Origin of the sequence: Paenibacillus sp. L3-i20 (assembly GCF_022180385.2) — a bacterium.
Classification (GTDB): domain Bacteria; phylum Bacillota; class Bacilli; order Paenibacillales; family Paenibacillaceae; genus Pristimantibacillus.
Genome location: NZ_BQME02000002.1, coordinates 2,245,515 through 2,360,857, shown reverse-complemented (window position 1 = coordinate 2,360,857; position 115,343 = coordinate 2,245,515). Strand labels below are relative to the sequence as shown.

Here is a 115,343-nt window from a genome sequence, read left to right as displayed (position 1 = left end):
CGACAGCTATTTTGGATATATTAAAGGAAAAAGGTGTTAAAGCTACGTTTTTTGTAGTTGGAACACAGGTTGAGAAGTATCCAGACATCTTGAAACGTATGGTAGATGAAGGACATTCCATAGGAAATCATTCTCAAACACATAAAGATTTAAGAAAACTATCTAAGTCGCAAATTTTATCCGAGATCGAAAAAACGGATAATGCTATAGAAAATGTTTTAGGATATAAGCCATCTATGTTCCGTGCCCCGTATGGCGCTCTTTCGAACACGGTTATGAGAGTACTCAAGGAAAAGGATCAACAACATATTGGATGGACTGTTGATACACGTGATTGGGCAGGCACATCGGTGGAAGACATGCGTGACATGATTCGTAATGAAACAAAGCCAAATGGTATAATATTAATGCATTCCTTCGGAGGCAAACATATTATTAATACAGTAAATATGCTTTCCGGTGCTATTGATGATCTAGAGGAGCGCGGATATTCGTTTGTTACGGTAGAAGAGTTACCAACGACATAAGGGTTTTAGAGTGGAAGGAGTAGTGCATGTTGAAGCGGAAGCAGTCTCTTTATTCCATTTTCCGACTGGGGAATAAGGTTCAAATGAGAAATCTAATTTTCGCATTGCTTGTTATTCCGCTTATTGCTTCTGGGTGCAGCTATACGGCTGCACCTGCTGATTTATTGCAGAAGCCTGCAATTGCAGCTGATAAGGAGAAACTGTCGGCGTCTATTATGAAGGCTCTTCCTAACTATAGTGTACTGATGGTTCCTGAACAAGACGATTATAAAGAAGCGATACGTTTAATCGATTTGGATAATGATGGAACAGAAGAAGCGGTTGTGACTTATTACAACGAGTACAGTACACCAGAAATAATGGTGATGAAACAAAGTGAAGATGGTTGGAGGCAGTCTGTCGTAATCGAACAATCATTAGCGAGAGATATCGCATGGTTTAAGCTTATTGATTTAGATAAAGATGGTAAGACGGAATTTCTCACTGGATGGATCGGCGGATTTGATAGTCCGAATGTATTAGAGGTCTACTCTTATAAGTCGAAGGCTGTTCGAAATGAAAAGGGCAGATGGACGCTGCCGCCAGCTCGCTCATTGCCTTATTATTTGGTTGATGTTGGGGAAATAGATGGAGACAATTTAACGGATATTGCAGTTGTTACAGAAATAGGTAGCAGTGGTGAGATCGCTATTCCGACGTACTATCTATCGGTGTATACGTGGAGTAATAACGATATGAAGAAGCAATTAAAACTACAGCTTCCGGAAGGCGTTAATTCTTTCGAGCGTATGTTAATTGGGAGTATATCGGAACGCCATCAAGGAATCGTTCTTGAAGGAAATACAGGTGCCCATAGCATGCTGACATATATGTACGCCTGGGAGAACAATAATTTAAGCTTAGTTTATCCTGATAGATCATTAGGACATGAAGGTTTTAGCGGAAAACCTACAATGAGTGAAGATATAAATAACGATGGTATTATTGAATTGCAATGGGTACGTGAGGCTCCGGGATATTCAGATATTTCATACGCTGAAACAACTTGGATTAATGAGTGGATACAGTGGGATGGGGAGAAGCAGTTTGTAAAAGTAGCTGAGCAGTATCTCGAATATACTTATGGGGTTAAAGTCAATATTCCTGAATCGTGGCGAGATCGATATACGATGCGCAAGCCTCCTGATTCATCATATGGCATCGTAACGTTTGAATACTGGAATGCTGAGCAAAAAATATCGGCAGATCTTGCGACAATTTACGTCGTTCCAGTAAAACAATGGAAAGCAGTCGAGTCTGTATGGCATGAAGAGCAGCGACCGTACCGAGCATTAGCATCTGACAGCGGCAATATGTATGTTGTTTCATTCGAGAAAGAAGCTCCTACGGAGTTGCCGGATAAATGGAAGGCTGATTTTGAGGACATGCTTAAGGTTGAATCTGAATTTCCTTCTTATTTTGAAATTGAACATGAAGAATGATGAGTGGCGGTGACTAATAGTGCGGATTCTATTACTGGAGGACGAGGAGTCAATTAGGGGATTCGTTCGAATTAATTTGAAGCGTAATGATATGGAAGTAATTGAAGCGGAGAATGGTGAGGACGCTATTGCTTTTGCACAATCTGAAGGTCCATTCGACATCGCCTTATTAGATGTTATGCTTCCAACGATTAGTGGCTTTGAAGTATGTGAACAACTCCGAGAACGCTTTCCCCGGATGGGAATCATTATGTTAACAGCAAAATCGCAAGAAGAGGACAAAATTCTTGGACTAGAGCTTGGTGCAGATGATTATGTACAGAAACCATTTAGCCCTGGCGAGCTAATCGCTCGCATTAAATCATTGTATAGAAGAATGAATGCGGAGCCACAAACGATCACTATTACTGAGGGGAATGATATGTCTCATAAAAACATAGAGGCTCCCCTAGATATAACAACTGGACAAACTAACAATCAGCCATCAGAGCTGGGTTCGGTTAATAATAGCGTGTCGTCTGCTTCCAGTTCAACGGAACGATTGAGCGGCCCTTTTCGATTGTCTGTTTCTGAGAGACGATTTTGGAAAAATGAGATTGAGATTATATTAACGCCTACAGAATGGACGCTTGTTCGTCTCCTGATGGAGAGGGAAGGTGAGAGTATTAGCCGTGACCATATTTTGTCTGAGGTGTGGGGAAGGTATTATGTAGGAGATCTTAAGGTCGTTGATGTTAATATTAGAAGAATCAGGCAGAAGATCGAGATCAATCCATCTGAACCATCGGTTTTGGAAACGGTATGGGGCTATGGTTATCGGTGGAAACGGAGCGTGTCTGGGTGAGAAGCGTACAAACAAGAATGGTATGGAGTTACCTTCTTCTTATTGTGCTTGTCGTCAGCGTTCTTGGTGCAGCATTCGCTGCTCTAATGTGGAATTATTATTATGGAAGCGCCAAAAGCTCCGTTGAGCAGCGTGTAGAAACGGCTATTTCTCTGCATAATCGTTCTTTGTCATCGCAAACACTGCAGGATCAAGCTGATTATTTGCTTAATTATATGGTGGAGAGCGGCACAACACGGATCCAGCTTCTAAACAGTAATGGAGAAATTAGAATCGATTCAGATGGGTTTTCCCCTAATATTCGTTATTCAACCGGGGATGTTAAAACGGCCATGAATGGATATAAAGGTAGTTGGACTGGCGAAGATCCTTACTTTGGTGAACGTGTCATCTCTGTAACAGTACCACTTTGGAATGAGGCTAGAGTCGTATCTATGCTCAGATATACGTCTTCGATTGAGCGTGTAGACAATATGGTTCAGAAGATTATACAGATGGCTACAATTGTAGGCTTTGCTGTTGTGTTACTATTTCTTGGACTTAGTATTGTACTTGCTCAGCGAATCGTTAAACCCATTCAAGAACTAACGCGAGTTGCCCGTTATATGGCTGAAGGCGACTGGACAAGAAGGGCAAGTAAACGAGGCGATGATGAAATCGGACAATTAGCCGAAACCTTTAATGTCATGGTGAGTGAGCTTAACAAACGTGAAAAGCTGAAAAATGATTTTATATCGTCTATTTCCCATGAACTTCGTACACCACTCACATCTATTAAAGGTTGGAGCGAGACACTAAAGGAAAGTGAACCAACGGACGATGATGAGGAAGTGAAGCTTGGACTATCGATTATTAGCAAAGAAACGGAGCGTTTATCGGGGCTTGTGGAAGACTTGCTCGATTTCTCTAAGCTGTCGGAGCGGAAGATGGAACTACATACAGAGATGCTTGACTTAAATGGCCCTGTGAAAGAAACAGTTCATCAATTGGCAGTAAGAGAAGAAGGCACAAAAGTTCGATTGCTGGCAACTTTGGAAAGCAGTCCGATTCTAGTACAAGGAGATGCAAATCGTCTTAAACAGGTCATTATCAATTTGATCGATAATGCTTTCAAGTTTACTGCTGCAGGAGGAACTGTTCGAGTGACTACTGCTGTAAGCGCTGAAGGAGCTGTTGTGACTGTAACAGATACAGGAAGCGGAATAACGGAGGAAGATCTCCCTTTTGTCATGGACAAGTTCTACAAGTCAAGCAACAGCTATGGAGGATCTGGTCTGGGACTCGCTATTTGTAAAGAAATTGTTGAACTTCATGGCGGTGAAATTACGATTAATAGTGAACGTGGAATCGGAACAACGGTGAAGGTTATGCTGCCTATTCTTTGTAAAACAGAAGCTTCCGATTAATGATAACGAAAACAACGGCAATAACTGCACCCGATGCCAACATGATAGACAACCAATTTTCAGTTAACCAAGCAATCCAAGTGGGCATATAATGTCCTCCTTATATGCTGGATCTCTATTAGAGGTTCAGCTTTTGTGTTTAGTTTAGTCCCTTTATTTTGCTCATCTTTGCGTCTGTTATGCGGATTATATTGTAGAATACCAAGTGAAAATGTGATGGTAAGCATAGGTGCTAAAGATTGACAGCTTATTGAAACGATGTTACTATAATATTAATTCATAGTATACACATAGGAATTATCGAATATAAAATTGTGGAGGCTGTACCGATGGAGAGACAATTAACGCTAAAGCATGATGGGCTAAATCTTGCGGCTACACTTCATTATCCAGCGCATGACAGTAATACTGAAACTACTAAAGATTCAGGGAAGAAACAAGCGATCATTATTTGCCACGGGTTTATTGGAAGTCGAATCGGTGTGGATCGCTTGTTCGTAAAAACTGCTAGAGCTTTAGCTCAGCAAGGCAACTATGTTATTCGGTTTGATTATGGCGGTTGCGGTGAAAGTGACGGGGATTATGGTTCTCTTGGATTTGATTCTATGGTGGATCAGACTAGAACCGTTATTGATTATATAACAGATATGGAGTGTGTTGATCCGCATCGCATCGTATTACTCGGTCACAGCTTGGGCGGTGCAGTAGCAATTATGACGTCTGTCAAGGATAAGCGTGTAAAAAGACTTGTTTTATGGTCTCCAGTTGCTTACCCCTATAATGATATTGTTCGAATAGTCGGTAGAGACAGTTATGATGAAGCAATAAAGACTGGCAAAACGGATCATGTTGGATATACACTGAAACCAATCTTTTTCGATTCGCTCATGCAGCATCAGCCTTTTCAATCAGCGACACGATTTGGCGGAGAAGTGTTTATTGTTCATGGAACAAGTGATGATCTTATACCTGTCGATTACAGCTTCTTGTATCAAAAAGTGTTTTGGACACGGAGTGAAGGTTTATGCGATAAAGAAATTATTTTTCAAGCGAATCATACGTATTCCAGCAGTGTTCACCAAGAGGAAGCGATACGTGTTACTTCCGATTGGCTTTCTGGACTTGATCGTAAGCAACAGGAATGGCATCATTGGTCTATTTAATAATTGGACAATAAGAGATGGCAAGGGACGACGCAGTAGTTAAGTCCTTGCCATTTTTTAATTAAGTTTGTCGCTTATATTTCCCGTTGTAAGGAATGCTGATTTTCACCTCTAATTTCTCTATAGATTTGTTGTGGATGATAAGTTTTTTTCCATTATCCGATAATCGCTTCCATAGTTTTAAATTGTCGTGCCGTAGCACATCCCCCAAATTATATATATCGATCTCGTGTTTAAGTCCTTCCTTGTATACATTCATAATTTGTTTTTTGACTAGATCTTCGGCGATTTGTGTCATTTCATGATAAGGGAGAGGTTCATTATATTCGAACATAGCTCCGCTGTAACTGGTACTGATATGAAATAAGACATCATCCCCTTGGATTACTGCTTTAACCTTTATTTTCGGATCAGAAAGATTGAGATGGGAATATTCAACTCCATCCCGTGCTACATTAAGCGGCGCACGCTTCATTTCTTTATGCATCCATTCAAAGCCAGCTAGCTTTGCTCGGCTTATATAAACTTGTTTTCTGGTTGGAGATTGAAAGTAAGCACCTTTTAACATAAGGAGGGGCATCTCTTTAACTGGTTGTTTCCATTGCTTCTTATTAACCCCGATACTTGGAATATATGATGTAATACCGGGTTCATTATATTGCGCAATGTATTTAAACAAGAGAATCGGCGGTAATATAGAATTTTGATCATAGTTCGGTTTAGGATCATGCAGAATAGAGAAAATAGGTGGTAACTTAAACAAAGAGGTTGTTGATAAAATGTCCTCCATCGATTCCTTTGTTGTGTACAGCCATGTATTGTATCGTATTTCGGGATATCGGTTCAGCATTTCTATGACATGTTTTCCTTGAGCCTTCATGGCTTGTTCTGAAATGATAAGAGATGACAGATGCCCCCAAGCAATTGTGACTTGGGATGTATGATACAGGTCATCAGTAGCTAGATTTAATGTCTTACCATGTCCTTTCCCAAGATCAATAGAAGGACCAGAATCGCCGCCGCTTGCACTGGAATCCGACTTGGCTATCGTCGAAAATTTCAGCAACTGCGCATGCACAATAAACTCGCCCCCTTGATAGTCAATGCCAAGTGCTTTGACATAACCCTTATGTTCAATATCAGAGGCATTCCAACAACCTGACAATGTACAAGCTAAGATTAGGAGCAGCATCGATAATTGAAGGTAGCGCTTCAAGGCTGAGATCCTTTCTTGTTTGGATTTGGTGTTTTTAAATAACTTGGCCTCCGTTTTCTCCACTTAAGCGGCAGTCTGAAAAAGGCGCCTACAACTTCATTTAACTTTAAAGGTGCAGCAGGTGCCAAATATGGAACACCGAATGATTGTGTGTTCGCCAAATAAATGACAAACAGGATGAAGGAAAGAAAAAAACCATACATGCCTAGCATGGCTCCCATGATAAAGGAGGCAAAACGCAATATGATCGTAGTGCTAGTTAGTGATTGATTAACAAGTGTGGAACCGGATACGACTGTGATTGCAGTGATGACAATCATGAGCGGTGATACAAGTCCAGCGCGAATAGCAGCGTCTCCTATAATAAGACCGCCTACAACGGTCAGCGTTTGACCAATCGAGCTGGGCAGCCTTACGCCTGCTTCTCGGAAAAGCTCCATCAGGCACATAATGAAAAACATCTCTAGTGCGGATTCCATTGGAAGTCCATGTCTCCCCAAAGCGATAGTTGCGAGCAAAGAGTAGGGGACTTGATCAGCATGGAAAGTGCTGAAGGCAATATAGAACCCCGGCAAAAATATAGTTGTCAGCAATCCTGTAAAGCGAAGAACTCGTCCGATATTGGCAGACATAACTGGGAAATAAGAGTCTTCAGGTGATTTCATTAGCAAGAACAAATTGACAGGTGCAATAATCGCTGTTGGATTGCCAGCTACCAAAATGACAAATCGCCCATTCAGCAGACAATCAACTGCGAAGTCGGGCCGACCTGTATAATGTGTTTTGGGAAATAAACCAAATCCGCTAGGTGCCAGTTGCTCTTCTAAATCACCAGTCGTAATGATATGCTCCATACGAATGTGATCAATCTTGTTGCGTATATGGTCAATTGTTTCTGAATCTGCAATTGTTCTCATATAAAGCAGTGCAACCTCTGTCAATGTTTTGGTGCCTACAGTGAAATATTCGCATGCTAGCGTGGATGTTTTTAATCGCTTTCTAATGAGTGAAACATTGATACATAATTCCTCGATAAATCCATCCTTTGGTCCACGGATCGAAATTTCTGTTGCCGATTCCTGCGGCATGCGGCTAGGGACTTTTGCAATATCAATCGTCCAAATGGTTTGCAAAGTGGGCAAGCAAAATAACAAATGTCCTTCAAATACGTGGGAGGCGAGTACATTTGAATCTATTTTGTTTCTTTGGAAATCATAAGCAGTCCATCTTAATGGCACTTCGCGATTAATATCTTCTCTCCGAATGAACTTTGTTTTTTCATATCCTTTGTGAAGCTCTGGCAATATGGATTCATTAAAAACAGTTGTTATCAGCATTCCGCTGCAATAGATGAATATGGAAGGCACAGTGGCTGATGGTGAGCCGAAATGTTGTGTAGTAATAATTACGTCATCGCTAAATTTGAACCAATTGCGCAAAATATGCTCATCAAAGTATGAAATTTGTTCCATATCATCATCTTTTGGAGGCTCCATTTGTAGATTTCTCCTTTCGTTTCTCACGTGTAACTAAAGTTGCGATTGCTAACAAAAAAGTAATTCCAACGACATAAACAAATAATCCTGGCATATGATAACGCTGCAAATAAGTAAGTGTTTGATCATCTCGCCATGGTTGATAAGCGATAATTGCCATAACAAGCGTTACAATAGTTAATCCAAGTAGACGACGTTGTGGCTTTCGAATATCAAGCATATCTACAACTAGATAAAGAGCTATAGAGATACGGGTAAAAGAACCACAGAGCCACTGATAAATGGACATAAAATCTACATGTTGAAGCAGATCGCCCAGACTTATTATTTTCCACTGTTCAAAAGCAGTATGCCTCTGCTTCGCAGCCTCATCCGGTCCAAACTCCGTTATAGCACCAATTATAGGTCCAATGGTCATGCTAATTAAAAAGATGCCCAATATAATCAAATGCCATAATTTCATTTTGCTCTTTAATTCATGCTGAAACAGAATTAATATCCATGTTTCCAATAGACCAGCAATAACATAGAATGCACCCTTCCAAACAGGCATCCAGCCTTCATTCAAAATAGGAAACATGAGACTGTAATCTTTATATTTTACATTTGAAATCGAGACGAAGTAACCGAGCAGAATGACTAACGGCAGCAAGACGCTTGATGTTAATGCAATGGAGCGGATCCCTCCATACGCAGCTAATAATGCGATAGCTGCACCCGTTAATATAGTTACCATATAGGGTGTTTCAAATATAAATGTTGTTGATATCCACATTGAAGTATCCTGCAATGTATAGGTGCCAGAAATTAAGAGAACAAGAGCAGCAGACAATCGGAATATCCAAGCGGTTACGACGCCGAATTTTCTATGTATCCAATCAGGTAGCCTTTGCCCTTTTATTTGCTTCATGATGCCAAAGACAGTAATTAACCAAAGTAAAAAGAGTGGCGCTGCTATAATGACCGAAAGCCAAGAATCACGCCCCGATATCCCCAAAATGACGGGAATTGACATCACGTGAGAAACAAGACCAGCACTTAATATTACAATTGAAAATGACATCCAAATACTAATTGAAGTGCTCCCTCTGCTCATTACAATCACCTCGTTCCAATGGGAGATAGAGATAATATGTGCAGCTTTTGGAATTTTAATCGAGTTCTAGAGAATTTATATCGAGACAACACTAGGGCAACTATGATTAAATTAAATAGAGAGTGAAAGCGGCTTCAGTTGCATCTAATAATCTAGCAGAGGAGAATTTCATGAATAGGAGATTGCGAGTATGGGTGTCAATAAGCATAGTTTCTATTTTTCTTATCCTAAGTGCATGCAGCGGTGGAAAGGACGCTAAGATCGATCCTTCTGCAACAAACGGAGTTACTGAACCTAATGAAACATCCTCAAATGTGGCTGAGCAGACACCACTGCCGTTCACTGCGCCATTGACAGGATTAGGTCGTGAGAAGGAAGCGTTAGACCGTCCGATGGCAATTATGATAAATAATTTCTCTGCTGCTCGTCCGCAGTCGGGCTTGACCGGTGCTGATGTTATATGGGAGGTACTTGCAGAGGGAGGCATTACTAGATTAGTAGCAATATTTCAAAGTACAGATGCACTTACGAATACGATTGGCCCCGTCAGAAGTAACAGGGCATATTTAATCGATATAGCTGATAGTTATGGAGCAGTTATGGCTCATGCAGGTGGAAGTCCAGAAGCATACAGCATTCTCAAAAATCAAAAAAAGCCATATCTAGACGAAATTTCGAATGCAGGTACTTATTTTTGGAGAAGTAAAGATCGGAGGGCACCACACAATTTGTACACTGATTTAGAGAAACTCCGTCTAGGCGCTGATAAAAGAGGGTATACCAAAGATCAGCCTTCACCGAAATACATATTTAATCCAGATGGAACAATAACGGGAAGTGTAGAAGCAACTGCAGAGTCAGCGACGGATATTTCGATTAAGTTTCTGATGGATGGTTATAAAGTAGGTTATTTATATGACAGTACAGCAGGACTATACAAAAGGTCTATTAATGGTGAGCCTCATATTGATCTGAATAATAAAGAGCAATTATCTGCTACCAATTTAGTTGTATTTGAAGCAACACATAAGACTCTTGATAATGTTGGCAGAATAAGCGTTGATTTGGAGCGGGGCGGTTCAGCATATTTGTTCCAAAAAGGGAAAAAGATCGACATCGAATGGGTTCGTAGCCCTGACGGAATGATTCGATTCAGCAAAGATGGGAATGAAATATCATTCCTCCCTGGCAAAACGTATATTCATGTCGTACCGAATCAGCCAACAATGTCTGAGCATGTCACATGGGTAACAAATTAAAGCGTTGGCAACACTATGTATGAATGGTTTGGTTTGAATGTTGATAATAAGATTAGCGATGCAAATATGAAGATTACATGAAACAGACATCTTTTTTCGACAAAAACCGAGTTTATTATGAATTTTACTTGTTATCGTTGAAAAAATATGATTAAATTTGATGGATGTTTACACAGCGTTAACAATTGCATTGTAAACTGATTCATGTAAGTGGCAAGGACAACTAAATTTTGTAGTCGATAAAGGGGATTGACATGTTTAAGAAAAAAGATATTTTCTTCAAAACGCTCGAAGAAATGGCAGACACTCTAGTTGAAGCTGTAGAATACTTTGCGAGTGGAGTATCTAATTTGTCGGATGTCTCAGCTTTTGCTAAACGTATGAAGGAACTGGAAAGCAAATGTGACCAGTATACACATACGATCATTAAAGAACTAAACAAAACCTTTATTACACCAATTGAACGTGATGATATTTTGGCACTTACAAAATCACTTGATGATGTACTTGATGGAATTGAAGCATGTGCTTCCCGTTTCGAGATGTACTACATCCGTGAGAAAGATGAATACATCACATTGTTTGCAGATATTATTGTACGTTCGTCGCACCAAATCAAGGATGCGATTTACTTACTAACACAGAAGAAACTTCTTGCTATGCGTGAGCACACCATCGCAATTAATGAACTTGAAAATCAAGCTGATGATGTACTTCGTGTATCCATTACAACGTTGTTCGCTAATGTAAAAGATCCAATTGAGCTCATCAAACGTAAAGAAATTTACGAAAGACTTGAGCAAACGACCGACTATTGCGAAGATGTTGCTAATACGTTGGAATCGATCATTATGCGCAATAGCTAATGTGAAAGGGTAGGAGTCGTCAACATGGAAATATATATTTTATGGATTGTCGTCTTTTTGGCGCTTTCGTTCGATTTTATTAATGGTTTCCACGATACTGCAAATGCGATTGCAACATCTGTTTCTACTCGGGCACTTAAACCAAGAGTAGCAGTACTTATGGCAGCAGTTATGAACTTCTTAGGTGCTATGGCGTTTACTGGCGTAGCAAAAACAATCGGCGGCGGCGTAGCCAATCCTGCTGATTTGGAGTTCGGCGTAGAGATCGTTATAGCAGCGCTTCTTGCAGCGATTGCTTGGAACCTTATAACATGGTGGTTTGGTATTCCATCATCATCTTCACATGCATTGATTGGCTCACTAGCAGGGGCAGTAATTGCTGGTGCAGGAGTAAGTGCTGTTAACAGTGAGGGAATTACCAACATTATGAAGGCACTTCTATTGTCCCCGCTTATTGCGTTTACAATAGGTTTCATCTTCATGTGGATATTGAAAAAAATATTTGCAAACTCTAGTCCGCATCAAATTAATAAGGGATTCCGTTCTGGGCAAGTTATTACAGCTATGTTCCAATCGTTCTCCCACGGTACGAATGATGCTCAGAAAGCGATGGGTATTATCGTATTCGCTCTAGTTGCAGCTGGTGTTCAAGATAATATGGATGTTCCTCTTTGGGTTAAAATTTCCGCAGCAACTGCAATGGCATTAGGAACTTCTGTCGGTGGCTGGAAAATTATTAAAACGATGGGTACAAAAATATTCAAAATCGACCCAGTTAATGGCTTCGCTGCAGATATGGGTTCAGCAATCGTTATTCTTACAGCAACGGCACTACACTTGCCGGTAAGTACGACACATGTTATTACCTCCTCTATCCTTGGTGTAGGAAGTGCAAAACGCTTCTCGGCAGTTAAGTGGAATGTAGCTGGAAGAATCATGATTGCATGGGTTATTACAATTCCGATAACAATGTTACTTGCAATGTTGTTCTTCTGGATTATTAAAGTGCTTTTCCTATAGAATTCGACTTGTATAGATGAACAAAGGACAGCTTCAATCCCAATAGCTAAGCTAAAGGGTGAAGCTGTCCTTCTTGCGTGTTTATGCTCGCAGTTATTAACGTAACCAGAGGGCTATTTTCTAGGTCGATTTCTTCGTCTTCTAGAACCACTACCGTTTTTCGGACCAGTGCTTCCAGAACCAGACTTGCGTTTTTTACGTCTTCTTGGCTTCCATTCTTTATTGGAATCATCATTTGAAGCAGATTTTTTGCCGAAGGAGCCCATAAACACTTTTACAAGTGGGGCAATTTGTGAAACGCTGCTTACAACTTTCTGTACTTTAGTTACAGTAGTTAGTATGCCGTCTAAGCCGCCCATACGATCGACAAATCCTTTTATTTCAGTTAAATTAGCATGGCTGGCCAAATTTGCAAGAGAAAATCCTTTTTTCGGTGTTTCAATGTTTGTTTCAGTCAGTTGATTCGTAGAATGGTGAACGACCGCTGGAAGCAAGCTTTGACTTGGGGAAGTATTTGAAATATGCACTGTCGGAGAAGCCATGTCTCCGTTGTAACCAAAGTTTCCGTGCAAGCCATTATAGGGATGGCCGAGCTGACTTTGGCCTTGACGATGACTGAAACCATCATTTTGCCCATTGCTATGATGGTTGCTTTCACCGGGTGGATAATAATGATTCAAACGGATCACAACCCTTTTTTATAATAGTCTATGGCATAGGCAAACATACGGATTGGACGAATGACCCGGTTTTGCAATAAAATTATAGATGTTGTTTTCCAAGTAACCATCATTCAGTGTTTAGGTTAATGTCATTCTAACTCTCATTAAAGCGTGAATACGGTAATGTTTGAAAAAAAACAGTTAAACCTATACAATGAAAGCAATAGTAATTTTAGGAGTGAATGCATATGCAGCTCAAAAAGCTGAACGATAAAGCGATAGATCAATTATTTGAAGCCGTACTAACTTTAAAATCGGTTGAAGAGTGTTACATATTTTTCGATGATCTTTGCACAGTAAATGAAATACAATCGCTTTCACAGCGACTAGAGGTAGCACGTATGTTAGGTAAGGGAAGTACATATAACCAAATTGAAGCGGAGACAGGAGCAAGTACTGCGACGATCTCTCGCGTGAAGCGTTGCTTGAATTATGGTAATGACGGATACAAAATGTCATTGGAACGTTTAGGCAGATAAGGAGCGATTACCGCTATGAAACCCGGTATCCTTGTTATAAGCCATGGGTCAAGAGAAGCGGAATGGGTGCGACTTGTTGACGAAGCCGTTATGGCAATAGCTAAAAAATTCGAAGCACCTGTTGTTTCGGCTTTTTTGGAAATCGTTGAAGGCAGACTCATTCAGGATGGAATAGATGAGCTTGAGCGACTTGGTGTTACAAAAATGTATGTATTGCCTTTATTTATATCATCGGGAAGTACCCATGTTGATGAAATTGGACAAGCATTCGGTATACCACCGATTTCTGATCTGATAGGTGATCTGGGGCAGTTTCGCTTTATAGCAGATATAACGTATGGCTTGCCTATTGATGATGATGAAGAAATCGCCCAGCTTCTGCTTAACAATATAGCTGAGCTTTCCGAAGAACCCAGTAAAGAAGCGTTGTTGTTAATCGGTCATGGAAGCAAAGAACCAATATTTCATGAACGCTGGGCACTTGGACTTTCTAGGATGGTAGAGCGTGTACGTGAATTAGGCGGCTTCGCAAATGGACAATATGCAATGTTGTTGCCGGATCAAGCATCGGCGAAGCTTATTGCAATGAGGCAAGAACGTGCGGATCAAACCGTCATCGTTGTGCCTTTATTTTTGAGCAAAGGTTATTTCACAAGACATGTCATTCCTTCACGATTAGAGGGACTGGTGTATAAATATAATGGAGAAGCAATGCTCCCCAATTCAGCAATAGAGGGATGGCTTGAGGGGCGTATTTCGAATTGGTTATTAAATATTAGGGAATAGCTACGTTTTATAAGGGGGGTGCCGGTCTGCATGAAACGTGCAAGACTGATCTATAATCCGACATCGGGAAGAGAAGAAATGAAGAGACGTCTCCCCGACATTTTGCAGCGACTTGATCTAGGTGGAATCGAGACGAGTTGCCATGCGACAACTGGTGAAGGTGATGCGATCTTAGCCGCTGCTGATGCAGCTGAGCGGGGTTACGATATGGTCATCGCAGCTGGTGGAGATGGTACGCTTAGTGAAGTGATTAATGGTTTGGCAAATAAGCCAAATCGTCCTCCACTAGGTATTTTGCCAGTTGGTACGACTAATGATTTCGCACGAGCTACAGGCATTCCGAAACATTGGGAATATGCTTGCGATCTTATCATTGGAGGATATACAAGACCCATCGATATCGGAAAAGCGAATGAACGTTATTTTATTAATATCGCTGGCGGTGGTTCGTTAACGGAGCTCTCTTACGATGTCCCTAGTAAGCTGAAGACGATGGTTGGTCAGCTTGCGTATTATATGAAGGGTCTAGAGAAGATGACACGTCTGCGCCCTACAGAACTCAAGATCGTTGCTGAAGGCGTAGGAGAGTTTAACGATGAATTTATGATGTTCCTCATCTGTAACAGCACTTCTGTTGGCGGATTTGAGCGACTTGCTCCTGATTCCAAGCTTGATGATGGTTTATTTGACGTATTATTGATCAAAAAGATGAATATTGCTGAATTTATAAGATTAGTTACATTAGCGCTTCGCGGGGAGCATTTAAGTGATCCGCATGTCATTCATTTGCGGACTGATAATTTGAAGGTGACGACACCGGACTATGTACAGCTTAATCTGGATGGTGATTATGGCGGGGTGCTGCCTTGCCAATTTTCTATGTTGCCTTCGCACTTGCAGCTTTTTGCGGATGAAACGGGAGAATCGACCTATCGTTAAACGAATATACATCAATGCCAGCTAGGAAAGAGCGGAGACAATATGACTAGAAGAAATACAAAAGGCGCTAGAAATGTAAAAGCTGCAAAGCCTGAAACAAATGCGCCATTTCAAAAAAATGAAGAGCTCACGGTCGATATTATCGGTCTGACTCATGATGGAGAAGGGGTAGGCCGCTCAGGCGGCTTTACCCTTTTTGTTCAAGGTGCGCTTCCAGGTGAATCCGCTCGTGTTCGGGTAATGAAGCTTAAGAAGCAGTACGGCTATGCTAAGTTAGTGGAGCTGACTAAAAAGAGTGCGGATCGGCTTGAGCCGCCTTGCGATATTTATAAAGAATGTGGGGGTTGTCAACTCCAGCATTTTGAATACGATGCGCAGCTTGAGTGGAAACGTCAGCATGTTGTAGATAACCTTAAGCGGATTGGTAAACTTGCGGTTGCGGGCGAAGGAAGCGAAAGTGCGCAGGCTGCTGCAAGTATGACTGAAAGTGTAAATGAAAGTACAAGTACAAGTGCAAGTACAAGTGCAAGTACAAGTGCAAGTACAAGTACAAGTACAAGTGCAATTGAAAGTGCAAATGACAGTACAAGTAAAACTGATAGTACAAATGCTGGCATTGTTGTGCATCCTACCATTGGGATGTCAGATCCTTGGCGTTATCGCAATAAAGCAGCAGTACCTGTAGGTGCCAGTGGGGAGAACAATGAGTTGATTGCTGGTTTCTTTGCGCGCGGTAGCCATCGTATTATTGATATGGATGATTGCCTCATTCAGCATAACGATAATGACGAAGTGATCCGTGTTGTAAAGCAAATCGGAAGAGAACTTAGAATACCTCCTTATAACGAAGAAACCGGACAAGGTGTACTCCGCCATGTCATGGCTAGAACAGGCGTAGTAACCGGTGAGATGATGATTGTTCTTGTGACAAATGGCAAGCGTCTTCCAAGACAGCCTGAGTGGATCGAGCATATTCGTGCAGCGCTGCCGAATGTTAAGAGCATTGTACAAAATGTAAATGAGCGGGATACAAACGTAATATTCGGGGACGAGACCCGTGTTCTATGGGGCAGCGACGTTATTTATGATGAGCTGGATGGAATTCGGTTCGCCATCTCCGCACGATCATTTTATCAAGTTAATCCTGCACAAACAGTTGCGCTTTATCGAACAACGGTGGAATATGCTGGGCTAACTGGTGTGGAGAAAGTAATCGATGCTTATTGCGGCATCGGCACCATTTCGTTATTCCTTGCTCGTCAAGCTGGTCATGTATATGGCGTTGAAATTGTTCCCGAGGCGATTGAGGATGCTAAGCGGAATGCGAAGCTAAATGGTATTGAAAATGCTTCATTCGAAGCAGGTCCAGCAGAGGTTGTTATCCCTCGCTGGCGCAAGGAAGGCATCGAAGCTGATGTTATCGTAGTTGATCCTCCACGCAAGGGCTGTGATCCAGCGCTGTTGGATACGATTCTTGAGATCAGACCAGAGAGAGTTGTTTACGTGAGCTGTAACCCATCAACGCTCGCAAGGGATCTACGCGTTCTTGAAGATGGTGGATATAAAACGGTTGAGGTTACTCCAGTGGATATGTTCCCTTGGACGACACATGTGGAGTGTTGCTCACTGTTGGTCAGGAAAGACTAATAGTTGAGATGTATTGGCGGAAATAGTAAAGAGGGGCGATAAGCCCCTCTCTTTTTTTTACCCGAACATGTAAGGTAAAGCAGATATGAATGTTTTTAGAAAAATTAATCCGATAATCGTAATGAAGAATGTGCGTATAATGACCTTTTAGAAAAATTTGGTGCGGAGTAGAGGAGGGTAAACTCTGCCGCAACATCAAACACCAATTCAATCGGCAATGGAGGGGGCTCTTTAGAAGCCCATGCAAGCCCCGTAAGGCATAAACAAAGTATTGTCCTTGCTAAGTAAAAATCAATCCTTATTCAGACCTTCAACGGCTCTTAGCTTGTCTTCTCAGTGAGATTGGAGTAACGCAATATCATGTCTGCTGAACTGTGACTGCTCAGATATGATTGACCGCAATATCTTCATTAGCCCTAACAAGTCCAAGCTTTCAAAGTGAAAGCCTTAAACTCTCATATTTGATCTGGTAGTTCATTATATTTTCTAATTTCTTCTTTGCTAAGGTTATCTGAGCTTACCAACTCATAATGCTTTTCCGTTACCTTTTTCACTTCATCTCCATCCAAAACAAATTCAAACATAGCTATCAAATTATCTTTAATAAACTGTGTAGCAATCGCTCTACAAATCAAATCGGGATATTTACTACGACAAAGGAGTATATCCTGTTCAATTTGAACAACACCAAGCTCGTCACTTCCACCTTTTGCTTGTACAGGGAAAACATATTGCTTCCCTTGTTTATCAATGCCTACATAAATTTCATCTGTTTCAACCTGCCCAATCCCCGGTACGGTTGTTCTTAGATGGTTTTGAAGTGAGTAACACGTAACTCCAGTAAAAATATCTAGTAACCTATTATACCTGACCTTTGTTAATAGAGCTTGTTCATCTGAGAGTGCAAAAAGTTGTACAATACCCGGGGTAGCATCTGGAACTTTTACGTTTAACAACATAGTATCAGGTAAAATCCTCGCCACTTTAGTCGCCACAAAAGCATACTCTCCTCTGCCAACATTTTTAATCACCCATTCCTTATCGGACGGTGCTTTATTCACAATGCTCTCTGGGAGAGCAGTTCTGAATTTAAACGAATATATTACATCCCCTAAATTCTTCGGTAGCTTTATGCCTAAGGTTTCGGCGGTCGTTTCGAAGTCTGTACGCTTAAATTCAACCCTTTCAATACCATCAATATATCTTTCATGAAAAATATATTCGATTATAGCCGAATACCTGTTTTCTGGCTTTACACTTTCCAATCTGCTCAGCTCCTCATTATCCCATCCATGTCAGGATTACTACTTCTTCACGAAGATTATCTTTTGTTACTGTTGAAAGTCTTGTCCTAAACAAATCAATTCTATCGACCTTGTAACCTAGTGTGCTTGCAATATCTGCGATTATTTCACCGGTTTTAATATGGATTCTGAAATAGGAAGCTTGGTCACCCACCACATACGCTAATCTCGCACCCGGTCTTAATATTGGTTTCATTGATTCAAGATGCTTTGCAATGCCACCGAAATATAATTCTACTACACGATGGTAGTATTTTTCAAAACCTGATGTTTTTCCTAGCTCAATTCTTTTGTTCTCAATCTCCCGACTGAGATCTCTGACTAAAATATTATTTTCAATCCAAATTTCATCATTATCGCTAACATATACATTTCTCGTATTTGACCTTAAGAGACGTTCTTTATTTCGTCTTAAATCACTCTTATCTTTAATAAAGCCTAGAATGACTGATTCAAGTCTGGTTGTCCTTGAATAATCCTTTTCATTTGGATATGGTGGTGATGTAATGATTGCGTCAACTGATTCGTTTTGAATCAGCGTATTAATATTTCTTGCATCTCCAAGAATTACCTCAGATTTCACAGCGGACATTCCTTTAAATTGTTTAATATCCCTTACCATTGTTTTAATTTGTTCAAACCACAAACCAACTACGTCAGCGTCTGTCTTTTTGACTCGACTTACTCCGACTTCCGGACCAAATTTAAGATTACTATATGAAAACACTATTTGTTTAGCGAGTGAAATTAAAAGATGATCTGTGAGTTCGTTATCCTTGTACTTCATAATTATTTCTAACAATACGAGTGTTTTGTGTAACGGGATTTGACTAATCGAATTATTAATAATAAGCTTCCCTTGATCTTCGGTTAGTGTTTTATATTCTGCATTATAATTTTGTAAGATATGCTCTGCTTCTTCCGCGATTGTTTTAGATAGCTCAAGCAACTTATCTTCATTAATACTCCAGTTCGTTTTTACTTTAGAAGCAAGGTGAGCAATTTGGTTAGCTTCAATACCAATTGAATTAATCCCCAACTTTTTACACTCAACAAGTGTTGTTCCTGTTCCACTAAAAGGGTCTAATACAGTGTGAGATTTATTCAATCCAAAATCAACCAAATAATTCCTGACTAAATGAGGTGGATATGACAAGACAAATCTGTACCAATCATGAACGGGGGAATCTTCTTCATAGAGCCTATTTAGTTCGACACCTGTTTTATTTTGTTTTGAATATGACATAAGAATCCCTTCCTTTAACAAATTCAGATACATAGGCAATGCCAGTGTACTATAAACACTCTATTATGGACTTTTTATATGTTTATTGTAAAGTAAAATGCTTTGATCTCCTTAGAACTTAACACATTTCTTATTTCAGCAAATCACTTGCTTCCTTTTGGTCCCAACTCATATAAATGAAATTGTTCCCCTTTAATGATGTTATCTTTTCGTACAAAGATTTTTCGAAAATATCATGGCTATCGGAATAAGAAGCAAAGCATTCGCCATTCTCCCATTCAAATATGAGAGATCAGCAATTCAGCTTAATTTTAAATTTATCAGTCATTATAAAGTGCTTCAATAGCCCGGACTTTATCCTCCTCAGTAGGCTTCGAGTAGCGTAGTATCATATCGGCAGAACTGTGACCACTCAAGGATTGAATGACTGCAATATCTTCATTGGCCCTGACAAGTCCTGTTATGAACGTGTGTCGTAGTTGGTGAGCGTGTAGGTCATGTTGTTCTAAAAGATGCTGAACGCTTCTGACGCTGATTCGCTTGTCTCTGTTGCTAATGAACAGGGCTTCGTTATCGTCTGACCGTTCCTCAAGGTGTTTTCTGATAGCCCACCTTGTATCAGCGTCTAAGGGCAATGTACGGGCTTTGTTGCCCTTTCCTGATCTAACTCTCAACTCGCCTTTACGTTCGTTTAAATCAACGTCCGACTTGTCTAGTGCTACAAGTTCCGATACTCTTAAACCTGTATGAAGTAAAGTTTTAACAATGGCGTAGTTACGCTTGTTGCCACTTCTATCTATCTCACGCTCAAGCCGCTTACGCTCAAGCTTGTCTAGGGCTTTCGGGGCGGTCTGCTTATAGTCAGGGGCTTTTATTATGTGGACTTCCTCAATGCAATCCAATTTCTTAGCCCACCGACAGAACTTCTTAATGGCGTTATAGACCTTGTTAATGGTAGCGGCGGTCTTTTTCTTGCTTGCCATGTATGTAATGTACTGCTGAACATCAGTACGACTGAAATTCTCTAAAGTAGTGCCGCAACCGTCAAGCCACTGGCTGAACTGTTGCAGAGCGTGGTGGTAGGTCTTTACTGTTGATTCACTTTTACCACGTAAACCATCACTAATGAACTTGTCTAACATACTTATCTCTCCCTGTAAAATGGGCTTAAATAATTCTGCGCAATATTTTCAGCCCGTTATTTGCACGTTTCGCTCCAATAGAGGATAGTCTTTAGATTAATAATAGCATGGAATTAATATTCCGCGCAATATTTCTACGCAATAAAATTATGATTAAGATTACTTTATTCATTAGGGGAGAGGGATTAAGCCAAGGGGCGGAGCACGAGTAGAATCAGGACGTAAAGCACATGGATTACACGAAAGGTATTTCTAACTTTATCACAAGAACAATGGGAGCAAATTGAATTATCTGGAGAGCCAACGGTAACGGCTTACATTCAGAGTCTTATGAATAAAGTGACTTCAATGAGAAATGAGAATGAGGTCACTTATGAAATAGGTGACCTGAATCATGGAGAGTATCAGAAAGTAAACAGGAAGAAAGTAGAGGGGATTTTGTCTATCGTTGCTTACTACGAGGATTCTGTCACCCCCGAAGTAGTAGAGAATTCTAGAGTCATTCTTACGTGTGCTGTTCCCGAATGGCGGAGACTCAGCAGGAATACAGATATATCCTAGCTTTGTATGTGCTTTTACTGGAAAATGCTTCGGCTCAGTAAAAGCTATGATAAAGACGGCTGTGCCGCATCTGGTACAAGCAGAAAATGGGGGAGGTTGGTAAAGGTAAGATGTAACAGTAGAAGGGTCTATACCTAATCCGCCGATTTAAAGAAATCCGTTCAGTTATAGGCGCTGTACCCTTACGGCCATAAAGTTAGACAAGTAGTTAGTTTTAAAAAGCAACGCCGGGGCGGCTGTTGAGGTTCTTAAGAATAACGAAAGCAATTTAATCCATAATCTATTTTTCTAATAACTGAAAGAAAACAACCCCACGAATCTGCGAAGCACAGATTTGAAATCTTTATTTATTCTTTATTTATTCTTTATTTGTATTCAGCGAACCCTTACGGCTCTAAGCTTTATGATATATTTCGATGAACTGTAGTTCATACAATATGAACCATGGTACATTAAGTTGTGAACTGTAGTTCGTTTTCGAATGAACTGTAATTCATTTTTAAAAACAAAAAAGCGCAATTATGCGCTTTGGAAATGCTAGAAGGATACTGCTCGTGACTTGGGTTTTTCTTGTTCGTGTTCTGAAGCAAGAACTCCATGATCGATATAGAATTGAACTTGGAAGACATTCTCATGGTCTCCTAATAAGAATATTAGAGGATCATAACCTTTTCGCCCGGTGTACGCTTTTAGGAATGAATTAATATGAGTTCTAATTTTGTCATCGCTGTCATAGTATTTACGCAATGTGTAGAAGCAATTTTGGGCGGTAGACATACTTATTCGTTTGTGTTCTTTGCCCGTATGTTCTTGGTACTTTTTGAAGAAATACATGACAAACTGACGGTCACTCCATTGCCCAGAGTTCTCTTGGCTAACAGCTACTTTAGGTGGTTCGTGCTTTTCTTTTGTAACCATAGCTAATGTAGCTAACTTTTTATTAACTAGGTGGGTTGCTTCTTCAATAGTAGTAACACTCTGTAAAACTTCCTCTTGTTTGACTTGATTTAAGGCATTCCATGCCGCACTTTCTGTTTTCTTGTTGAATACTTTTTTCGTCGGATTCATCGCATCCATACTGGCACTGGTGAAGAGTATCCAAGGATGGTTCTTCCAATCGGAAAGTTCGACATAGAAATCATTGTTGTCTACTCCAAAGCGTGTAACAAATCCTGTTGGTTTAAGTTTCTTATCCACCAATTGGATAATACTTCGGGTCTGCATACCGCCTGTGTAAATCTGTAAGCGTCCTTGACTAATCTTGAACTCATTTTCGGTGCTTTTTTGACGATAGATATTCTTTTGATTTATCAATAGAGATAGTAACAGCTTTTCTGGCTTGTCTAAGAAGGGACATCCTAGAATAACCAATGGAACTTTAGCGTAGGCTTCAAACAACATGCAAGTATCCCCCTTTTGTTTTTAGAGTGTAAAAAAACCCTCATGCTATAGTAATCGTTGCATGTGGGCGTTTAGTTGCGAAGGGAAGTGCTTATAATAAAGGCACGTCCTTTCTTTATTGCCCCTGCCTTCACTCAGCAGGGGCTTTCTTGCATTATTGAAGCAGTTGAGTCGGCGTAACTATGTATTCGACACGATAAGCGAAGAATCGTATCCCTTATCATTAAGCACTTTTACTAGGTGGGCTTCCTCAACCAAGTAGGGGTATCGACCATATCCTCGCTTGTTAGGGGGTACTCGCTCAGCTTGTAATGAACCGTTCCTTACCCAAGACATTACGGTATCCTCACTTACGAGCCGACCGCGATTAGAAGCCGATAGTTTATGAGCAATAGTCGCTAGTGTGTAAAGCCTATCCATGATTACCGTCTCCCTTCATTAATAGAGTGCTCTACGAAGGCTCTTAAGTCAGCTTCTCGTATTCTCCATAGTGAACCGCTTAACTTCATTGCTTTAATCCGTCCCTCGTTGAGCCATTTGTAGCAAGTGACCTTTTCAATGTTCAACATCTTTGCTACTTCATCGGCGGAGTATAAGCGGCCTAGAAACGTTTTCATGTCATCCACGTTACAGACCTCCCTTAGTGTTATTGAGAATGAAGTTACGAAGTGACTCTTGAGGAATACGAATACTACCGCCTACCTTAACGCTAGGGAGAGTAGCATTATTACACATGCCGTACACCGTGGTGTACGAAAGATTTAGGATTTCCATTGCTTCTTTGATGGTGAATAAGCGTTCCATGAAGACCGTCCCCTTCGGTTGTGAATTAGTTACAAACACAATATAAGTAATCAGGCGGTAAGTTTAACGAAGACTCGTAGAAAAAACTTAAAATCAATAATTATCTGATAAATACGGGTCATTTTAGTTCGGGAAGGGGACAGAGAACAAAGGTAACCTTTTTCAGGAGAAACAAGGGGATAACTGTAAGTTAACAGGATAGTAATTGCTTGATTGAATCTAGCAATATTTTGAAAATCGGATTCTGATAAATGGGCTAATTAGGTTGTATTATCGATTATGCTGTCGGTATTGATAGTCTGCTCGTTTGTAATGTCACCAGACTCAAGTAAATTTGCTAAAACAAAAAAATCGCAACTATTTAATGCCCTGTCGCGATTGTTAGCCTGACAACGCTCAGGGAGGATTCACATATGAAAGTTGAAAGAACTTATGGAGATGCAATATCATTTCATGAACTGCTTATGCCGCTTATTAACTCGGAGATTGACAGATTAATAGAACAAGAAGTAGCTTTCCAGTATAATAAAGGTAACGCCAATACATCTCATAGTGAAGGGGTTGCGTAACTATGAGATGTGCAGTTTATATTCGAGTATCGACAGATAAAGAAGAACAAAAAACGTCATTAGAGAATCAGAGAAGTTTGTTCTTCCAGTACCTAGAGGATAAGGGTTGGGATGTATTTGACTTCTACATAGACGTTGAAAGTGGGACAACTAGCAAGAGAGAACATTTGCAACGTCTAATACAGGATGCTAAGGAAAGAAAATTTGATGTTATTGTTGCAAAAGAACTCTCACGCCTTGCTCGTAACGGTGGGCTGTCCTATCAAATTAGAGATATGGCTAGGGACAACCGAATTGACATCGTCACATTAGATAATGCAATTAACACTATTGAGGGTAAAGGTGAAATGTTTGGGCTTTATGCTTGGATGTATGAGCAGGAGTCACAACGTACATCAACTAGAATTAAAGCCGCCCTTAGCAGTAAGGCGAGGAAAGGCGAGTTTAAAGGGTCTGTACCACCGTATGGATACAGACTGAATAGCGGTAAGCTTGAGGATGACTCACCGAACATTGTAAAGAGGATATTCCGAATGTACTTAGAAGGCAAGGGATTTGATGCAATAGCACGTACTTTGACCCGTGAAGGATGTCCAACACCTGCCCAAGTTATCGGTAAGAAAAATGCAGGGCTATACTGGCAAGGTACTTCTATTAAGAAAATCTTGACTAACCCTCATTACATTGGTGACTTAGTTCAAGGAAGACAAACAACAGTAAGCGTTACGTCAAAGGTACGTGAAGAAATCCCAAAGGAAAAGCAAATCATTACTGAAAACGCCCACCAAGCCCTTATCTCAAGAGAGGACTTTGAAGCCATACAGCAATATATGGAGGATCGAAAGCGGCAACAAGCAAAGCCCAAGGCTAAGAAACATCTTTTTACAAACTATCTTTTCTGTGCCGATTGTGGGAAGGCTCAATGGTACGTCCAATATCGCAAAGGCTATGTATGTGGCAATTACTATAAGCATGGAAAACACGTATGTAGTCAGCATAGCGTGAAGGAAAAGGAACTCATTGGGGTTATCCTCGCTGACATTCGCAAAAGTGTGGAGAGCCTTAATGAGAAAGACGTTATGGTACGGCTAGAGGTAAAGACCTTGCAAGCAAATAAGCAAGCAGAGAAGCAAAAACAGTTATTATTGAAGTGCATTGAGAAGTTAAAGGAACAAAAAACAGGGTTAATTAGACTGTTAGCAAGTGGCACGATTACTGAGACCGACTATAAGGAAGCAACAAAGAGTGGGAATGCAGAACTGTATAACCTACAAGACCAGTTAAAAGGCTTCCAGTCTCTACAAGGTAACAACAGTACAGGGGAAAGTATCGTTCGATTGAAGAAAGAACTCAAGCAGTTCATGAAGTTGGGTGAACTGACGCCCGAAATGGTTCATCGGTTTGTTAATAAGATTGATGTTCAAGCGGATGGCTCGGTGAACATTCATTATAAGTTTGCCGCCACCGCTCTTCTTACGGCTTAAATTACAGTGACCGACACTCGACACATGTAGAGTGTACAGTGTTACTTAAATGGGCGGGGGATTCATAATTCAAACATAAGAAAAAGAGAAACGGCTGAAGTCCTTAATAAAAAGGATTTCAGCCGTTTATGTTCACAACTAATTAAATGTAATACCACCTGTTGGGTTTAATGTCGTTCCTCCAATTTCAACTTTAATCTCACTAGATAATGGAACATTATACTCATCAATTACGGTTCTCCACCACTCCCAAGCAAGGCCGGTAGCTTCTTTCGCAAAAATCCTTATATTTTTTGCATTAGGTGGCAGAGGAATGACTGTAGTGAAAGGAGCTGTTCTGTCTTGGTTGCTTCCTTCCCACTTTCTATGTGTTAGTACTTCCTCACCCTTTTCATCATAAGAAACTTCATCCCAGGATACATCAAATTGAGCGACATACCAGCCATAATGACCAAGCGATATTTTACCTTTAGAATATTCTGTAGCTGTAGTCTCAATATAATCTGTATTGTTATGAACGGCTGCAATTGCATTATCTTTTAAGAAAACACTTGTGTATGAAATTGGATATGCTGGATTCTTTAGACTGAATTCCGCATTATCTTTAATGATATTACGGATTTCACTAAAGTCTTTTGTAACGACCTTGTTATGCTTTTGCGAATCGCCGCCTAATACTACAGCTGTAAAGGAACTGTCTTCAAAAATATTCTTGTACTCGGATTTCGCTTCTGCATTGGCAGTATTCTGAAGCAAGGCTTTAAATGCTGCTTGTACGTCTTTGCTCTTAGAGGTTGTTTCTAATTTCACATAAATGGTTCTACCATAAGCTACATTTGATACCATAACAGGTGGGGATTGATCACTTACCCCTTTACGTTGTAAATCGTTAAAAGTAACACTAGCATCAAACAGATCTGATGGATCGTTAGGTAGTTCCGCATTTACCGTATAAAATATTTGTTTATATGCCGCGACCATCACTTTTTTCTCTCCACTAGCAATCGCATTAAAGTCAATTCCTAATGTAGAATCAAGATAGTTAGCGTTAACGCTCAGAGTACTTCCAATTTGAGATTTGCTATAAACCATTGATTCTGCGTACTGTAATCGTGCAGGTAAAGTGTGGGTTGCTGAGTACTTATCGCTCCATTGAGATACAAGCTCATCTACTGCTCCAGACACATTACCGTATGTTGGACTATTCACAGTAATTGAATTTTCATTTTTTAAACCTGGCAAATCAATACTAATAGTCAAAGGTTTTCTAGGTGCAAGTAATATACTAGGTTTATTTTCTGCAAAAGATTGATTTGCAAGTTGTAATGCTCCTGGGAAAGTGCGATTAGCCATAGAGTCAATAATTGAAATATCTATTGGAGAAGTTGAAAGTGACTTTTTGTTACGTTCTACGACTACAAATTTGCCATTTGAATTCATTCCTTCTTTTGGAACGAAACTAGCTATCTCATCACCACTTACTGCTAAAATATCGTTATTATTGTAGTCTAAGTTTGCTATACCGGTATTAATGTCATTGGAGTTGCTTGTTTCACTGACTAAACTAGAATTAACGGTTTCGGCATAGGAGGTAACTGGAAAATGTACAGTAGCGAAAATAACAGATACAATAGCGATTAATTTTATAATTCTAGCATGATTTCGAACCTTCATAAGATGTCCCCCCTGAGATGTGAGTATAACGTCAATCAGTTCTGATCACGTTACATATTTTGTGGAATACTAATTATATCGACAATTTCCGAAGTAATCTGTAGATTGATCCATATGGGGGAGTACATCTTTTAGGTTGTTCATACTTTCTACTCTAAACATGTGGAGGTGATAGTGAGATTTGAAAGAAATGATACAGTCCAATAAACTGTATCTTAATTCGAATGGAGAGGATTGGAGATATATTCCAATCCTCGAATACTTTGATTGTTTGGATAAGCCTTTGGAGGAATTGCTTCAATACCTGTTCATCGCTAATGTAAGCAGTTCTTGCTGTTGTCGTCAGCGATCTAACCTACGTACGTGTAGCTGGCAGATGGCATTACGTATGCTTATTTATAGATCTCTTTAACCGTGAAATCATAGGCTTTAGCAGCGGTTCAAAGAAGAATGCAGAACTTGTTACCGATGCATTGAAAACATTTGGCATCACTAGATCCCTTAGTAGAAAGGACTGTCCCTACGATAACGCTGTAGCGGAAGCTACTTTCAAACTTTTCAAAACAGAATTCGCTAACCAAACTCATTTTCGTACGGGTGAAATTCTCCAATATGCCAAGCCTACAAACAATATACCTCCGACCATATTTCCAAGTGTGACAGGCAGCATATTATGAAGCCAGCCTGCTAGATTAATGGCTTCAGGATGATTAGGCAGCAGCATTGCAACGCTTAGAAGCGTCATATTTGCAACACTATGCTCATATCCGCTGCCAATAAAAGCAAATAGGCACCACCATATGGCGAACATTTTTGCTCCTTCGCTTTTTAAACGCATACTCATCCAAATGGCCAAACAAACTAACCAATTACAGAGTATCCCTCGAAAAAACAATTCACTAAAGGGGGTCGTCATCTTCTTGGAAGCAGAGTTGAAAATTAAATGATCAGCTGGTGCAGTATCAAATAGTCCTGATGCTTTTACAAGTAAGGCAAGTATAATGGCTCCTAGCAAATTTCCGATAAATACAATGACCCAATTTGACAAAGTATCCTTTATCGTTGTTTTCCCTGATAAAGTACTGACAGTATAAATCATGTTGTTGCCAGTAAACAATTCTGCTCCGGCAATAATAACTAAGGTCAGTGCGATCCCGAAGCTTGCTCCCATTATGAGCGATTGGTAGGGCGAGCTCACTTGAGCTAACGGTGCTCCAAGAGAAAAAATAAGAATAATACCTAATCCGACATAGGCTCCGGCAAATAAAGTTGCAATAAAATATCCGAGCGGCTGCTGCTTCATATAATCACGCTTTATTGCACCTGCTTCAGCAATCGTTTCTATGTTTTGTTTGTACATATACATTCCTCTTTCACATAGGGTTCAAAGCTTCTATTTATTGGGGTGTAATAATTGCTAAACAAAGATGTATACTTTGCCATGATCAATTGAAGTGTCATATGTTGCTACACATCCATCATCTGGTTCTTGAACCGTTCCATCGAGCAAGGAAACCTTGAAATCACGAAGTGGGCAGAACACATATTCACCAGAAACAATGCCTTCAGCAAGCGGACCTTGCGTATGCGGGCAAATCCCGCCAATTGCTTTAACACGATCATCCAGCAGGCGAAACACTGCGATTCTATTGCCATCTACAACGATCTCACGTCCAATTCGCTGCTGCATCTCATCAAAATGTGCGACAAATACTTTTTGCTTGACTAGAGTCATTGTTATCTTCTCCCCACTGTATAGAGTTCTTTTTCCATGTTTTCATTCTCACGAACAGTTGTCCATGGATCATTGCGTTTGCCAGCAACTGCCTCATCCAGTTCTGCAAGTAAATTCTTGCACTGTTCCTGGTCTAGCAAGACAGATTTGATATGATCGAAACCTAGTCTTTCTACCCATGGTGCAGTACGTTCCGCATAGATTCCCGTCTTGCGATAGTATTGAATCAACGCTCCACAAAGATCAATAACCTCTTGCTCAGTCTCGACAGTTGTTAGAAGAATTGCCTCCTTTACTTCGGTTCCACCATTTCCTCCTATATAAATTTGGAAGCCGTTCTCTAGGCCTATGACACCAAAGTCTTTCACTCCACTCTCTACGCAGCTGCGAGGGCAAGCAGAAATCCCCATTTTAAACTTATGCGGTGTGTCAATAAACTCGAAGCGCTCCTCTAGTTTAATTCCGAGTCCCATGGAATCCTGCGTACCAAATCGACAGAAATTAGCTCCGACACATGTTTTGACAGAGCGCATTGCTTTGGCATAGGCGGAAGCAGATGTCATATCCAGTTCCTCCCAAATCTCAGGCAGATCTTTCTTCTTTACGCCAAATAGGCCAATGCGTTGACTGCCTGTTATTTTAACAAGCGGGACCTGATACTTGTCTGCAACCTGTGCAATTTTGAGCAATTGCTGTGGCGTTGTTTGTCCACCTCGCATTCTTGGAATGACAGAGTAGCGACCATCATTTTGAATGTTGCCATGCATACGTTCATTGACAAATCGAGATTCTTTTTCATCAATATGTTCATTGGGAAACGTAACATGAAGATAAAAATTGATTGCAGGACGACATTTGGTGCATCCCTCAGCGTTGCGGAAGTTTAGCTCATGGAATACCTCTTTCGTTGTCGTTAAGCCTTTTTGATGGATCTGCAGTACAATTTCGTCTCTCGTTAAATGAGTACAAGCACATATACCAGTAGGGGCCTTAGTAACTTTATCTCCTATCACATGAGTTAATAGTTCACTGATGGTAGATTTACATTTGCCACAGGAATTCCCCGCCTTTGTACAACGTGAAACCTCTGCAACAGATGTTAATTGCTTAGCATGAATCGCTTGAACAATTGTGCCCTTCGTGACACCATTACAGCCGCACACCGTATCTGCATCGTCCCAATCCGCAACACTCATGCTTGCCTCACCACCCGCTGAAGCCAGCAGTGTCACAGGATTGAGTGTCGTAATATCAATCCTATCTCGCAGCATTTTATAGTATCGATTTTCCTCAGAAGTATCACCATAAAGAACAATTCCAATTACTCTATTATTTTGTATATAAAGCTTCTTATAGCTATTAGCCAAGCCATTGTAAGCCTCGATTCCTTTAATATCATCACTCTCATGGATAATTCCTGCTGAGAAGAGATCACAACCTGATACCTTTAAAGAGGTGGAAACAGTGCTGCCTCGATAGCCCTCAGTTACTCGATCTGTCAAAACATCCGCCAACACTTGTGCCTGTTCATAAAGTGGTGCCACAAGTCCATACGTCATTTGATTATGCTGGGCACATTCACCTACAGCATAGACATTCTCAGCACTCGTCGCCATAAAATCATCGACCACAATTCCGCGCTCAACGTTCAAACCAGCTTCCCTTGCTATTCCTGTTACGGGTCTAATTCCAACGGACATCACAACTAAATCTGCTTCTAGAACAGTACCGTCACTAAATTCAAGTGCTTCTACTTTAGTTGTTCCTAATATGCGAGCTGTTTTTTTCTCCATTAAAAACGTAATGCCTTGCTGCTCCAAATCCTTTTTCAGCAGTTGTCCTGCTTGCTCATTTAGCTGGGTTTCCATTAACCATTTTTCCAAGTGAACAACAGTTACCTCCATGCCTTGGTCAATTAAACCTTTGGCTGCTTCAAGGCCTAACAATCCTCCGCCAATCACTGCTGCTCGCTTGCAACTTTTAGCCTTCTCAATCATTTGTATGGTATCGTCAATCGTGCGGAAGCCCACAACTCCTTGAAGATGTGCACCCTCAATTGGTAAAATAAAGGATCTTGAACCTGTAGCAATAATACATTTGTCATACGTTATACATGTTCCACCTGCTGTTGTTACTCGTTTGTTTTCTGTATCTATTCGTACAGCAGGATCGTGGTGAACGAGCCGAATGCCATTATCCTTGTACCATTGCATTGGATTGGTAATAATCTCATCGACCGTCATCTTTTTCTGCAATACATTGGATAACATAATGCGATTGTAGTTTGTGTATGGCTCTTCGCCAATGATCGTTATTTCATATTTGGTGGAGTTGCGTTCCAAAATTTCTTCAATCGTTCTTACGCCTGCCATGCCATTTCCGATTAACACTAGTTGTTCATTCATCATAGCAATCCTCCTCATTGTGAAAAAAATCACACATATTGTGAAAACTTTCACATTACTTAAGTTGAATATATCATATACTTGGAAATTGGTAAATTAGAAAATATGTTGCCTCTGTATACCCGGCACATGTGGAGGCAGAAGTATTGATGATACGAAATGAGACATTTAAGTAATGAAAAGCCCAACCCTTCAGAACTGCACCCCAACTGTTAGACACCAATTAATAATTGGAGGTGCAGTTTTTCTATGGCTGAAGTTACTGCCGAAGATAAATTACAAGCATTTGAACGTTAGTTAAATGGAAATGAAAGTTTAACTAAAATTGATTTAATGAAGGAGGAAAGCGGAGGAGAAAGCACCATTCCCAAATATTCTAATGATGATTTTGGACTTATGGAGAACAGTGATTAAGCAGTCAAATTGCGATTTCTTATACTGATCTTGCTTCTTGCAATAGAATGTTAATTCCTCCTCGCAAGATTAAGATGCCTTTTTTTCTCATGACTCTACAGAGCATTGAAGATGGGAAGGAATTGACGCCTATAAATTAAATAAAAGCCCATGGTCAGCAAATTATTTAAGGGACATTTGATCCAAAAGCGCGATAAATTCTGTTGCTGCTGGAGAAAGATGAGTACCACGGCGATATACATACATAACGCCCCTTTGAAACTCCACTCCTTTTACTGGAACCTCGACTAATAATCCGTTTTCAATTTCTTGTTTAATTGCTAAATCCGAGACAACCGAAATGCCAAGTCCATGAATGACGCTTTGCTTAATTGCTTCTAAGCTACTTATCTCCATATACTTTGGAAAATCAAATCCATGTTTTCTAAATTCCCCTTCAAGATAATCTCGAGTAGCTGATTTAGATGGTTTCAAAATCATCGTTTCATTTACTAAATCCTCTAAAGAACACTCTTTACGTTGAGCAAGATGATGCTGGCTATTGACGACTAGAACAAGTTTATCTTGATGAAAAGTATTCGTTGCGAAGTAACTTTCATCAACTGGTATTCGGTTCGAGAGAACCAATAATTCCACTTTGTTGGATTCTAGCATGTTAATTAAGTGTGTTGATGAAGTAATATTCATGTTGATCTTTATACCGGAATATTTTTTGGTAAAGTTGCTAAGAACAGCAGGAAGAAGGTATACCCCAACGAAATTGCTTGCCCCAAAGGATAGTGTTCCGAAAGCTAAGTTGTCCAACTGCTTTATATGCTCTTTTGAAGAATGAACGAGATTAATGATTTGTTCGGCATATGGTTTAAAATGTTCTCCCTGGTTGGTTAAGAATAGCTTTTTTCCGATACGGTCAAAAAGCGGAAACCCCAAGTCTTTCTCCAAACTTTGAATTTGCATAGTTACAGCTGGTTGTGAACAATAAAGTTGCTCTGCCGCCTCAGTAAAGTTTAAACATTTTGACAGCGTTATAAATGTCTGCAGCTTAATTAAATTCATATCCAACCGCCCCTTCTAAATCATGCTTTTTTAATTTTATAAAATTATATCAAATGGGTTAATGTTCTTACAAATACAGTTGTGATAATTAAGAAGTTTAACTGTAGTAAACAACTATAAGGAATCGTTATGATTTTCAAAAACAAATCAAATTGTATTATGGATTAGGGTTGATATAATGAAAGCGTAACCAATACTAGTGCAAGGGGGATTCAAAATGACTGATGAAAAAGTCGGAAAAGTTGGGAATGAACCACCTGTAAAAAAGAATGGCCGTTTTGAGAACGGTATGAAAAAGTGGGGAATTCCTGTTGCAATTATTGTTGTTCTAATATTACTATTCATGCCTAATCCGGAAGGATTAGATCCTGCAGCGCAAAAATCAATCGCGATATTTGCCGGTGCATTAATCATGTGGATTACAACTCCAATACCGATTTATCTAACATCGCTACTTGTGATTCTGTGCCTTCCATTAGTTGGGGCCGTTAGTAGTACGAAAGCAGCTTTTGGAACATTAGGGTTTGACGTTATTTGGTTAATGGTTTCTGCATTTGTCTTAACTTCAGCTATGATGAAATCTAATTTAGGTAGAAGGTTCTCGCTATGGATGGTTACGGCGTTTGGTAAAACACCGACAAGAACTTTGGCAGTTTTGGTTTTAATTAACTTTATATTAGCGTTTTTTGTTCCATCTACGACGGCACGTGCTACACTTATGATGCCGATTGCTTTAATTTTATTGGAAGTCTATAAAGCCATCCCTGGGAAAAGCCGACTTGGTAAAGTGATGATGCTTCAAGGTCTGCAAGCGGATGCCCTTGCTACATCGGGTGTCATGACGGCTACTGCAGGGAACATTATTGCAGTCGGTTTCATTAACGAGCAAGCCGGTGGCAGCATTGGATATATGGATTGGCTTTTTGCCTCAATGCCTGCTGCTATCATAACGATGGTAATCACGTTCTTCATTGGATTGAAACTATTCTCTGTAAAAAAAGAAGGTAATTTTGAAAATGTAATGGATACACTTAAGGGGGAACTAGAGAAATTAGGTTCTTTCTCTGTAGCTGAAAAGAAAGCAACGGCTATCTTTATTTTAACTGTCTTCTTGTGGGCTACAGGAGACTATCATCTAGGCTGGTTTGGCTTTGAGATTGATACGGCACAGACAGCGGTTCTTGCTGCTATCCTCTGTCTGCTACCAAGAGTGGGAATGCTGGAGTGGAAGGATGCAAACATCAAATGGGAATTGATGTTATTCGCAGCTGGTGCTTATGCAGCAGGAAATGCTTTGGATGATTCGGGTGGCGCAATATGGCTTATCGATAAAGTAGTTGATGGTTTAGGAATCGACAAGATGTCACATACGATGGTAGCTATAGTCGTCATATTCATTGCGATGTACAGCCATCTTATCTTTACGAGTAAAACGGTTCGGGTAACGATTTTGATACCAGCTTTCATTGCTTTAGCAAAAACGCTAGGTATGGACCCTGTACCATTAGCGCTAGCTGCCGCTATGACGACGACATTTACGATTACGCTTCCGCCGCATTCAAAAGTAAATACCATTTATTTTTCGAGTGGTTTCTTCTCTGTTTTGGATCAAGTAAAGTATGCGATTGTAACTTGTTTTATTGGTGCAACCGTTATATGTATTGGCTACTTTACTTGGTTTGGTCTATTGGGACTATAGGATTAGGGGGAGAACACCATGATAAACAGAAAAGTTATAATGGCAATTGCAGACGGGCTTGGAGACCGGCCCCATACAATGTTAGGCAATAAGACACCATTGGAATATGCCCGGACACCGAATCTGGATGATCTGGCTTCAGAAGGAATTACAGGAATGATGGATCTGATTGCTCCCGGTATCCCTGTGGGAACAGATATGGGCCATTTAATATTATTCGGTTACGAGCCACAGCATTATCCCGGCCGGGGCCCTATTGAAGCACTCGGAATCGGAATGGAAGTAAAACCGGGGGATATTGTATTACGCTGTAATTTTGCCACAGTAGATGAAGCCGGGATTGTTGTTGACCGCCGCGCAGGAAGAATTCGCGAGAAAACTAATGAAATAGCCAAGTCTATAAATGGTATGGAGCTTGAAGATGGGGTAGTCGCTTATTTAGAGCCTGCTACGGAGCATCGTGCAGTACTAATTCTACGCGGAGACGGTTTAAGTGATCAAGTCAGTGATTCTGATCCTAAAGCTCCAAACGATGGAAAACCTTATCATCACATAGAACCTAAGGATGCATCCAAGGAAGCCCAAAAAACAGCATACCTGTTAAATGTATTCCTTAAGAAGGCCCACGAAATATTATCATCGCATCCCGTTAATGTAGAACGTATTACGGCAGGGAAATTACCGGCTAATTTTATTTTAACAAGGGGAGCCGGCCGGATGGTAGATATAGAACCAATAGCCGAGAAACTAAACATAAATGTGAGTTGTATAGCAGGCGAAAGTACTGTATTAGGCGTTGCCAAGTTAGCAGGCTACAAGACTTTTACGGATAGCAGTATGACTGGTAACATTGATACGAATATAGAATTAAAAGCGAAACTGGCTATAGAGGAAATAGCTAACAATGATATCGTGTACGTTCATATGAAGGCACCTGACGTTAAAGGCCACGATAATAAGCCGCTTGAAAAAACAAAATCAATAGAACTATTCGATCAGATGGTAGGAATGATTAGGGAAAAACTACCTGATAACGTATACTTGGCTTTGGCGGCGGATCATTCCACTCCATGCGAAGTTGGAGAACATACAGGTGAACCGGTTCCTGTCCTAATCGCCGGACCAAGTATTCGAAAAGATCGAGTCTCACAATATAATGAAATGGATTGTGCATATGGTGGAATGGGGCGCTTAACTGGGAGTGACTTTGTAAGAACACTTCATGATTTATTGGGATTTGTGAAAAAACAAGGAAATTAAAATTATTCAATCTAATGAAATTGGCTTTATTTGAAATATCTACCAACGTTCTTAATGTTTATAAATTAATTTTTGCTCCGGAACTTCCAACATTTTGAGCAGCATCACGACACCTCTGAACGCGTTGCTGTGTCGTTCGGAACAAAGTTATTTCCGCCGCGACGATTCACAATACCGAGCTTGTGAATCGTTCGCTTACGTCGGGATGTTTTCGTCATCAGCAAGGCCGCTTGTTGTATTTGCGTAACGAGTTTAATACTTTGGCGATCATCGACGCCATCTCCGCACGAGTAATCTGCATATCAGGTCGGAAGCTGCCGTTCTTGTATCCATTGATGATTTCCATTTGCATGGCGAGCGCTGCATCGAATAATGTCTTTTTAAAGCAGGGGGAATGGCTGCATGGAGAATGGGGAAACCCAGTTCCATTCAGCCATTCCCCTGTTTTTATATCACGAATTCAATAAATGCTTTCTTTTTATATCAATCGGGTTTATAGTAAATATTTGAATTTATGTTCTCCGTGCGTAATAGGGAATCTAGCAATAATCTTGAGGAGAAAAGAACCGATGATTCGTGTAATGCTTATTGATGATGAAGAAGATGCGTTGAACTTGTTGGAGATATTACTAGAAAAAATTGGGAATATTAATGTAATAGGAAGGTATATTAATCCGATAGAAGCGATTGAAGCTTTAGGTAATTCCCCTGTAGATGCAGTATTCCTAGATAACCAAATGCCGGGGATGAAGGGAACGGAAGCTGCTAGAAAGATTAGAGGTATGCTTCCTAAAATACCAATCGTATTTATAACGGCATATGCGGAATATGCGGTCGAAGCGTTTGAAGTTCAATCGATCGACTATTTGCTGAAGCCACTTACGATTGATAGATTGCAGAACACGATTGAGCGCATTAAACAAACTTTACCAGAGTCCGTCATTCAGATACGCCAAAGCGCAAGCATCACACCGACCGTTCGTTGTCTGGGAGGCTTTCATATTGTTTTGTCGAGTGACGAGAACAAGGTGCTGACCTGGAAAACAAAGAAGGAAAAGGAGCTTTGCGCGTTCCTTATTCATTATGCAGGAAGGTCTGTAAGTACCGCATCAATTATTGAGGCGTTGTGGCCGGGGTATGATCTGAATAAGGCGAAAACGTATTTATATACATGCCTCTCCTATTTAAGGAGTAGCTTGGCGAAGCATCACATTCCAATCCATATACATAAAGCGGATGTAGGGTTTGGGATTACTTTAGATGGGCTGACGGTCGATGTAATCGAATTTAAGCAGTTGCTAAGTGACATGTTGTCTAAAGAGGATATAGATGAAAAGGCTTACAAAAAAGTGAATCAGATGTACAAAGGCGAATATATGGAAGCTTGCGATTTTGGCTGGGCCATCGCAAGACAACTAGAGATCAAAAGCTTGTATGTCCGTGTACTTCGCAAATGGTACACACATTTTCAAAGTCAGGGCAATCTGACGCTTGCAATGGAGAGCATGCAAAACCTATTGCAACTTACTCCTGATTCCGAAATCGATGGGCGTGAGTTGATCAAGCTTCATCTGAAGCAGGGTAATCGAAATGAGGCCTATCGAGTATGTATGCAATTGGAACATGCGGTACGTTTTCAACTTGGAACTGAGCTGGAGGAAGAGACGTTGTGGTTATTTGAGCAAGCGAAAAACAAGACTGAGCGGCAAAGCCAATGAGAAAAAAATTAGCGGCGGCGGTTATCACACTATCACTCTTGGTTGCAACCTATGGGATGCTGTTGACTTACGTCTCTATCCATAAAAAGTCCATGCCTGTTGCGATGAATGGAATGATGGACTTAACCGCATGGGAATTCGAAGAAGATGGAAGTGTACGTCTGGATGGACAATGGGAATTTTATAAGGACCAGCTGCTGGGTCAAAAGCGCTCACTCTCTCCTGATGTTATAGGAGGGGGAGAATCTGCAATGATTCGGGTTCCTGGATCATGGTCAAAGCAGATGGATACAATTGGAATGGCTACTTATCGTTTACGGGTTCGAATAGACGATGCAAGCACCGTATACGGATTGAAAACAGCGTCTATTCTGATTTCCAATCGGATTATCGTCAATGGAAAGATTGTCGGATCCAGCGGGAATCCAGCAGAGAAGCAAAGTTACAGGGCACTTAACAAACCGTATGTCAGCTACTTTACGTTGCAGCCGGGCTGGAATGAAATTTTGGTTCAAGTGGCTAACTATGAATTTCATGTAAGCAGTGGAATTTACGAATCGCTACTCTTAGGCAAGGCCGAGCAAATTGCCGGGCTTCGCGATCGAGCTACGGCTCATGATTGGATCACGTTAACCGCATTTCTGATCATGGGATTATATTTTATCGGATTATTTTCCCAACGTAGAAATGATGTATCACTTGCGGTGTTTGGCATCGTTTGCGTATGTATCGCTGCATTTACAAGCGTTAGCGGAGAGAGAGTATTATTTGATGCGATCGGTCCGTTACCGTTCTGGCTTTATTTTCGCATACAGATGGTTTTGACAGTTGGGGTAGGTGTTGGATTTTTTTTGTATGTATATACTGCATTCCGGCCTTATTGCTTGAAATGGCTCACGCGAGGCGGTCTAGCCGCAGGGGTGATTCTTGTCTTACTGAATATAGGCTTCGCCTCCCAGCTTGCAAATGGGCCGTTTCGTCAATTGACATCATTATACGTTACGATCTCGTTGCTGTATGCCACATATGTGTTCGTATATACAGCCCTGCACAAAGTAACGGGGAGCGGGTATTTGGCGGTTGCTGCATTGGCTTTGAATGCGCTGGTGCTGAAACAAAATATGAATGTTTATTTCGGCGTGCCGATCTATTCACTTGCGCCTATTGAACCTTTTCTTGTTCTGCTGATGCTAGCGCTTCTAATGTCGCTCCGGTTCTCGAACGCATTCAAAAAAATTGAGGAGCTGTCCGGGCAATTGCTGCAAACGGACAAGTTAAAGGATGATTTTTTGGCACGAACCTCGCATGAATTCAAGACGCCTCTTCACGGGGTGATGAATATTTCAAGGTCGATGTTGAACGATGGGGAACACCCACCAACTGCCAAGCAACAGGAGAAGCTTCAGTTAATTACCGACATTACCAAGAAGCTTTCACAGCTCGTTTACGACATCTTAGACTTATCTAAACTGAAGCAAGGCGAGCTGATAATCGTACCAGCACCCATTGATGTTCGTTCTATTGCGGAGGTGCAAGTGCGCTTTTATTCCTACCTCTGTATGGAAAAACAGATTCAATTGGTGAACGATGTTCCTGCGCAGTTGCCTCCCGCTTATGCCGATGAAATTCGTCTGAGCCAAGTTATTGGAAATCTGCTTGACAATGCAATCAAGCATACGGAGAACGGGAGGATTGTCGTTACTGGGAGAGAACTTGAAGGCAAGCTCGAAATTGCAGTGCACGATACAGGAGAAGGTATAGAGCCTCAAGACATTCCCTTCATCTTTGAACCGTTCAAATCGCTGGAGAGTGCACAGCACCGCGGCTTCGGATTAGGGCTACCGATCGCGAGGCAACTGGTCGAGCTGCAAAAGGGTAAGCTATCTGTTGCTTCCACGCGTGGAGTCGGTTCGACTTTTACATTCACGCTTCCGATTGCCAATAAGCAAAGCGAAGCAGCATTGACCGTGTCCTATCTAAGCCCACAGGTCATGCCTAAGGAAACAGAATATTCCTTCGTTACACCCTATCATGTGAATTTAAACGGCAAACATACAGTTCTTATCGTCGATGATCAATACGTGAACTTGAAAGTCTTATTGGACACACTGCAACCCCTCGATTATCGAGTGATTGCAGTTAAAAACGGTTTTGAAGCGCTGGAGCAGATCGATCAATTGGGTAGAATTGATCTCGTTATTCTTGATCTCATGATGCCGGGCATGTCGGGCTATGAAGTTTGCCAAGAAATTCGCAAAAGATATTCGCTGCTCGAGCTACCTGTCCTAATGGTGACAGCAGCGATACAGCCCCAAGATAAAGTGGCTGCCTTTCAAGCGGGGGCGAATGATTATTTGCCGAAGCCTTTCGATTTAGAGGAGCTTAAGGCAAGAATCGGCAGTCTGCTCGCGATGAAGGAGTCGCTTGGCCGAGCGGTCCATATGGAAGTGGCATTTTTGCAATCGCAGATCAAACCGCACTTTTTGTTTAATGTGCTGAATAGTATTGTGGCCTTAAGCTATATGGATGTGGAGCGCGCACGGAAGATGATTGCCGATCTCGCTGATTACTTGCGAGGAAGCTTCCGATTTAGTAATACGGAGGAGCGTATCGGGTTTGCAGAAGAATTCAGTCTTATTCGAACGTATGTAGAAATTGAAAGAACCCGGTTTAAAGATCGCATTCGTTTTAACTATAATATCGCAGAGACTGCTTATGGTGTACACATGCCGCCGCTTCTGTTGCAGCCGCTTGTAGAAAATGCGATTCGCCATGGTATCGGCGATCGGATTGATGGCGGCACGGTGACGTTGACGGCGGAAAAGTTGGATGGGATGTGGCAATTTGTTGTGGCCGACGATGGCGTTGGAATCACTCCTGAACGGTTGAAAACGCTACTTGAAAGGGGCGATTCTGACGGGTCACAGGGGGTAGGCTTACAAAATATCAACAAGCGATTGAAATACGAATATGGAAATTCGCTAGAGTTGGAAAGTGAATTGGGATATGGTACGAAGGTCACTATTCGCATTCCTGATGCGCCAATTTAACAAAATGTGTCGAATTGTGAAAGGGGTTCTCATCTTTTTAAGGTGAGGCCTCTTTTTTATGAGGAATATTGTCGATTTTTAAGGTTTTTTTAAGGTGACGTCGGTTATGCTGAGCTAACGAATTAAGTGACTGAACGATACTTTTGAAAGGAAGATGAAGAGTGATATCAATAAAGAGAAGAAGCAAGAAAACTGATAGATTAAGAAAAGTGTTGCATTATTTACTAGCTATGATTCTATTAATACCGATTCTAGCAAACGGCGGCACGGCATCGGCTGCATCTGGCTGGTCGCTAATAGACGGTGGTGGAGCCAATGGGTTGAACGTAAATCCCGCAAATAGGGGGGAATACCCTGGAACAGCTGTATGGAATGGCGAGGTTTACGTTGCTTGGCAAGAAAGAATCGTTCCAGGCGCATTTAGCAATCAAATTAGAGTCAAGAAGTATAATGGAACGAGCTGGATAAGTGTCGATGGCAACGGCCCGAATGGGTTGAACGTAAATGCTGCCAAAGCCGGAACCAGACCTACAATGGTCGTGTTTGATAATGCTTTATATATCGCATGGACCGAAGCGGTTACATCGTCCCTTAATCAAGTTCGGGTCAAGAAATTCAACGGCACGAGTTGGATAAGCGCTGAAGGAGGAAGCTTGGCCGGAATAAATGCAGATGCTTCTAAAGATGCATTCGGTCCTAGTTTGGCTGTATACAAAAATGCTCTGTATGCTACTTGGACTGAGGCTGGTCAAGTTCGAGCAAAGAAGTATGACGGTGCTGAGTGGACGAGTGTTGATGGCGGCGGTGCAACCGGCTTAAATGTGAATCCGTTACGAGTCGCAGGTTTTCCTATTATGAGTGTATTAGGCAATGACTTATATCTAGTTTTTTCTGAAGTTTCTGGAACTAATTATCAAATACGAGTAAAAAAGTATGATGGTATAAGCTGGACGATTATAGACGGCAGTACGACTGGTTTGAATATGGTAAGTTCAAAAAGCGCGACTTATCCGTCGGTAGTTGTTGTCGACAATGCCTTATATGTGGCATGGGATGAGCCAATCGGTAATACGGATAATCAAGTTCGAGTGAAAAAATACGATGGTACCACTTGGTCGAGTATTGACGGCGGCGGTATGAATGGAATAAACGTCAATCCTAATTTTCGAGGTCACCATGTTGAATTAGCTGTGGTCAACAACGAGTTGTATGCGGTGTGGCAAGAACATACCGGTACAGGTTCATTTTTTAAAGTTCGTGTAAAAAAGTATGATGGTACCACTTGGAGAAGCGCCGAAGCAAACTGGAACGGTGTGAATGTAAATGCAACGAAATCATCTTTTTTTCCTGCTGTGGCTGTACTAAATAATGTTTTATACGTAGCTTGGCAAGAGAAGAACAATACGGAAGAACAAGTACGGGTGGGTAGATATACGGCACCATTACCTCCTGCAATTAACAGCGTAAGCGTCAGCCCGGGCACCGCAAGCGTCATGCAGGGCGGAGGCAAGCAGCTAGCTGCTTCTGTAGATGCAGTGGGCGGTGCGGCGACAACGGTCACGTGGTCAAGTAGTGATGCCAGTAACAAAGTATCCGTGGGTGGTTCGGGAATCGTGAGGGTCGCGGCTGATGCAGCGCCTGGCAATTATACGATTACGGCAACGTCAACGGTAGATAGTAGCAAAAAGGGCAACGCGACGATTACGGTTACTTTAGCGCCGGCGGTTAATAGCGTGAACATCAGCCCTTCTAGTGCAAGCGTCATGCAGGGCGGAGGCAAGCAGCTAACTGCTTCAGTAGATGCAGTGGGCGGTGCGGCGACAACGGTCACGTGGTCAAGTAGTGATGCCAGTAACAAAGTATCCGTGGGTGGTTCGGGAATCGTGAGGGTTGCGGCTGATGCAGCACAGGGAGATTATACGATTACGGCAACGTCAACGGTGGATAGCAGCAAAAAGGGAACTGCGACGATAACTGTTACTGCGGCTCCGATAGCGCCAGCGGTTAATAGCGTAAGCGTTAGCCCTGCTAGCGCAAGCGTTGTGCAAGGCGACAACACGCAACTTTCGGCTACAGTAGATGCCGTTGGCGGAGCGGCGACGACGGTCACTTGGTCAAGCAGTGATGCCAGCAACAAAGTGTCCGTTGACGGATCGGGGAATGTGTCGGTCGGAGCGGATGCAGCGCCAGGTAATTATACAATTACGGCAACGTCAACGGTAGATAGCAGCAAAAAGGGAAGTGCGACGATAACTGTTACTGCGGCTCCGATAGCGCCAGCGGTTAATAGTGTAAGCGTTAGCCCTGCTAGCGCAAGTGTCGTACAAGGTGGCAATACGCAACTTTCCGCTACGGTAGATGCCGTTGGCGGAGCGGCGACGACGGTCACTTGGTCAAGCAGTGATGCCAGCAACAAAGTGTCCGTGGATGGTTTGGGTAACGTGACGGTCGGTGCGGATGCAGCACTCGGCAATTATATAATTACGGCAACGTCAACGGTGGACAGCAGCAAAAAGGGAAGTGCGACGATAACTGTTACTGCGGCTCCGATAGCGCCAGCGGTTAATAGCGTGATCGTCAGCCCTGCTAGCGAAAATGTTGCGCAAGGTGGCAACACGCAACTTTCCGCTACGGTAGATGCCGTTGGCGGAGCGGCGACGACGGTCACTTGGTCAAGCAGTGATGCCAGCAACAAAGTGTCCGTGGATGGTTTGGGTAACGTGACGGTCGGTGCGGATGCAGCACTCGGCAATTATATAATTACGGCAACGTCAACGGTGGACAGCAGCAAAAAGGGAAGTGCGACGATAACTGTTACTGCGTCTCCGATAGCGCCAGCGGTTAATAGCGTAAGCGTTAGCCCTGCTAGCGAAAATGTTGTGCAAGGTGGCGATACGCAACTTTCCGCTACGGTAGATGCCGTTGGCGGAGCGGCGACGACGGTCACTTGGTCAAGCAGTGATGCCAGCAACAAAGTGTCCGTGGATGGATCGGGAATCGTGACAGTTGCAACTGATGCAGCGCCAGGAGCTTACACAATCACGGCAACATCAACGGTAGATAGCAGCAAAAAGGGAAGTGCGACGATAACTGTTACTGCGACTCCGATAACGCCAGCGGTTAATAGCGTAAGCGTTAGCCCTGCTAGCGAAAATGTTGTGCAAGGTGGCGATACGCAACTTTCCGCTACGGTAGATGCCGTTGGCGGAGCGGCGACGACGGTCTCTTGGTCAAGCAGTGATGCCAGCAACAAAGTGTCCGTGGATGGATCGGGAATCGTGACAGTTGCAACTGATGCAGCACTAGGAGCTTACACAATCACGGCAACATCAACGGTGGACAGCAGCAAAAAGGGAAGTGCGACGATAACTGCTACTGCGTCTCCGATAGCGCCAGCGGTTAATAGCGTAAGCGTTAGCCCTGCTAGCGCAAGCGTTGTGCAAGGCGACAACACGCAACTTTCGGCTACAGTAGATGCCGTTGGCGGAGCGGCGACGACGGTCACTTGGTCAAGCAGTGATGCCAGCAACAAAGTGTCCGTGGATGGATCGGGAATCGTGACAGTTGCAACTGATGCAGCGCCAGGAGCTTACACAATCACGGCAACATCAACGGTGGACAGCACCAAAAAAGGCAGTGCGACGATTACCGTTACGGCAGCGCCGATAGCGCCAGCGGTTAATAGCGTGATCGTCAGCCCTACTAGCGAAAATGTTGTGCAAGGTGGCAATATGCAACTTTCCGCTACAGTAGATGCCGTTGGCGGAGCGGCGACGACGGTCACTTGGTCAAGCAGTGATGCCAGCAACAAAGTGTCCGTTGACGGTTTAGGTAACGTGACAATAGCAGTGGATGCAGTGCCTGGTAATTATACGATTACGGCAACGTCAACAGTGGACATCAGCAAAAAAGGGAATGCGACGATTACGGTCACCGCAGCGCCGATAGCTCCTACCTATACGATTGCTGCTCTAACGAATCAAATGTTAACGGTACTTACTCAGGGGTACGTATCTGGTACCCAAGACACCAAAACTATCGCCATCACAAATACTGGTACAGGCACTTTGACGAATTTATCGGTAAAGCTTAGTGGCGTAAATAGTAACGATTTTGTAATTACGCAGCCAGCTTCTGACTTAAACAGCATGGAATCAACAAGCTTTACGATTCAAGCAAAAGATGGTCTGAAAGCAGGCACCTACACTGTAACTGCCACGGTATCGGCAGATCACATGACACCTGTAACATTTAACGTCACGCAATCTGTAAACTTGCCGAATGCTCCTGCCAATCCGCAAAACCTAGCTGCTGTCGGAGGCAATCGTCAGGTTACCCTGAATTGGGATGCAGTACCGGGAGCGACATATTACAACATTTATAAAGCGACAGCTTCAGGCGAATATTCCGAAGTAGAAGTAGCGACTGTCACTTCTCCTACTTACAGCATTCAGAACTTGATAAACGGTGCAACTTATTATTTTGTAGTAAAGGCAGGTAACGAGGGCGGTTTGGGTGCGATATCTAATATGGCAAGCGCGACACCGGCAACAGCTCCAGTAGCACCGACAAATGTGACGGCGATTGCGGCGGACGGACAAGCTACCATAACCTTTAAGGCTCCAACTGAAAACGGTGGAAGTACGATTACTGGATATGAAGTGACGATAGCTCCCGGAAATAAGGTCGCAACCGGACCATCAAGCCCGATTGTCATTACAGGTTTAAGCAACGGTACGAGCTACACCTTTACGGTAAAAGCAATTAATGCAGCCGGAATTAGCGTATCCTCTTCAGAATCTAATTCCGTTGTGCCGAGATCGTCAGCAAGTGAGGGAAGCAGCACGCCTTCCACATCACCACTGGCAACCAATAATGGTGTTGATGTACTGATTAACGGGAAAGTTGAACAAGCAGGAACAGCCACAACAAGCAAGCGAAACGACCAGCATGTTAGAACTATTTCCGTCAATCAGAAGAAACTGGAAGAAAAGCTCGCTGCGGAGGGCCAAGGAACAGTTGTCACAATTCCATTCAATACGAAGTCAGATGTCATGATTGGTGAACTGAGCGGGCAAATGGTTAAAAGCATGGAAAGTAAGCAAGCTGTTATAGCGATTAAGACGGACCAAGTGACGTATACGATTCCCGCACAACAAATCGATATCGGAGCTGTAGTGGATAAACTTGGCAAGTCGGTCACCTTACAAGACATCAATGTACAAATCGAAATTGCCGCACCAACCGAGGATACATTAAAAGTTGTAGAGAATGCGGCTGTGAATGGTACGTTCACGCTTGTCGTTCCGCCATTGGATTTTACGATTAGAGCCATATACGGAAATACAAGTGTTAAAGTAACGAAATTTAATGCTTATGTGGAAAGATCGATTGCCATCCCAGCTGGTATTGATCCCAATAAGATTACGACAGGCGTCGTTGTTGAGTCAGATGGGACGGTTCGCCACGTACCAACTAAGATCGTTATACTCGATGGTAAGTATTATGCTCAAATCAACAGCTTAACCAATAGCACATACACCGTCGTTTGGCATCCACTCGAGTTCACAGATGTTGTAAATCATTGGGCGAAGGTTGCCATTAACGACATGGGATCACGGATGGTCATTGACGGTACGGGCGAAGGTCTGTTCAGTCCAGATCGCGATATCACCCGAGGTGAGTTTGCATCTATTCTAGTACGCGGATTGGGATTAAAACTGGAAAATGGATCAACGCAGTTTTCTGACGTAAAAACATCGGGTTGGTTCAGCAGTGCGATCAACACGGCATATGCGTATCAATTGATTAGAGGGTTTGAGGACGACACATTCCGACCGAACGATAAAATTACTAGGGAAGAGGCTATGACGATTCTATCCCGAGCGATGACGATTACCGGGCTGAAGGCAAAGTTGTCAGATCTATCGTCAGATGCAATACTTCGTCCGTTTGCAGATGTGACAAACGTATCCGACTGGGCATACAGTGACGTTGCAGACAGTGTACAAGCTGGTCTTGTAGCTGGACGAAGTGCGGATGAGCTGGCGCCGAAAACTTATATTACTAGGGCTGAGGTTGCAACTATTATTCAGAGACTTTTGCAAGAATCTGACCTGATTTAAGTAGAGAAATGAGAACAGCGGGTCTCTCAATAATTTGATAGTACTTTAAAAAGTTCAGGTGAACATACCTGGACTTTTTTTTTTGGATGGATATAAAGGCTCTTAAATTTTGTGTTTACTTGTAAATAAGAGAAGTACAGATAGAATATAGAAGGATACTGCAAGAGGTCGACGGTAATGTTTTATTTATTTAAAAAGTGTTCTAGCAAATGCCGTTCATTATAGATTTATAAATTCCAATTACACTGTACCTGACGATTTTACTTAGTTGAATTACTCGAAAAGATTATACCAACTGGTCACATTAAGTCCACCTCGATAGTTATACATTGTGAAGGCACATGAAATTAAAAAGAGAAAGGAGGTTAGTAATCATGGAGACGAAGATACAGATCGAACAGGTTCTACAAGGTAATCCTGATGCATTTGAGAGTATTGTTCGGCATTTTGAGAGAAAAATATTTACATTTTGTTATTTCATGCTTCAAAATCGGCAGGAAGCTGAAGACGCAGCGCAAGAGGTCTTTTTTAAGGCATATCAGAATTTGGTAAATTACCGGCATGACACTGATGACTTATTGCTGGCATGGTTGTATAAGATTGCTGCGAATCATTGCAGTACTATGCTCAAAAGGAAAAGAAAATGGTACTTTTTGATGCCGTTATTTAGGAACGATGGTAACGTGAAGAGCGCCGAACAAACATTTTCAGATAAATCCGATGTACAGTTGCAAATGCTTGAGGGTTTGACCATAGCTGAAAAGGAGATATTGGTGTTGCGAGTCATCGAAGATCGACCGTTTCAAGAAATTTCTACGATTTTGGATATTAGCTCTGCTACAGCGCGAAAGCGATTTGAACGGATTAAGATGAAGTTAAAAAGAAGTAGAACCCAATTGGAGGGATCACTATATGAACAAAGATTCGAACATTAATAGTTTAATTCAAACAATGAGGGAGACAAAGATACCCGAAGTCGACATAGCCAGTAAAGTGATGCAAAACGTACATTCCCTCAATGATAATCACCGTATTCAAAAACGGAAGCGACTTAGAATGAGCCCAGTCTGGTTTGCGATTTGTGCATTGGTATTTATTTCAACTGCATCTGTTAGCGCTGCCGCTCTCTTCAATACAAAATGGAATGGAATCCAAGTTAGTATCAGTGAAAATGGAACGGGCACATCCATACCTGCTGACAGCAATGAACAATCATATAAAGAAAAACTTGAGACTGCTTTATCAACTTCAGCAGACGTCTGGGAGACGGTAGCAGTAGATGAAGCAGTGAAACAGTCTTCATTCCCTCTGTTGAGACCACAAGAGAGCAAATTTACACTTGTTAAATCATTTGGTGTAGTACAAAAGGATACAAATTATCGAGTGCAGTCAGCAGATGAATGGTATCTAGGTGGATTTTACGATATATTTTTGTTGAATCAAACGGATATCGTGGTCGAACAAGATTTAAATGTTGAAATGACGAAGACTCTAAAAGATCCTAGCAAGACTTTGTCCATGACCTATAGGGATGGTCCATGGGAAAATGTTCAAATCTCGGATGATGTACTTGCTATGTTTACAGGCAATGGAAATGATAATTATCTAGTAGTAAATTACAAAACGGCTGACCTTAACGTCATTTCTTTAGAAATAAGCGGAGACGTAACAAAGGATGATTTGGTAGCACTTGCAAAGACATACTTAGGAAAATAATTGTATCTAATAGGGCACTTCAACGTGCTCTATTTGTTATTAAGTTTAGAACCTTACCCTGCTGATGTATTTGAACTCTACAAAGAAGAAATGTAGAAACAGCCTAAGGAGATGTTTATGCCCGTATATAAAAACACAGTATTTTTCCAAACCCTATGAACAGGGCTCTTACATAATTAACGCCTGTCCCAAATGCGTTTTACTTCAATAAGTCTCTGACTGTGAAAACTTAACTTATAAATGTCAGGCATATCCAACTGTTTCCAAAATGTGAAATCAAATTTATTATCTAAATAATTCATAATTAATACCATGATATTCCCATGTGTCCCGATTGCTATATTTTTACCTTCATATTGTTCCAAAACTTTTTCGAGCACTCGAACTCCTCTATTCTGGGCAACAATGTTGGATTCACCCCCCTCCCAAGAAAAGGAATAATCCTCCCATACCTTAGCTATTGCACTGTCAAAGTCATCGACGGGCTTTTCAGATAATAACCTTTCTTTAAAGTCTTCTTCTATGACTATTTCATCACCATATATTCCAGTTAACCCTTCAATAGTTTGTATCGCTCTTTTATAGGGACTTGAAATTAGGACATTTATATTTTCATTTTTCAGTAACTCAGTAACTTTCCTAGCATCCTCTTTTCCACGTTCTGATAAGGGTCTATTTAATTCATCGGCGGAATAAGTAGAATGAGCATGTCGAACAAAATAAAGATTTGTAATCAACGAAGTCACCAACCAATCAATTTAGTATAAAACCATAGTTTAACACGTTCATAAAAGTTTTGTCTGTATAGCTGGAGCTACTGTTGTCACACCTTTCTCTTTACACGGAGCGACCACAAATAGTAGGGAGTGACACAATGAAAATCAAAAGAACTTTTACTGGTAGCCAATCATTCTTGAACCTGTTCATGCTGAATATAAGGAAGCAACGGAAAGTGGAAATGTAGAAATTTGTAGTCTACAAGATTCATCTTTTTGCTTCAATAAGTTTATCTGAGCCTAGCCTAAAGTCTAGCATTCAGATACCCACTGAGGCGGTTATGTCTGGAAAATAAGGCAGATATAATGGGGGTATAACTTAGAGCGTGACTAATGAAGGCAAAGGAAGTGTTTGAATATGAAGGCAATAGAAGCAACAGCACAATCGTCAACAGGCAATACGAATCGGGTACTTTTTAATCCCAGAACCTATGCAGCTATTTTCTATTTTTTGTTATCTCTGCCGTTAGGGATTATCTATTTTACAGTAATGATAACGGGACTTGCATTATCAATTGGTTTAGCTCCAATCTTTATCGGAATACCGCTATTTTTTGGAGTAGCTAAGTTGTTGAATGAGATTGTGAAATTTGAACAAAGCTTGATTAGACAATTTTTGGGATTACCTACTCCTCCAGTTCCGTTTACCTACAATCAACAGTATGAAGCTGGGCAGAGCTGGTTGAAGCAAATGACGAGAGTATTTGACAGTGGGCTATTCGTTCGAAATCTGCTACTTGTATTGCTAAAGTTTGTAACAGGCATCGTATTTTTTGTAATTACGGTAACGGTGATTTCATTAGGACTAGGATTACTCGCTCTACCAATCGTGCATATTATTTTGATGAATGAGATACAGGTTGATATTTTAGAAAATAGTTTGTTTAGTTATTTTCAAATGGATTGGAATTATAATCAGCAATATATGGTGTACGCAGGTATAGGCGTAGTATTTTCCTGGATTGCGCTTCGCACTGTAAATGGGCTGATGCAAATCCAACGTAAAATCATGTTTGTAGATGAGGCATATCAGGAAGCTCCTGCGAATACACAAATATATGCGCCTGTTCAATCTTAATAAAAGCCATATTTGCCTATGCTGCATTAGCTAATTATTACTGTATCTTTACTTATTCGTAATCCTCTTGAACTGGATGTGCTGAAATACCAGCAGGAGTTATTGTTGCTTTAATTGGTGCTCCTTACTTTATATATTTATTGATTAAAAGTGATAATTGACGGTACGATGAAATTGGGGCAAACTCCGAGCTATTAAGTCTCTATACTGTAAATAATAGACCGCATACCTTTTCATGAGGGCGGTCTATTTTAGTAAGGGAATAGTGAAGTATACAAACAGATCTCACTATAGTTATACTAAACAGAGGGAGCGGTATCACCCTTCTCTAACAATTGTGAATAGGAGATGTTTGTTCATGATCATCAAATTCATTCGTTTACGTTAATGGAAGGTACAGATTATTTATGCTCAAGTCATTTTTAAAGATATGACCTGAGTCTATTTAACTGTGCCTTTTTCATTTACTAATTACGAATGAATGAGGTGTTTTTGTGTTGTCCGAAAACAATAAAAAGATTATAAACGCACGTCTTCTCTCCCAGTATGAAGACATGTTTAGATGCCCAATATGTTCAACTTCTGTGGAAGTAGTAAATCTTAGCAGTTTAATTTGTTCCAATCATCATTGTTTTGATTTATCTAAGCAGGGATATGTAAACTTGTTGACGCATTCCGTTAAAACAAAATATGATAAAAAACTGTTTGAATCTCGAAAAATGATTAACGAAAGCGGCTTTTTTGATCCGTTAATTAATCGGATTTGTGAAAATATAATGTTGGACTTGGAACCAGTGAGTAAACCAATAAAAATATTAGATGTTGGATGTGGTGAAGGGTCACATTTGTCTGCTATACAACAGAGAGTAGTTGAACAGTCACAATGTAACTTGTTGGGAGCAGGAATTGATATTTCGAAAGAAGGCATTATTATTGCCTCACGAAGTTTTTCTAATTTAATCTGGTGCGTTGTGGATCTCTCACATTGCCCATTTACGGATAAACAATTCAATTTCATATTGAATATATTATCGCCATCCAACTACGCTGAGTTTCATAGAATGCTTAAGGATGATGGAATGGTTATGAAAGTTATCCCCGGAAGTAAGTACCTTCAAGAGCTAAGAGGGATATTTTACAAACAAACAGATAGAAGTGTACATTCAAATGAAAGTTCAATAGCGCTTTTTAAACGTAATTTTGATCTTGTTGACATCCAGGGTGTTCAGTACAGTGCAACAATGGATAATAAGCAAATTGAGCAGATGGTCCGTATGACCCCTTTGTCTTGGGGCGTATCAGAAGAAAATGTTCAACAAGTCTTGGGTAAGACGAAACTAGAAATCACTTTCGACTTTTTGGTCTTGCTTGGTAAGAAAATGAATGCTCATAGAACTAATTAATTAAACATGTATGATCAAAAAAGACTAATAGTTACGCTATATTGGCCGAAATAGTAAAAAGAGGGGCATCAAACCCCTCTTTTTGTTATATATTAGCTTTTCGGAATTCTGTGATTAGTATACTAATGTACTCTATTAATTGAATAAGTACGTGTGTAAGGGGAGTTAAACCATTATTTTGCAATAATGTATATTTCTTGTTCAGCACCATATCTTAGAACCGTCTGTTCCAATTTCATGCCTACTCTCTCTAATAACTTACAAGAAGAGAGATTAGCTGTTTGTGTCCCCCATTCTGGTAGCAATTCGTATGAAATCTCAGTGTTTATACCATCAATATGGTTATCTAATGACACTATTCCAATAAATTCATTATTGCTTTTCAACCGAATAACCAAAAAAAAAGAATCTGTATTTGAGCGTTTTAATGTATCCAAAAACTTATTTAATGTATGTTCCTCAGGGATCGTCCCACCTAGGAGCTCTCTTACTTTCTCGTTGGTATACATTTTCTTCAATCTTCATAATCATTTTTATTTAACCTAACTAAATTACATCTATTTGTTTCCAATCATGGCTCCTCCTTATCTTATTTTTCAATAGTATCAACATAGCATGTTGTTCAATGTAAGCGCAGAAGGTGCAATCTGTACAGATGATGTAACGCTTCAAATGGAATAAATTGCGTCTACTATTTTGATAGCGCTTCATTCATACTATAAAAGTTAAAAAAGTACTTGTTGTTTGGATGGGAGGTTCATTCAATCAAGTAGGAAATATAGAAAGAGGGATGATTATTGATTTAGTAGTAAGTTAGAAAGTGAAAAACAAGTGCCACTAACATGAAAAGGTAGTGAGTACTAGGCTGCAGAATGCAAGCATGTAAGCGCCGATTTTCTTGGCCCGTGCTATGCAATTGTGTGGCCTCTTATTTGTTTAATGGAAAAAATCAGGTACACCATCTGATGCATGAATGAATAACAGCATTTAATGGCAATAGTAACTTGAGAAGAAAAAGGTTATCAGAACTACAGCAGTGAAAATGTCGTTTTCTACTATAGTAAATGGTCAGTTTCACTCGGTGCACTTACATTCAGTTCATTGGGCGATGAAGAAAGGATATGTTTATGCAATACATCTGGGGAGTACTTGGAATATCAGGAATATTTTTAATTGCGTTTGCTTTTTCTAAAAATCGTAAGGCGATCAAACCGAGAACGGTAATTGGCGCTTTTGCAATCCAGCTTATTTTTGCGTTCATCGTTTTGAAATGGGAATTTGGTAAAAAAATGTTCGAATATGTAGCCTTGGTCGTTCAAAAAGTTATTGATTCATCAAATGCGGGAATTCAGTTCCTGTTCGGCGGAATTTTAGGTGCGGATAATGTCGGCTTCACATTTGCACTGCAAGTATTGCCGATCATTATTTTCTTCTCTGCTTTAATATCAGTTTTATATTACTTAGGCATTATGCAATGGGCAACTCGCATCATTGGTGGATTATTAGCTAAGGCGCTTAAGACAAGCGAGAAGGAATCGATGTCGGCTGCTGCTAATATTTTTTTAGGTCCAACAGAAGCTCCGCTTGTTATTAAACCTTACATCGAGAGCATGACGAAGTCAGAGTTGTTTGCTGTAATGGTAGGGGGACTTGCGTGTGTGTCAGGTGCTGTTCTAGGCGGATACGCAATGCTTGGCGTTCCAATTGACTACTTGCTTGCAGCGGCGTTCATGGGAGCACCTGCGGGGTTGTTGCTAGCTAAAATTATAGTTCCGGAGACGGAGCAAATTAGGGTCGATCATGTTAAATTCGAAAAAGATACAGAATCAAGGAATGTCATTGATGCCGCTGCTCGAGGAGCTTCGGAAGGTTTGAAAATAGCTGCTGGTGTCGGTGCAATGCTACTGGCATTCATTTCGCTTATTTTCTTAGTTAACACTATTATTGGCTGGGTTGGCGGCATATTTGGTTTCGATTCTTTGACGCTTGAGCAGATGCTTGGCTACCTATTCGCGCCGATTGCCTTTATGATTGGTGTTCCATGGGATGAAGCAATACGTGCTGGTTCGTTTATCGGTCAAAAGTTTGTATTAAACGAGTTTGTAGCATATACATCTTTTGCACCAGAAATTGTGAACTTGTCTCCTAAAAGTGTAGTCATCATTAGTTTTGCGCTATGTGGATTTGCCAATTTGGCTGGTATTGCGCTCATCATCGGTGCTATGGGAGGACTTGCTCCTTCAAGAAGACAAGATATCGCTGAGATGGGACTGCGAGCAGTTATTGCAGCAACATTAGCTAACCTGCTAAGTGCAGCAATCGCGGGTATGCTTGTTTAGCTCAGAAGATTATTGAAAAGGTGATTATTCCCCAACATTCGAGGGGGATGGTCGCCTTATTTATTGTAATCAAGTCCTCAATTCGTTTACTTTTTCTCTTGGAGCATTTTCTATTACATCATCTTTCTCCGATAAGCTTCTTCAAGCAATTGTTTTAAACCTTCGCTTCTTTTGCTAATAAACGTTTCCCAAAATAGTTTCCCTTTTTCACTTAATTCATGATCAGAATAGCTGCCTTCTTCAAATTTTCCCCAGCATCCATCCTCGGTAAGTTTATCCCATCCCATAAAATCTGCAAAAGCACGATTCTCGGAAGGGATGTCTGAGCCCATAGACCTCGTTTTGACATGTTCAGGGCATAACTGCAATTAAAGTATTCAAATGCATAGGAAGAAAAGGGCCGAATTGTTCAGTAGCCCCTACTGATAAAATGACAGTATCTGTTCCACTGTCTGCAATTTCAGTTGTTGTGTTTGTATAATTAAGTATAGTATGACCTCCTGTGTGACTATCATAAAAGACTAATTCGACAGCAAAACGCACAATACCTATCAAGTATGACAAGCGGCATGATATAATGAAGTCTAATATGTGAAACTGATCTTCAAGTAGTTGAGTTCAACTGGAGACGATTCGGGAAATAACCCGTCTTTTATGGGTAAATTATAGCTATCACGTATGATGTTTAACTTAGATCTGGAAAGTCTAATTGTATCGGTTGATCACAGGTTTAAAATTACAAATGGAATGGGTTGGATCACTTGGAAAACATTGAAGAACAAGCTGAAATAGCTTTGGATTATGAGCAACTGAAAGTATTAGCTAATCGTACATCTAATTGGAGAGAGCGCTTGGCTGCAGTTGAACAATTAGGTAATCTTGATAACGAGAAAGCCATCGATGTATTGATGCACAGAATGAATAATGATTCCGTGTACAAAATTCAAGAGGCTGCTTACCGTGTTCTTAGAACTCTAGGCGAAGATGTTCAAATGCCAGCAAAGAAAAAAGGCGATTCATTTAAAGGATCGAACAAAATTATGCTTAGAATTAAAAAGAGCTTGCCGAAAGACCATACCGTTGCTGAATTCGGTGAGAAGTTTAAAAAGATGCGTATCGACATGTATGACACGTACGAAGGTCAAAAGGGCGACGAGTTCGATCAATGGCTTGAAGAAACGTGGAATTCGTTAACAATTAGATAATATGTTTTCAAGAGGCTGCCGAGCGATTATGCTCTGCAGCTTTTTTTTGTTATTTGAGAATGTGTTATTACTCAAAGTGAGCTATTTACAACAGAACGTATGTACGTTATGTTGAAGTGGTGGAATTGTAAATAAATAGTTAACACTTTGCTATAAATCCAGTGACATTGGGGTGTTAAGGTGAGAAGTGAATGTATTGAAATCAAAGGTGCAAGTATACATAATTTGAAGGGTATCGACGTAAGCATACCACGCAATAAGTTGACTGTTATTACAGGTGTGTCGGGAAGTGGTAAATCTAGCTTGGCGTTTGACACGTTGTATGAAGAGGGGAAACGTCGTTATCTCTTATTTTCTGGAGCTCAATATATGACGGACGTTACTTCGAAATTTGACTCGATAACAGGTTTGTCTCCTACAGTAGCAGTGGAGCAGCGGATTATTCGTCAATCCAATCCAAGAAGCACAGTAGGCACACGATCGAAGGTTGGCAATTTGTTAGCTCTTTTATTCGCCTCACATGGAAAGCGTGATCCGGAACACGATGATAACCTGCCACTTTCGATGGAGTTTTTCCAACGAAACTCTGCCAAAGGCATGTGTGTCAAATGTTTAGGTAGTGGACGCTATCATGAGATAAACGAAGATGCCATAATCCAGAAGGACATGTTGATTAAACATATTTTCGATGGTTTCTTAATGAAGCATCGACATCACAAGAGCAATTTCAAAAAGTTCTGCGAGCTTTATCAAATAGATGTTAACACCGCAATTGGTACTCTGTCAGAGGAGATATTATTTCTTTTTAAGTATGGTTGTCGCAAAAGTGGCTTTGTTGGGGCGGTCGTTGTTTTTCATGATATGCAGAAGCATTGGACAAGCAAAAATATCCGTAACAACTTGGCAGACAAAGAAATTATTCTGTGGGGGATTAATGCAGCTCCAATTACATGTCCAAAGTGTAAGGGTCTAGGTCTTGGTGAGCAGGCCATTCACACGACAATTGCGGGTAGGACCATTTCCCAGTTTGAACATATGTATTTGAATGAGCTGCTAGTTTTCTTCCAGAATAAGAAAGATCAATTACCCGGCAAAAATATGATCGACGATATTATCACAAAGCTTCAATGTATGGTTGATGTCGGTTTACATCATCTGTCACTTTCACGTCAACTGCCTACGCTTTCCGGTGGAGAGGTTCAACGTCTGTTTCTCGCTTCGATTATTATTGCGGAGATGGATTCTATCACCTTTATATTTGATGAGCCTACAATTGGTCTTCACCAGTCCGAAAAGGAAATGCTGATTACAATAATAAAAAACCTTGTTGAGCGTGGTAATACGGTCATTGTCGTTGAGCATGATGAGAAATTTATGCATGCTGCTGACTATATCATCGATATAGGTCCTGATGCTGGGATACACGGCGGTGAGCGAATATTCCAAGGCACCTTGGAACAGTTCCTGACTTGCAACAAATCTAGAACAGCTTCTTATTTATCAGGCGAGCAAGCAATGAATACCAAACAATATTTTAAACCGTTAACTGATGCCAAGCTGCTTACAATAGCAAATGCCAACTTGCACAATTTACGTAATGTTACTGTTTCTATACCGTTAGGGTTAATGGTAGGAATCGCTGGCGTTTCAGGCAGCGGCAAGTCGAGTTTGATCAATGCTACACTTGTGCCAAAGTTGAAGACATTGTTAAAGGGCAAGCTTATACATGAAAATGAAGAGGACATGCCCCAAGTAGATGATGGGACCGTGGTAACCGGGACGGAGCATATAAAAAAATGTATCGTTGTTGATCAGAAACCAATAGGCAGAAGCAAATCATCCTGTCCAGCTACATATACAGGAATTGCAGATCGAGTCCGCGCTCTATTTGCCAAGACGCCTGAAGCGATTGACAACGGTTATACGAGTGGGATGTTTTCGGTTAATTCCGAAGGCGGCTGTAGAACATGCAAGGGAGAAGGCTTTACACAGTTTCATGTTGGACATGGCAATTGGCTAGATGTTGAATGTGAGATGTGCAGCGGAACAGGTTATGTTGAGGAAGCTTTAAGCGTCACGCTGGGCGGCAAAAACATTATAGATATAATGGCGATGAGTGTAGCTGAAGGTGTGAAGTTTTTCGGAAACGAAGGTTCGGATGGTTATGACAAAATAGCTGCTGACATTCTGATGATGCTGGAACGTGTTGGACTCGGATATATGACTCTTGGACAGAAGACACCGACGATTTCTGGCGGTGAAGCTCAACGAATTAAGCTTGCAAAGGAGCTATGCAGGCATAAGGGATTTGGCAATGTGTATATTTTAGATGAGCCGACAACAGGTCTTTCTTTTTCAGATAGAGAACGATTAATAGATTTAATGCAGCAGCTTGTTGATAGCGGGAACACTGTTATTGTGACGGAGCATGATCCTACTGTACTGGGGCACTGTGATTACATTATCGAAATGGGACCGGGTGGAGGAAGCGGTGGAGGATATGTAATTGCACAAGGTACACCGCAACAATTAACGGAAACCGAACAGTCAATGATTGGGAAATACTTAGAGCAGGTGAATGTATGAGTGATGAATGGAAGTTCTCTACCCCTGAAGCAGTAGGAATGAACAATAACATTTTCGAACAGGTAGATGATTATATTAAGCAAAAGAGGTATCGGCTAATAAACAGTATTCTGGTTGTAAAAGACGGAAAAATTGTTTTCGAGCACTATTATAATAAGTGTAATGAGCAAAGCAAAAATCATATAAGATCGGTTTGGAAAAGCATACTTTCCATAGCAGTAGGAATTAGTCTGAATAAGGGTTATATCAAAAGTATAGATGAACCAATTGGGGCGTATCTTCCACAATTCTCGCTAAACAAACATCCCTTTCACAAGCTTATTACGATTCGCCATCTACTTACGATGTCATCCGGTATTTATTGGAACGGAGGTATTCATTATCATTGTCCGATGTTAGCACAAATGATGAGATCAAAGGATTGGATTGCACATATCTCCGATATTGACATGAACAGTGTGCCTGGCACACATTTTCAATATAAAGAGTGGGATGTTATTTTGTTATCTGCATTAATTGGGCGAGCTTATGAAGGAACAGCGTATGATATTGTGCAAAAGCATCTTTATGAACCGCTTCAAATTGCAAGCGAGGAGTGGCCGCGAAGTTCATGTGGGATATCCTATCATGCGGCAGTTGGTGAAGAAAGATCTAACTTATCAGCCAGAGATCTAGCCAAAATCGGAATGTTATTTGCCCAAGAAGGGACATGGAAAAGCAAGGTGATCGTAACTTCCGATTATGTAAAACAAGCGACAGCACCTGTCTATACAAATGTTTCAATTGATGAATCAACGAATGGATATGGTTTCCTATGGTGGTTACTACCAGGAGGATATGGTGCTAGAGGTTCTGGTGGCCAGGAGATCAATGTTATGTCTGAGAGTAATTTAGTTTCAGTCATTCAAGCAACTCCAACCGCTTCTTCAAAAAGCTACAGCGACATACAAGATTTTTTAATGCGAGCTATAATTCGATAAAGGGGTACTCGACGATCGAGTATCCCTTGCATTAGACTTATGATTTATTTCCTCGCGATAATCATAAATCGTGCTGAATTTGTCCTAATGCCTCTTTCGGTTCCATTATCTGCAATAAAGCGTTCAAGTATTTCGAAATCATTTGCGCTTTGCCCAAAGTAAGGAACAATCGGCGTGTGCTTGAGTAGAAAGATCAAATCTTCCGCAGTTTCATAATAATCAGCCGAGTTGAACTGAAGTGTCTGAATATCAGTAAATCCAGCTTCACCTAATTCAGCAATATAACGATCTTTTAACGTATTCTCTGGTGTGCCAAGAGCTTGTCCTCTTCCAAAGGCAAGTTTAATATTGATTTTATCGTTTTCTGCAACTTGCTGCGTGAGGAACACGCCGTCGTTGGCTAACACCTTTGCGATTTCTTTTGCATCAAACCCGGAATGTCTGCAAGAGACTACATTAAAGAAGTTTTGAGGAAACTCAAGCTTCCCAGCATCCATTTGCATAAAGCGTATGTTACGTTTGCTAGACTGAATCAAATTGTTTGTTGCAGTTTCAATCATTCCTGTAGAGAGATCAATTCCCACCAAAAGAAGAGCAGAGTCTGCTATAGATAATACGGCTTCTCCGCCACCAGTACCGATATCAAGTAATAGATCTGATTTCTTGCAGTGCTTTACTACTTCATTGTAAAAGTCCCATAGTACCCCGTCTGATACTGATTTCACGTTGCTGAAATCCCATCCGATAGATTTACCAACAGCATCATAAAAGTTTTTGTATTCTAATGCATTCATAGTAGTTCCACCCCCGGATTCATCCTATCTGCAAGATTGTTCCAATTATAATTTGAAATGGGTTGTCATTCAACAATAACTTTCATCATCATAAGAGTGTCAGGTGTGATAGCTGCGATTTGGGGCAATGATTAGAAGGAATGAACATTTTTCCAGCCCGAAAGTAGGTTATCCGTCATGATTGGAATTCACCCTGTACATCGCAGACTTGCGGAGTTAGCACTCAAAGCAAAACAACTTGGTGATTTTAAACATCTGTCTCCCCTTGAAAAGCAAGAACTTTCTCACTGCTTATCGGTAAATTTAGAGCTTATTCGGAAGCTTGATTCCTTGAAGTCTCTAGCTTTTATCGCTTACGATTGCGGAGATGTTTCTTGGCATTTGGACATATGCGCAGAGATAGAAGCAATCGAAACGAAGCTTCTCTAATGGGGAGTGGTCTTTCCTTCAATAAATTTGGTATGATAAGAGATGTAACTATTCCTAATCTGCAAATTACTATTTTTTCGAAGGAGAGAATCAAAATGTCATTTTTTAATCGAATGATGGCCAGTGTAGGAATTGGGGCTACAAAGGTGGATACACTTCTTGAGAAAACATCGTATTATCCCGGCGAGGATATTCGAGGTGTTGTTCGTATTGAAGGTGGACAAGTGGAGCAAAAGATCGAAGGTATTGATTTGTCCATCATGACTTACTACGTGAAAGAAGTTAATGATAGTAAAGTACAACAAAATGTTGAGCTTGGAAGAATCCGAGTAGCGCCTCCATTAACTGTAATGCCTAATGAGAAGAAGGAAATTGGTTTTTCATTCCGACTTGCCCCAAATACACCGCTATCTATCGGAAGAACTCCGGTATGGATCAAAACAACAGCAGATATTCGCTCTGCTATGGACCCGACGGACAATGATCGCATCGAAGTCATTCCATCGAATCCTATGAATGTTGTTTTGAGAGCAATTGAGTCACTTGGCTTCCGACTAAGAGAAGCTGAAACGGTATATGCACCGCGTCTTGGAGATGCTTCTCCGTTTGTACAGGAGTTCGAATTTGTACCACAATCAGGTCCTTACCGTGGTCGACTAGACGAATTAGAACTTGTATTTCTTCGTAATCGGATTACTGAGCTTGAGCTCTTGCTCCAAATTGATCGTAAAGGATCGAGCTTGTTCGGCATGTTTGCAGAAGCAATGGACATGGACGAAAGCTTCGTAAGAGTTACAGTATCTCAATCAGATATTGAACGCGGCCCAGAACATGTAGCTACACTTCTTCATAATGTTATTCAAAGATATGCGTAACTCGAACTTGTAGCGGAACATATAAGGACTGCATTGTCAGCACCAAGTTGCTGGTTAATGTGGTCCTTTTTCTTGACAATTAAAAAGAAATTATGGTATATAAAAGGAAGTGTTAGCACTCTGATTAAATGAGTGCTAACGAAACATTCGAATAATAATGGAATTTTATTTTGAAAGGAGCATTTATTGTGGCAAAGAAGCAATTTAAAGCAGAGTCAAAACGATTGATGGAGATGATGATTAATTCCATCTATACTCAGAAAGAGATTTTCCTGAGGGAGCTTATCTCTAATGCCAGCGATGCGATAGACAAAATATATTATAAGGCGTTATCCGATGACAGTCTTGTTTTTAATAAGGAAGACTATTACATCAAAGTAACAGCAGATAAAGCAAATAGAACGTTAACGTTAACAGATACAGGTATTGGTATGACGCAACAAGAGCTTGAGAACAATCTTGGCGTCATTGCTAAGAGCGGATCATTGGCATTTAAAGAAGAAAATGAATCTCAAGATGGACATAACATTATCGGTCAATTCGGCGTTGGCTTCTATTCCGCATTTATGGTAGCTGATGAAGTAATCGTTACAACAAGAGCACTTGGAAGCGCTGAAGCGTATAAGTGGACATCCAAAGGTGCAGACGGCTATACAATTGTAGTAGGTGAAAAAGAGAGCGTTGGTACGGAGATCGTTCTTAAAATTAAAGAGAATACCGAAGACGATCAGTATGACGAGTATTTGGAAGAATATCGTCTACGTGCGATTATTAAAAAGTATTCTGATTTTATTCGTTATCCGATTAAGATGGACACGAAGAGTCAACGTCCTCTTGAAGGCAGTGAAGAAGAACTTGAAGAGTTTGTGGAAGAGCAAACAATTAATAGTATGGTTCCGATCTGGCGCAGAAATAAAAATGAGCTTACCGAAGATGATTATACTGCTTTTTATGAAGAGAAACGTTACGGTTTTGATAAGCCATTGAAGCATGTTCACATAAGTGCGGATGGTGCTGTTGTATACAACGCAATTCTTTACATTCCAGAAAATACGCCGTATGACTATTACACAAAAGAATATGCCAAGGGACTAGAGCTTTACTCGAATGGTGTACTTATAATGGACAAGTGTGCGGATCTATTGCCGGATTACTTCAGCTTCGTGAAAGGTATGGTCGATTCCGAGGATCTTTCTTTGAACATATCAAGAGAGCTCTTGCAGCATGATCGCCAGCTTAAGCTCATCGCAAAAAATATTAAAAGCAAAATTAAAAGTTTGCTGCAAAGCATGCTTAAAGATGATCGCGACAATTACGATAAGTTCTACAAAGCATTTGGCCGTCAATTAAAGTTTGGCGTGTACAATGATTATGGTATGAACAAAGGTGATTTGCAGGATCTGCTACTATTCTCTTCATCAAAAGAGAAGAAGCTAGTTAGTTTGGATGAATACGTATCGCGTATGCCTGAGGATCAGAAATATATTTATTACGCAGCTGGTGAGTCTATCGAGCGTATCGAGAAGTTGCCACAGATTGAAGTTGTTTTGGACAAGGGTTATGAAATCTTATACTTCACGGATGATATTGATGAGTTCGCAATCAAAATTATTATGAACTATAAGGAAAAAGAGTTTAAATCAGTATCAAGCGGCGATCTTGGCTTTGAGTCGGATGAAAAAGACGAGACGACGGCGGAAGAAGAAAACGATAATAAAACGCTGTTTGACGAGATGCAAGGCTTGCTTGATGGTAAGATTAAGACCGTTAAAGCTTCTAAGCGATTGAAAAGTCATCCAGTATGCTTGTCCACCGAAGGAGATCTTTCCATCGAGATGGAAAAAATCTTGAAAGCAATGCCTGATAGCGGCAATATGAAAGCTGATAAAGTGCTTGAAATTAATGTGAATCATGAAGTATTCGCTTCATTGAAAAAAGCACATGGTTCAGATAAAGAGAAATTCAACCTCTACACGCAGCTATTGTACAATCAAGCGTTGTTGATTGAAGGTTTGCCAATTCAAGATCCAGTTGAATTTACGAATGATATTTGCAAAGTAATGGTATAGTTTAATTGCTTGCTTATAGCTGGTGAATATTAAAAAGAGACCGATCAAGCATCTTAAGCTTGCTCGGTCTCTTATTTCTAATGCGCTATTAATCTCGTTATCACTTATGCCCAAATACGGATACATCGATCGTATCGCGTCTTCTGTTATTTCTACAATTTCTTTTTCTTAATGCGTGTGCTCTAATTTCCAAAAATTCGCCTGGAACATTAAACGTTCTGGAGAACGTCTCACCAGGTGCAAGCCTGAATCTTTCCAAAATACCAACTCTACGGCCGTTCTCAATAATAACTAGTGAGAAGACAACACTGGAAACAGAAGTAAATCGATTGTCAGCATTAACACGAATCGTTCTGTACTTTCTTACATCAATGCCACGATTGCGTTGATTGTTGTTGTTGTTGTTGTTGTTGTTGTTGTCGTTATTCTGATCTTCATCTTTGTGATGATGGTGGTGATGATCATGATGATGATTTTCTGTCACTATTCTAGTAGTGCCGGGGCGTAGTCTAAAGCCCTCACGTGGCGTTCTGAACAGCAATTTGTTCTTAGCCATTACATTCACCTTCTTCTTGTAAAGTACTATATGCTATGAGAAAGGAATAGCATTCGCTTGTACTTTTGACCAAAGGTGATTGTCTCCCCGTTATTAACCTAATCTATTATAGTGAAGTTATGACTTTATCGATAATCCCATACTCTAGAGCTTCTTCAGCACTCATAAAATAGTCCCGATCCATATCCCTCTCGATACGTTCTATCGTCTGCCCTGTTCGTTCAGCTGTAATTTGATTCAGCTTCGCTCGTGAATTCAATATCCGCTTGGCGTTAATAGCAATGTCACTAGCTTGCCCGCGTGCACCGCCATGTGGTTGGTGAATCATAATTTCACTATTAGGAAGTGCAAACCGTTTACCCTTTTCACCAGCTAGGAGCAACATCGCACCAAAGGATGCTGCAAATCCAGTACATATCGTTTGAACATGAGGTTTGATATATTGCATCGTGTCAAAGATAGCGAAGCCGGCCGTTATGGAGCCGCCGGGGCTATTAATATACATATGGATGTCCTTGTCAGGATCATCAGCTGTAAGAAATAGCAATTGGGCAATAACGCTGTTAGCCATTTGATCTTCAATTTCAGATCCAATAAATATAATTCTGTCCTTGAGCAATCTGGAATAAATATCATAGGATCTTTCACCGCGATTCGTTTGTTCCACGACGTAAGGGATAGGTATGCTCATCGAAAAAACCTCCATGTATTCGAATTGATGTAACACTTGAAAAACGAATACATGCGTCATAAGGATACGGATATCATTGAAAAAAAGATGGATTGACTCGCGTATCTTTTTAATTATTCTAAACGTATACTTATCACAGATGCTGCTTGCCAAAAAAAAGCGAAGTGCTGGTGAAGGAGGATTACAGATGCGTGAGAAAAGTACGATAGGGATTAAGCACAAATCGGAAGTGGAAATAACAGCTCTACAGGAGACATTGTTGCGATATTGTCTTATGCTGACTCGTTCAATTGAAGACGCTAAAGATTTGTCACAAGATACATGGGTGAGAGCGGTAGGGAATTTAATGGTTTGGAATCACGTCAACCCAGAAGCATTCCTATTGCGAATCGCTAAAAATAGATGGATAGACCTTTGCCGAAGGAAAACGATATTAATGGATCGTTTAAGCAGAATGTATGAGCCGGACGTGGAGCAAGAAAGCTGCACATTGGAGGTGCAGTCCATTTTTCAGAGCATTTTACATTATCAATCACCACTGCAACGTTCAGTGTTTATTCTTCGCGAGGTGCTAGGATATTCTATCGAAGAGACAGCGAAATTGCTGGAAACAACTGAGGGCGCTGTGAAGTCAGCTCTTTATCGTGCTCGTCAGACGTTGGAAGGGATTAGGAAGGAGCTTCTAGAAGAGGGCGCTGAGCCTGCACAACAAGCAGATCACATTCAGCATTTGCAGCAATTAGTGGCTGCTTATTCGCATGGGGATGTTGACGCCTTGATTAGATTGCTGCAAAGGGATCATTCAGCACCTGCTGTTATTACTGCGATTGGATATTCGATGCCATCGATAAGAGCTTCACACACCTATACAACCCATTCTCAGTTTACAATGAGTATGTCTGCGTAGTACCGACTCAGAATAAAGTTAAGAAATATGGAGTCAATAAGTGAATAAACGAATGAATGCAGCTCTCCATCCGGGGGCTGCATTTTTTGTATCACTTACAGTAATTAACTAGGGGAAAAAATAATATTAGGAATTTTTAACCAAGTAAAAAGGAGGAATTTGAATTATTTTGTCGAATATTTCCTGTCATGAGTCTCTAGAGATGTCAAAAAGATTAATTCGCCATCAATGCGTTTTAATAAACAACAGGTTATTTTGGGAGGTAACATCGAAATGCATATGAAGAAATCAGTATTTGTAGCATCATTACTAGCTTGCAGCTTAGTGTTCGGAACTGTAGGCGTAGTAGCATCAACAGGAGTAGAGAAAGTTCAAGCAACACTTAACCACAACATTAAGTTTTTGCTTGATGGAAAAGCGTGGAAACCTAAAGATGCTGCTGGAAAAGAGTTATCTGCGTTGGTATACAAAGGATCAACGTATGTTCCACTTAGAGCAGTAGGTAATGCATTAGGTGCTGAGGTCGATTATAACGGAAAAAACTTGACAATAACGATTGATGGCTCTGATGATGGTGTGCCTTATTTGGATGATAAAGACGATAAAGACGATAAAGATGACAAAGACGATAAAGGGAATACGAGTGGTTCTGGCAACAGCACGGGGATACCTAAGAGTACTGGAGGAATCTTTACGTACCCTCTAAATGTAGATGAAGAAGACGCAGCTGCTGGAACGTTAAAGGAGCATGCTCTCGCAATCATTAAGATGTATGGAAAAGCGCTAGAAACGGGAAATACTTCCGACTTTGAAGCGTATGTTGACAATAATGTAGCGATCAAAACAGGTAAAAACTATGTTAGTGGTCGTGAATTTTCTAAAGATAAATTTGAAAAAGAAGTAAAGGGCTCGCAAGAAGTTAATGACAATAAGACAATAGCGAGCTACGGTAAGGCACTTCAAGCGATAAAAGCCGATGAATTAGAAATTAATAGCACGAATAAAAGTGAATACAGTGTAGATATTAGTTATAAATTTTACCCAGATGACTGGGATGCATTTAGCTCCATCTATATATACTTCTACTTCGATAAGACAGATGAAAACACTTATGTACTAGATTACATTTCTCTATAAGTTAATAAAATAGTGAATGCAGTTCTCCTATCGAGGGCTGCATTTTTTTTGTGGACAACTATAGATTAATCTATATCTAATTGTCTCTATAACGATTAAGCATCTTTTCGAATTTACTTTTAAGCAGTACCCGAAGTTTTGCAGGTTCTATGACTTCGGCATCTTCTCCAAAACTTAGGATGATGTTTACAAGCCAATGATACATAGCACGGTCATCGACTTGAAGTCGCATCGTAAGTGAGCCGTCTTCATGGAATTGTTTGTCCGCAATATGTAATTGATCCAGTGCTCGTGCAAGTGATGTGGCAGAAATATGAATAACAACGTTGTTCAGCACACGGTCTGGATGTACATAATCTTGAGGTTCATTGTCATTCATCGTATGGTTGTTATGGAAATGTAGCCCTGTTTGATTCAAATCTGTTATGCGAGATAATTTGAATTCTCGATAATCTGATCGCGTTTTACAAAAAGCGAATAAGTACCAGGAGTCGAATTTATAGAGCAGCTTGAGTGGTTCGACTGAGCGCTCCACTCGTTCATTTTTGGCATTTATATAGCAGAATTGGACGATAGTTTGCGACGAAATAGCGTCTCTTAGCAGTTGCAAAGATTTTCTGTAAACAGGACGGCTTCCTATATCCATAGAAAAGGTTGTATTTTGCTCGCTGCCTTGAATCGTTTGTAATCTTCGTATCGTTTCTGATGCTTTGTCATCCTGAAACACTGTGGATATCGATTGCAGTACACTAACCAACGATCCAACGTCATACGAGCCAAGCAAGCTCTTCTCCATCTTATATTGTTCCATAATTCCGTACCCGCCATTAACTCCCTGATAGGAGACAATGGGGATACCCGCAGCACAGATAGTCTCGATATCTCGATAGATCGTCCGTTGTGATACGCCATACTTCTCGGCAAGCTCAGAGGCAGACACAATATCATTATTCAGCAACATATATATCATGGATATCAATCGTTCGAGCTTCATTGCCTTCACTCCTAGCAGCATTTAATCAATTTGAATCTCAGCAGTTATTATACCACGCAAGAAGGGCTGCCTCATCGTAGATTCTTCTACGGATGGGACAGCCCTGAATGTGTTAGAAATATTTCTTACATATGTTTATTTTGAAAAGCTGTAATCGCATCATATTCTTCGCCTAGCAATCTTGGTAGGCGAATGAAAATTCGCATTAGCTCATTGTAAGCATCTGTTGCACTTTGGTTAGGTTTATGAGTATGTATACCGCCAACCATTCGTTTAACCTCATTGAGCGAGCTAATTTCACCCAGCCCATACATACCAAGAACGACAGCACCTAGACAGGAGCTTTCAAAGCTTTCCGGCACTGTTACCTCCTGATCGAACACATCAGCAAGCATCTGACGCCATAGCTCTGAACGAGCGAATCCGCCGGTAGCTTGAACGCTGGTAGGTTTTCCGATCAATTCTTCAAGAGCAAGTAGAACAGTGTAAAGGTTCATAACAATGCCCTCAAGTACTGCACGAATCATATGTTCCTTCTTATGATGCATGCCAAGTCCGAAGAAAGAGCCGCGAGCGTTAGCATTCCAGAGTGGAGCGCGCTCTCCAGCTAAGAACGGATGAAAAATGAGTCCTTCTGAGCCTGGAGAAATAGTAGCTGCAATGTCAGTCAGTAACTCATACGGGTCAATACCTAATCTTTTTGCTGCTTCAACCTCTGCACTTGCAAGCTCATCGCGAACCCAGCGGAAGATCATTCCGCCATTATTGACCGGACCGCCGATGACCCAATGCTTATCAGTTAACGCGTAACAAAATATTCTACCCTTAGGATCGGTTACTGGCCGATCTGTCACCGTTCGTATTGCACCGCTTGTTCCTATTGTTACCGCAACGACGCCAGGTTCAATTGCATTGACACCAAGATTGGAAAGTACGCCATCGTTAGCACCAACGATAAAGAGCGTGTCCTCTTTTAGTCCAGTTGCCTCTGCATATTGGCTCCGTAGACCCTTAATGCCATGTGTCGTACTAACAGGCTTCGATAGTTGCTCAGGACTAACTCCTGCTAGCTGCAATGCTTCCTCGTCCCAGTCCAATTGGAAAATATTGAACAAGCCAGTAGCGGAAGCGATTGAGTAATCGACTACATATTCACCAAACAATCGATGGAATACGTATTCTTTAATCGAAATAAATTTATGTTCAGGCTTAAATAGCTCAGGGCGTTCATTTTTTAGCCAAACAAGTTTGACAAGTGGTGACATCGGATGAATGGGGGTACCTGTACGAAGATAGATGTTATGCCCATCATGCTCGTCTTTTATCTTTTTCGCATAAGCAGCACTACGATTATCTGCCCACGTAATTGAGCGGGTAAGTGGGTTTCCTTTGCCGTCTACGACAATCACGCTATGCATCGCAGCGCTGAAGGATACGAATGAAACATCCTCCCCAGTAGCGTTACCTTCCACTAGACAATGTTTTATAGCTGTAAGTACGGATTGGAATATGAGTTCAGGGTCCTGCTCAGCAGTAGCAGGAGTAGGTGTAAGCAGCGGATATTCAACTCCATGGCGACTTAATGCCTTCCCATCACGATTGAATAGTACAGCTTTTGTACTTGTTGTACCGATATCGACACCAATCATTAATTGACTCATCGTTTTACCTCCCATACATTGGAGAAAAGGGAGAACCATAAGGTCGTCCCTTTCCAGAAAATAGTACGATTTAATTTCACTGAACTTATAAATTACTTCTTCTCTACAGCATGACCGCCGAATTCATTGCGCAATGCAGCTACAACTTTACCAGTAAAGGTATCATCTTCAAGGGAACGGTAACGCATCATTAGAGATAGTGCGATTACAGGTGCAGCAGCATTTAGGTCAAGAGCTGTTTCAACTGTCCATTTGCCTTCGCCAGAAGAGTGCATAACACCCTTAATTCCATCCAGTTTGCTGTCCTTTGAAAATGCATTTTGCGTAAGCTCCATCAGCCATGAACGGATAACTGAGCCATTGTTCCACACGCGAGCTACTTGCTCGTAATCGTAATTGAAAGGACTTTTCTCTAGAAGTTCAAAGCCTTCTGCAATGGATTGCATCATGCCGTATTCAATTCCGTTATGAATCATTTTCAGGAAATGTCCACTTCCAGGTTCACCAGCATACAGGTAACCGTTCTCTACAGTAAGAGATTTGAAGATCGATTCTATTTTAGTGAACTCTTCCTTATCTCCGCCGATCATGGCGCAAGCGCCATTTCTAGCACCGTCTACACCACCGCTAGTTCCGCAATCAAAGAAGAAAATACCGCGTTCCTTGCACAATTCATTGCGTCTAACTGAATCGCGATAATGTGCATTCCCGCCATCGATTACGCGATCTCCCTCTTCCAATAGGCCAAGTACCTGTTGAAACACGGATTCTGTTATTTCACCTGCTGGCACCATCATCCAAACCGTTCTCGGCTTTGCAAGTTTACTGATCAGTACCTCAATTGATTCTGCTGGCTCTGCGCCTTCAGTGGAAATTTTTTTCACGGACGCTGGATCTACATCATTAGCGACAACTTCAAATCCGTTATCAAGCAAATTAAGTGTAAGTTGATATCCCATTTTTCCTAAGCCGATCATTCCTATTTGCATGTTGGTCTCCTATCATAGTAAGGAATAAATTTTCGTTATAGCTTAATTATATGAAAAAAATTTCTTTCCGCAATAGTTGTTAGAAAAATATTTTTTCCAAGCCGATTTGGAGTATAATATATCAAAGTCGTCTAGGAGAGGAATCGATGGAAATGAGTCATCAAGCTTGCTTGGTTACGATACGGAAGTTGTACCCTAATTTCAGTGCCACAGAGCGGAAAATTGCTGATTATATTTTGCTGAATCCTAATAAAATTATTCACTCTTCTATTAACCAACTGGCAGAAGATTTAAACGTAGCTGATTCATCAGTATTCCGCTTCTGTACTAGAATTGGCTATAAGGGCTATCAAGCGATGAAGATCGCTCTTGCTTCAGAAGTGATTTCACCTATGCAAGATATCCATGAGCGAGTAAATGCGGGAGACTCAGTTGATACGATTGCTTCCAAAGTGTGTAGAGCCAATATCAAGACGATAGAGGATACGTTAGCCGTGTTTAACGAGGAGCATCTGCAGCAGGCGGTTGACATGATGCTTGGGGCAGAATCTATTCATTTTTTTGGCAGCGGCGGATCAAGTGTTATCGCCATGGACGCATACCATAAACTGATGCGAACAGGATTAAAGGTACAAGCAGTGATCGATACTCACTTTCAGCTAATGGCTGCGTCGCAGTTGACGGAGCGAGATTGTGTGGTGCTCATTTCTCATTCAGGCTCATCCAAAGACATCCTTCATATTTTGGACATCGTAAAATCAACAGGTGCCAAAACGATTGCTATCACTAATCTTGCTAAGTCACCACTTAGTTCTTCTGTTCAAATTCCACTTTATACTGTGAGTGAGGAAACAGATTATCGATCAGAAGCGCTGTCTTCACGAATCGCACAGCTTACTTTAGTTGATGTGTTATACGTTAATATTTTGCTGAAGCGGGGCAAAGAAGGTAAGGATGCTATGATGAAAATACGCGAGGCTATTACGGTGAAACGGATATAGGCAAGGGGAAAATCACTTAGTAGCGGTTTATAAACAACAAAAAAGTCGCTGTTCTGTTGCTCAATGCAACAAAACAATGACTTTTTTGTGCGCGTTTCAATGATAGTTCTCTATGTCCCATTTAACGATAAAATTTCACGAATATCTTGCTCCGACAGGGACGACAATGCCTCGTTGCCGGGCTTAATAATTTCATCGATAAGATTCATTTTGCGTTGTTGGAGTGCATACATCTTATCCTCTACTGTCCCCTGCGCAACTAGACGAATGACCTGAACAACGTTGCGTTGTCCAATGCGGTGGGCACGATCCGCCGCTTGCTGCTCAACGGCCGGGTTCCACCACAAATCGTACAAAATAACAGTATCTGCTCCTGTGAGATTTAGACCAGTACCACCAGCTTTAAGCGAAAGCAGGAATAGTTCTCGTTCACCGTCATTGAATCGATTACATAGCTCAACACGTTCAGAAGCTGGTGTACTCCCATCTAGATAGAAGAAAGGAATACTTTGATAGCCAAGCTCACGCCCAATTAACCCAAGCATCTCGGTGAACTGAGAAAAGATAAGCATCCGTTTACCCGTACTGCGACATTCCTCAATAATCTCAAACAGCTGCTCGAACTTTGCTGAGCTTCCTTTATAATCCTCGACAAATAGGGACGGGTGACAGCAAAGCTGGCGAAGCCTCGTTATTCCAGCTAATATTTTGATACGTTCTTTGCCGAAGTCACCACTGTCTAAATGTTTTAGTGAATCCTCCTGTAGCTTGGCCAAATAAGCAGCATATAGTTTCTTCTGATCATCCAGAAGCTCTGATGCTTGCAGTGTTTCAATCTTTTCTGGCAACTCCTTTAATACATCCGACTTCAAGCGTCGAAGTAAGAAAGGACGGCTGCGCTTCGCAATCGTTTCCTTGGTCAGCTCACCGAACGCTTTCCGATCCAGAAATAGTTGTGGGAAAACGGCGTTAAAAATAGACCAAAGCTCTTCAAGCCGATTTTCAATTGGAGTACCTGTTAGTGCAAAGCGGAACTCTGCCTTAAGTGATCTGACGATTTGCGCCGTTTGTGTTGTATAGTTTTTGAATGCTTGTGCTTCATCCAATATAAGAGTATGAAAGATCTGTGATGTGTACGTCGCTACATCCTTCCTGAGCAGAGGATAGGAAGTAATAATGACATCAGGAAGTTCCTTATTGTCACCGTCTAGTACATCTTTCCTTATTTCCTTATTTCCATCTGCGATGACAACTTTTATTTGTGGTGCGAATTTTTTAAGTTCATTACGCCAATTGTACATAAGCGATGAAGGAGCAACAATTAAAGCAGGCAAACCTTGTTCTCTAATAGATGGAAGAACAGATAATAGAAATGCGATACTTTGAATTGTTTTGCCGAGCCCCATATCATCTGCGAGAATTCCGCCAAATCGATAATAAGCAAGTGTCTTCATCCATTGATAGCCGAACTTTTGATAATCTCGTAATATGGATGGCATCCCTACGGGAAGTGGAAAATCAAGATTTTCTGGATTTTTCATATTATCGAGCAGTTCTCTTAAAGACTTGCCGAGTTTAATTGTACCTTGCTGTATCGGCACGTCTACAAGTGCCAGCGCTCTAAAGGCAGGCAATCGAATAGAGTCATCATGCAGTGCGAGATTGTGAAGACCAACGCCATTCATAACGCGAATGACTGCTTGAAAGGCTGCACTATCAAGCGGCATTAATGCCCCATTCGGAAGCTTGTAGTATTGTCGTTTCTCATCGATCGCTTGTACAAGTTTCTTAATTTCTTTGTCTGGAATACCATCTAGTTCAAATTTAAACTCCAGCCAATCTGTTCGATCATCCCATGTAATGGACAGTTTGGGAGGAACATGTTCTGTAGCGAGTCGAAGCTTGACGGCTGAAGTAGCATAGATGTCTAATAGTTTCTCAAGCTGAGGCACTAGGTGATGTAGAAATTCGTATTCTGCATCATCGCTCTCAATGATATAGCCGCCTTCGGTTTTACCGTAACGATCATCGTCCAGCATAGCTAATATTTGTCGTTCTCGTTCACCATCTCTCATCAGGATACGATCTGTTCCTCTATGCTTGTCCACCGCTTCTAATGGATTGATAATGATATCGCCATACTGAAATTCTAATCCTGCGAGCAATCGATCACGTAAGCGATCTAAATACATTCTTGCTTTAAGTGGCTGGTAATGTACTTGACCCGAAATAGCTTCAGATAATTCTACGATTCCAAGCTTCATTAGACCAGGAACAACTCGCTCCATAAAGGCTTCCATTTGATTAGGTGGTATATGAAGAGAAGTTCGTTCAGTATTGTCAAGCTCACCAGCAAATAATTGCTTTAAATTAGCGAATTGCTTAAGCATACGATCAGTTACGTGATAAAGCTTCCCTTCTCTGAATGCCATGCCATACGCATCAATAACAGTAAGTTCATGGATTCCGTGTGCAGTAAGGGTATATCCTATGCCTGACTCATCACGATCAAATGAGAAACGAAGCGGGAGCTTTTCTCCCGTTACAACTAGACCTTCGAAACGTGTTGCTACGTTACGCCTACTGCGAATCTCATTCAGTACAATAACGACATTGGATGTTTTCTGAAGGTGGGGTAACAGCTCTTCCCATGCATAGGGCGGGATTATAAGTAATCTTTCATTAGCAGCAGAGCGAACGGAATCAGTAGCACTGTGCAGCATCGTTTCTTTGAATGATTGCTCTTGTGTACAAATTTTAATTAACCGTTTGATGATAGCATCATCCTCGGCACTTATACGCTGCGACTCAGGGTTATACGTAAATAGCTTGGAGAAAAAATAGGGTTTCCCGAGCTGGATATGCTCAAGAACATCGACTATCTTTTGCACGATATATAAACGCTGGGTACCTAATTTCAATTCGATTCCAATTCTATGCTTACGATAACCATAAGGAACAAGTTGACAAGCGAACTCTACGTTCAACAATTCTCGATTATCTTGCAGAACACCGGTGCTGATCGGCCTCTTAGGTTTTTCATAAAATAGGTTTAGCAAATTATCTACAATTTGTTGATCAGAATTTCTTTCATAATTATTGCTACCGAGATCCAAGCTATATGATTTGATTGGCCGTCTATTGTCTCCGTGCTGCTCATGGTGCAGACACAATAAGCTAGCGGCTACGTGCTTGCAATAATAATTGTCAGCGTAAAAGGCTAAACATGAACACTCCGCATCTATGTCGTTATTATTATCTATTTCAATGCTGACGAAATAGCTTTTGTTGCTAGTAATAGTAGCGGTATATTGTTCTCGATCCTTGTGGGTACGGCTGCAAGTTACTTTTCCGTCACGCCAATAGGCTTGACCACGTTCGTAGTTATCCGGTCCGCAAAGCAGCTTAATTATCCGCTCCGTTAGTTGATATCCCATGGCACCAGTACTCCTTGCTCTAAAAAATATCCCTTCTTAAGCGAAGGTTAGTAAACTACAGTAAGCTTCATTATAATACAGTATTTGTGTTGATATCAGTTATTTGCAAAAAGGATCGGAGATTAATACGTAAATTATTTATGTTGTAACCAAATCGCAAAGGTACACGTCCATAGTAAGGTGAAGAATGTAGTGAGAAGTATCGGAAGTGAACCGTTAAAATATGAAAGTTAGGAGCGCTAAAAGTGCCATTCACCTTTGCCCATCCCTTGTATGCAGCACCGCTTAAGGTTGTAAAGCCAACAGCAATTAGTTTGACAGGTATTGTCCTTGGAAGTATGTCACCAGACTTCGAATATTTTATTGCACTCGAACCTTATCAAACGATCGGTCATTCGACGATGGGTTTAATTTTTCAAGCGATACCGTTAAGTATTGTATTTGCCTTTCTATTTCATTATTTAGTTAAGTCAGCGATCGCTGCTCATATGCCTGCATGGCTTGGCATTGATCGGAGAGCACAACAGTTAATTCGTGCTTACCCATGGCGAATGAACAAGATTAGTAATTGGATTGTGTTCATAATCTCCGTTGTAATCGGGTTTTATTCACATGTCATTATCGATGGATTTACACATTTAACAGGGTATTTTGTCATGAGGAGCACCTTCCTGCAATTGGAGGTTATAGGTTATCCGCTATTCAAGTTTTTCCAGCATGGCTTGTCTTTGTTAGGCTTGTCTATTCAAGCGATCTTCGTACTTCTTTTGTTCAAAAGAACAAAGCCAGCTGGAGATACTTGCAGTGTATCCGTGCGCGATAAAATTCTGTTTTGGATTACTGTAGCTGTAGTAGCAGTTATCGTTGTCGGATTAAAGTTTTCATTGACTACGAGCACAAATTATATTGGTATGGGTGTTGTTTCACTTTTATCAGGCATCATTCTAGGTATCATTGTTGCAGCATCGATTTATCGTGTTCGGTTGTTCAAAAATAGGATTACTGCGAGCAATACATCGGAATAGAGCCAATAATTAAGGGGAAAATAGTTATCTTATGATTACGACTGTGGTTTGACTTCTGAAACTGTATAAAATATAATTACAGTAATTACTTTTCAAAAATCATAGGCGGTGAAACTAATGTCCTTCCAACAACATTCCTATGTGCGACCGAATAAAACACACTCTACTTTTGGTGTTCCTTTATCCGTACTTGATGTTGCTCCTATTATAGAAGGAGGCACCATTGCTGACTCGCTGCGAAATACGTTAGATCTAGCTCAACATGCGGAGCGTTTAGGGTATACACGTTACTGGTTGGCAGAGCATCATAATTCTCCGAGTATAGCAAGCTCTGCAACTTCAGTCGTTATCGGACATGTAGCTGGTGGAACCTCCTCCATACGCGTCGGAGCGGGTGGAATTATGTTGCCTAACCATGCTCCCCTTGTTATTGCAGAGCAGTTCGGCACTTTGGATGCCTTGTATCCAGGGCGAATTGATTTAGGTTTAGGTCGAGCTCCTGGTACGGATGGGCTTACAGCAGCAGCACTTCGAGGTCAACGAGGCGGGAACGGAGGCGATTTTCCAGAGCAATTAGAGCAACTGCGCGCTTATTTAGATCCGTCAGGAGCGGAAGCAGCAATGCCGGTACGTGCATACCCCGGCGAAGGTGCAGATGTACCAATCTGGCTGCTCGGTTCGAGTGATTTCTCTGCTAGACTAGCAGCTGAGTTGGGACTTCCATTTGCGTTTGCGGGACACTTCTCTCCAACGTATACCGTACCAGCTATGAATTTATATCGGAACAGCTTCAAGCCTTCGGCTATGCTTTCCGAACCATATGCTATGGTCGCAGTAAACGTTGTAGCAGCTGATACGGATGAAGAAGCGGCATATTTGTCAACAACACTGCAACAGTATTTTTTAGGGTTTATTAGAAATCGTCGTGCTCCGCTGCCTCCTCCGGTTCACAGTATGGATGGTCTGTGGACGGAGCAAGAGAAATATGCGCTTCAACAGCAACTTGGTTCATCTATTGCAGGGAGCCCAGCTACAGTGAAAGAAAAGCTGGAAACCTATATTGAAGCTACCGGAGCCAATGAAGTTATGGTAGCTGCTCATATCTTTGATCATGCTGCTCGCCTCCGTTCATACGAAATTATTTCCAATCTTTGAAATACAGACTAATTAGAATCATTCACTGGAATAGGATGGATTACTTCAATGTCAAAACAGAATACAAATAACAGCAGAATGATGCTGTTAATGGTTAACATGTTTATCGCTATGCTTGGAATAGGGCTCATAATTCCTGTTCTTCCCGAGTTTCTTAGGGAATTTAATGCAGGAGGCAAGACAGCAGGATATTTAATTGCGGCCTTTGGTATTACGCAATTTATTTGCTCTCCAATTGCAGGAGACCTATCGGACAAGTATGGACGGAAGATCATGATCGTACTGGGGCTTACGCTCTTCACAATCTCAAATACAGTATTTGCACTAGCAGATCATGTATCATGGCTCTATCTTTCCAGATTTATCGGGGGCGTTGGAGCAGCTGCAATGATACCATCCATGCTTGCTTATGTTGCAGATATAACGACAGAAGAAAATCGTGGTAAAGGGCTTGGCATGCTTGGGGCTGCGATGTCCCTTGGTTTTGTAGTTGGTCCAGGGATAGGCGGATTTCTTGCAGAACTTGGACTTCGAGCACCATTTTATGTATCAGCAGCAGTGGGGGCTTTAGCGGCAATTGGCTCTCTCTTATTCGTGCCAGAGTCACTGTCTCTTGAATTAAGAATGGCCGCACGTAACAAGAAGGAAAAGCGTGAAAATATCGTTAAGCAGTTCGCTAAGTCATTTAAAGCATCATACTTCGTATTGCTTGTGTTGATCTTCACATTGACGTTCGGGCTAATTAATTTTGAAGTGATCTTCCCACTATTTGTGGATGAGAAATTTGGATATACGATCCAGCAAATAGCGATTGTTATTACGATTGGTGCATTGGCGGGAACGATTATTCAAGCTCTGTATATCGGCAAGCTTATTAATAAGTTTGGTGAGCAGAAGCTAATTAATTGGACGTTACTATTATCGTCAGTAACACTATTGCTAATGTTGGTGTCAGGTAACTTCATTTATGTAATGATTCTAACTACCTTCTTCTTTACATTAACAGCAATTATGCGACCTGCGATTAACACGTTGTTGTCCAAGTCTGCTGGTAATGAACAAGGTTTCGTAGCAGGAATGAACAATGCGTATATGAGTCTTGGCAACATATTCGGTCCGGCTGTGGCAGGAATATTGTTCGATGTAAATATTAATGCACCATATGTACTAGGAGCAGTGGTACTAGCTGGTAGTTTGTTCTTGTCCATGAAAAAGTTCAGTCGTATTAAAGCAGTGGCGTAAGCTACTATATTGAAGTTAATCAAAATAATACATTACGTTTGTGAATCACATAAACAGGCTGTGCAGAAGCAATAAAGCTTCTGCACAGCCTGTTTTGTTTTACTTATTAAATATGCTTTACGGTAACTAGTAAAAAGAGGATTATTCTTCGGCCTCCAGCGTATCGTCTGGTCTATGTCCTCGTTGTAGCTCACGAATGGAGTACCCAAAGTCCATCTGCAGATGAGGATAGTCTTTGAAATTTTCCCAATCGCCGCCCCAGCTAAATCCGAGTCGTTTTGCAATGTCTACTACTTCAAGCCAATCAGCCGACCCGTTTTTGTTGCCGTCATATTCAAGATCCCAAATGACCTTGCCCCTGCTTGTTTTGAGTGCAAAGTCAATTGCTAATCCGTAATTATGATAGGAACCGCCACCGCGGACATGAGTGACTATTGGACCTTCTGTTTCTCTACCTTTGTCATATAACACATCTTGATCCTTATGACTTCGGAAGTCATCTGTAATCAGAATCGTAATGCCTATCTTTTCTGTTTCGGCAATAAGTTCATCCTTTTTAAGCTTTACAATGGGATGTAGCTCAGTGATTGGAGGTGCGTCTTTTTTTAGAAAAGGGATAAGCCTTCCAATATTATCGGAACCATTTGTCCAAATAGCTGATACGATCAATAGAATAAAAAGTAATAAGATCCAGTTGCGAATTTTCCTTCTTCTATTTGATGGTCTGGTATGAGGCAAGCCGGCTGGTTGTCGCCGCTGAGGTATATGTTGAAAGTCAGCCATCTTTGTTCTCCTCAATAATATATCTATTAGTTTTGTACTGTTTCAATAGTAATAGAGGAACGGTGAGAAAGCAATGTATGCTAGCGTTGTTTTGTGCATCTGTGCAACCTACCTTTATGGATATAGAAGCAGTAGGCTTAAAGTAACATTTATTGACGCTGTATCCGTTTAGTTTTAAACTGATGGATATAAGTGTAAGTTCGGTTGACATATTGTATTCGTCATCAATCACCGGGAGGATGTCTGTTATGCATCACAGGGAAATCTATCTGAAGGGAATACATCATGCCTCAGCAATTACAGCAAATGGGCTAGCTAATTTTGATTTTTATACGAAGGTGCTTGGCCTCCGACTGGTGAAGAAAACAGTAAATCAGGACGATACTTCGATGTATCATCTTTTTTATGGCGATGGAAAAGGAAACCCAGGTACTAAGCTTACTTTTTTTGAAATGCCGATGGCAACAAAAAGCAGTGAAGGGGTAGGCAGTGTTTCTGCGTTATCACTTCGTGTGAAGGATGATCATGCTCTTAAGTATTGGCAGAGCAGACTAGCGCAATTTAATGTTGAGCATGATCAAATAATTGTTCGAGCGGGCCGTAATACATTGGCATTCCGGGATGGAGAAGGACAACGATTTATTCTCGTTTCTGATGAAGGCAATAGTGGTATTGCGGCAGGTGAACCATGGGTAAATAGTCCTGTACCATCAGAGTCCGCGATATTGGGGTTAGGTCCAGTTCACTTAACTGTTCAGAATCATGAGCCAACTGCGCTGGTACTAACAGGACTTTTAGGCTTCCGAGAAAAAGGAAAGTATGCTTCAACGATCAAAGATCAACCTGATATTATCGTCTATGAAACGGGGGAAGGCGGTACTGGAGCAGAGGTGCATATCGAAGAGCGGCATGATCTTACAAGGGAAGTTGCAGGTTATGGCGGCGTTCATCATGTAGCATTTCGTGTGGAGAATGACGAGGAGCTGCGGGATTGGATTGAGCAATTGAATAGAGTGCGAATGCCGAATTCTGGTTTTGTAGATCGATTCTATTTCCACTCTTTATACTTCCGTGAACCTAATGGAATATTGCTTGAACTTGCAACAGATGGTCCAGGTTTCGAAACGGACGAGGATTTGGAGCATCTTGGAGAGACGTTAGCATTGCCTGCATTTCTAGAGCCTCATAGATTACAGATTGAGTCTGTTCTAAGGCCGATTAACACAAGGCATATGCAATATTAATTCCAAATATTTCAATAGTATCGTATGCTGATGAAGAGGTGTTAGCTAGATTGGCTCAATACTTCATCAGCATGAAGTGCTCGGGTATATGCTGAAATAATCTAGACAAATGATTACTCCTTTAATAGCTTATATAGATAATCAACGGAATGTATCGCATTCTCCTGATTGATGACCTTTCCATTTCTTAATACGATAAGGCAAGGAACGCTGGATATTCGCCACTGCTCGCGTAACCGAGGTGTGAAGTTAATATTAGTTTTGAAGATGGGATAAGAAACTCCCGCAACTTCTGTAATTTCTAACATCCGTTCTGCAATTTTGCAAGTTCCGCACATCGGAGTGGTAAAAAGGATAGCGGCCTTGCCGATATCTGCTTGGCTCAGTTCAATCAATTGGGGTTCGTTAAGTTCTTGAAGCGGCATGATGAAAACTTTCCTTTCTGTCTATCAATAGTACTGCTGAAATACTTGTAGTATTATCATAACAAAAAAAATATTAATTTCTAATAAAAAAAGTGAAACCATCTTTGGAACAGCGACGTATTGTTCTTCATTACGACAAGTTCATGTTCATTACAATCACATATTACTCCAAAGGGGAGTAGCTAGTACAGTAAAGTCGTCATTCCGAGAATTATATTCTCCGGCTTTATTGGCAACGTAAATACGTTGTTGGCGAGACCTTTGTCTGATTAATTAATCGGGCAAAGGTCTTTTTGTGTGGCTGTGAGTATGGGTGAGGTCATTATTAATTTTTTAGGAGGAACTAACATGGATTTAGCAATATTGTTAGAGTACGGATGGGTGCTTCTAGTTCTTATAGCACTAGAAGGCTTGCTTGCAGCAGACAACGCTTTGGTGTTAGCGATCATGGTAAAGCATTTACCGGATGAGCAAAGAAAGAGAGCGTTATTCTATGGTTTGGCAGGGGCGTTTGTATTCCGATTTGCTTCATTATTCGCCATTTCATTCCTAGTAGATGTATGGCAAGTTCAGGCAATAGGTGCTTTATATCTACTGTTTATTGCACTTAATCATATATTTAGAAAAGTTATGATTAAGAAGCAAGAAGGAACTGTAAAAAAAGATTCCGAGAAAGATGCTAAGAAAAGCGGCTTCTGGATGACCGTAATTAAAGTAGAAATCGCAGATATCGCATTTGCGGTAGATTCTATATTGGCAGCTGTTGCGCTTGCTGTAGCACTTCCAACTACGACGTTGCCGAAGATCGGCGGTATGGACGGTGGACATTTCATCGTCATCTTCCTAGGCGGATTCGTCGGCTTGATCATTATGCGTTTCGCTGCAACACTATTTGTGAAGTTGCTTGAAAGCAGACCGAATCTTGAAATTGCAGCATTTGCGATTGTGGGCTGGGTAGGTGTTAAGCTTGCAGTTCATACGCTATCTCATCCAGCAATCAATGTTATCTCGCATGATTTTGCAGAATCTAAGCTCTGGAAGCTTACGTTCTATGTAGTTCTTATTCTAATCGCAGTAGTTGGTTGGTTCATGTCTGGAAGTAAAGACAAGGAAGCTGCAAAAGCTGTATAATAGAGATATGTAAATGATTTTGGAGGAGATCTCTGTTGGCACAGCTTTATTACAAATATGGCACGATGAATAGCGGTAAATCGTTTGAAATTATTAAAGTAGCTTATAATTATGAGGAGCAAGGGAAACCAGTTCTCATATACTCTCCATCAGTAAGTGCTCGAGGCGGCGTAGATCGTGTAGGTTCACGAGTAGGATTCGAACGTCAGGCATTCCCAGTAAGTGAGGAAACGAACTTGTTTGAGGATGTTAAGTCTCGAGTTGCTGAATTAGGGGACAAGGGTGTTTATTGTATACTGATTGATGAAGCTCAGTTTCTAAAGAAGCATCACATTATTGAATTGACACGAGTAGTTGATGAGCTAAACATACCGGTCATGGCGTTTGGATTAAAAAATGATTTTCAAAATCAGTTGTTTGAGGGCAGTTACAATCTGCTCGTTCAAGCCGATAAGATTGAAGAAATTAAAACGATCTGCTGGTATTGCGATCGCAAGGCAACGATGGTCATTCGTTTCCGAGATGGGAAGCCAGTAAACTCTGGGGAACAGATTCAAATCGGCGGCAACGAGGATTACAAACCAGTATGTCGTGGGTGTTATAATCGAGCTTTCCAAAGTAACGAAGCTTAATAGGTACGATTTATAATAATAGGCTGTGCTCAAGTAGATTCATTTGCTTGAGGGCAGCCTATTCCTATAGGAGGCATATGGAGATGGACATTAATATTGGGCTAGCAGGTTGGGGCGATCATGATGATCTCTATCCTAGTGGGACGAAGTCTGCTAATCGTCTTAACGTGTATGCCTCGCACTTTCCTGTCGTGGAGGTAGATAGCACATTTTATGCAATACAGTCGCGTGAACGATTCGCAGCTTGGGTCGATAATACACCGAATAGTTTGCGTTTCGTGGTCAAAGCTTATCAAGGCATGACCGGTCATCAGCGCGGAGCTGCCGCTGCTAATGCTGATCAGGAAGCGATGGCAGAAGCATTTCGCCATATGTTAGAGCCTGCAATTGCTGCGGGGAGATTAACTGCTGCCTTATTTCAATATCCGCCTTGGTTCGATTGTACGAGCAAAAATGTTGCAGAGCTACGTGCAATGAAACGACGGATGGAGGGTATTCCAAGTGCTCTAGAGTTTAGACATCAGAGCTGGTTTGAAAGTGGAATGCGAGAGCGGACGCTCGGTTTTATGCAAGAGGAAGGCTGGATTCACAGTATCTGTGATGAACCACAAGCAGGTATTGGAAGTATTCCGACTGTGCTTCAAGCGACAGATGACAAGCTGTCTATTGTTAGATTTCATGGACGCAATGCATCTAATTGGAACAATGGCGGTGGTCCTAATTGGCGAGAGGTTCGTTATCTATATCGCTATTCCGAGGAAGAGCTTGAAGAATGGACGGAGAAGATGGCCCAGCTACAAGAGCAAAGTAAGGAGATTGCCGTAATCTTTAACAATAATTCGGGTGGGGATGCTGCGGCGAACGCCAAGCAATTCATGACGATGCTGGGATTGAAAAGGCCGGATGGGAGAGATCCATTGGAAACCCCGCCACCTGGCCCGGAACAGTTGGAACTATTTTGAAAATGGTACGATATTCTGTAATTGATTAGTACTTGAGCTTAAGCAAGTTGCGTTCTCCTACAAATGTGGAAGTATTGAACAGCAGTAAAACGTCGTCTATCCTGTTCTGTTCCATATAATCGCTTATGTTCCCGTTATAAAAACGTATGTCGATCATATGGATTTCTTCTACATGGTTCGTTAGAAACGGCAGCATACTGTGAGCATAGGAATCTTTAACAATAAGAAGTTTATTTAGATCTACTGCTTGCTGGTCGATCCCATTTGTTAGCTTCATTAAAGCATGTACGCCGCCTTGGAAATAAGAATATTTATCCTTTTTACCTAGGAAGCTAGCGTCGTATAAACTTGTTACCGTTTTATCGCTGTCGGCGATATACATACTCGTCTCAACGGGCACTTTCGGTTCATAAACTTCAATATAATCCGGTTTTGTTGCACCGAATTGCCCACGTGTATGATAACTGCCGAGAAAAGAATCTGTAACAGTAAAGATGTTGAAATCCGCTTCAGACAGCGGCTTCCATCCCATCTCCTCTGCATATGCACGATAAGCTAGATAAGCACCATATGTTGTCCAGTGATGATCTGTCTTGTAGAAAATCGGTTTCTCATCATTAGTCGAAGCAGGGTTAAGGAAGTCAAAGCCGTTCAGGAACGACATGTTGGCATCAACACGATCCTCAATATAATCATTCACTTTATGCTGAGGATATACCGAAGCAAGCCAAGGCAGTTTCTCGGAAAGAACACCGACTGAGGTAGGTGATAGCATAAACGATACTTTGGCATCAGGATGATTGGAGCCGAACTTATTTACTGCATCCACATATTTTTGCAATTCCTCGTAGTCGGGTTCCTGAAACTTTTCAAACAAATAACCATCTTCCCCTTTGAAAATGCCGTTGTTCTCTTTTTGCAACCTTAATTGTTCCAGCATTGATTTTGTTGCTACCCATTCTGTTCGGAATGGAAAGTGGTCAGAGATGAAGGATTCTGTATCCTTTGCAAACTCGTTCGAAACGACGCGATCCCATGTTAACTCGGGCGTCTTTTGCAGTGTTCGGTTTTCCATTTCGGAGAATGTTTCTTTCGGCATAATAAAAAAAGCGAGTGACATGATACCTAGTATGGAGACGAATCCCCATACATATAATCGATCTGTTGTTTTTTTCATAGATGTAAACTCCTCTTGAGCTAGAAGCGGAAATACAGAAACGGGTTAAAGGTCGCGTCAACCAAATAAGCGATACACATGACCAATAATAGTGCATGCCAACATAGAGCTAACACTGGATGAAGGAGCGGTCGCTTGTTAGCGTCTCGCTTCGGCAGCGATGCAATGACTAGCAATACGAGCAATATTGCATTTGTGTACAGTAAATATAATGAATGCTCGTCCCATAGCGCAGTGTCGTTCATCCCGAACAGGGCTGAGAAGTACGACCAAACTGCTGGCATCTGGTCAAAAGCGAAGAACACCCAGCCGATTAGTATAAGTACAAGTGCATAGCTATGGCGGAGCCATCTTGGCAGTCGTTGCAGGAGTGATAGTGCAAACCATTTCTCCATAATGAGAATAATACCGAAGTAAAGCCCCCATAACAGGAAGTTCCAACTAGCCCCATGCCAAATACCAGTGAGTGCCCATACGATCAAAATGTTACGCAGCTGCACAAGCAGTCCTCGTCTATTGCCGCCGAGCGGTATATACACGTAGTCACGGAACCATGTGCTAAGCGAAATATGCCAACGGCGCCAGAAATCAGTTATACTCTGAGCCGTATAAGGTCTGTTGAAATTTTCGTTGAAACGGAAGCCGAACATGAGACCAAGACCTATAGCCATGTCAGAGTAACCGCTAAAGTCGAAATAGATTTGGAATGCGAAAGCAACAATACCGAGCCAAGCTGTTAACGTTGGCAGTGAATCCAAGCTTGATGCCGAGACCTCGTTCCACACTAATCCAATATTGTTGGCAAGGAGCACCTTCTTCGCAAGACCGATCGTAAAACGTCTAACCCCTTCAGCGAACATCTCGTTAGTGACTGTGCGATGACGAAGCTGATCTGCAATCGTTGAATATTGCACGATAGGGCCAGCTACGAGCTGTGGGAATAACGATACAAAAGTTGCAAAGTCGACCCAGTTTCGTTGCGCCTTCGATGTACGACGATAAACGTCGATAATATAAGACATCGATTGAAACGTATAGAACGAAATGCCGATTGGGAGCGGAAGATCCGTCGGCGGTATGCTTGTTCCTAGCCATGCATTCACATTTATGATGAGGAAGTCAGCATATTTGAAAAATCCCAATACGCCCAAATTAATAATAATGGAGGCGATTAGGACACATTTGCGCTTGAAGTTGCTGGACTTCGGCTTGTCCAGTAACAAGCCGAAGAAATAATCCATAGTGGTAGATACCAGCATAAGCACAATGTAGATGGGTTCTCCCCAGGCATAGAAAATTAGGCTCGCACTGAACAAAACGAGATTTTTGATGCGCCAAGGAGAGCTATGGTAGAGCAGTAACACTGCCGGCAAAAAGATAAATAAAAATAGAAGACTACTAAATACCATATCGCTTTGTTATTTAACTAAAGCTTCAAATTCTGCAACCATCTTGTCCGCATCTTCCGCGATAACAAATAAGATGTAGTTGCCTTTAGTAACTAGCTTATAGTTTTTTGCATTTTCGTATTGATCTTGCAAGTACGTTTCGAATTGCTTCTGCACATCTGTAGCACGCTTCTTGATCGCTTCTTCTACAGCTGGGATATCTTTAGCATCTTTTACTTTCAATACGGCTATTTCATTCGTCTTAACGTTCATCATAGGAGTCTTAATCGTATATTCTTCAAGCAATGCAGCATCGAGATAGTACATATCCTTGAGCTTATCAGCTTCGATAGGCATTTGAACGGGCTGCTCCACTTTAGCCAAGATTGCTTCGACAATTTCATTGGTAGAGCCAGCTTTTGTTCCCTCTGTTTCGTCGCCTTTACCGGCTTCTTTATCCGTTTCTGTTTCTTTAACTGGTTCTTTATCTTTATCCTTGTTAGCACCTGTATCGGTAGTGGATGTATTCGTCCCTTTATCCACATTTACATCTTTATTTGCTTGCTCCCCACCACATGCCGTAAGTGCAATACCCATCGCAACGACCATCAAAAGGTTCAAAACTCGTTTCTTCATCGTCATTCATCTCCTAGATGTCTAATTGTTAGTATGTTATGTGAATTCACACCTCTTCAAACGTGGGGTGGGTGGATTATGTTGCAATTATCGATGTTTAGAATAAATTACAAGCTAATATTTTGGCTGAAAAAAGATATTTTTTTAGTCGAAAAAGATATTTTTGAATAATTTAGTCGTAATAAATATGTAAAGTGGGATAATACCCAAATTTATCATAGACATCATTAATATTATTAAAATAAAATCGATCAGTGTCATTAAAAAGAAATAGGGAGCGTTCAACATTGAAGTTTAACAGAGTTATTGCCATTTTACTTATCTTATCTATCGTTTTTACAAGTGCTCCAAATGTTATGCAAGCGTCCGAGGAGGAACCAAAAGCTGTTATAGAAAATCAGCAGATGGAAGAGTCTGTTCCGACAATTGCAACTCCAGTAGTGGAGCCAACGGCTGAGGTAGTGCCTACGTCAATAGTACCTGAACCAACTCCGACGGTACTTGTACCTACGCCTACAACATCAGTACTGACACCAACAGTTCCTGTAACAACACCAGAGGTGCCTGAACCGTCGCCTACAATACCAGTACCAACACCAGAGGTGTCTGAACCGTCGCCTACAATACCAGTTGCAACACAAGGGGTGCCTGAACCAACGCCTACAGTATCAACAGCAACGGCACCTGTTCCAACGCCTACAGTGCCTATTCCTACCTTGCCAGCATTAGACGGATCGGTTAATAAATTTGATCCTCTTTTGTTGGCAGGATTTACGAATGAGATGCTGCTCATAGCGGCGTTTTATGATTCAACTTTTAATGATTTGTTAGATCAAAATAGTCTATTTGCTATGCTGGATTTGAATGAACAAACCATCTATAACATGATGAGTGCAATGAGTGTTGATCAGTTGGAACTGATGAACAAGTTAGTGCCTGCTACTTATCAGAGTTATTATAGGCGAAAAAATCCAGAGAAGTTCAAAGACTTTCTTCGCAAGCAAAGCAATGATCCAGTAGTTGAAAACAATAAAGAAGAAAATGGTTTAGAAGTTAGATCATTTGCGAATTTGATGGCTTCGAATGGGAAGTATACGGAGATCGAGAATAAGTTCAAGTATACGAAAAATACTCATGATACTTATGATCCGATGCTCCGAACAAGTGCCCAAAGAGTAGTAGATGTTTTTCTACCAGGTAAACGGGGACTGGACTTTGAATTAGTCCGTTCATATAACTCGCTTAATGCGAAAACTGAAACACAGAGATCTCACAGACCGTGGAGTTATCCAGAAGGCGCTGCCGAGTATCATCCTATTGCCAACTCTCCTGATGGAGTTTTATATGAAGATTATCATAATCTAGGTGATGGTCGTAATTCTATTGCAGCGGGTTGGCAGTTTAATATCCCCTATATGAACAGTTATCCTGAAATGCCATTCCATAGTAAGCATCAAATAACAGTAGAACAGGCTAAAAACAGTACAAATATTCCGAGTAAATATGGCCAATATATCTATTACAATATGAGTGATCATGGTGCAAATTACATTAAGCGAGATGTATCATTTACACTCGAAGATGGTACTACTTATGAATTTAATAATGGTATTAAGGATCGGTCTTATAACTATCCTGATCGAAATGTGAAATACACAGAAATTAATGCTTTGAATGGAACAGTTTATTTATTGGTCTTAGACGATCAAATAACATACAATTTTTTTAAGAGTAGAGACGAGAGTTATGGTCCGATAAGTTCAAAATCAAATATCTACGGGGATACAATCAGATACGGTGGCACCAGCGTAGAGATGCCATACACTGAACATCGACTATTTACAAGGATAATAACGGATTCAGTTGGGAGAAAAATAGAAATCACAATGCCCAGCGATCCTCTTAAAAGACCGGAAACTCGTCTAGTGGTAAAAGGTAAAGATGGATCTATACTTAAAGACTTAAAGTATAATAGCATACAGACTTATAGAGATTATGTTATGGTTCCGACTAAATACTCCTATTTAGTATCAGTAGTTGATCAACTTACAAACAAGACTTTGCAATCATATACTTATTATGATATGGCCAACTGGTTTGCTGAATATAATATGGAAGACGATTATTATGCTGATACAGAGGGTAATTATAATGTCATCTTTGATGGTGGTCATGAAAATTCAAAAATCATGGTTAATGATAGTCGAACATGGGGGTATAATAATTTTCTTTTGTTGAAAGAAGTTAAAGATGAATCAGGTTTTTCCATTCATTATCAATATAAATATCATGATGAAAAGTGGACGAATTATGTGAACGGAAGGCTAAGCTTTCGAGAACTTGATACTATGCGAGGAAGCATGCGTCTATATAATGATCCACATGTACTAACATATACAGGTTATCACCCTGTAACTAGTATCTTTTACACATACACAAATGCCGACGGTCAGCCCAAACTATTCGAGCAGGAGTTACAGAAAGACCCGAATACATCCAATGAAATTTGGAATCGACCGAAGTCGGGTGGAGAATTAGGGGATTTTCGACTCAGTAGAGTAGACAGTTACCGCTCTGGCGACAAAATATTAACTAAAATTACTTCCAAATATGAAGGTTACACCGATACAAAGACACTACGTTTTCAGGCGGCGTGCAAGCGTATTCCCTCTACTTTCGTTGTATCTTCATAATGCTTGAACTTTTGCCCTTTAACCGCCACAAAAATATACCCCCTAGAATTTCATCGGAATAACCCGGGGGTTTTTCCAATGTCTATTCTAAGGGGTGCACTTCATATCTTAAGCTAGCTCTACTCGGACTTCTCTTCTTCCTCGTCTGTTTCATAAAACCATAAAGGATCATTGTTATCAACTTCGCCATTGTAGTTAATTAGAATTTCTTCGCCAGCGGTGATGTCCGTATGAGCAAAGAAGTCGATGGAGAGGTTGTCAAAGTTAAGCTCAAATGTAGCGTTTGGTGTATAGGAATGGTTGAACAAGCTTCCATATCCTAAGCAGACAGCGCTGTGATTTGCGCCGTAATTAAACGAATAGTCTGCAATAATTGTTTTTTCTATATGTTCATGATCCTCATTTAAATAAGTGATCACGGGAGCCACATGAATAAGGGTGCCCTTTGAAATATTTTGAGTAGCGAATACTCCTCTATTGAACTCCCCGCTAAGTGGCCCGCTGCTAAGTGCGGATATTTTAACTTCGATCATAACTTATAGTCACCTGCTCGCTGTTTAATCTTTTAAGTCCCTAGGAACTCAAATGTAGAAAAATTGTAACGCACCTTTACGAAATGGGCAAGCGTATGAGGCGCTGTAAAGTTATTTTAATCATAAATTGGATATAAACAACCTGTACATTTTTGCGCTGGAAGCTTAAAATATGTAAGCAACTTTTTTGAAGGATGAAGCATTACGTTACGGGTAAATGTATGAGTATATCTCCGAGATTTTGAGGAACATTAATAATTATTATAATGATATTACCTCCGCTGGAATCTTATTGCTGCAATAGCAGCTCACACTTCATATTTCCCTAGTAAATGACGACGACTTCAATAAATTTCCATCAAAATACCTATTGTTTTTTTGAGACCAATGTTCTATCATAACCAAGTGAGTTGATAGGAAATGTTGGATTTACCATGCAAGGGAGTGTTTCCACTGATTGAACTGATTGAGATTAATAAAATATATAAAACATCTAAGAAGACCTTCTTCCAAGCATTAACCGATGTTAATTTGAAAGTAGAGAAAGGCGAAATATTCGGTGTTATTGGTCGATCTGGAGCGGGTAAAAGTACTTTATTACGCAGTGTCAATTTACTCGAGCGTCCGACAAGTGGAACGGTGATTGTTGGATCGAATAACTTGATGCTGTTAAAAGAGCAGGGGCTACAAGAACGACGTAAACGGATCGGAATGATCTTTCAGCATTTCAATTTGTTGTCTACTGCAACGGTTCGAGATAATATTGCATTTCCGCTTAAAGTATCAAAGCAATCTCCTACGGAAATTGCAAAACGAGTGGATGAACTGCTTGAGCTGGTGGGATTAAGAGAACATCAACATAAATACCCCAAACAATTGTCAGGTGGTCAAAAGCAGCGGGTTGGGATAGCTAGAGCGCTTGCTAATGAACCGGACGTATTGCTCTGTGATGAGGCGACGTCAGCTCTTGATCCGCAAACAACAGAGAGCATACTTGCATTACTCAGAGACATTAACAGGAAGATGGGCATTACGATATTGCTCATTACGCATGAAATGGACGTTATTCGTGCCATTTGTGACCGTGTTGCAGTTATGGATCAAGGTAGAATTGTGGAGACTGGAACTGTGCTCGATATATTCCTCGATCCACAAAATAGTGTAACAAAACAATTTGTGAATGAAGTGATTGAGACACCTGGGCAAGAGACATTCGGAACTTATCAAGCAAAAGGGCGAATTATACGCATTGCATTCCGCGGAGAGCAAACCTATGAACCGATTCTTTATGATGCTGTTCGGGGAACAGATGCTACGTTTGCGATATTGCAAGGAACAGTTTCCCGGATGAAGGATACCCCTTATGGGCAACTCGTCGTTGAACTCAGAGGCAGTGATGCTGATGTGAACAGGATCATTAATGAGCTTGTGCAACACGGATTAGGGGTGAACGAGATATGAACGGATTTTTTGAAAATGTACGGTGGGAGCAAATAGGGGAAGCATCGCAAGATACGATGTCCATGCTGGTATTTTCACTGCTCTTTACACTTATATTAGGGCTTATGCTTGGAATTGTATTATTTCTAACGTCAAAGGGACAATTATTGCAAAACAAAGTGGCTTATGCGATATTGTCGTTCGTTGTGAATATATTCCGATCTGTTCCTTTTATTATTTTGATGATCATGATTATGCCTTTAACGAAAATTCTTGTAGGAACATCTATCGGTGTTAAAGGTGCAATTCCGCCGCTTGTTATTGCAGCAGCTCCTTTCTTCGCACGTTTAGTGGAATCTGCACTGCGTGAGGTTGATCGTGGAGTGATAGAAGCTGCGACAGCGATGGGCGCATCCAAGTCAATGATCGTGTTTCAAGTTCTACTTAGAGAGGCAAGAGGTGGATTGATTGCAGCAGCGACAGTTACGGCTGTGACGCTCGTATCCTACACGGCTATGTCTGGTGTTATTGGAGCAGGAGGACTAGGTGATCTAGCACTGCGTTATGGATACCAGAGATTCCAAGTGGACGTGATGCTTGTAACGGTAGTTCTATTGCTTGTTTTAGTTCAAGTGCTGCAGATGATTGGAGACGGGCTAGTTCGATACTTCAGTCGGAAGTAGAATTGACATAGAAAACGTGAGAAAGCGGAGGGATTTATGATGAAAAAAAGATCACATGTATGGTTCGTATTGTTGGCACTTGCGGTAATGCTTGCAGGTTGCGGTGGGAATGGCGGCAAAGCAACTGAGGACAAAAAAGGTGCTGAAGGCGGCATGTCAGAAAAACCAGCTGCGCAAGAAGTAACGATTAAAGTCGGCGCAACGCCAGTCCCACATGCGGAAATATTAACTTCCCTAATTCCACTTCTGAAGGAGCAAGGCGTTAACTTAGAAGTAGTTGAATTTAACGATTATATTCAGCCGAACGTACAATTGTTTGAGAAGCAGATCGATGCTAATTTCTTTCAACACACACCGTACTTAGATCAATTCAATAAAGATAAAAAATATGATTTGGTGAAAGCTGCTGGCGTTCATGTAGAGCCCTTTGGTGTATACTCCAACAAAATTAAAAAGATCGAAGAATTAAAGGATGGAGCAAAAATTGCGATTCCGAACGATCCTTCAAATGGTGGCAGATCCCTTCTTTTGTTAGCACAGCACGGACTTATTGAGCTTAATGAGGGCGCTGGAGTAGATGTAACGGTTGCGGATATTAAAAACAACCCACGTAAATTTGAAATTGTGGAGATTGAAGCTGCAACATTGCCGCGTGTACTGAGCGAAGTTGATATTGCTGCAATCAATACGAACTATGCGCTTGAAGCAGATCTTAACCCAGTAGAAGATGCGCTATTCATTGAAGACAAAAATTCTCCTTACGTTAATATTTTGGTAACACGTCCCGACAATAAAGAAAACGAAGCGATTCAGAAGCTCGTTGCTGCTTTAAAGAGTGCAGAAGTAGAAAAATTTATTAACGAGAAATACAAAGGTGCAGTTGTTCCTGCATTCGACTAATAACTAACAGACTACTACAATTACAACCAACATTAAACAGTCCTCTTTCTTTAACGGCTGCTTACAGGATGTACACTTTCAAAAAGTGATCTTCTGTACGCATCCGGGTATATGAGAGTGGGCTGTTTTTTGCTTCTTACAAAAATGGATACGTATGCTAAGGCATTTCGAATACGATGATGAAACGTTTAAACAACGTTTTCATGGCATATGGAAAGCGAGATAAATGAAGGTTCAGAGTTCAGCATTCCTTCCGATAGGATGTGTATTGAGCTGGAGGAAGCGATGTTAGCCGGACTACATCTAGCCCTGTGGGAATTGGAACTTCTATGGAGCAGCCCCTCTAATCAAGCACATCTTCGGACCATAGTGTTCAGCAGTGGACAAGCCATGGGCTTAATAGATATGGATGAAGGTAGTTTAAAGACGCTTGCTGGGAAAATATGCTCGATGGGGGACAATGACAGCTTCGTTGTGGTCCATCCTTATTATTTGGCTGCGAATGACACCTTGAATAGTTGGAAGAACGAATACGAGTCCATAGGTAAATCACAGCCATTTGAGCAAATACATCGCGGCCTTTATTTGCTGGAGACAACCGAACGTGTAGATGAGTACTATATGAAGACGTTTATGATGAAGACATTCATGTTGTATGGGATGCGCTCAACTATAAACAAGCTTCACTGGGTAATTGATAGAAAAGAAATGAATAAAACTTACAACAGGTTCGATGTAAAAGTTAAAATAGAAATAGGTTTGAATAGCCATCATGATGATAATCAAACGACTATTACGTTGAAACGAGTCAATTTTGAAATTGGTAAGTCGGGTGAATTGTTAGCTTTAAATCAGGTTCCTCCAGTGGTATTTTCTGAAACGATGAGAGATATTAATAGGTTTTTAGGAATATAAAACCAATATATTAAATAGCTTAATTCAGTGTACTTTTAGGTATTTGACTTATTTTTAAATACATATTCGATTTTCAACGCAAACGATGATAAAATGCTTAAAAGAGCTAATCCACGCGCGACGCGATGGCATGTAGGAGGAAATACAGATGGAGTACATCAGCACACGAGGCAAAGTAGGCAAAATTGGCTTTATCGATGCATTTATGATGGGACTAGGGGATGACGGTGGACTTTTAGTTCCAAGTGAAATTCCACAAATCTCGACGGAAACGTTAAAATCATGGCAGGAGCTTAGTTATCAGGAGCTTGTACTTGCTATCTTTTCGTATTATACGAATGGTGAAATTCCGGATGAAGATCTGAAAGAAATGGTTGAAGCAAGTTATTCAACTTTCCGTGATCCTGAAGTGACACCAGTGCGACGCATAAATGACGAATTGTATTTGCTTGAGCTGTTCCATGGACCAACCTTCGCATTTAAAGATATCGCATTGCAGTTTATGGGTCAGCTATACACGTATGTAGCTGCTAAACAAAACAAAAAAATTCATATTCTCGGAGCAACATCTGGAGATACGGGAGCTTCCGCTATTCAAGGTGTTAAAGGTAAAGAGGGTATCAAAATTTGTATTCTTCACCCAAATGGCAAAGTCAGCAAAGTGCAAGAACTGCAAATGACTACTGTGGAGGAAGATAATGTACTTAATTTATCCGTTGAAGGCAACTTCGACGATTGTCAAAGAATGATCAAAGATTTGTTTGCTGATCTAGAGTTTAAGTCAACTAACCACCTAGCTGCAATCAATTCGATTAACTTCGTGCGTATTCTTGCGCAGACGGTATATTACTTCTATTCATACTTCCAAGTTGCGAAAGCGACAGGTTCCTTCGAGAAGGTTAACTTTAGCGTTCCAACAGGCAACTTCGGTGATATATTTGCTGGTTACTTGGCGAAGAGAATGGGTCTTCCAGTGAACAAGCTAATTTTGGCTACGAACGAAAACAATATTTTGGAGCGATTTATCCAAGAAGGCGTGTATATGCCGGGTGATTTCCGTTCGACTTATAGTCCTTCCATGGACATTCAAGTGGCGAGCAACTTCGAGCGTTATTTGTATTATGTCCTTGGTGAAGATGCAGAGCTGATTAATCGCTTAATGGCTCAATTTAAGTCAGAAGGCGAGATTTCAATTTCTGCTGAGGCGCTTAGTCGAGTTCAGGAAGAGTTTGCTGCCCATGGTGTAGGTGGACAGGAATGTTTGGATACGATTTCCGATTATCAAGCGAAATACGGGTATTTGCTTGATCCACACTCTGCTTGTGGTGTAGCAGCTCATGAGGAGTGCGGAGGAGACAAAGTAATCACGATTTCACTTGCTACAGCACATCCAGCTAAGTTCGATGAGGCTATTAAGCTTTGTGGCATTGAACAGTCTTTCCCTACGGAAATTGCTTCTCTATTTAATAAGCCCCAACGTCAAGTGTTGGTTGATGGTGTATTGGCTGATGTTGTTACAGAGCTGGAGAAGTTTTATAACGCGTAATGCTATCGTAAAAGAATAAATGGTTAACCGTCTCACAGATTGTTAAATTCTGTGGGGCGGTTTTTTTGTGTCCACAGTGTCTAAGGTGATACAACTTTTAGCAGAGAACAAACGTTTCATCTCTAATAAAGATTCCTTTAGGGGGACGAAATGAAAAGTCGCTGGGTTTTCGTAATGATAATAGTTGTATTATTAGTTACAGGTTGTACTACTCAGAATGAACGGGAAGATTTTGCTTCAAAGCCGTGTAAATTGGCAATGGACGCAGATATGTTAGCAGAAGCGGTAGCTGGAAAGTTGAAAGGGGTAGGTCCTGCGATCGGCGATAGTTTAGAAAAATGGAATAAAATATATGGAGAGCCAGATTCCACTGGAATTCGGCAAGCCTGCTTCTGAAAACACTTCGAATATGGGAGAAGGAGAAGAGTGTTTTTTGACTTATGAAGCTGGAGACTATAATTTATATTTTACATATGAAAATGAAAAAGCAGAGAAAGGTCATCTCTGCTTCAAATTGAAATAGTTATTAAGATTCTCTCAGCTTAGATGGGGGAATCTTTTTATGTTTTTTAAAAGTGCGACTGAAATAATAAATATCGTTAAAGCCGGTTGCTGAAGCCACCTCGGAAACTGTAAGAGGAGTGTGACGCAGCAAGTAATCTGCTCTGTCGAGGCGTGCAGCAGTAATGTACTCCGTGACGGTGCGTCCTGTTAGCAGCTTAAACAATCTACTGAAGTGGAAGCGGCTAAGGCCAGCAATGCCCGACAATTTCTCTATAGATAGTTCTTGTGTGTAATGTTCATCAATATATCTAAATACAGGCTCGAACCGTTCAACATTTTTGATACGCTCAGCATATTCATCCCTCGATAAGACGGTTGCGACATAGCCCCTAAGCAGCAACGTTAGCAATCGATAAAGCTCGGATTTAATTGCAAGCTCATAACCAAATTCACGTTTACCAAGCTCATCGATTAAGGAGAGCATACAAGCGCTTGTAGCCATATCACCCCGAATATGGTTATGAAGCAGCAGTCGATTTTGTGTAATGGGTGCTATAAATTTTGTTTCAGCGGCATCAACGAACTGACTGTGCAGCAAGGATATATCCGCGATAAGCACGTAATAGATCACATCTGACGATAAGCTCACGCCGTAGTGCAGCTCATTGCTGTTAATAACGATCAAATCACCGGGTTTTGCCATAATTGGTGTAGAGCCGCATTCGATGATGGCTTCACCGGATTCAAAAAATAAAAATTCAAGATGCTCATGCCAGTGGTGAGGAAATATAACAGTACCTGCTTGCTGGAAGTGTGATTTATGCATCTTGATCGGGAAGCGGGGGTCTGGCATACTCATCGTCTCACGCAATGCTTCAAATTTATTCAGCATCTTGAACCTCGCTTTCAAACAGCACATTTGTACAAACAAACCGCACACCTTTACATGGCTTTAAACTATGAAACCATTATAATACGAAAGTATATACATGCAAAGGCTTACAACATAGGTGTCCATTTCGATTCGCTAAGGAGAGACTAACAATGAAACCAGTACAAATCGGTGTTATAGGAACTGGCTCTATCTCATCATTACATCTTGATGCATACAAAAATAATCCAAACGCAATCATCTATGCGGTGTGCGACTTGAATGAAGAGCGTGCACGTGCTGCAGCAGAGAAGTATGGTGCGGAGAAGGTTTATACCGATTATCACGAATTGCTCGCTGATTCTGGTATTGATGCAGTCAGCATCTGCACCTGGAATAACACTCATGCGGAGATTAGTATCGCAGCAGTTCAAGCTGGGAAGCATGTGCTAGTTGAGAAGCCACTTTGCAGAACAGTTGAGGAAGCGCTTCAAGTGCAACGTGCTGTTGAAGATTCAGGTAAAATTTTGCAAATTGGATTCGTTCGTCGATATGACGCTAATGCTCAGATGCTTAAATCTTTAACGGAAAGCGGAGAATTCGGAGAGATCTATTATGCTAAAGCGACTGCATTTAGAAGATTAGGCAATCCTGGCGGTTGGTTTGCGGATATTGAGCGATCAGGCGGCGGCCCGCTTATCGACATCGGCGTACATGTTATTGATCTTTGTTGGTACATGATGGGGCGTCCAAAGCCTGTATCCGTAAGTGCTAATACGTATCGGAAGTTAGGGAATCGTTCGAATGTAGAGCATTTGTCCTTCTATAAAGCAGCAGATTATGACGCTTCCAAAAATACAGTTGAAGATATGGGTAACGCTCTTATTCGCTTTGAAAATGGTGCATCTCTTGCAGTTGAAGCGAGCTTTACGATTCATGCCAAGGACAATGAAAGCTTTGTTAAGCTGTATGGAGATAAAGGCGGCATGGAAATTGATCCTGAGGTCGTTATCGTAACGGAAAAAAATAATACAATCATTAACTCATATCCTCAAACGGATCATAAGGGCTTTCATTTTGAAAGTGCATTCCAAAACGAGATCAATCACTTTATTGATAATGTTACGAATGGCACAAAGCCGATTAGTCCGGTTGAAGATGGCGTAGAAATAATGAAAATATTGTGCGGTATTTATGAGTCGGCTGCAAGTGGATCGGAAGTGAAACTATGAAGCTTGGCGTTAGCACGTACAGCTTGCATAATGCCTACTTGTCGGGCGAGTTAACGATGCCGGGTATTATTGACTATATCGCAAGTATCGGTGCAGATCATGTGGAGATTGTTCCGATTGATGTTTCATTTCCGGATAATCCAAACTTAATAGAGGAAATTAGACTGGCAGCGGAGCGGAATGGAATTGAGCTTTCTAATTATGCGGTTGGCGGCAACTTTGTTGGACTTAGCGAAGCGGATTGGGAGATTGAGCTGCAAAGGATAAAGCGTGAGGTAGATGCATGTGCGGCGCTTGGAATTACTAGAATGCGTCATGATATCGCCATTCCTAAAGATTTTACTGCTATAACAGATTTCTCAATTGGTCATTATCTTGCTGAATCGCCTCGTTTAATTGAGGCTTGCCGCCAGATTGCAGAGTATGCGGACAAATACGGCATAACTACCAGTATAGAAAATCATGGTTTCTTCGTTCAGCAAAGTGATCGTGTTAAGGCTATCGTTCAAGCGGTTGATCGGCCGAACTTCCGTACTACGCTTGATGTTGGTAACTTCTTATGTGTCGACGAAAACCCAGCAGCAGCTGTAGCGAACAATATACAGCTCGCATCCATGGTACATGTCAAAGACTTCTATTGTCGTCCTTCATATCGTAATCCGGGCGAAGGCTGGTTCAACTCAACGAATGGCAATTGGCTGCGGGGCGCAATAGTAGGACAGGGCGATATCGATATGCCTCATGTTCTTCGAATTGTGAAAGAAAGTGGATATGATGGATACATTTCTATTGAATTCGAGGGTATGGAAGAATGCAAACAAGCTACAAAGATAGCTTTTAATTATGTACAGAAGCTCTGGGCGGAACTTTAATAGACGAATGAAGGAGTGAGTTGAGCAATGTCAGCACCTATTATAACGAACAAAATCGGGGTTATTGTAGATAGTTTTCAGGTTGGTGTTAAGGAAGGATTGGTAAAAGCAAAGCAGGTAGGCGCAGACGGCGTACAAATTTATGCGGTGAAGGGGGAACTTGATCCTGCTAATCTTTCACCTGCTGCTAGAAAGGAATGGAAGGCTTATATTGAATCATTAGGTCTAGAAATTTCTGCACTGGTAGGAGATCTAGGTGGACATGGCTTCCAAGACCCTGCACAAAACAGAGAGAAAATTGAGAAATCCAAACGAATTATGGAGCTTGGGTTCGATCTAGGTACTAATATCGTTACAACTCATATTGGAATAGTACCAGCAGATAACAATAGCCGAGTTTATGAAACGATGCATACTGCTTGCGAAGAGTTAAGCCGATTCGCAAGTGATATGAATGGATATTTTGCGATTGAGACTGGTCCAGAGTCATCCGCCCAATTGAAATCGTTTCTTGATGGTTTAGGTACAAAGGGTGTATCTGTTAACTTTGATCCTGCGAACATGGTCATGGTAACTGGAGATGACCCCGTGCAAGGCGTATACAATCTTAAAGATTATATCGTCCACACTCACGCAAAGGATGGCATTAAGCTTGGTCATATCGATCCGCGTGACGTATATGGAGATTACGGTTATGAGGTTGAGCTTGATCATGAGAAAATTGCTATTATGGCGGAATCGGGATCAGCTTTCCGTGAAGTGCCGCTTGGTGAAGGTGGCGTAGATTGGAACGGCTACTTACAGGCGCTGAATGATATTGGCTACAAGGGTTACCTGACTATCGAACGTGAAGTAGGAACAAATCCAGAAGTAGATATTGAACTTGCCGTTAATTTCCTAAAGAAGTTTAGAGGATAAAAATAAAGGCGTTTTACAGTCGTTTAGCGACTTGTGAAGCGCCTTTTTTGTCGGAAATGGAGCCAAATGTAATTTTTTGCGTTTAATTCAGTGTAAAGGTATAGGAATAAGGTGAACTAGCAGTTATAATCTTTTATAGTAAAAGATTTGTATTAGTAGACCGAAGCGGGATGGACGTTTCACCGAGGTCAAAAAAACGATTAAGGAGTATTTCAAATGACAAAAACACTTATTTTTGGTCACAAAAACCCGGATACGGACACGATTACTTCGGCTATCGCCTATGCAGAGCTGAAGAGCAAGTTGGGCGCAGACGTTGAAGCTATTCGTCTTGGCGAAGTTAACGGAGAGACTCAATATGCATTGAACTATTTCGGTATTGAAGCACCACGTTTAGTAGAAAATGTTTCAGACGAAGCAAAAGACGTTATTCTTGTCGATCATAACGAGCGCCAACAAAGCGCAAATGATATTGATAAAGTGCGCGTAATAGAAGTTATCGATCACCACCGTATTGCTAACTTTGAAACAAGCGGACCGCTTTACTTCCGCGCTGAACCTGTTGGTTGTACTGCGACAATTTTGAATAAACTGTATAAAGAAAACGGCGTAGCCATCCGCAAAGAAATTGCTGGTCTTATGTTGTCTGCTATCATCTCTGATTCCTTGTTGTTCAAATCACCAACCTGTACAGATCAAGATGTTGCTGCAGCGCGTGAGCTTGCTGCAATTGCTGGCGTTGATGCAGAGGCATATGGATTGGACATGCTTAAAGCAGGCGCTGATCTTAGCGACAAGACGATTGCACAGCTTATCTCCTTGGATGCAAAAGAATTTTCGATGGGCAGCTACAGAGTTGAAATCGCACAAGTTAACGCGGTTGACACTAACGATGTATTGAACCGCCAAGCTGAGCTTGAAGATGCATTGAACGTAATTATTGCATCTAAAGGTCTTGACCTGTTCGTGCTTGTTGTTACTGATATCCTTAACAACGATTCCATCGCGCTTGCGCTTGGAAGCAAAACAGACGCAGTAGAAAAAGCATACAATGTAACGTTGGATGATAACAAAGCATTGCTTAGAGGCGTTGTATCCCGCAAATCGCAAATCGTTCCTGTTTTGACAGAGACGTTAAGCGCAATGTAAGATACAATTAAATTAAGTTTGTGTTGGGCAGTTTGGAGCTTCTTAATGAGCTTCAGGCTGCCTTTACGTATTTTGTTAGGGATAAGGGGTAGATAAAAGATGTTTAGCATTCAAGAATTCAGCATCGAGAACATGAAGGACCCGTTCGGTATTTTATCTGGAGATCGTTATGAGCTTCTTCTTGATCTAGAAGTGGAAGAGGATGACGAGCTTTATTTAGAAGAAGGCGTAAGATTGCGTGTTATTTATGTGAAAGAGAAAGACGGCAGCTCGCGAATTGTAAAATATGAATTTCTTAACGCCTCCACCAATGGATATGTAGACATGGAGATGGAAGCTGAAGAAGAGGCGTTCGTGGACGCATTTTGCAAGGAACAATTGGAATTACCCATTGAGGAATAATTGATTTAATGGCTAATCGATATACCTGTGCTCCAGCACCAAGTGGTGTAGGAGCACAGGTATTTTTACTTTAGGCGCAGTTTAAATGATTTTTTTGTTAAAGGGTACAGCCACTTTACGCCGCTTGGCGTAAGGGTATCTGCTACGAGGTGGGAAATGTAGCCTAGCATTGCAGTTACTCCTAATCCGGTTACTCCAAGCTCCTGCTCAAGTCCCCATCCAATCCATCCCCAAAACGGGATGATCCACAGTGTATGTGTCATACCTCTATGTTTGAGCCAAGGCGCCCAGCCTACAAATAATCCAAGTCCCATTAACCACGTTTGCTCGTGAGAAAATCCATGATAGATGAGATATAGACCAACGATGCTAACAAGTGCATTTCGTACAAATCCTTGTTTCATAACTAAACCAGCTAGAACAGCTGCAAAGCTGCCTCCAGCTATAATTGGCGAGATGGTCTTACCGGATAAGAAGAAGTATGTGATCAAAATGAGATACAATACGGCTCCCCATAGTGAAAATTCGCGAATCCGTTTGCTGAGCTTCGTTAGTTTGCTTGTGAGCATGCTTGGACCATCAAGATCTGCACATAATGCTGAAAATCCCGCGACCCCGATAAAAAGAGCCATTTCGCCAAGATCGGATGAATAATAGATTGCTGAAGCAGCTCCAATAGCTGCCCCAATTGCAAGATGTGTTTTTCCTGTCATCTTTTCCTCCTGAGACTGATCTAGTTGATTATGTATGCGGTAAATAGCTGATTCTACCATTTAATAATAGATAAGTACAATTCATAGTGTTCAATCTGCTTTTTTAAAATATAAGAACTTATAAGTTTTTAATCTTATAAGAGGCTTATATTTCTTCGCGAAACGAAAACTAAGCCTCCAAAGGACGGCTTTAGCCGTTTACGCTTGGGGAAAGCTTTTTGAAGATAAAATATCATTTGTACGAAATCATTTGGACATCGTGCTATAATGGGCTTTAAACAGTACAGGTTTGGTGGGGTGAAAGATGGATAATGTAGATATTGGAGTAGCTTCTGCTTCATGTGAGGATACATGTGCAGGGACACAAGTGGATATTGCAACAGTTAGAGGTAAACTTATCGATGATACAACTGCTGTAGAGCTTTCTGATCTATTCAAAGCTCTGGGCGATCCGACACGGATACGTATTATTCATGCACTTCTTCAATCAGAGCTATGTGTACATGATTTGACTGAAGTGCTCGTGATGGGTCAGTCTGCCATTTCTCATCAATTAAGGCTGCTGCGAAATATGCGAATTGTGAAGCGTCGTAAAGTGGGCAAGACCGTATTTTATTCTTTGGATGATGATCATGTAGAGCAGCTAATCGTTCTCACTCTTCAGCATCTAAAGCATGGATAGCATATAGAATTAAATGAGAATAGTACAATTAAAAGACTATGTTAATCGTTCACAACTCTTAGTAGAGTGTGTGAACGAATAATATGGTCTTTTTGCTCTGTAGAAAATGTAGCAACGTCACTCTCCATGGGAATAGGTTAAAGATGAATATCGATTCCAGGTGTATCCTAAGGCAGAAACAGGGGATTAATAAATAGCAGTTGCACAAAGGGAATTGATACCATATAATACATATGAGCATGTGTTCATATGTTGTAATCGAACCTAAGTTAAAGGCAGGAGGAAATAGTATGAGTAATAAACACGAGCACGGACATGAGAACTGTAAGCATGGCGATCATGAATCTGATCGCAGCGGGTTAACTACACACGGGTCCGATCATTCTGGTCATAACCATAGTCACGGCCATAGCCATGGTCACCATGGTCATCATCACGGTCATGGCCATCACCATCATCATGGTCCGAATAATAAGGCAGGTTTATTAATCGCACTGATTATTACATCTGGTATTATGTTTCTTGAATTTTTTGGTGGGTTGATTACTAATTCACTTGCATTGTTGTCAGATTCGGGTCATATGCTTAGCGATGCTGGGGCACTAGCACTTAGTTTAGCTGCTATGTTTCTTGCTGCCAAAGCTGCTACTCGCAAAAAAACATTTGGATATCATCGCTTTGAAGTGTTAGCTGCATTGCTTAATGGCGTTACATTATTTGTTATCGCAGGATTTATTATTGCAGAGGCTGTCGAAAGGTTTAGTGAACCTCCGACAGTAGCCAGCGGTTCCATGATGATCATTGCTAGTATTGGACTTTTAGCAAATCTTGCAAGTGCATGGTTTCTTATGCGCAAGAGTGACGTGAAAGGCAATCTAAACGTAAGGAGCGCTTACTTACATGTTATTGGGGACGCTCTTGGTTCAGTTGGTGCGATAGTAGCAGGTTTGCTCATGCAATTATTTTCGTGGTATATCGCTGATCCAATCATTAGTGTTGTAGTTGCCTTGTTAATTTTGAAGGGTGCTTGGGGAATTATTAGATCGACGATTCATATCCTGATGGAAGGGACTCCTGATACGATAGATTCGGATAAGGTGAATACTGATTTACTTGCAATCGATGGTGTTCTTGATGTGCATGATTTGCATATTTGGACCGTAACATCTGGAATTGACTCATTGACCTGTCATCTGCGTATTGAAGATGGCTCAGATAGTCAGCTTATATTGCAACAAGCGATAAAACTTCTAGAAGATAAGTTCCAGCTCCAGCATACGACTATCCAAATCGAATCTTCGGGAATCAAACATGCGGAATTAAAAATATAAGTGATGCAATAAAAAATAGCTCAGATTGTTAATAAGCAGTAATGTTTTCCCTAGTATGTTGGCATGCTAAAAGCAGAACTATTGAACACAATGGAATAGTTACTGAAAGGGAGATGTTTTTTGTCACAACAATCAGCTATATTGTTCGACTTTAGTGATAGCAAAAGTGCTGATTTAGCAAGCAATATGCTGCAGGAGCTTGGTTATGAGCCCGTTATGCATAACAATAGTCGCTTGCATATTCATATTGAAGGCAGTGATTTGACATCAGCACTCGAAATTGCCCAATCTCATGGCGGTCAATTGGTGGAGCAGACGCATATTGCGGCAGAAGCTATTACAAATACGACTTATGCGCTTAATGCAATAACGATTCCTGCTCATGTCGTTAATGAGGACTTGGTGTATGAAGAGGAACTTCATAATTGGAATGCCAAGGCGAATGATGCTAATGAGTTTCTGCCTGACCCGGAGGAGTACAATCATTTAGCTGGCGATGTTCATATCTAAAAACACGCCAATAGAAGTTCACGTTCACTACGTAATCAAAAGATTAAGTTTCGAGTAGCAAATGTCGTAAACAATGCAAAAAATGACGTGCCAACCGGCACGTCATTTTTATGTTTACATATCTAGAGGAACACCTAGGATGAACGGTGGAATGAATAGACTAATTACCATACAGATAACCTCGTTCTAAAATCATTGTTATCAGTTCAAAACTGATTCCTCTTATTGTACTCACGACAACTTATTCTCTGCCGCATGTTTACCAGCATTATAACCAGTTGTGAAGGCAGCAGTTATGTTATATCCGCCGGTGTAGCCGTGGATGTCTAATATTTCCCCACAGAAATATAAGTTGTTCATGAGCTTTGACTGCATCGACTTCGGATCTATTTCCTTAAGGTTAACCCCGCCCCCAGTAACAAAAGCTTCTTCAATAGACAATGTTCCGTTTATCATGACGGGGAAAGCTTTAGAAATCCGGGCCAACTCTAACCAAGCTTGCTTAGGAATATTATCGTAAGTTACATGCTCTTGGAGCCCAGATTGCTGGAGCAATAAGGGGATAAGCTTTTCTGGAAAATAACCTTTGAGCACATTTTTTATACTTTTGCGAGAGTCAATTTTGCATAACTCTAATGTTTGGTTAAACACTTCATCAGCAGATAAATCGGGTGAAAGATCAATCGTTGCTTTAACGGACTCAGCACCGCTTTGCTTTAGTCCTTTAACTACAAATTGGCTGCAGCGCAGCGCAATAGGACCAGATATACCAAAGTGAGTGAAGATCATATCTCCATCATGTTGAATGACCTTTTTGCCTTTTGCGTTCCAGATGGATAAGGAAACATTTCGCAGGGAGAGCCCTTGCAGCTCTTTACTGCGAATGAAAGAATCGTTAGATGTCAGCGGTACTTCTGTCGGAAAGAGATCTACGATAGAGTGCCCTGCCTGCTCTGCCCAACTATATCCGTCACCTGTTGAACCAGTTTGCGGAACAGATTTACCGCCTACTGCTACGATGACAGCTCCTGCACGAATAGTTTTACCCGATTTCAGTTTAACACCTACAGCACTGCCATTTTCATAAATCACTTTCTCAACGGGGCTGTTGACAGAAATGTCTACTCCAAGCGCACGAACCTTATTAACTAAAGCATCGACTACAGTTTTAGCTTTATCACTTACTGGAAACATGCGTCCATTGTCTTCTTCTTTCAGCCGAATACCGAGACCTTCAAAGAAACTCATAATATCTCGATTATTAAATACAGCAAAGGGACTGTATAAATACTTTCCGTTTCCTGGAATATTTTTGATTAGTTCATCAGGTTCCTTTGCGTTAGTAACATTACAACGGCCGCCACCAGAAATGCCAAGCTTACGTCCTAGCTTGTCTCCTTTATCCAAAAGCAGTACTTTGGCGCCGTACTCGCCTGCTGATACACTTGCCATTAGTCCGGATGAACCGGCTCCCACTACAATTACATCATAGTTCATTTTCATACTCCTACAAAATCGATTATATTCCTGCAACATTTTCTGTATTCAATTTCATGGTTTAAAGTATAATTTAATTATTATACTCGGGCAAGGAGATGGATAAGTAATGTTGCGTGAAGAATGGGAAACATTAGGTGCTGGTGCCAAGAGGGTTTATGTGAGGGAGTGGCTGCCAGTGGATCAGACCTCTAGAGCGATTGTCGTCATTTGTCATGGACATGGAGAGCATGGAGAACGTTATCAATTTGTAGCCAAGCAATTAACCGATGCAGGTTATATCGTAGTTGCGTTTGATCATCAGGGTCATGGTCGATCGGAAGGAAAGCGTGGACATATGATTTCGCTGAGCGCTGCATTGGATGACACGATCCGCGTTATGAAGGAAGCTAGCAATAGACATCCTAATCTTGAGATGTTTTTATATGGACACAGTATGGGTGGAAATATCGCACTCAATTGCGCACTTAGACATAAGCCAGAAATTTCGGGATTAATTCTTGCCAGCCCTTGGCTGCGACTTGCATTTAAACCATCTGCGATCAAAGAATGGGTTGGACGTGGGGTAGCTGTTGTTTTGCCGAGCCTACCTATGTCTACACCTTTGAAACAAGAAGATTTGTATCGTCCAAGCAAGCTCAATATCGCTCCGCTTAGTGATGATCCGCTTAATCATACAACAATCACTCCAAAAACGTATATCGAGGTTCAGGCCGCAGGTGAATGGGCTCTTCAACATAGCAGGGATCTTCATGTACCATTGCTGCTTATGCATGGGACTGGTGATCGTGTCACTTCTTATGAAGCAAGTAAGCAACTCGGAATTAGCCTAGGTGAACAATGTGATTGGGAATCTATTGAAGGTGGGCTGCATGAACTTCATAACGATACAAATGGTGACGAGGCAGTAAGCAAAATTGTTAACTGGTTGAATGTAAAGCTTCCATAATAGCACGATTCATGTTTCTAGAAGGAGGCTAAGCCTATATTGATAAAGGATTTACTACTCCAATTTTTCTTATCCGTCTTACCAGTATTTACTTTTCTTCTTTTGCATAATAAGGAGCATAGCTGGAAGGGTTTCGAGAATTTTATTGCAATAATGAGTGGTATATCTATCGTTCTATGTATGTTGACCACCTCAGTAATTCATCAAAACGAGGTCGATTTTCGCCTTGTTCCATATCTGATTGGTTCACTTTACGGTGGTTATAGAGCTATCATTGGGCTAACCCTGTTATATGCAGGTCTGCACGTTGTAACAATAGTAGGTCTCAGCGAAAAAATATTATTTATTATTTTTATTATAATTGTTACAGCTATTTTACTTGTTATCAGTAACTCTTATAAGGCAGTTCCTGCAGCTCGCAAAAAAAATATAGGTATTGTTCTTATTAGCGTTTTGGGTATATATCTGCTCATCAGTACGATCATATTTATGTCGCAGAAAAATGTCCAGCTCCTATCAGAAATCACAATGCACTTTTTAGTTTCGGTAGTTGGACTTATTTTGGCTAGCTGGCTCTCAATCTATATCATTGAAAATATTAGTGAGAAGCAGCAACTTCTTTTTAAAGTAAAACAGTTATCTTCCAGTTATAGGAACGAAGCCGAAAAGTTACAACAATTTATAGATAGAGCTCCACTGGCTGTTATGATTGTAGATCAAGAGGGTATTATTACGCACGTAAATGAAGAGTGTTTGAATCTTCTTAGTTTGCAAAACAATTATTCAAGTGTAGATGAATTAAAGAACGTTCATTACAGAGATGCCCTTGGATCGAAGGAAAGCAATATTAGTTCCAAACTTCTAGAACAAGCATTACATGATAAAGCATTGCATGACAAAGCGAATACTACGCTAACGAATACGGATGATCAAAAAATGGTATTTTACACCAATGTAACTTTGCGTGATATGACCAACAATGACGTATCAGGAGCTGTATTAATTGCGCAGGATGCGACCGAGCTTAGTCGACTCCGTGTAGAGATTGGACGGATGGAAAGACTCAGCCTTGTTGGACAAATGGCTGCAAGTATAACACATGAAATACGCAATCCAATGGCGGTCATTCGAGGATTTGTACAGCTCATACAAGAACGAAGCCCGCAGAACCACTATGAATACTTCAAAATTATATTGAATGAACTGGATCGGACTAATCTTATCATTAACGACTTTCTGTCTCTTGCCCAAAATAGGAAGCTTAAGATGGAGTCCACATCGCTGAATGCAAGTATTAACGAGCTTGTTCCATTACTGCAAGCAGATGCGAATATGAGGGGACAAACAGTAGAAGTTGATTTGTGCCCTGAGCTGCCGCCTTTGATGTTGAACGATCGAGAAGTGAAGCAAATGTTGCTTAACATTGCGAGAAACGGGATGGAGGCAATGCGAGAGAAGGGAATCCTCCGAATTGCCACACATCATACTGAGGGAGAAGTCAGTATACATATTTCGGATAATGGGATCGGGATACCGCAAGATAAGATGGTGAACTTATTTGAGCCTTTTTTTACAACCAAATCAAATGGAACTGGATTAGGCTTACCTCTTTGCTTAAGTATCGCTGAGCGCCATCAGGGACGAATAGATATAAAAAGCGTGGAAGGAATTGGGACAACTTTTATTATTACTTTTAAGATATCAAAAATTGAAAAAGTACATAGTAGTGTTGATGATATGGAGTATTCCTATTCCAAAGTGGCACAAAGTTAAGAAAGCAATCAAAGAAATGACTTTGGTTGCTTTCTTTTCGTAAGGAACGGTATAATATAAGCTAAATTCAAGATATTAAAGGAGTGTGTCAACATGTCGATGTCATTTGAAAGATATATGGTAGATATGGTTCAACCAATGCGTGATGATCTTACAAAATTAGGTATTGAGGAGCTTCGTACACCAGAAGATGTAGAAGCTAACGTTCCGAATGAAGAAGGTACTGCACTCATCGTTGTCAATTCGGTATGTGGATGTGCAGCTGGTCAATGTCGTCCAGGCGTTGCTCAAGCTTTGCAACATTCTGTTACACCTAATAAATTGTTTACAGTGTTTGCAGGACAAGATAAAGAAGCAACAGCAAAAGCTCGTGAATATTTTGCACCGTACCCTCCATCATCACCTTCCATCGCTTTGATGAAAAATGGAGAGTTAGTTCATTTCATTGAGCGTCATCAAATCGAGAATCGTTCTGCAGCTGATATTGCTGCTGATCTGACTGAAGCATTCGATAAATATTGCGTTTAATAGGAGCTGCCATATGACATTACAAGAGCAAATTATTGAACGTCTCGGTGTGAAGCCTTCAATTGATCCAGAGGTGGAAGTACGCAAGCGGGTAGATTTCTTGAAAAATTATGTACTGAATTCCGGTACAACAGGTCTGCTCATTGCAATTAGTGGAGGTCTCGATAGTGCGGTTGCTGCTGGTTTGTGCAAGCGCGCGACGGATGAACTGAGTGCGGAAACTGGCAAGGAATATATGACGCTGGGAGTATTCCAGCCATATGCTGAGCAATCCGATATTTCGGACAGCTATGCGGTTGCGGAAGCATTTGCTCTTACGCATAAGGTGGAGACAAATATTGGAGAAGCTGTAGACGAAATGGCGATTGAGGTAGAACATAGCTTCAAAAAGCTAGGTATCCACCGTCATATTAGTCGCGGCGGCAAAGGTAATGTCAAGGCAAGAACACGTATGGTCATGCAATACGCGCTAGCGTTCGATTTGAATTTGCTAGTAGTTGGCACCGATCATGCATCCGAAGCTATTACAGGCTTTTATACAAAGTGGGGAGATGGAGCTGTAGATATAACTCCACTCAGCACACTCAACAAGCGTCAAGTTCGGCTCATAGGCGCACATATCGGAGTACCCGACAGTGTGCTGCACAAAGCACCAACTGCTGGGCTTTGGGAAGGCCAAACGGATGAAGATGAGCTTGGCATCAAATATGATGATAACAGTGATTACCTAGAGGGCAAAGAAATAGCCGATGCAGTCCGTGAGAAGCTGGAAAAGCAATATTTAAAAACGGAGCATAAAAGATCCCCGATTCCGGGTATCTAATGTTCCTCATACATTAAGCCGTTTTAAGATACATGTATCTTAGAACGGCTTTTTTGAGCGTCCAAAACAAGTCAATTAAAACATATATTGAAATATGGCCGCATATTGGTAAGTGGCGATGAATCAGTTAGTTCACATTTGTTTCACCCTATATAGCCCGTTCGAGTCATGTCGAGTTGTTTAGTCAATGATAGTATAAGTACTACTGTCTGTATCTAATGGAGGTTAATTTTGAAATGGGATTTTGTACAAAGGGCTGCTTATGAAGAAACGTTACGTTTACATTAGCATATTAGTTATGTTGTGGGCATGTTTGCCTGGCTTCGTCTCAGCGGATGCTTATTACGGATTTGAAATGGAAGGCGAAGGCATTGCTTTGGGAGCAAGTGCAGAGTCTCTGGATGAATCACAAGAACATGATCATTCAGGCGGTCAACGCTTGATGGTAGTGCTTCGTATATGGGATGTTGTTGCAGGCATATTATTAGGCGCTTCATTATTTTTCCGCTACGTTCTTTGGAGAGATAAAGAAGCGAAATCTCCAAAGGGTTTTACATTAGGGGCAGAACGTATCGTTATGATAGTTGCCGCATTGATTTGGTTTGCATCGGGATGTTACCGAATCAACATGTTAGTAGAGCAGTTTGGCGGCATCCCGTGGAGCACAATAGTTACATCAACGATGGTAGGGCATGTCGCACTACTTAGACCGGCAGCAGCAATACTAATATTCATTTTGGCATTTGCTCCGCAAAGGGATGGCATATGGGCAAATCCGTTGAAAATAGGTATTGCAGTAGTAACTGTAGTTACATTCCCGCTTACGGGTCATGCCTACGCATCGATATCTGAAGGTGGAGCAGCAATTGTCGCTCACTGCATTCATATGGCTGCCGCCGTAATTTGGGTGGGTGGTTTAGCAGGTATTTGGTCGCTTACTTATGATCGGAATAGCATCGAGCAATTGCATGTGACAGCGGAGCGATTTTCGAAATGGGCGGTATCCAGCATTGTTGTAATCGTAATAAGCGGTATATGGCTGACGGCTGATCAACTTACGGCATTGGAACAGCTTTGGAAGAGTGAATATGGCAAGTTAGCCCTAGCTAAATCCATCTTATTGCTGCTTATTGTTGGTATTGCAGCACTACATCGCAAGCTGCGATCTGCAGCTCAAGGCACGAGGGCATTAATTATTGGTGTTCGGGCAGAAATCGTGATGGCTGTTGGGTTAATTGTTTTAGCTGGCTGGTTATCTACAACTTCTCCTCCACCACAAGTTAGTGCGACGCCTGGTATGGAGCCGATCTATTGGCATGTTATGGGTGAAAAAGCTCATATGACGTTAAGGGTAGATCCAAAGGATGATAGCGATGTTCAAGTCGTTCGACTGAGCGTATGGCTGCCGGAGAATCTTGAAGCTCCACAAACAGTTAACGTTGCTCTCATCAAAGATGGGGGCGGATCAAGTAATAAGGCTAGTACTAGCAAAGTTGTAATGCCGGTTCAGCCTGTACCGCTACAAAATGAGCCGTATTCATTCCCTGGATTTACGAAGTATAACTATGAAGGAGAAGGAACCTTCTTCACTGCTGCCGACACCGGTATGTTGACAGTGGATGTTACAGATTCAACAGGAGAAACCCATCATTTTGAGCGCAGTAGCAAAAAAGAATAAAGGTTATCCGGCTGAATACTAGGATGTAATTGTTGACAACCTCACGACCATCTGCTAATGTCACCATCAAGGAAAAGGCAGGTGTTCGTGTGATTATTGGCATTGGACATGATTTATCAGCTGTTCATCGAGTGGCTGAGATGTTAGAAGGGAAAATTGCGGAACGTTTCATATTGCGAATATTGACAGAGAGCGAAAGGGCAATTGCCGCGACTTATCGCGGGGCCCGTCTTCATCAATATGTGGCTGGACGATTTGCGGCAAAGGAATCCGTATCAAAAGCATTTGGTTGTGGTATTGGGACTTGTCTCGGTTTTCAAGATATCGATATTATTCGTGATGAAGTTGGTAAGCCTAGTTGCAAATTAAGCGATGGAGCATGGCAACGATTGAAAATGGACCCTAACACTGTTCGCATACACATAACGATAACTCATGAACGTGATATTGCCTCCGCCTTTGCTGTCGTAGAACGCATTATATAGTCACCTTTCGCCCATACTTGGAATGTATTAGATAGTAGAAGTATGCGGTGGAAGGAGCATGACTATGAGAGAACTTCGGGAGCAACGGGTAAAGCGCCGGTTTAAAACAGGACATATGGTGCAGTATGATGGATTGTATTGCGATGATTGGGGAGATGATTTACTTCTCATTCGTGGTGATTTGTTTCCGACCCATCCACAGATGGGGGAGACAAACTGGACATATGCCGGTCCAGCTGTCTTGCATGTAGCCAGATCACCCAAATTGAACGGACAATTTATCGGATACTAACATATAAAATAATCACCCCATCGTGATGAGGTGATATGAAAAAATGCTGTTGGCCCTGAGTGTGAACTGTGACCCTAATTGTAGACAGTTTATATAAACACCCTCAGTCTTAACTAGCAAGGAGATGACCTCTGAATTCGTCAGGGGTCATCTTTTTTAACGACCATTGATACCGCTCGGAGTTGTAGTAGGCAATGTAATCAGTTACACGTGCCCTTACCTCATTGATAGTCTGACAATCTTTAAAATCAACCTCATCTTTCATATGCCCAAAGAATGATTCCATCGAAGCATTATCCCAGCAGTTACCTTTACGGGACATGGATTGCTTAAATCCAGCTTTCTTGATTTGAAGCTGTATCTTAGGATGCGTGTAGTGCATGCCTTGATCAGAGTGAAAGATTGCTTCGGGATGAACATTTCCATCTAGCCGTTCCAACAAGCGATGAATCGTTTGTTCGACAAGTGGTAGCTCTAATGTAGTAGCGACGTAATCGGCAAGAATTTGTCTGGTTGCACCATCCTTTACACACGAAAAATATGCCCATTGGCCGCTTCCATACCGCAGATATGTGATATCGGTGAGGAATACTTTCTCTGGCTCTCCTTGGTCAAACTGACGCTTCAAAAGATTTGAGCATGTCAAATGCTCCTGCGTTGCCTTGGCCATTCTCCGATACGGATTCGCTTGTCTGATCTCCGCAACGAGATTGAACTTGCGCATAAGACGACGAATTTTCTTGTGGTTCATGATGACACCGCTGATTTGCTCCAGACGCATCTTGATTACGAGGGCTCCAGCCCTACCCCGCAATGCTTCAAAGTGTTGCTTGATGAGTTGTATGTCCTGTTCATCATCAGCTGCTCGGAGCTGTCGATATGGTTCTGCTTTAACCCACCTGTAATACCCACTTGTGCTTACCATAGCAAGTTCACACAGAAAACGCGTCATACGCTGTAGCCCATGCGTTCGGATGGAATGGTTAATAATCTCATAGCGCTCGGAAGGTGTTAACGTTTCTTTTTCTGCCGTTCGAGCGCCTCTAGCTTTTTTAGAAAGTCTACCTCAGCTTCTAATAATTTAATTTTGGCTCTCGCTCTGTGTAATTCTTCTTCTGCAGACAAGTCAGTGGTGGGCCTTGGTCCACCACTACCTTTACCTCTCCGATCTTCTTGAATCCCTAATTCCCCAAACTTCGCGTATATGTCGCGCCAGCGTTTTAAACTATTCTTGGGTTTTTTGTGACCGATGAGACTCAGGTCAAAGCCAGCCTTAAGGAATATCTCGACAGGTGTTTCCCCTTCTTGGTAGGCCCTTAACGCAGAGAGTTTAAACTCAGGCGTGTATGCAATGTTTGTCTCCGATACATGCTGTACATTTGGATTCGCTTCTAATCTTCTCCTATTCTCTTCAGTGAATAACTTACGATTCAAATTCCTCATATTTTCATTCCGCCCCTCACCATTACTCTGATTAAAACACAAAAGACCCACAAGAAGGGCACTTTTTTTAAAGTGTCTTTCTTGTGGGTCACAGTTCAAGTGCCGACAGCATTTTTTGTTGTTGGAGTTCTATCCATCCATTTTAACGAACATAACAATATTATTTTTTAGTTGAGAGCCACTCGGCTAATGAAGTAATTTCTTCCAAAGTCAATGTATCCTTGAATGGGGGCATCGTACGTTCTCCATTTTGAATTTGCTTCAAAAGCTCGTCTTCGCTCATGCGGGAACCTATTCCCGTTAAGTTTGTATTTGCTCCGACTCGTCCTTGTAATTCGCTACCATGGCAGCTTATACATTGAGCCTTATAAAGTGCTGCGACTTCTGAAGGGGCGTCTTGAAGTGCTTTGCCAGCAGACTTCTTAACTGGACTTTCTCCCCCACATCCGATTAGAGTTAGTAAAAGTAAAGTGGCAATAAGCAATTTGACTGTTTTTAAAGTAATATGTATTGAGGGCACAGCGAGTCCTCCTTCCATTTTTCATACGTTGTTCATAGTTAAATAGGGTTATAATTCGTATAATAGAGTATAGACGTAGAACAAACAACCGATATTGTAGCCATTCGTGTGACTGGATGTGCAAATATGTCGGAACTGGGAATTGAGGTAGGAAGAAGAGAATGAAAGAGCAAGTTGCCAAATCATATTTCAGTAAAGAACTGCTGACATGGTATAGATCGGGGAACCGTGACTTACCATGGCGTAAAAACCGAGATCCTTATCGTATTTGGGTGTCGGAAATTATGCTGCAGCAAACTAGAGTGGACACGGTCATACCGTATTATCATACATTCATGAGTAAATTCCCAACCGTTCGTACACTTGCGGAGGCGCCTGAAGAAGAGGTTCTGAAGTGCTGGGAAGGACTTGGTTATTATTCACGAGCAAGGAACTTGCAAGCAGGCGCAAAGATGGTTGTGGAGAAGTATGACGGTATAATACCCGATGACAAAACTGCTGTATCCGAATTAAAGGGTGTAGGTCCATATACGAGCGGAGCAATAATGAGCATTGCATTCAATCGACCGGAACCTGCTGTAGATGGAAATGTTATGCGTGTATTATCCAGATTTTTCTGTCTGGAGGACGACATAGCGAAACCAGCGACAAGAGTCGGCATTGAGAAGCTGGTCGTAACTCTTATACCTGATGGTGCCGCTGGTGATTTTAATCAAGCTTTGATGGAGCTTGGAGCATTAGTATGCACCCCCAAATCACCCAGCTGCCTGCCATGCCCAGTGATGGAACATTGTGAAGCGAGAATAATGGGGAAAGAGCTTGAGTTGCCAATTAAAACGAAAGCAAAAGCGCCGCGTAAGGAATATCGATCAGCGGTAATCGTTTTGGGCAAAGGGGAGAACGAAGGAAAGATTCTCGTCAGACAACGTCCAGCTACAGGGCTGCTCGCTCAGATGTGGGAGTTGCCGCATCTTCAAGTTGCAGATGATAAGATCGGTTGGTTCAGCGACAGTGCTCCAAAAGAGCAGAGCCAGCTAGCAGAGCTATTGGGACGTATGATAGAAGAGGATACTGGACTGCTGATTAGACCTAAGAGCTGGCTAATGGATGCGGATCATATTTTTAGTCATATCGTTTGGAAAATGCGAGTTTACGTGACCGATCTGGGCGAAGAGTCTTTATCTCACTCTCATTTGCTCGCAGCGGAGTCAACGGAGCCTTACCTAGTAAGGGATGTTAAGGATAGAAGCGGTGAAGCTTTGATGTATCGCTGGATTGGAAAGGAAGATATGGAGCAGTTGCCTTTCCCGAACTTATTTTTGAAAATTTTGCAGCATTATTGGACGTAACCTTGTGAAGTTGTCAATGAAGGGATGATTAGAATGAGTGAAATGCTGGATAAGCTATTAGAACATAAAATTGTTGCTATACTTAGAGGTATTGA

General features: G+C 41.2%; 107 protein-coding genes and 1 pseudogene (2 of these 108 cut by a window edge). 68 read left to right on the top strand and 40 right to left on the bottom strand.

Going from position 1 to position 115,343, the window contains the following annotated elements; all coding sequences use genetic code 11:
- The 5 genes from MFF31_RS24735 to MFF31_RS24715 all read left to right on the top strand — a co-directional run.
- Positions 1–527 carry the 3' portion of a polysaccharide deacetylase family protein gene (locus MFF31_RS24735; protein WP_238191888.1) on the top strand. It extends 433 nt beyond the left edge of the window, so only the last 527 of its 960 coding nucleotides appear in the window; its start codon lies off the left edge, out of view; it ends in the stop codon at positions 525–527.
- A gap of 26 nt (positions 528–553) precedes the next feature.
- Complete coding sequence (locus tag MFF31_RS24730) at positions 554–2,008, top strand: FG-GAP repeat domain-containing protein (protein ID WP_238191886.1); 1,455 nt, start codon at positions 554–556, stop codon at positions 2,006–2,008.
- 19 nt (positions 2,009–2,027) lie between these two features.
- Positions 2,028–2,852, top strand: a complete 825-nt coding sequence (locus MFF31_RS24725; RefSeq protein WP_238191884.1) for a response regulator transcription factor — start codon at positions 2,028–2,030, stop codon at positions 2,850–2,852.
- A complete protein-coding gene (locus tag MFF31_RS24720) occupies positions 2,849–4,258 on the top strand; it encodes a sensor histidine kinase (protein WP_238191882.1) in 1,410 nt (469 codons plus the stop codon). Before MFF31_RS24725 ends, MFF31_RS24720 begins: the two co-directional genes overlap by 4 nt.
- A 329-nt stretch (positions 4,259–4,587) precedes the next feature.
- Positions 4,588–5,421 (top strand): alpha/beta hydrolase, encoded by an 834-nt coding sequence (locus tag MFF31_RS24715; RefSeq protein WP_238191880.1) that lies wholly within the window; start codon positions 4,588–4,590, stop codon positions 5,419–5,421.
- A 61-nt stretch (positions 5,422–5,482) separates the two neighbouring features.
- On the opposite strand, the gene MFF31_RS24710 is transcribed toward MFF31_RS24715, so the two are convergent.
- Genes MFF31_RS24710 through MFF31_RS24700 form a run of 3 tightly spaced genes read right to left on the bottom strand, consistent with a single transcriptional unit; the run spans position 5,483 to position 9,229 of the window.
- Positions 5,483–6,637: a Ger(x)C family spore germination protein gene (locus MFF31_RS24710; RefSeq protein WP_238191878.1), complete on the bottom strand. Its 1,155-nt coding sequence runs from the start codon at positions 6,635–6,637 to the stop codon at positions 5,483–5,485.
- Positions 6,634–8,133 carry a spore germination protein gene (locus MFF31_RS24705; RefSeq protein WP_238191876.1) on the bottom strand — a complete coding sequence of 500 codons (1,500 nt, stop codon included), beginning with the start codon at positions 8,131–8,133 and terminating at the stop codon, positions 6,634–6,636. Before MFF31_RS24705 ends, MFF31_RS24710 begins: the two co-directional genes overlap by 4 nt.
- Positions 8,114–9,229, bottom strand: a complete 1,116-nt coding sequence (locus MFF31_RS24700) for a GerAB/ArcD/ProY family transporter (RefSeq protein WP_238191874.1) — start codon at positions 9,227–9,229, stop codon at positions 8,114–8,116. Before MFF31_RS24700 ends, MFF31_RS24705 begins: the two co-directional genes overlap by 20 nt.
- A gap of 170 nt (positions 9,230–9,399) precedes the next feature.
- On the opposite strand from MFF31_RS24700, the gene MFF31_RS24695 reads away from it, so the two are divergent.
- The 3 genes from MFF31_RS24695 to MFF31_RS24685 all read left to right on the top strand — a co-directional run bounded on the left by MFF31_RS24695 (position 9,400) and on the right by MFF31_RS24685 (position 12,374).
- Positions 9,400–10,488: a DUF3048 domain-containing protein gene (locus MFF31_RS24695; protein ID WP_238191872.1), complete on the top strand. Its 1,089-nt coding sequence runs from the start codon at positions 9,400–9,402 to the stop codon at positions 10,486–10,488.
- 254 nt (positions 10,489–10,742) lie between these two features.
- Positions 10,743–11,354: a DUF47 domain-containing protein gene (locus MFF31_RS24690; protein ID WP_238191870.1), complete on the top strand. Its 612-nt coding sequence runs from the start codon at positions 10,743–10,745 to the stop codon at positions 11,352–11,354.
- 24 nt (positions 11,355–11,378) lie between these two features.
- On the top strand, positions 11,379–12,374 hold the full coding sequence (locus MFF31_RS24685; protein ID WP_238191868.1) for an inorganic phosphate transporter: 996 nt from the start codon (positions 11,379–11,381) through the stop codon (positions 12,372–12,374).
- A gap of 113 nt (positions 12,375–12,487) precedes the next feature.
- On the opposite strand, the gene MFF31_RS24680 is transcribed toward MFF31_RS24685, so the two are convergent.
- Positions 12,488–13,063 (bottom strand): hypothetical protein, encoded by a 576-nt coding sequence (locus MFF31_RS24680; protein ID WP_248565571.1) that lies wholly within the window; start codon positions 13,061–13,063, stop codon positions 12,488–12,490.
- A 221-nt stretch (positions 13,064–13,284) separates the two neighbouring features.
- Between MFF31_RS24680 and MFF31_RS24675 the strand changes: the two genes are divergently transcribed.
- The 4 genes from MFF31_RS24675 to rlmD are packed head-to-tail and all read left to right on the top strand — an operon-like array spanning position 13,285 to position 16,947.
- Entirely contained in the window at positions 13,285–13,575 is a 291-nt protein-coding gene (locus tag MFF31_RS24675) for a YerC/YecD family TrpR-related protein (protein ID WP_238191866.1), read from the top strand.
- 15 nt (positions 13,576–13,590) lie between these two features.
- Positions 13,591–14,361 carry a sirohydrochlorin chelatase gene (locus tag MFF31_RS24670; protein ID WP_238191865.1) on the top strand — a complete coding sequence of 257 codons (771 nt, stop codon included), beginning with the start codon at positions 13,591–13,593 and terminating at the stop codon, positions 14,359–14,361.
- A gap of 30 nt (positions 14,362–14,391) precedes the next feature.
- Positions 14,392–15,300, top strand: coding sequence for a diacylglycerol kinase (locus MFF31_RS24665; RefSeq protein ID WP_238191864.1), 909 nt, complete (start codon positions 14,392–14,394; stop codon positions 15,298–15,300).
- A gap of 42 nt (positions 15,301–15,342) precedes the next feature.
- Positions 15,343–16,947, top strand: a complete 1,605-nt coding sequence (rlmD, locus tag MFF31_RS24660) for a 23S rRNA (uracil(1939)-C(5))-methyltransferase RlmD (RefSeq protein WP_238191863.1) — start codon at positions 15,343–15,345, stop codon at positions 16,945–16,947.
- 455 nt (positions 16,948–17,402) lie between these two features.
- Here the strand turns inward: rlmD and MFF31_RS24655 are convergent, their stop codons facing one another.
- From MFF31_RS24655 to MFF31_RS24645, 3 genes are all read right to left on the bottom strand, one after another.
- On the bottom strand, positions 17,403–18,212 hold the full coding sequence (locus MFF31_RS24655; protein ID WP_238191862.1) for a hypothetical protein: 810 nt from the start codon (positions 18,210–18,212) through the stop codon (positions 17,403–17,405).
- 16 nt (positions 18,213–18,228) lie between these two features.
- On the bottom strand, positions 18,229–19,497 hold the full coding sequence (locus MFF31_RS24650; protein WP_238191861.1) for a DNA methyltransferase: 1,269 nt from the start codon (positions 19,495–19,497) through the stop codon (positions 18,229–18,231).
- 320 nt (positions 19,498–19,817) lie between these two features.
- The gene (locus tag MFF31_RS24645) at positions 19,818–20,639 is read right to left on the bottom strand and encodes a tyrosine-type recombinase/integrase (protein ID WP_238191860.1); all 822 of its coding nucleotides are present in this window, start codon (positions 20,637–20,639) and stop codon (positions 19,818–19,820) included.
- Positions 20,640–20,969: 330 nt separating this feature from the next.
- Between MFF31_RS24645 and MFF31_RS24640 the strand changes: the two genes are divergently transcribed.
- Positions 20,970–21,200 carry a hypothetical protein gene (locus MFF31_RS24640; protein WP_248565570.1) on the top strand — a complete coding sequence of 77 codons (231 nt, stop codon included), beginning with the start codon at positions 20,970–20,972 and terminating at the stop codon, positions 21,198–21,200.
- A 537-nt stretch (positions 21,201–21,737) separates the two neighbouring features.
- On the opposite strand, the gene MFF31_RS24635 is transcribed toward MFF31_RS24640, so the two are convergent.
- The 4 genes from MFF31_RS24635 to MFF31_RS25515 form a co-directional block, all read right to left on the bottom strand.
- A complete protein-coding gene (locus MFF31_RS24635) occupies positions 21,738–22,601 on the bottom strand; it encodes a hypothetical protein (protein ID WP_238191859.1) in 864 nt (287 codons plus the stop codon).
- Between the two features lie 180 nt (positions 22,602–22,781).
- Positions 22,782–23,021, bottom strand: a complete 240-nt coding sequence (locus MFF31_RS24630; RefSeq protein ID WP_238191857.1) for a hypothetical protein — start codon at positions 23,019–23,021, stop codon at positions 22,782–22,784.
- 2 nt (positions 23,022–23,023) lie between these two features.
- On the bottom strand, positions 23,024–23,218 hold the full coding sequence (locus MFF31_RS24625) for a helix-turn-helix domain-containing protein (protein ID WP_238192266.1): 195 nt from the start codon (positions 23,216–23,218) through the stop codon (positions 23,024–23,026).
- Between the two features lie 10 nt (positions 23,219–23,228).
- Complete coding sequence (locus tag MFF31_RS25515; protein ID WP_375541356.1) at positions 23,229–23,405, bottom strand: helix-turn-helix domain-containing protein; 177 nt, start codon at positions 23,403–23,405, stop codon at positions 23,229–23,231.
- A gap of 413 nt (positions 23,406–23,818) precedes the next feature.
- Here MFF31_RS25515 and MFF31_RS24620 point away from each other — a divergent pair, with 413 nt between their 5' ends.
- Together MFF31_RS24620 and MFF31_RS24615 are read left to right on the top strand one after the other, a co-directional pair.
- Entirely contained in the window at positions 23,819–23,974 is a 156-nt protein-coding gene (locus MFF31_RS24620) for a hypothetical protein (protein ID WP_238191856.1), read from the top strand.
- 2 nt (positions 23,975–23,976) lie between these two features.
- Positions 23,977–25,458 carry a recombinase family protein gene (locus tag MFF31_RS24615; protein WP_238191854.1) on the top strand — a complete coding sequence of 494 codons (1,482 nt, stop codon included), beginning with the start codon at positions 23,977–23,979 and terminating at the stop codon, positions 25,456–25,458.
- 138 nt (positions 25,459–25,596) lie between these two features.
- Here MFF31_RS24615 and MFF31_RS24610 read toward each other — a convergent pair whose 3' ends face one another.
- Positions 25,597–27,132, bottom strand: a complete 1,536-nt coding sequence (locus tag MFF31_RS24610) for a thiol-activated cytolysin family protein (RefSeq protein ID WP_238191851.1) — start codon at positions 27,130–27,132, stop codon at positions 25,597–25,599.
- 329 nt (positions 27,133–27,461) lie between these two features.
- On the opposite strand from MFF31_RS24610, the pseudogene MFF31_RS24605 reads away from it, so the two are divergent.
- A pseudogene (locus MFF31_RS24605) lies at positions 27,462–27,740 on the top strand (DDE-type integrase/transposase/recombinase); the annotation flags it as partial.
- Here MFF31_RS24605 and MFF31_RS24600 read toward each other — a convergent pair.
- From MFF31_RS24600 to MFF31_RS24585, 4 genes are all read right to left on the bottom strand, one after another.
- A complete protein-coding gene (locus MFF31_RS24600) occupies positions 27,716–28,492 on the bottom strand; it encodes a formate/nitrite transporter family protein (RefSeq protein WP_238191849.1) in 777 nt (258 codons plus the stop codon). The pseudogene MFF31_RS24605 and the gene MFF31_RS24600 overlap by 25 nt on opposite strands.
- Before the next feature lie 57 nt (positions 28,493–28,549).
- Positions 28,550–28,867 carry a nitrite reductase small subunit NirD gene (gene nirD, locus MFF31_RS24595; RefSeq protein WP_238191847.1) on the bottom strand — a complete coding sequence of 106 codons (318 nt, stop codon included), beginning with the start codon at positions 28,865–28,867 and terminating at the stop codon, positions 28,550–28,552.
- Positions 28,868–28,869: 2 nt separating this feature from the next.
- Positions 28,870–31,275, bottom strand: a complete 2,406-nt coding sequence (nirB, locus tag MFF31_RS24590; RefSeq protein ID WP_238191845.1) for a nitrite reductase large subunit NirB — start codon at positions 31,273–31,275, stop codon at positions 28,870–28,872.
- Positions 31,276–31,848: 573 nt separating this feature from the next.
- Complete coding sequence (locus MFF31_RS24585; protein WP_238191843.1) at positions 31,849–32,742, bottom strand: LysR family transcriptional regulator; 894 nt, start codon at positions 32,740–32,742, stop codon at positions 31,849–31,851.
- A 217-nt stretch (positions 32,743–32,959) separates the two neighbouring features.
- Here MFF31_RS24585 and MFF31_RS24580 point away from each other — a divergent pair, with 217 nt between their 5' ends.
- Together MFF31_RS24580 and MFF31_RS24575 are read left to right on the top strand one after the other, a co-directional pair.
- Positions 32,960–34,441: an SLC13 family permease gene (locus MFF31_RS24580; RefSeq protein WP_238191841.1), complete on the top strand. Its 1,482-nt coding sequence runs from the start codon at positions 32,960–32,962 to the stop codon at positions 34,439–34,441.
- Positions 34,442–34,459: 18 nt separating this feature from the next.
- The gene (locus MFF31_RS24575; RefSeq protein ID WP_238191839.1) at positions 34,460–35,701 is read left to right on the top strand and encodes a 2,3-bisphosphoglycerate-independent phosphoglycerate mutase; all 1,242 of its coding nucleotides are present in this window, start codon (positions 34,460–34,462) and stop codon (positions 35,699–35,701) included.
- A 104-nt stretch (positions 35,702–35,805) separates the two neighbouring features.
- On the opposite strand, the gene MFF31_RS25510 is transcribed toward MFF31_RS24575, so the two are convergent.
- Positions 35,806–35,919 carry an S-layer homology domain-containing protein gene (locus tag MFF31_RS25510; protein ID WP_375541355.1) on the bottom strand — a complete coding sequence of 38 codons (114 nt, stop codon included), beginning with the start codon at positions 35,917–35,919 and terminating at the stop codon, positions 35,806–35,808.
- Here MFF31_RS25510 and MFF31_RS25550 point away from each other — a divergent pair.
- The 6 genes from MFF31_RS25550 to MFF31_RS24545 all read left to right on the top strand — a co-directional run bounded on the left by MFF31_RS25550 (position 35,884) and on the right by MFF31_RS24545 (position 48,310).
- Positions 35,884–36,168, top strand: a complete 285-nt coding sequence (locus tag MFF31_RS25550; protein WP_248565569.1) for a hypothetical protein — start codon at positions 35,884–35,886, stop codon at positions 36,166–36,168. The genes MFF31_RS25510 and MFF31_RS25550 overlap by 36 nt on opposite strands.
- A gap of 102 nt (positions 36,169–36,270) precedes the next feature.
- Positions 36,271–37,419 (top strand): response regulator, encoded by a 1,149-nt coding sequence (locus MFF31_RS24565; RefSeq protein ID WP_238191837.1) that lies wholly within the window; start codon positions 36,271–36,273, stop codon positions 37,417–37,419.
- Entirely contained in the window at positions 37,416–40,469 is a 3,054-nt protein-coding gene (locus MFF31_RS24560; protein WP_238191834.1) for a sensor histidine kinase, read from the top strand. The genes MFF31_RS24565 and MFF31_RS24560 overlap by 4 nt, the downstream gene beginning before the upstream one ends.
- A 161-nt stretch (positions 40,470–40,630) precedes the next feature.
- Entirely contained in the window at positions 40,631–46,594 is a 5,964-nt protein-coding gene (locus tag MFF31_RS24555; RefSeq protein WP_248565568.1) for an Ig-like domain-containing protein, read from the top strand.
- 374 nt (positions 46,595–46,968) lie between these two features.
- Positions 46,969–47,529: an RNA polymerase sigma factor gene (locus MFF31_RS24550; RefSeq protein WP_238191831.1), complete on the top strand. Its 561-nt coding sequence runs from the start codon at positions 46,969–46,971 to the stop codon at positions 47,527–47,529.
- The gene (locus MFF31_RS24545; RefSeq protein WP_238191829.1) at positions 47,507–48,310 is read left to right on the top strand and encodes a hypothetical protein; all 804 of its coding nucleotides are present in this window, start codon (positions 47,507–47,509) and stop codon (positions 48,308–48,310) included. Before MFF31_RS24550 ends, MFF31_RS24545 begins: the two co-directional genes overlap by 23 nt.
- Before the next feature lie 176 nt (positions 48,311–48,486).
- Here MFF31_RS24545 and MFF31_RS24540 read toward each other — a convergent pair whose 3' ends face one another.
- Positions 48,487–49,044 carry a histidine phosphatase family protein gene (locus tag MFF31_RS24540; protein WP_238192264.1) on the bottom strand — a complete coding sequence of 186 codons (558 nt, stop codon included), beginning with the start codon at positions 49,042–49,044 and terminating at the stop codon, positions 48,487–48,489.
- Positions 49,045–49,444: 400 nt separating this feature from the next.
- Between MFF31_RS24540 and MFF31_RS24535 the strand changes: the two genes are divergently transcribed.
- From MFF31_RS24535 to MFF31_RS24530, 3 genes are all read left to right on the top strand, one after another.
- Positions 49,445–50,164: a sensor domain-containing protein gene (locus MFF31_RS24535; RefSeq protein ID WP_238191827.1), complete on the top strand. Its 720-nt coding sequence runs from the start codon at positions 49,445–49,447 to the stop codon at positions 50,162–50,164.
- 86 nt (positions 50,165–50,250) lie between these two features.
- Positions 50,251–50,325 carry a hypothetical protein gene (locus MFF31_RS25500; RefSeq protein ID WP_375541373.1) on the top strand — a complete coding sequence of 25 codons (75 nt, stop codon included), beginning with the start codon at positions 50,251–50,253 and terminating at the stop codon, positions 50,323–50,325.
- Between the two features lie 333 nt (positions 50,326–50,658).
- Positions 50,659–51,567, top strand: coding sequence for a putative RNA methyltransferase (locus tag MFF31_RS24530; RefSeq protein WP_309296698.1), 909 nt, complete (start codon positions 50,659–50,661; stop codon positions 51,565–51,567).
- A gap of 173 nt (positions 51,568–51,740) precedes the next feature.
- Here MFF31_RS24530 and MFF31_RS24525 read toward each other — a convergent pair whose 3' ends face one another.
- Positions 51,741–52,076: a GNAT family N-acetyltransferase gene (locus tag MFF31_RS24525; RefSeq protein ID WP_238191823.1), complete on the bottom strand. Its 336-nt coding sequence runs from the start codon at positions 52,074–52,076 to the stop codon at positions 51,741–51,743.
- A gap of 618 nt (positions 52,077–52,694) precedes the next feature.
- On the opposite strand from MFF31_RS24525, the gene MFF31_RS24520 reads away from it, so the two are divergent.
- Complete coding sequence (locus MFF31_RS24520) at positions 52,695–53,906, top strand: NupC/NupG family nucleoside CNT transporter (protein WP_238191821.1); 1,212 nt, start codon at positions 52,695–52,697, stop codon at positions 53,904–53,906.
- A 113-nt stretch (positions 53,907–54,019) separates the two neighbouring features.
- On the opposite strand, the gene MFF31_RS24515 is transcribed toward MFF31_RS24520, so the two are convergent.
- Both MFF31_RS24515 and MFF31_RS24510 read right to left on the bottom strand, forming a co-directional pair.
- On the bottom strand, positions 54,020–54,238 hold the full coding sequence (locus MFF31_RS24515) for a hypothetical protein (RefSeq protein ID WP_238191819.1): 219 nt from the start codon (positions 54,236–54,238) through the stop codon (positions 54,020–54,022).
- Positions 54,239–54,257: 19 nt separating this feature from the next.
- Positions 54,258–54,470 (bottom strand): hypothetical protein, encoded by a 213-nt coding sequence (locus MFF31_RS24510; RefSeq protein ID WP_248565566.1) that lies wholly within the window; start codon positions 54,468–54,470, stop codon positions 54,258–54,260.
- Positions 54,471–54,667: 197 nt separating this feature from the next.
- Here MFF31_RS24510 and MFF31_RS24505 point away from each other — a divergent pair, with 197 nt between their 5' ends.
- From MFF31_RS24505 to MFF31_RS24495, 3 genes are all read left to right on the top strand, one after another.
- Complete coding sequence (locus tag MFF31_RS24505) at positions 54,668–55,111, top strand: HEAT repeat domain-containing protein (protein ID WP_238191817.1); 444 nt, start codon at positions 54,668–54,670, stop codon at positions 55,109–55,111.
- Between the two features lie 180 nt (positions 55,112–55,291).
- Entirely contained in the window at positions 55,292–57,697 is a 2,406-nt protein-coding gene (locus MFF31_RS24500; protein ID WP_238191816.1) for an excinuclease ABC subunit UvrA, read from the top strand.
- Positions 57,694–58,677: a serine hydrolase domain-containing protein gene (locus tag MFF31_RS24495; protein ID WP_238191815.1), complete on the top strand. Its 984-nt coding sequence runs from the start codon at positions 57,694–57,696 to the stop codon at positions 58,675–58,677. The genes MFF31_RS24500 and MFF31_RS24495 overlap by 4 nt, the downstream gene beginning before the upstream one ends.
- 44 nt (positions 58,678–58,721) lie before the next feature.
- Here MFF31_RS24495 and MFF31_RS24490 read toward each other — a convergent pair whose 3' ends face one another.
- The gene (locus tag MFF31_RS24490) at positions 58,722–59,471 is read right to left on the bottom strand and encodes a class I SAM-dependent methyltransferase (RefSeq protein WP_238191814.1); all 750 of its coding nucleotides are present in this window, start codon (positions 59,469–59,471) and stop codon (positions 58,722–58,724) included.
- Between the two features lie 177 nt (positions 59,472–59,648).
- On the opposite strand from MFF31_RS24490, the gene MFF31_RS24485 reads away from it, so the two are divergent.
- The 3 genes from MFF31_RS24485 to htpG all read left to right on the top strand — a co-directional run bounded on the left by MFF31_RS24485 (position 59,649) and on the right by htpG (position 62,844).
- Positions 59,649–59,900, top strand: coding sequence for a DUF7667 family protein (locus MFF31_RS24485; protein ID WP_238191813.1), 252 nt, complete (start codon positions 59,649–59,651; stop codon positions 59,898–59,900).
- Positions 59,861–60,775, top strand: coding sequence for a sporulation protein (locus MFF31_RS24480; RefSeq protein WP_309296697.1), 915 nt, complete (start codon positions 59,861–59,863; stop codon positions 60,773–60,775). Before MFF31_RS24485 ends, MFF31_RS24480 begins: the two co-directional genes overlap by 40 nt.
- Positions 60,776–60,963: 188 nt before the next feature.
- Positions 60,964–62,844, top strand: a complete 1,881-nt coding sequence (gene htpG, locus MFF31_RS24475; protein ID WP_238191808.1) for a molecular chaperone HtpG — start codon at positions 60,964–60,966, stop codon at positions 62,842–62,844.
- Positions 62,845–62,944: 100 nt separating this feature from the next.
- Here the strand turns inward: htpG and MFF31_RS24470 are convergent, their stop codons facing one another.
- Together MFF31_RS24470 and clpP are read right to left on the bottom strand one after the other, a co-directional pair.
- A complete protein-coding gene (locus MFF31_RS24470) occupies positions 62,945–63,400 on the bottom strand; it encodes a hypothetical protein (RefSeq protein ID WP_238191806.1) in 456 nt (151 codons plus the stop codon).
- Between the two features lie 106 nt (positions 63,401–63,506).
- Entirely contained in the window at positions 63,507–64,091 is a 585-nt protein-coding gene (gene clpP / locus MFF31_RS24465; protein WP_282570591.1) for an ATP-dependent Clp endopeptidase proteolytic subunit ClpP, read from the bottom strand.
- 76 nt (positions 64,092–64,167) lie between these two features.
- On the opposite strand from clpP, the gene MFF31_RS24460 reads away from it, so the two are divergent.
- Positions 64,168–64,998, top strand: a complete 831-nt coding sequence (locus MFF31_RS24460; protein WP_238191804.1) for an RNA polymerase sigma factor — start codon at positions 64,168–64,170, stop codon at positions 64,996–64,998.
- A 279-nt stretch (positions 64,999–65,277) separates the two neighbouring features.
- Positions 65,278–66,135 carry a stalk domain-containing protein gene (locus MFF31_RS24455; protein WP_248565565.1) on the top strand — a complete coding sequence of 286 codons (858 nt, stop codon included), beginning with the start codon at positions 65,278–65,280 and terminating at the stop codon, positions 66,133–66,135.
- Between the two features lie 76 nt (positions 66,136–66,211).
- Here the strand turns inward: MFF31_RS24455 and MFF31_RS24450 are convergent, their stop codons facing one another.
- The 3 genes from MFF31_RS24450 to gnd all read right to left on the bottom strand — a co-directional run bounded on the left by MFF31_RS24450 (position 66,212) and on the right by gnd (position 69,779).
- Entirely contained in the window at positions 66,212–67,129 is a 918-nt protein-coding gene (locus MFF31_RS24450; RefSeq protein WP_238191800.1) for a helix-turn-helix transcriptional regulator, read from the bottom strand.
- A gap of 125 nt (positions 67,130–67,254) precedes the next feature.
- Positions 67,255–68,790, bottom strand: a complete 1,536-nt coding sequence (gntK, locus tag MFF31_RS24445; protein ID WP_238191798.1) for a gluconokinase — start codon at positions 68,788–68,790, stop codon at positions 67,255–67,257.
- Positions 68,791–68,882: 92 nt separating this feature from the next.
- A complete protein-coding gene (gene gnd / locus MFF31_RS24440) occupies positions 68,883–69,779 on the bottom strand; it encodes a phosphogluconate dehydrogenase (NAD(+)-dependent, decarboxylating) (protein WP_238191796.1) in 897 nt (298 codons plus the stop codon).
- 146 nt (positions 69,780–69,925) lie between these two features.
- Between gnd and MFF31_RS24435 the strand changes: the two genes are divergently transcribed.
- On the top strand, positions 69,926–70,780 hold the full coding sequence (locus tag MFF31_RS24435; RefSeq protein WP_375541353.1) for a MurR/RpiR family transcriptional regulator: 855 nt from the start codon (positions 69,926–69,928) through the stop codon (positions 70,778–70,780).
- A 110-nt stretch (positions 70,781–70,890) separates the two neighbouring features.
- Here MFF31_RS24435 and MFF31_RS24430 read toward each other — a convergent pair whose 3' ends face one another.
- A complete protein-coding gene (locus tag MFF31_RS24430) occupies positions 70,891–74,217 on the bottom strand; it encodes a DEAD/DEAH box helicase (RefSeq protein WP_238191793.1) in 3,327 nt (1,108 codons plus the stop codon).
- A gap of 245 nt (positions 74,218–74,462) precedes the next feature.
- Between MFF31_RS24430 and MFF31_RS24425 the strand changes: the two genes are divergently transcribed.
- The 3 genes from MFF31_RS24425 to MFF31_RS24415 all read left to right on the top strand — a co-directional run bounded on the left by MFF31_RS24425 (position 74,463) and on the right by MFF31_RS24415 (position 77,639).
- Positions 74,463–75,242 carry a DUF4184 family protein gene (locus MFF31_RS24425; protein WP_238191792.1) on the top strand — a complete coding sequence of 260 codons (780 nt, stop codon included), beginning with the start codon at positions 74,463–74,465 and terminating at the stop codon, positions 75,240–75,242.
- A gap of 117 nt (positions 75,243–75,359) precedes the next feature.
- Positions 75,360–76,397 (top strand): LLM class flavin-dependent oxidoreductase, encoded by a 1,038-nt coding sequence (locus MFF31_RS24420; protein ID WP_238191789.1) that lies wholly within the window; start codon positions 75,360–75,362, stop codon positions 76,395–76,397.
- A 48-nt stretch (positions 76,398–76,445) separates the two neighbouring features.
- Positions 76,446–77,639: an MFS transporter gene (locus tag MFF31_RS24415; RefSeq protein ID WP_238191787.1), complete on the top strand. Its 1,194-nt coding sequence runs from the start codon at positions 76,446–76,448 to the stop codon at positions 77,637–77,639.
- A gap of 141 nt (positions 77,640–77,780) precedes the next feature.
- Here MFF31_RS24415 and MFF31_RS24410 read toward each other — a convergent pair whose 3' ends face one another.
- Complete coding sequence (locus tag MFF31_RS24410; RefSeq protein ID WP_238191785.1) at positions 77,781–78,422, bottom strand: M15 family metallopeptidase; 642 nt, start codon at positions 78,420–78,422, stop codon at positions 77,781–77,783.
- A 263-nt stretch (positions 78,423–78,685) separates the two neighbouring features.
- On the opposite strand from MFF31_RS24410, the gene MFF31_RS24405 reads away from it, so the two are divergent.
- Positions 78,686–79,666, top strand: coding sequence for a ring-cleaving dioxygenase (locus tag MFF31_RS24405; RefSeq protein WP_238192258.1), 981 nt, complete (start codon positions 78,686–78,688; stop codon positions 79,664–79,666).
- A gap of 113 nt (positions 79,667–79,779) precedes the next feature.
- Here the strand turns inward: MFF31_RS24405 and MFF31_RS24400 are convergent, their stop codons facing one another.
- On the bottom strand, positions 79,780–80,091 hold the full coding sequence (locus MFF31_RS24400; protein WP_238191782.1) for a thioredoxin family protein: 312 nt from the start codon (positions 80,089–80,091) through the stop codon (positions 79,780–79,782).
- Between the two features lie 348 nt (positions 80,092–80,439).
- Between MFF31_RS24400 and MFF31_RS24395 the strand changes: the two genes are divergently transcribed.
- From MFF31_RS24395 to MFF31_RS24385, 3 genes are all read left to right on the top strand, one after another.
- Entirely contained in the window at positions 80,440–81,222 is a 783-nt protein-coding gene (locus tag MFF31_RS24395; RefSeq protein ID WP_238191780.1) for a TerC family protein, read from the top strand.
- A gap of 35 nt (positions 81,223–81,257) precedes the next feature.
- Positions 81,258–81,854 (top strand): thymidine kinase, encoded by a 597-nt coding sequence (locus tag MFF31_RS24390; protein ID WP_238191778.1) that lies wholly within the window; start codon positions 81,258–81,260, stop codon positions 81,852–81,854.
- Between the two features lie 83 nt (positions 81,855–81,937).
- Positions 81,938–82,816 carry a DUF72 domain-containing protein gene (locus tag MFF31_RS24385; protein WP_238191776.1) on the top strand — a complete coding sequence of 293 codons (879 nt, stop codon included), beginning with the start codon at positions 81,938–81,940 and terminating at the stop codon, positions 82,814–82,816.
- Positions 82,817–82,841: 25 nt separating this feature from the next.
- On the opposite strand, the gene MFF31_RS24380 is transcribed toward MFF31_RS24385, so the two are convergent.
- Genes MFF31_RS24380 through MFF31_RS24370 form a run of 3 tightly spaced genes read right to left on the bottom strand, consistent with a single transcriptional unit; the run spans position 82,842 to position 86,017 of the window.
- Entirely contained in the window at positions 82,842–83,993 is a 1,152-nt protein-coding gene (locus MFF31_RS24380) for a DHHW family protein (RefSeq protein ID WP_238191775.1), read from the bottom strand.
- A gap of 20 nt (positions 83,994–84,013) precedes the next feature.
- Positions 84,014–85,402: an MBOAT family O-acyltransferase gene (locus MFF31_RS24375; protein WP_238191773.1), complete on the bottom strand. Its 1,389-nt coding sequence runs from the start codon at positions 85,400–85,402 to the stop codon at positions 84,014–84,016.
- A gap of 9 nt (positions 85,403–85,411) precedes the next feature.
- On the bottom strand, positions 85,412–86,017 hold the full coding sequence (locus MFF31_RS24370; protein WP_238191771.1) for a DUF4358 domain-containing protein: 606 nt from the start codon (positions 86,015–86,017) through the stop codon (positions 85,412–85,414).
- A 287-nt stretch (positions 86,018–86,304) separates the two neighbouring features.
- Between MFF31_RS24370 and MFF31_RS24365 the strand changes: the two genes are divergently transcribed.
- Positions 86,305–88,710: a hypothetical protein gene (locus MFF31_RS24365; RefSeq protein WP_238191769.1), complete on the top strand. Its 2,406-nt coding sequence runs from the start codon at positions 86,305–86,307 to the stop codon at positions 88,708–88,710.
- 119 nt (positions 88,711–88,829) lie between these two features.
- Here the strand turns inward: MFF31_RS24365 and MFF31_RS24360 are convergent, their stop codons facing one another.
- Positions 88,830–89,243, bottom strand: coding sequence for an SET domain-containing protein (locus MFF31_RS24360; RefSeq protein WP_238191767.1), 414 nt, complete (start codon positions 89,241–89,243; stop codon positions 88,830–88,832).
- Positions 89,244–89,696: 453 nt separating this feature from the next.
- Here MFF31_RS24360 and MFF31_RS24355 point away from each other — a divergent pair, with 453 nt between their 5' ends.
- The 6 genes from MFF31_RS24355 to MFF31_RS24330 all read left to right on the top strand — a co-directional run bounded on the left by MFF31_RS24355 (position 89,697) and on the right by MFF31_RS24330 (position 95,123).
- Positions 89,697–90,704, top strand: coding sequence for a methionine ABC transporter ATP-binding protein (locus MFF31_RS24355; RefSeq protein ID WP_238192256.1), 1,008 nt, complete (start codon positions 89,697–89,699; stop codon positions 90,702–90,704).
- On the top strand, positions 90,701–91,366 hold the full coding sequence (locus MFF31_RS24350) for a methionine ABC transporter permease (protein ID WP_238191766.1): 666 nt from the start codon (positions 90,701–90,703) through the stop codon (positions 91,364–91,366). The genes MFF31_RS24355 and MFF31_RS24350 overlap by 4 nt, the downstream gene beginning before the upstream one ends.
- A gap of 39 nt (positions 91,367–91,405) precedes the next feature.
- Entirely contained in the window at positions 91,406–92,266 is an 861-nt protein-coding gene (locus tag MFF31_RS24345; protein ID WP_238191764.1) for a MetQ/NlpA family ABC transporter substrate-binding protein, read from the top strand.
- Positions 92,267–92,476: 210 nt separating this feature from the next.
- Positions 92,477–93,181 (top strand): DUF4132 domain-containing protein, encoded by a 705-nt coding sequence (locus MFF31_RS24340; protein ID WP_248565564.1) that lies wholly within the window; start codon positions 92,477–92,479, stop codon positions 93,179–93,181.
- A gap of 148 nt (positions 93,182–93,329) precedes the next feature.
- Positions 93,330–94,727: a threonine synthase gene (thrC, locus tag MFF31_RS24335; protein ID WP_238191760.1), complete on the top strand. Its 1,398-nt coding sequence runs from the start codon at positions 93,330–93,332 to the stop codon at positions 94,725–94,727.
- 150 nt (positions 94,728–94,877) lie between these two features.
- Positions 94,878–95,123 carry a hypothetical protein gene (locus MFF31_RS24330; RefSeq protein ID WP_238191758.1) on the top strand — a complete coding sequence of 82 codons (246 nt, stop codon included), beginning with the start codon at positions 94,878–94,880 and terminating at the stop codon, positions 95,121–95,123.
- 130 nt (positions 95,124–95,253) lie between these two features.
- On the opposite strand, the gene MFF31_RS24325 is transcribed toward MFF31_RS24330, so the two are convergent.
- Complete coding sequence (locus tag MFF31_RS24325) at positions 95,254–96,123, bottom strand: AraC family transcriptional regulator (protein ID WP_238191756.1); 870 nt, start codon at positions 96,121–96,123, stop codon at positions 95,254–95,256.
- A gap of 152 nt (positions 96,124–96,275) precedes the next feature.
- Between MFF31_RS24325 and MFF31_RS24320 the strand changes: the two genes are divergently transcribed.
- The 5 genes from MFF31_RS24320 (at position 96,276) to MFF31_RS24300 (ending at position 100,675) form a co-directional block, all read left to right on the top strand.
- Positions 96,276–97,334: a Gfo/Idh/MocA family protein gene (locus tag MFF31_RS24320; RefSeq protein ID WP_238191754.1), complete on the top strand. Its 1,059-nt coding sequence runs from the start codon at positions 96,276–96,278 to the stop codon at positions 97,332–97,334.
- Positions 97,331–98,206, top strand: coding sequence for a sugar phosphate isomerase/epimerase family protein (locus tag MFF31_RS24315; RefSeq protein ID WP_238191752.1), 876 nt, complete (start codon positions 97,331–97,333; stop codon positions 98,204–98,206). The genes MFF31_RS24320 and MFF31_RS24315 overlap by 4 nt, the downstream gene beginning before the upstream one ends.
- Positions 98,207–98,233: 27 nt before the next feature.
- On the top strand, positions 98,234–99,124 hold the full coding sequence (locus MFF31_RS24310; RefSeq protein WP_238191750.1) for a sugar phosphate isomerase/epimerase family protein: 891 nt from the start codon (positions 98,234–98,236) through the stop codon (positions 99,122–99,124).
- A 216-nt stretch (positions 99,125–99,340) separates the two neighbouring features.
- Positions 99,341–100,273 carry a manganese-dependent inorganic pyrophosphatase gene (locus MFF31_RS24305; RefSeq protein ID WP_238191748.1) on the top strand — a complete coding sequence of 311 codons (933 nt, stop codon included), beginning with the start codon at positions 99,341–99,343 and terminating at the stop codon, positions 100,271–100,273.
- Between the two features lie 99 nt (positions 100,274–100,372).
- The gene (locus MFF31_RS24300) at positions 100,373–100,675 is read left to right on the top strand and encodes a DUF6509 family protein (RefSeq protein WP_238191747.1); all 303 of its coding nucleotides are present in this window, start codon (positions 100,373–100,375) and stop codon (positions 100,673–100,675) included.
- A gap of 65 nt (positions 100,676–100,740) precedes the next feature.
- Here the strand turns inward: MFF31_RS24300 and MFF31_RS24295 are convergent, their stop codons facing one another.
- Positions 100,741–101,388, bottom strand: a complete 648-nt coding sequence (locus MFF31_RS24295) for a metal-dependent hydrolase (RefSeq protein ID WP_238191746.1) — start codon at positions 101,386–101,388, stop codon at positions 100,741–100,743.
- 304 nt (positions 101,389–101,692) lie between these two features.
- On the opposite strand from MFF31_RS24295, the gene MFF31_RS24290 reads away from it, so the two are divergent.
- The 3 genes from MFF31_RS24290 (at position 101,693) to MFF31_RS24280 (ending at position 103,911) form a co-directional block, all read left to right on the top strand.
- Positions 101,693–102,070, top strand: coding sequence for an ArsR/SmtB family transcription factor (locus MFF31_RS24290; protein ID WP_238191745.1), 378 nt, complete (start codon positions 101,693–101,695; stop codon positions 102,068–102,070).
- 290 nt (positions 102,071–102,360) lie between these two features.
- Positions 102,361–103,401: a cation diffusion facilitator family transporter gene (locus tag MFF31_RS24285; protein WP_238191744.1), complete on the top strand. Its 1,041-nt coding sequence runs from the start codon at positions 102,361–102,363 to the stop codon at positions 103,399–103,401.
- Between the two features lie 120 nt (positions 103,402–103,521).
- A complete protein-coding gene (locus MFF31_RS24280) occupies positions 103,522–103,911 on the top strand; it encodes a hypothetical protein (RefSeq protein WP_238191743.1) in 390 nt (129 codons plus the stop codon).
- Between the two features lie 231 nt (positions 103,912–104,142).
- Here MFF31_RS24280 and MFF31_RS24275 read toward each other — a convergent pair whose 3' ends face one another.
- The gene (locus MFF31_RS24275; RefSeq protein ID WP_238191742.1) at positions 104,143–105,408 is read right to left on the bottom strand and encodes a BaiN/RdsA family NAD(P)/FAD-dependent oxidoreductase; all 1,266 of its coding nucleotides are present in this window, start codon (positions 105,406–105,408) and stop codon (positions 104,143–104,145) included.
- Positions 105,409–105,517: 109 nt separating this feature from the next.
- Between MFF31_RS24275 and MFF31_RS24270 the strand changes: the two genes are divergently transcribed.
- The 7 genes from MFF31_RS24270 to MFF31_RS24240 all read left to right on the top strand — a co-directional run bounded on the left by MFF31_RS24270 (position 105,518) and on the right by MFF31_RS24240 (position 111,936).
- Positions 105,518–106,357, top strand: coding sequence for an alpha/beta hydrolase (locus tag MFF31_RS24270; RefSeq protein ID WP_238191741.1), 840 nt, complete (start codon positions 105,518–105,520; stop codon positions 106,355–106,357).
- Between the two features lie 39 nt (positions 106,358–106,396).
- On the top strand, positions 106,397–108,130 hold the full coding sequence (locus MFF31_RS24265) for a two-component system sensor histidine kinase NtrB (RefSeq protein ID WP_238191740.1): 1,734 nt from the start codon (positions 106,397–106,399) through the stop codon (positions 108,128–108,130).
- A gap of 93 nt (positions 108,131–108,223) precedes the next feature.
- Positions 108,224–108,658, top strand: a complete 435-nt coding sequence (locus tag MFF31_RS24260) for a BrxA/BrxB family bacilliredoxin (protein WP_238191738.1) — start codon at positions 108,224–108,226, stop codon at positions 108,656–108,658.
- A 13-nt stretch (positions 108,659–108,671) separates the two neighbouring features.
- Positions 108,672–109,481, top strand: coding sequence for an ammonia-dependent NAD(+) synthetase (gene nadE / locus MFF31_RS24255; RefSeq protein ID WP_238191736.1), 810 nt, complete (start codon positions 108,672–108,674; stop codon positions 109,479–109,481).
- 262 nt (positions 109,482–109,743) lie between these two features.
- Positions 109,744–111,159 carry a copper resistance D family protein gene (locus MFF31_RS24250; protein WP_238191734.1) on the top strand — a complete coding sequence of 472 codons (1,416 nt, stop codon included), beginning with the start codon at positions 109,744–109,746 and terminating at the stop codon, positions 111,157–111,159.
- A 32-nt stretch (positions 111,160–111,191) separates the two neighbouring features.
- Positions 111,192–111,644, top strand: coding sequence for a holo-ACP synthase (gene acpS / locus MFF31_RS24245; protein ID WP_282570589.1), 453 nt, complete (start codon positions 111,192–111,194; stop codon positions 111,642–111,644).
- Positions 111,645–111,708: 64 nt separating this feature from the next.
- Complete coding sequence (locus MFF31_RS24240; protein ID WP_238191732.1) at positions 111,709–111,936, top strand: hypothetical protein; 228 nt, start codon at positions 111,709–111,711, stop codon at positions 111,934–111,936.
- A gap of 109 nt (positions 111,937–112,045) precedes the next feature.
- On the opposite strand, the gene MFF31_RS24235 is transcribed toward MFF31_RS24240, so the two are convergent.
- From MFF31_RS24235 to MFF31_RS25275, 3 genes are all read right to left on the bottom strand, one after another.
- Positions 112,046–112,912 carry an IS3 family transposase gene (locus tag MFF31_RS24235; RefSeq protein ID WP_238192240.1) on the bottom strand — a complete coding sequence of 289 codons (867 nt, stop codon included), beginning with the start codon at positions 112,910–112,912 and terminating at the stop codon, positions 112,046–112,048.
- 35 nt (positions 112,913–112,947) lie between these two features.
- Positions 112,948–113,379 (bottom strand): HTH domain-containing protein, encoded by a 432-nt coding sequence (locus MFF31_RS24230; protein WP_238191093.1) that lies wholly within the window; start codon positions 113,377–113,379, stop codon positions 112,948–112,950.
- A gap of 160 nt (positions 113,380–113,539) precedes the next feature.
- Positions 113,540–113,899, bottom strand: coding sequence for a c-type cytochrome (locus MFF31_RS25275; protein WP_282570587.1), 360 nt, complete (start codon positions 113,897–113,899; stop codon positions 113,540–113,542).
- Positions 113,900–114,060: 161 nt separating this feature from the next.
- On the opposite strand from MFF31_RS25275, the gene mutY reads away from it, so the two are divergent.
- Together mutY and MFF31_RS24215 are read left to right on the top strand one after the other, a co-directional pair.
- Entirely contained in the window at positions 114,061–115,248 is a 1,188-nt protein-coding gene (gene mutY, locus MFF31_RS24220; RefSeq protein ID WP_238191730.1) for an A/G-specific adenine glycosylase, read from the top strand.
- A gap of 33 nt (positions 115,249–115,281) precedes the next feature.
- Positions 115,282–115,343, top strand: partial view of a bifunctional 4-hydroxy-2-oxoglutarate aldolase/2-dehydro-3-deoxy-phosphogluconate aldolase gene (locus MFF31_RS24215; RefSeq protein WP_238191728.1) — the beginning only. The gene runs 571 nt beyond the window's last position; only the first 62 of its 633 coding nucleotides appear in the window; it begins with the start codon at positions 115,282–115,284; its stop codon lies off the right edge, out of view.

What these genes read in the sequence shown, in the direction of transcription:
- MFF31_RS24430 (WP_238191793.1), bottom strand. Translation starts at nt 74,217, where the DNA reads ATGGGATATCAACTAACGGAGCGGATAATTAAGCTGCTTTGCGGACCG.
- MFF31_RS24535 (WP_238191827.1), top strand. Translation starts at nt 49,445, where the DNA reads ATGAAGGCAATAGAAGCAACAGCACAATCGTCAACAGGCAATACGAAT.
- MFF31_RS24310 (WP_238191750.1), top strand. Translation starts at nt 98,234, where the DNA reads ATGTCAGCACCTATTATAACGAACAAAATCGGGGTTATTGTAGATAGT.
- MFF31_RS24295 (WP_238191746.1), bottom strand. Translation starts at nt 101,388, where the DNA reads ATGACAGGAAAAACACATCTTGCAATTGGGGCAGCTATTGGAGCTGCT.
- MFF31_RS24635 (WP_238191859.1), bottom strand. Translation starts at nt 22,601, where the DNA reads ATGTTGTTTGAAGCCTACGCTAAAGTTCCATTGGTTATTCTAGGATGT.
- MFF31_RS24525 (WP_238191823.1), bottom strand. Translation starts at nt 52,076, where the DNA reads ATGTATACCAACGAGAAAGTAAGAGAGCTCCTAGGTGGGACGATCCCT.
- MFF31_RS24240 (WP_238191732.1), top strand. Translation starts at nt 111,709, where the DNA reads ATGAGAGAACTTCGGGAGCAACGGGTAAAGCGCCGGTTTAAAACAGGA.
- MFF31_RS24490 (WP_238191814.1), bottom strand. Translation starts at nt 59,471, where the DNA reads ATGAATGCATTAGAATACAAAAACTTTTATGATGCTGTTGGTAAATCT.
- MFF31_RS24695 (WP_238191872.1), top strand. Translation starts at nt 9,400, where the DNA reads ATGAATAGGAGATTGCGAGTATGGGTGTCAATAAGCATAGTTTCTATT.
- MFF31_RS24470 (WP_238191806.1), bottom strand. Translation starts at nt 63,400, where the DNA reads ATGGCTAAGAACAAATTGCTGTTCAGAACGCCACGTGAGGGCTTTAGA.
- MFF31_RS24545 (WP_238191829.1), top strand. Translation starts at nt 47,507, where the DNA reads ATGAACAAAGATTCGAACATTAATAGTTTAATTCAAACAATGAGGGAG.
- MFF31_RS24685 (WP_238191868.1), top strand. Translation starts at nt 11,379, where the DNA reads ATGGAAATATATATTTTATGGATTGTCGTCTTTTTGGCGCTTTCGTTC.
- MFF31_RS24395 (WP_238191780.1), top strand. Translation starts at nt 80,440, where the DNA reads ATGGATTTAGCAATATTGTTAGAGTACGGATGGGTGCTTCTAGTTCTT.
- MFF31_RS25515 (WP_375541356.1), bottom strand. Translation starts at nt 23,405, where the DNA reads ATGGAACGCTTATTCACCATCAAAGAAGCAATGGAAATCCTAAATCTT.
- MFF31_RS24665 (WP_238191864.1), top strand. Translation starts at nt 14,392, where the DNA reads ATGAAACGTGCAAGACTGATCTATAATCCGACATCGGGAAGAGAAGAA.
- MFF31_RS24600 (WP_238191849.1), bottom strand. Translation starts at nt 28,492, where the DNA reads ATGTACAAACAAAACATAGAAACGATTGCTGAAGCAGGTGCAATAAAG.
- MFF31_RS24340 (WP_248565564.1), top strand. Translation starts at nt 92,477, where the DNA reads ATGGAAAGCGAGATAAATGAAGGTTCAGAGTTCAGCATTCCTTCCGAT.
- MFF31_RS24520 (WP_238191821.1), top strand. Translation starts at nt 52,695, where the DNA reads ATGCAATACATCTGGGGAGTACTTGGAATATCAGGAATATTTTTAATT.
- MFF31_RS24730 (WP_238191886.1), top strand. Translation starts at nt 554, where the DNA reads ATGTTGAAGCGGAAGCAGTCTCTTTATTCCATTTTCCGACTGGGGAAT.
- MFF31_RS24230 (WP_238191093.1), bottom strand. Translation starts at nt 113,379, where the DNA reads ATGAGGAATTTGAATCGTAAGTTATTCACTGAAGAGAATAGGAGAAGA.
- MFF31_RS24305 (WP_238191748.1), top strand. Translation starts at nt 99,341, where the DNA reads ATGACAAAAACACTTATTTTTGGTCACAAAAACCCGGATACGGACACG.
- MFF31_RS24615 (WP_238191854.1), top strand. Translation starts at nt 23,977, where the DNA reads ATGAGATGTGCAGTTTATATTCGAGTATCGACAGATAAAGAAGAACAA.
- MFF31_RS24705 (WP_238191876.1), bottom strand. Translation starts at nt 8,133, where the DNA reads ATGGAGCCTCCAAAAGATGATGATATGGAACAAATTTCATACTTTGAT.
- MFF31_RS24675 (WP_238191866.1), top strand. Translation starts at nt 13,285, where the DNA reads ATGCAGCTCAAAAAGCTGAACGATAAAGCGATAGATCAATTATTTGAA.
- MFF31_RS24495 (WP_238191815.1), top strand. Translation starts at nt 57,694, where the DNA reads ATGAGTGATGAATGGAAGTTCTCTACCCCTGAAGCAGTAGGAATGAAC.
- MFF31_RS24315 (WP_238191752.1), top strand. Translation starts at nt 97,331, where the DNA reads ATGAAGCTTGGCGTTAGCACGTACAGCTTGCATAATGCCTACTTGTCG.
- MFF31_RS24700 (WP_238191874.1), bottom strand. Translation starts at nt 9,229, where the DNA reads ATGAGCAGAGGGAGCACTTCAATTAGTATTTGGATGTCATTTTCAATT.
- MFF31_RS24515 (WP_238191819.1), bottom strand. Translation starts at nt 54,238, where the DNA reads ATGGGCTCAGACATCCCTTCCGAGAATCGTGCTTTTGCAGATTTTATG.
- MFF31_RS24435 (WP_375541353.1), top strand. Translation starts at nt 69,926, where the DNA reads ATGGAAATGAGTCATCAAGCTTGCTTGGTTACGATACGGAAGTTGTAC.
- thrC (WP_238191760.1), top strand. Translation starts at nt 93,330, where the DNA reads ATGGAGTACATCAGCACACGAGGCAAAGTAGGCAAAATTGGCTTTATC.
- MFF31_RS24560 (WP_238191834.1), top strand. Translation starts at nt 37,416, where the DNA reads ATGAGAAAAAAATTAGCGGCGGCGGTTATCACACTATCACTCTTGGTT.
- MFF31_RS24620 (WP_238191856.1), top strand. Translation starts at nt 23,819, where the DNA reads ATGAAAGTTGAAAGAACTTATGGAGATGCAATATCATTTCATGAACTG.
- MFF31_RS24645 (WP_238191860.1), bottom strand. Translation starts at nt 20,639, where the DNA reads ATGTTAGACAAGTTCATTAGTGATGGTTTACGTGGTAAAAGTGAATCA.
- MFF31_RS24415 (WP_238191787.1), top strand. Translation starts at nt 76,446, where the DNA reads ATGTCAAAACAGAATACAAATAACAGCAGAATGATGCTGTTAATGGTT.
- MFF31_RS24650 (WP_238191861.1), bottom strand. Translation starts at nt 19,497, where the DNA reads ATGTCATATTCAAAACAAAATAAAACAGGTGTCGAACTAAATAGGCTC.
- gnd (WP_238191796.1), bottom strand. Translation starts at nt 69,779, where the DNA reads ATGCAAATAGGAATGATCGGCTTAGGAAAAATGGGATATCAACTTACA.
- nirD (WP_238191847.1), bottom strand. Translation starts at nt 28,867, where the DNA reads ATGACTCTAGTCAAGCAAAAAGTATTTGTCGCACATTTTGATGAGATG.
- MFF31_RS24580 (WP_238191841.1), top strand. Translation starts at nt 32,960, where the DNA reads ATGACTGATGAAAAAGTCGGAAAAGTTGGGAATGAACCACCTGTAAAA.
- MFF31_RS24585 (WP_238191843.1), bottom strand. Translation starts at nt 32,742, where the DNA reads ATGAATTTAATTAAGCTGCAGACATTTATAACGCTGTCAAAATGTTTA.
- MFF31_RS24625 (WP_238192266.1), bottom strand. Translation starts at nt 23,218, where the DNA reads ATGAAAACGTTTCTAGGCCGCTTATACTCCGCCGATGAAGTAGCAAAG.
- MFF31_RS24410 (WP_238191785.1), bottom strand. Translation starts at nt 78,422, where the DNA reads ATGGCTGACTTTCAACATATACCTCAGCGGCGACAACCAGCCGGCTTG.
- MFF31_RS24575 (WP_238191839.1), top strand. Translation starts at nt 34,460, where the DNA reads ATGATAAACAGAAAAGTTATAATGGCAATTGCAGACGGGCTTGGAGAC.
- MFF31_RS24275 (WP_238191742.1), bottom strand. Translation starts at nt 105,408, where the DNA reads ATGAACTATGATGTAATTGTAGTGGGAGCCGGTTCATCCGGACTAATG.
- MFF31_RS24360 (WP_238191767.1), bottom strand. Translation starts at nt 89,243, where the DNA reads ATGATCGAAGTTAAAATATCCGCACTTAGCAGCGGGCCACTTAGCGGG.
- MFF31_RS24270 (WP_238191741.1), top strand. Translation starts at nt 105,518, where the DNA reads ATGTTGCGTGAAGAATGGGAAACATTAGGTGCTGGTGCCAAGAGGGTT.
- MFF31_RS24640 (WP_248565570.1), top strand. Translation starts at nt 20,970, where the DNA reads ATGAATAAAGTGACTTCAATGAGAAATGAGAATGAGGTCACTTATGAA.
- MFF31_RS24320 (WP_238191754.1), top strand. Translation starts at nt 96,276, where the DNA reads ATGAAACCAGTACAAATCGGTGTTATAGGAACTGGCTCTATCTCATCA.
- MFF31_RS24565 (WP_238191837.1), top strand. Translation starts at nt 36,271, where the DNA reads ATGATTCGTGTAATGCTTATTGATGATGAAGAAGATGCGTTGAACTTG.
- MFF31_RS24380 (WP_238191775.1), bottom strand. Translation starts at nt 83,993, where the DNA reads ATGAAAAAAACAACAGATCGATTATATGTATGGGGATTCGTCTCCATA.
- MFF31_RS24325 (WP_238191756.1), bottom strand. Translation starts at nt 96,123, where the DNA reads ATGCTGAATAAATTTGAAGCATTGCGTGAGACGATGAGTATGCCAGAC.
- nadE (WP_238191736.1), top strand. Translation starts at nt 108,672, where the DNA reads ATGACATTACAAGAGCAAATTATTGAACGTCTCGGTGTGAAGCCTTCA.
- MFF31_RS24370 (WP_238191771.1), bottom strand. Translation starts at nt 86,017, where the DNA reads ATGAAGAAACGAGTTTTGAACCTTTTGATGGTCGTTGCGATGGGTATT.
- MFF31_RS24290 (WP_238191745.1), top strand. Translation starts at nt 101,693, where the DNA reads ATGGATAATGTAGATATTGGAGTAGCTTCTGCTTCATGTGAGGATACA.
- MFF31_RS24690 (WP_238191870.1), top strand. Translation starts at nt 10,743, where the DNA reads ATGTTTAAGAAAAAAGATATTTTCTTCAAAACGCTCGAAGAAATGGCA.
- gntK (WP_238191798.1), bottom strand. Translation starts at nt 68,790, where the DNA reads ATGAGTCAATTAATGATTGGTGTCGATATCGGTACAACAAGTACAAAA.
- MFF31_RS24385 (WP_238191776.1), top strand. Translation starts at nt 81,938, where the DNA reads ATGGACATTAATATTGGGCTAGCAGGTTGGGGCGATCATGATGATCTC.
- clpP (WP_282570591.1), bottom strand. Translation starts at nt 64,091, where the DNA reads ATGAGCATACCTATCCCTTACGTCGTGGAACAAACGAATCGCGGTGAA.
- MFF31_RS24480 (WP_309296697.1), top strand. Translation starts at nt 59,861, where the DNA reads ATGCGCAGAGATAGAAGCAATCGAAACGAAGCTTCTCTAATGGGGAGT.
- MFF31_RS24715 (WP_238191880.1), top strand. Translation starts at nt 4,588, where the DNA reads ATGGAGAGACAATTAACGCTAAAGCATGATGGGCTAAATCTTGCGGCT.
- MFF31_RS24450 (WP_238191800.1), bottom strand. Translation starts at nt 67,129, where the DNA reads ATGAAGCTCGAACGATTGATATCCATGATATATATGTTGCTGAATAAT.
- MFF31_RS24630 (WP_238191857.1), bottom strand. Translation starts at nt 23,021, where the DNA reads ATGGATAGGCTTTACACACTAGCGACTATTGCTCATAAACTATCGGCT.
- MFF31_RS24350 (WP_238191766.1), top strand. Translation starts at nt 90,701, where the DNA reads ATGAACGGATTTTTTGAAAATGTACGGTGGGAGCAAATAGGGGAAGCA.
- MFF31_RS24260 (WP_238191738.1), top strand. Translation starts at nt 108,224, where the DNA reads ATGTCGATGTCATTTGAAAGATATATGGTAGATATGGTTCAACCAATG.
- MFF31_RS24375 (WP_238191773.1), bottom strand. Translation starts at nt 85,402, where the DNA reads ATGGTATTTAGTAGTCTTCTATTTTTATTTATCTTTTTGCCGGCAGTG.
- MFF31_RS24400 (WP_238191782.1), bottom strand. Translation starts at nt 80,091, where the DNA reads ATGCCGCTTCAAGAACTTAACGAACCCCAATTGATTGAACTGAGCCAA.
- MFF31_RS24550 (WP_238191831.1), top strand. Translation starts at nt 46,969, where the DNA reads ATGGAGACGAAGATACAGATCGAACAGGTTCTACAAGGTAATCCTGAT.
- MFF31_RS25510 (WP_375541355.1), bottom strand. Translation starts at nt 35,919, where the DNA reads ATGACGAAAACATCCCGACGTAAGCGAACGATTCACAAGCTCGGTATT.
- MFF31_RS24345 (WP_238191764.1), top strand. Translation starts at nt 91,406, where the DNA reads ATGAAAAAAAGATCACATGTATGGTTCGTATTGTTGGCACTTGCGGTA.
- MFF31_RS24670 (WP_238191865.1), top strand. Translation starts at nt 13,591, where the DNA reads ATGAAACCCGGTATCCTTGTTATAAGCCATGGGTCAAGAGAAGCGGAA.
- rlmD (WP_238191863.1), top strand. Translation starts at nt 15,343, where the DNA reads ATGACTAGAAGAAATACAAAAGGCGCTAGAAATGTAAAAGCTGCAAAG.
- nirB (WP_238191845.1), bottom strand. Translation starts at nt 31,275, where the DNA reads ATGATGAATGAACAACTAGTGTTAATCGGAAATGGCATGGCAGGCGTA.
- MFF31_RS24420 (WP_238191789.1), top strand. Translation starts at nt 75,360, where the DNA reads ATGTCCTTCCAACAACATTCCTATGTGCGACCGAATAAAACACACTCT.
- mutY (WP_238191730.1), top strand. Translation starts at nt 114,061, where the DNA reads ATGAAAGAGCAAGTTGCCAAATCATATTTCAGTAAAGAACTGCTGACA.
- MFF31_RS24330 (WP_238191758.1), top strand. Translation starts at nt 94,878, where the DNA reads ATGAAAAGTCGCTGGGTTTTCGTAATGATAATAGTTGTATTATTAGTT.
- MFF31_RS24610 (WP_238191851.1), bottom strand. Translation starts at nt 27,132, where the DNA reads ATGAAGGTTCGAAATCATGCTAGAATTATAAAATTAATCGCTATTGTA.
- MFF31_RS24285 (WP_238191744.1), top strand. Translation starts at nt 102,361, where the DNA reads ATGAGTAATAAACACGAGCACGGACATGAGAACTGTAAGCATGGCGAT.
- MFF31_RS24485 (WP_238191813.1), top strand. Translation starts at nt 59,649, where the DNA reads ATGATTGGAATTCACCCTGTACATCGCAGACTTGCGGAGTTAGCACTC.
- MFF31_RS24300 (WP_238191747.1), top strand. Translation starts at nt 100,373, where the DNA reads ATGTTTAGCATTCAAGAATTCAGCATCGAGAACATGAAGGACCCGTTC.
- MFF31_RS24250 (WP_238191734.1), top strand. Translation starts at nt 109,744, where the DNA reads ATGAAGAAACGTTACGTTTACATTAGCATATTAGTTATGTTGTGGGCA.
- MFF31_RS24455 (WP_248565565.1), top strand. Translation starts at nt 65,278, where the DNA reads ATGAAGAAATCAGTATTTGTAGCATCATTACTAGCTTGCAGCTTAGTG.